The following is a 95,195-nucleotide window of genomic DNA, read 5'->3' as shown; positions in this document are numbered from 1 at the left end:
ATGAAAAAGGTGTACGGCAGCGCGTCGGAGGCTCTTGACGGGCTTTTGTCGGACGGGATGCTCATCGCGGCGGGGGGCTTTGGTCTTTGCGGCATTCCTGAGCTTCTGATCGACGCCATTGTCGAAAGCGGCGTCAAGGACCTGACCGTCGCCTCGAACAACGCGGGCGTCGATGACTTCGGGCTCGGCAAGCTGCTGGCCACCCGCCAGATCAAGAAGATGATGTCGTCCTATGTCGGCGAGAACGCGGAATTCATGCGCCAGTACCTGTCGGGCGAGCTGGAGCTAGAATTCAATCCGCAGGGCACGCTCGCCGAACGCATGCGCGCGGGCGGCTGCGGCATCCCGGGCTTCTACACCAAGACCGGCGTCGGCACGATGATCGCCGAGGGCAAAGAAGTGAAGCAGTTCGACGGCGAGGATTTCATCCTCGAGCGCGGCATCTTCGCGGACCTGAGCATCGTGAAGGCGTGGAAGGCAGACGACACCGGCAACCTCGTCTTCCGCAAGACCGCGCGCAACTTCAACCCGCCCGCCGCGATGTGCGGCAAGGTCTGCGTTGCCGAGGTCGAGGAAATCGTGCCGCGCGGCGCGCTCGACCCCGACGCCATCCACCTGCCCGGCATCTACGTGCACCGGATCGTGCAGGGCGACCACGAGAAACGGATCGAACAGCGCACGACGCGCAAGCGGGAGGAAGCCTGATGCCCTGGGACCGCAACCAGATGGCCGCGCGCGCGGCACAGGAACTCGAAGACGGCTGGTACGTGAACCTCGGGATCGGCATTCCGACGCTGGTGGCCAATTACGTCGGCGACAAGGACATCACACTGCAATCCGAGAACGGGATGCTCGGCATGGGGCCCTTCCCCTACGAGGGCGAGGAAGACCCCGACCTGATCAACGCGGGCAAGCAGACGATCACCGAGTTGAACCGCACGTCGTATTTCGACAGCGCGACCAGCTTCGGGATGATCCGGGGCGGCAAGATCGCGGCGGCGATCCTGGGCGCGATGGAAGTGGCCGAGAACGGCGATCTGGCGAACTGGATGATCCCCGGCAAGCTGGTGAAGGGCATGGGCGGCGCGATGGATCTCGTGGCCGGGGTCGGCCGGGTCATCGTGGTGATGGACCACCAGAACAAGGCGGGCGAGAGCAAGGTGCTGAAGGCCTGCACGCTGCCGCTGACCGGCACCGGCGTGGTGGACCGGATCATCACCAATCTCGGGGTGCTCGACGTGGTCGAGGGCGGGCTGAAGATCGTCGAGACCGCCGACGGCGTCACCGAAGACGACATCCGCGCCGCAACCGAGGCGACAATCGTGTGAGGAACTTGGGGCCACTGAACGGCCCCGCCTTGCTCGAAGAGCATTTCGTGCAGCGGATCATGCGGCCTCAGCCATCGGCTGCACCTGATCGAGATACTGGTATCGGCCTCAACCGACCGGATACATCCGATCGATTCCAACAGGCGCTCGGTGTTGAACCGGTCGACCCAGAGCATGGCTACGATCCCAGTTCGCACGCCACTCCGGCGTAGCTTGAGCGCTCCGTACGTGTTCATATGGCGAGCCTATCGCAATGACTGCTTGGATTACATGCAGGGGCACAAGACCTGATTTCCCGAGATCGAGAGTTGACACCATATACTGCGATTTGCCATAAATTACTTTAATGTCAGATGCTTAGAAAAGAATCATACCACCCCAGCCATGCTTCCCAGATCAGAGAAAAAAGCCCGAGAAAATTGGGTCGACCGCTCCCGGTCGCAAAACGCTGTGTCACACTCCGCGGAGCCGGAGCGGCGCTGTCGCATCACTGTCAAATTCGGCGTTTAGCGGTTCACAATCCGGTTAGCCCCGTGACACCGCCGGGCCGCTTGTATAGGCCGGACTGGCAGGATAGACGCCTGCCTTCAATTTGGCGCTGCAGCGAACGGACACGGGAATTTGGCCAGTTCAATCTACGGAATCGATGCCTGGGGACACGGGCTTGTCAGCGTCCTGCCTGACGGAAAAATCGCGCTGAACGATCCGCTGGCGCCCGGCAGCCCGCCGGTGGCGCTTCCGGATATCGTGCGTGACCTGCAGGAACGCGGCATCCGCACGCCGATCCAGCTGCGCGTTCAGTCATTTCTCGACTACGGGGTGCAGCGGCTATGCGCAGCCTTCCGCCAGACCATCAGCCAAGTCGGCTATCGTGGGGCCTATCGCGGGGTTTTCCCGATCAAGGTCAACCAGCAATCCGAGGTGGTGCGCCGTATCGTCGAGACCGGCAAGTCGCACGGATTCGGGCTGGAGGCGGGCAGCAAGCCCGAACTGATCGTTGCACTGGCGCAGGACCTGTCTCAGGATAGCCTGATCATATGCAATGGCGTGAAGGACGACGAATTTATCCGCCTTGCGATCCTGTCGCGGAAGCTGGGCTTCAACACGGTCATAGTTCTGGAAAGCCTGAAGGAATTCGAGATCGTGCGCCGCGTTTCGGACGAGATCGGCGTGAAGCCGATGCTTGGCGTGCGCGTGAAGCTGACCCAGACCGTCACCGGCAAGTGGGAGGCGTCCTCCGGCGACCGGTCCAGCTTCGGGCTGGGCACCTACGAAGTGGTGCAACTGATCGACCGGCTGACCGAGACAGGATTCCTCGATTGCCTCGTGCTGCAGCACAACCATCTTGGCAGCCAGGTGCCGAACGTGATCGACGTGCGGCGCACGGTCACCGAAGCGTGCCGTTTCTTCGTGGAACTGCGCAAGATGGGCGTGCCGCTGTCCTATCTCGATCTCGGGGGCGGGCTGGGGATCGACTACACCGGTGAGAACCGGTCGACGGACAATTCCGTGAACTACTCGGTCGAGGAATACTGCACCGCCATCGTGGAAACCGTGGGCTACGCGATGGATGAGGTCGGCGAGCCGCACCCGACCATCGTGACGGAAAGCGGACGCTTCGTGGTGGCGCTGTCGTCCATGCTGATCTTCGACGTGCTCGACGCGACGCTTTATGACGTGCCGGACAAGCCGAAAGGGCAGGAGGGCGACCATCATTACCTTGCCGACCTGATGGCGGTGGAGGACTATCTGGAGCCTCGCCGTGTGCAGGAGTGCTTCAACGACGCCGTGTACTACCGCGACGAGATCCGCGCGCTGTTCCGGCGCGGCGTGATCGAGCTGCGCGAGATGGGCCGGGCGGAGCGAGTGTTCCTCTACACGCTGGCGCGGATCGCGCAGGTCAACCGCGAAAGCCGATCGGGCGGGGATCTGGATGCGCAGCTTGAATCCTACGTCGACTATTATCACTGCAACTTTTCACTGTTCCAGTCGCTGCCGGATGTCTGGGCGATCGACCAGATCCACCCGGTGATCCCGCTGCAACGCCATAACGAAACGCCGACGCGGCGCGCGATCCTGACCGACATCACCTGCGACAGCGACGGCAAGATCAACCATTTCGTTCTGGCTGACGGTCTGCACAAGGCGCTGCCGGTGCACGACCTGCGCGAGAACGAGGACTACCTGATCGGCGTGTTCTTCGTAGGCGCCTATCAGGAGACGCTGGGTGATCTGCACAACCTGTTCGGCGATGCGAACGTTGTCACAATCGCGCTCGACGGCGAAGGCGGCTTCAGCGTGGAACACGAGACCGAGGGCGACAGCATCGCCGAGGTGCTGTCCTATGTCGAATATGACCCGCAGGATTGCCTTGCCGCGTTCCGAAAGCGGGTGGACAACGCCGTCGCGCGCCGCGATCTGAGCGCAGACGAACGGCGGGTGCTGATCTCTGCCTACAAGGACAGCCTTGCGGGCTATACCTATTTCGAATGACCCCCTCAGCGACACGGGAGACTGACATGGCAGGGAATGTTCTGGTGGTGGGCGCGGGCGGCGTCAGTTCGGTCGCCGTCCACAAGATGGCGATGAACCCGGAGATCTTCGGGACGATCACGCTGGCCAGCCGCACGAAGTCGAAATGCGACGATATCGCGGCGAGCGTCAAGCAGCGCACCGGGGTGGAGGTCGCGACACGTGGACTTGACGCGATGGACGTGGCGGCGACCGTGGCGCTTATCCGCGAGACGGGCGCCGAACTGGTGGTGAACCTCGCGCTGCCCTACCAGGACCTGAAGCTGATGGATGCCTGCCTCGAGGCAGGGGTGCACTATCTTGACACGGCCAACTACGAGCCCGAGGACGAGGCGAAGTTCGAGTATCATTGGCAATGGGCGTACCAGGACCGCTTCAAGGCGGCGGGGCTGACCGCGATCCTGGGGTCCGGGTTCGACCCGGGTGTGACCAGTGTCTTCGCGACCTGGCTGCGCAAGCACAAGTTGGAAGGTATCCGGCGGCTCGATGTGCTGGATTGCAACGGCGGCGACAACGGCAAGCCCTTCGCCACCAACTTCAACCCGGAGATCAACATCCGCGAAGTGACCGCGGATGCCAAGCACTGGGAGAACGGCGACTGGGTGGTGACCCCGGCAATGAGCCACAAGGTCAGCTTCGATTTCCCCGGCGTGGGGCCCAAGAATATGTACCTCATGTATCACGAGGAACTGGAAAGCCTTAGCACCCATTTCCCCGAGATCGAGCGCGCCCGGTTCTGGATGACTTTCGGGGATGCCTACATAAACCACGTCACAGTGTTGCAGAATGTCGGTATGACCTCGATCACGCCAGTGGTGCATGATGGCGTGGAGATCATTCCGCTGCAATTCCTCAAGACTGTTCTGCCCGATCCGGGCGATCTTGGTGCGCTGACCAAGGGCAAGACCTGCATTGGCGATATCGCGACCGGCCCCGCGAAGGACGGCAGCGGCGAGAAGACCTACTACATCTACAACATCTGCGATCACGAGGCATGCTATGCCGAGGTCGGCAGCCAGGCGGTGGCCTACACCACCGGAGTGCCGGCGATGATCGGTGCGGCGATGCTGCTGGGCGGGCATTGGTCCGCGCCGGGCGTGTGGAACATGGAGCAGCTCGATCCCGACCCGTTCATGGATATGCTGAACACGCAGGGCCTGCCTTGGGAAGTTCACGAGCTTGATGCGCCGGTATCGTTCTGAGCGGGCCGGGCGCGCCGGGGCATCGAGCCCCGCCGCGCCCGGTCGCGGCCTTCGGCGCTCCGGCCCGGTGGTGGGGACAGCATGACGGACCCGATCGATATTGCCGCTGACAGCCGTGCGCGGTTCGCCCGTTTCGACCTGTCGCGCGTCCCATCCCCCTGTTTCGTGGTGGACGCGGCGCAGATCGATCGCAATTGCGCGATCCTCGCCGATGTGGCGGCGCGGTCGGGGGCGCATGTGTTCCTTGCTCTCAAGGCGTTTTCCATGCCCACGCTCGCGCCTGTAGTGATGGCGCATCTTTCGGGCACAGCGGCGTCGGGCATTCACGAGGCGCGGCTGGGCCGCGAGAGGTTCGGCGGCCATGTCGCCACCTTCAACGCAGGGTTCAAGGCGGACGAGTTGGACGAGGTGCTGCGCCTGTCCGACCACGTTATCTTGAACTCCGTCAGCCAGCTTGCCCGGTTTCGCCATATGGTCGATGGGGCGCGGGCGTCCGGCACGCAGGTCGAGATCGGGCTTCGGATCAATCCGGAGCATTCCGAGGGGTGGAACGAGAAATATGACCCCGCCGCGCCCTGTTCGCGTCTCGGTGCGCCGGTTTCGCATGTCTGCCCGCAGGACATCGCGGGCATCGACGGGCTGCACATGCACACCTTGTGCGAGCAGGGCTTCGAGCCTCTGAAACGCACCTGGGAGGCCGTCGAACCCGTGATCGGTCCATGGCTGCACGGCCTACGCTGGCTGAACCTTGGCGGCGGGCACCACATCACGCGCGGCGACTACGACCGCGACGGGCTGGTGGCGCTGATCCGGCAGATCCGCACGACTTACGGGGTCGAGGTGTATCTTGAACCGGGGGAGGCGGTAGCGCTACAGGCCGGTATCCTTGTTGGCGAGGTGCTGGACATTGCCGAGAACGGGATGCCGCTGGCGATCAGCGACATCAGTGCGACCTGCCACATGCCCGACGTGATCGAGGCGCCCTACCGTCCCGATCTTCTGGGTGAGTTGCCGGAGGGCGAAGGCCCGGAGATCCGCATCGGGGGGCCGTCCTGCCTTGCCGGCGACGTGATCGGCGATTTCCGTCCGGCGGGCGGCTGGGCGGTCGGCGACCGCTTTGCCTTCCTCGATCAGGCGCACTATTCGATGGTCAAGACCAACACGTTCAACGGTGTTCCGCTGCCCGCGATCGCCGTCTGGGACAGCCGCACCGACGATCTGCGGATCGTGCGCCAGTTCGGCTATGACGATTTCCTGAACCGGCTTTAGAGGCGCCCATGATCCCTTTCCTCGATGGCGAGTTGAGCACGGCCGAGGCCGACCCGGCGCAGGCCAGGTTCCGCGTGATCCCGGTGCCGCTGGAGCGTACGGTCAGTTACGGCGCGGGAACGGGGCGCGGTCCCGCAGCGCTGCTGGCGGCCAGCGTCGAACTGGAGCGGCTATGGCGCGGCACAGAACCCTGTGCGCAGGGCATCGTGACCGAAGCGGCTTTGGAGTGCGACGGTCCGCTGTCCGGCGTTATGGAGCGGATAGCGGCGCGCACCGGTGCTGCGGTTGCGGCCGGGCGCATCCCCGTCGTGCTGGGAGGCGAGCATTCGCTGAGCTATGGCGCTGTGCGCGGCGTGGTGGCTGGGCTGGGGCGCCCGGTCGGAATCGTGCAGATCGACGCGCATGCCGACCTGCGCCGGGCCTACCAGAACGAACGGCATTCCCATGCCTCGGTGATGCAGCTTCTGGCCGAGGAGGAGGGGCTGCCCATCGCGCAGTTCGGAGTTCGTGCGCTGTGCATGCAGGAGGCGGAACTGCGCCGCTCGCTGTCGGTGTTCCATGTCGATGCCGAGGAACTGGCCACTCGCGGCCTGCATGCTGTCGATCTGCCCTCCGACTTTCCCGAGGACGTCTATGTCAGCTTCGATGTTGACGGGCTGGACCCGTCGGTGATGCCCGCGACCGGCACGCCGGTGCCCGGCGGTCTGGGCTTCTGGCAGGCGATCCACCTTGTCGAGCACGCCCTTGAGGGGCGCCGTATGGTCGGTTGCGACGTGGTGGAACTGGCCCCTCACGACGGCGACGCAGTGTCGGATTTCACCGCCGCGCAGGTCACCTATGCGCTGATGGCGCTGGCCGGTCCGCGCCCGGCGGCCTAGTCCAGTGCGACGGCATCGGCGAAAGCGGCATCCATCATTGCCTGCGTACCGCGCGAGAATTCGAGCGGGCAGGGATAGGCCGCCCCGGTCAACGCGGAGCGATTGAAGGCCGCGACCTGCAGATCGTACTGCCGTGCCCCGTTGAATCGCGCGACGCTGTCGGGCTGACCAGCACGGCGCAGGATAACCGCCGCATCGCCGAACACCGGGCCGTTGAAAGGCGCCGTAAGTTGGACCGACCCGGCATCGCCGTGGAACGTCATGGTCTGGTAGGGGTTGAGCCGAGTTGACACGCAGGCCGAGTAGGTAAAGCCGGGGAACCTTGCGGAGATGTCGGTGAAAACGTCGAATCCGCTTTCCCAGCGGATGCGGGCCGACACCTGCTGTGGCTCGCACCCCGCGACGAAGCGCGTCGATCCTATCACGTAGACACCGATGTCGCGCATCGCGCCGCCGCCCAGATCGGCCTGGTTGCGGATGTTTCCCGGCTCGTCCGCGTTGTTGAAGCAGAACATCCCCTCCACATGGCGCAACTGCCCAATCTGGCCGGAGAACACCAGATCGCGGGTATGCTGCCACTGGGGATGGAACACGATCATGTAGGCTTCGGCGGCCAGCTTGCCCGCGGCGTCCCGCGCAGCGATCAGGCTGTCGATCTCGTCGGCCTTCATGGCGACGGGCTTTTCGGTCAGAACGTGCTTACCTGCCTGCAGGGCCTTTAGCGTCCAGTCCACGTGCATCGAGTTCGGAAGCGGGATATAGACCGCGTCGATTGCGGGATCGTTCAGCAACGCGTCATAATCTGAGTGCACCGCCAGGTCTGGCGCGATGGCGCGGAACGGGTCCGCCTTGCCAGGATCACGGGTGGCAAGCGCCGCAAGGCTGCCACCTTCGGCCGCATGCAGGGCTGGACCCATGTGCTGCGCGGCGAATTTCGCCGCGCCCAGAATGCCCCACCGGATATGCGCCATGTGATCCCCCGTCTCCGCGCCTGGTTGCGCCAACACTAGTGCGCGGGCGGGCGGTTGCACAAGAGCGGCCGGGCGGTCAGTCCACTGCGACAAGGCCCTTTTCGGCGGCCAGTTCACGCATGCGCTTCTGCAGTTTCTCGAAGGCGCGCACCTCGATCTGGCGAATGCGTTCGCGGCTGACATCGTACTGGCTGGACAGGTCTTCCAGCGTGACAGCCTGATCCTGAAGCCGACGCTGGACAAGGATGTCCTTTTCGCGATCGTTCAGCACGCTCATCGCTTCGGCCAGCAGTTCGCGGCGCACGGTCAATTCGTCCGCCTCGGCATAGCTGGTCGCCTGATCGGCATCCTCGTCCTCAAGCCAGTCCTGCCACTGCGCCGATCCATCATCGTCCGATCCGATCGTCGCATTGAGCGACGCATCTCCGCCGGACAAGCGCCGGTTCATGGAGATCACTTCTTCCTCGGTCACGTTCAGGTCATGCGCGATCTGCTTCACGTTCTCGGGACGCAAGTCGCCATCCTCCAGCGCACCGATGCGCGACTTTGCCTTACGCAGGTTGAAGAACAGTTTCTTTTGCGCGCTGGTGGTACCCAGTTTCACGAGGCTCCAGGATCGCAGGATGTATTCCTGAATCGAAGCCCGGATCCACCACATCGCGTAGGTGGCCAGTCGAAAGCCTTTTTCCGGGTCAAACCGCTTGACGGCCTGCATCAGCCCGACATTCGCCTCCGATATTACCTCGGCCTGTGGCAGCCCGTAGCCGCGATAGCCCATCGCGATCTTCGCGGCGAGGCGCAAGTGCGAAGTCACCATCTTGTGTGCGGCCTCGGTATCCTGATCCTCGACCCACCGTTTGGCGAGCATGTATTCCTCTTCCGGCTCCAGCATCGGGAATTTGCGAATTTCCTGCAGGTAGCGGTTCAGGCCCTGTTCCGGCGACGGGGCGGGAAGATTTCCATATGTTGCGGCCACGGTCGGTTCCCTCTGTCGGCGCGTTCTCGGACGCGATGTTCATTCGTTTCACATTAATTGGCCACTGTGGTCACCGGCTTCAAGTCCCCAACGTCTTCGGGGTCGCACAGGCCCTGTGCACAAGCCCGAAGGCCCCGTGCGCCGGGCGCTTACCCTGACAGCGCGCCAATCATTTGAGACATATCATCCGGCATGGGGGCGGCGAATTCCAACCACGACTGCGTGACCGGATGCGTGAACCCCAGCGTGGCGGCGTGCAGGGCCTGACGGGGAAAGGCGGCGGCTGCCGCCGCGGCCGCGGGGGGCACGGCGCGGGCGGGCAGACGTCGGCGGGCGCCATAGGTCTGGTCGCCCAGCAGAGGATGGCCCAGATGCGCCATGTGCACGCGGATCTGGTGGGTGCGCCCGGTTTCCAGCCAGCAGTCCAGCAGCGCTACGGCCGCCGGGTTGCCATAGGCGTCCAGCACGCGGGCCCGGGTCACGGCATGGCGGCCGCCCGTGGGCAGGACAGCCTGGCGCTGCCGGTCATGGCGGTGGCGGCCGATCTGGGTACGCACGCACAAGACGCCGCCTGCTTCGAAGGATACGCCATCGATCCCGACGAGCCGGGGCGCGGCGGCATCCGGCACGCCGTGCACCAGCGCGCGGTAGTGACGAGCGACGCTGTGCGCGGCGAATTGCGCGGCAAGTCCGTGATGCGCGCCGTCGGTCTTGGCGACGACCAGAAGGCCGGAGGTGTCCTTGTCGATCCGGTGCACGATGCCCGGTCGGCGTTCGCCACCGATGCCCGAAAGCGTTTCGCCGCAATGGGCCATCAGCGCGTTGACGAGCGTGCCGTCGGGGCTACCGGGTGCCGGGTGTACGACCATTCCCGCGGCTTTGTTCACGACGACCAGAGCGTCGTCCTCGTAGACGATGTCGAGCGGGATCGCCTCGGCCCGCAGATCGGTGTCCTGCGCGTCGGTGACGCTCAGCGTGATCTCGTCGCCCGGACGCAGCCGCGACTTGGCGTGCAGGACCTCGTCGCCGCGTCGCACCGCGCCTTCGTCCAGAAGGCGGGCAAGGCGGGTGCGGCTGAGCGCGGCCTCCGGTGGTACGTCGCGGGCCAGTGCCTTGTCGATGCGCGCTGGCGGATCGGCTGCAATGGTGACAGGCACGGTGCGCGCAGCAGCCGTGCCGGAGCGGTCACCAGGCGCGTCGCCGGGGTTCGGGCTGGTGCCTGGGCGTTTGTCGGGGCCTCTATCGGGGTCATTGTCTGGGGCGGGCACGGGGGCGCGGGCTCCGGTCACGGGAAACAGCGCATCGCTTAGCGCGGCGCGGCGGCACTGTCACCCCTACACCGTCTGGCCTTCACAGCTGAACGCGGCTATCAGCGCGCAGCGAGGAGGCCCGCCATGACCGACGACACCCAGACCGATCTTCCCGAACCGCGCAACCTGCGCAAGCTGCGGGTGCTGGTGACGGTACTGATGTGGGTAATGATCGTCGGTATGGTCAGCGTCGTTGGGCTCCTGGCGCTGCGCCTGTCGCAGACGCCGCAACAGGCGGCACCGGTCCTGCCTGCACTGCCCGACCGCATCGCGCTGCCACCGGGAACCGAGCCGCTGGCCGTGACCGCCGGACCGGGCTGGTACGCGGTCGTCACGGTGCAGGGAAGTATCCTCGTTTTCGATGCAGTCAGCGGTGCGCTGGTTCAGGACATCGCGGTCGACCTACCCGGCGGTTGACCGAGCCCCGCCCCACGCCGCAACGACGGAGCGGGGCAGGCGCCTGCGGTCAGTGCCCGCCCGACAGAACGAGGCTGCGCACCGGCAGAAGCAGCGTCTGTGCACGCAGGATGATGGCGTGGACCAGCCCCACAGTATCCACTCCGTGCATCCCCAGCTTCGTCCAGAACCCGAGTGACGGGTCCTGCAGCCGGTCGTGGAAACTGGTGTAGGCATTGGCCACGCAGGCGCTGCCGGGCGGAATGTCGTCGGCTTGCCCGGAATAGAGCGGTTCCATCCGGACGGTCAGCGTGCCCGGCGCGGCGGTGCGCGATTGCAGATCCACGAGTTGGTCTGTCGGGCGGAACTGTCCGGCGGCGATAACCGGCTGGACGGCGGTGATCACCATCGGCACCACCGTGAACGGTTGCGAGGCGCAGGAGATTTCGGCCAGCATTCCGGGCTTGACGATCTGACCGGCAAGCTGCCCGAACCCGGCGACGAAATGGCCTTCTTCGAACTCGGTCGGCACGAGGATACCGGCAGGCCGCAGCACCGAGCTCACGTAGTCGCCGACCTGCAGCTGAAACTGTTCCACCGTGCCGTCCACGCCTGCCGTAACGATGGTCTTGTCCAGTTCGGCCTGCGCCTGCGCCAGCGCGGCCTCGGCGGTGGCGCGCTGCGCCGGGAACAGCACGTCGATCTGCGTCTGAAGCGCCTGCACATTGGCGAAAGCCGCATCCACCGCGCCCTGGCGGGCATTGACCGTGTTCTGCAGGCGGTCGATCTCTCGGCCCGAGACGATATCGGCGTTGCGTGCTTGCAGGTTGAGCTGGCGGGCCAACTCGTCCTGCGCCTGTTCCAGTGTCCCTACTGCCTGGTCCGCGCTGCCATTCGCGGCCACCAACTGGTCGCGTGCCACCGCAAGGGCGGCGTCAATCTCGGTGATGCGCCTGCGGGCCGCCTCCACCGCCGTGCGTTGTGTCGAATCCTCTACCCGGAACAGCGGCTCGCCAGCCGATACTCGCTGCAAGGAGCGGACATAGACCTCGTCCACGCGGCCGGGGATCTGAGGCAGGATCGTCACCGTTCGGAAGAAGGACGACACGTTGGTCGTGGACGGATGGAAGTAGAACACCACGGTGACCAGAAGTACCGTCAGCATCAGACAGCCGGTCAGGCCCCAGCGCAGTTCGTACCAGACCGAGAACAGGGTGATCTCGCGGCCCACGCGCTTGCCCTGGCCGAAACGGCGATAAAGAAAGTCGGGCAGGATCGTGAAGAACGAGCAGAACATGAGTTCAAGCATGGTCTTTTGCCTCCGCCGCGGCGCGCTTTTCGGCATCCGCCAGGACTTCGGCTTCGCGGCCGGTCGCCTTTTCCAGCGAACGGGCGATGCTGTTCAGCGGGGACATGAAATCGGGAATTTCGACCACGGCGATGACCAGCGCAAGCAGCCAGAAAAGGTTGTTGTGCGTGAACAGCGCCAGCAGGGCGAGGATGCCGATCAGCTGGAACTGCGTGGAATTGCGTTTGTGCGCCATGCGTTCGGGCAGGGCGTGCAGCGTCAGGTAAAGCACGCCGATCAGCAGAACGATCACAACGAGGAAGATCGCGACATTGACCATCATCGTGTCGGTCTGCCCCGGCGCTGTGATGAAACCGGGCAGGTGGTCGGGGGCCATCGGGTGGATACCGTGCGCCGTGCTGTCCATATGGCCATGTCCTTTGCTGTGAGGGCGAGCCTGAAATCGCGCCGCCTGCGGGGCGCGCCGCGTTACTGTTAGCGCAGACCGATGGTCAGGACGATGCCCTTTTCGACGCATCGGACACTGCGCCGAGCGCGCGCCAGCCGATGTCGCGCCGGTAATGCCCGCCGGGCCAAACCACCGCCTCGGCCAGCGCGTAAGCGCGCGTGCGCGCCTCGGCCAGAGTGGCGCCGCGCGCGGTCGCGTTCAGCACCCGCCCGCCCTGCGCGGTGACACGCCCGTCCACGGTCTTGGTGCCCGCGTGGAACATCATGTGAAAACTGTCCTCGGGCAGGGCGTCGAGCCCGCCGATCGGATCGCCCTTGCCGTAAGCGCCCGGATAGCCGCGCGCGGCCAGGACCACGGTCATCGCGTGATCGTCGGCCCAGTCCACCCGTGCCTCGGCAAGCCGCCCTTCGGCGGCGGCGTGGATCAGATCGAAAGCCTGCGCGCCGAGCCGCAGCATCAGCGCCTGGCATTCGGGGTCGCCGAAGCGGGCGTTGTACTCGACCAGGCGCGCGGTGCCGTCCTCGATCATCAGCCCGGCATAGAGCACCCCCTGGTAGGGCGTCCCACGGCGGAGCATTTCGGCCAGGGTCGGGCGGATGATCCGTTCCATCACCTGGGCCTGCAGCGCGTCGGTCAGGATCGGCGCGGGCGAATAGGCCCCCATCCCGCCGGTGTTGGGGCCGGTATCGGCTTCGCCGATGCGCTTGTGGTCCTGCGCAGTGCCGATGGGCAGCGCGACCTCGCCGTCGCAGAGCACGAAGAAGCTGGCTTCCTCCCCGGTCATGAATTCCTCGATCACGACCTCGGCGCCGGCGCCGCCGAAGGCTCCGCCGAACATGTCGGCGACGGCGGTATCGGCCTCGGCTCGGGTCATCGCCACGACTACGCCCTTGCCTGCGGCCAAACCGTCGGCCTTGATGACGGTCGGCGCGCCGGTGCGGTCGAGATGGGCCCGCGCCGCGGCGGCGTCCGTGACGCGCACCCATCCCGCGGTCGGCACCTTTGCCGCGTCGCATACCTGCTTGGTGAATGTCTTGGAGGCTTCCAGTTGCGCGGCAGCGGCAGACGGTCCGAAGCACAGCACGCCAGCGGCGCGCAACTCGTCCGCCACACCGGCCACCAGGGGCGCCTCGGGGCCGACGATCACAAGGTCGATCGCGTTGTCCACGGCGAACTGCGCCAAAACCGCGCCATCCTCGATCGGCAGATCGGCGCATTCGGCGATGGCCGCGATGCCCGCATTGCCCGGCGCAACGATCAGCCGGTCGCATTTCGGGTTCTGCATCGTCGCCCATGCCAAAGCGTGTTCGCGCCCGCCGCCACCGAGGATCAGGATGTTCATGTAGGGTCCGTCCGTTCTTGCCTGATCCGCGTCGTAAGCAAGCCGCCCGGGTCTGGCAAGCCTCGCGGCGCGGGGCACTTTCCCTCGCCGCTGGCCTGCGCTAGCGTCCGGGGCTGAAACGCTGCGGGGGCATCATGGATCTGCTTGACGACGGGGACGATCAGCGCACTGGCGACAACGCACCGGAATTCACCGTGTCCGAACTTTCCGGCGCCGTGAAGCGCACGATCGAGGGCGGGTTTTCGCGCATACGGGTGCGCGGCGAGCTTGGGCGCGTGTCGCGGCCGCGCTCCGGGCACGTGTATCTCGATCTGAAGGACGACCGGTCGGTGCTGTCCGGGGTGATCTGGAAGGGGCAGGCGGCACGGTTGGCGACGCAGCCCGAGGAAGGCCTTGAAGTGGTCGCCACCGGACGGCTGACCACCTTCCCGGGGCAGTCCAAATACCAGATCGTGATCGACAGCCTTGCGCCCGCCGGTGTCGGCGCGCTGATGGCGATGCTTGAGAAGCGCAAGAAGGCTCTGGAGGCGGAAGGTCTGTTCGCATCGGAGCGCAAGCGCCCGCTGCCCTATCTGCCCGAGGTGATCGGGGTCGTGACATCGCCCTCGGGCGCGGTGATCCGGGATATCCTGCACCGGTTGCGCGAACGCTTCCCGCGCAGGGTGCTGATCTGGCCGGTGGCGGTTCAGGGCGAACGCTGCGCACCCGAGGTCGCGCGTGCCATTGCGGGGTTCAACGCGCTGTCGCCGGGCGGAGCGCTCCCGCGGCCGGACCTGCTGATCGTGGCGCGCGGCGGCGGGTCGATCGAGGACCTGTGGGGCTTCAACGACGAGGCGGTGGCGCGCGCCGCAGCCGCGTCCGACATCCCGCTGATCTCGGCGGTGGGCCATGAAACCGATACCACGCTGATCGATTTCGTGTCGGACCGGCGCGCGCCCACGCCGACCGCGGCGGCGGAACTCGCAGTGCCGGTGCGCGCCGACCTGCTGGCAAGCCTCGGGGCGTCGGGTGCGCGGCTGACGGGCGCTCAGGCGCGCGGGTTGGGGCAGCGCGGCCAGCGCCTGCGCGACCTTGCGCGCGCCCTGCCGCGGCCCGAGGAACTGACCCGCCCGGCGGCGCAGCGGCTGGACTTCTGGGGCGACCGGCTGCCGCGTGCGCTGCGCAGCCGGATCGACGGGGCGCGTCTGCGGCTGGGCACCGCGTCGGCCACTCTGCGCCCGGCGACGCTGGCCGCCCGACTACGCTGGGACCGGCAGCGGCTGGACCGCAGCGGCGGTGCGCTGGATGCCGCACTTTCCAAGGGAGTGGACCGGCACCGCCTCCGGCTTGCCGGACTGGCCGGCCGTCTCACGCTGCGCCCGGCGCGCCAGACGCTGGCCCGCGCGCCCCGCGATCTGGGCAAGCTTGCCGCGCGGCTGGCGTCGGCACAGCGCGGCGGGCTGGCGCAGCGCCGCGATGCACTGGCGGCGGCGGACCGGCTACTGTCCTCGCTCAGCTATCATGGCACACTGGCGCGCGGATTCGCGGTCGTGCGCGCTGACGGCGGCGTGGTCACCAGCGCGGCCGAAGCGCAGGGCCACAGCGTGTTGGAACTGGAATTCCACGACGGCCGGGTGACGCGCGGCTGCGCCCGCGAGGGCGATCCCGGCGGCGGTCCGGCTGCGGCGGCCGATCCCGGACCGCCACGCCGGAAGTCCGCCGCCCGGCGCGCGCCGCAACAAAAGACCCTGTTCGACGACTGAGTCTACGCGGTCAGACCCCTATCCGTGGGCCAAGGCACTGCATCGGCGCGTCGCTCTCGCGGATCACGTAGAGAGGCGGCGCGCCGGTCTGTTCGACGGTGTTCGCGCTAAGCTGCCCGCCCTGCAAGTAGAAGTGCCAGCACTGCGGCTCTGGGCGGCCTTCGTAGGCGAAGCAGATAGCGCCGTCCTGCGGATACCAGACGCCTTCGACGCAGTCGCCGTCGAGGAAGGACCACCGCACACGGCGTCCTTCGCTGTATTCCTCCATGCCATAGGGCCCGGCGGCGGTGCCGAAGATCAGCGTCCGCCCGGTGACAAAGGCGGCGAATTCGTCGGCCCCGATCGGCGTTTGGCCCGCTGCGGCGCCCATCGCGCCGCACAGCGTAAGGCCCGCAAGTGCACTGTGCCAGTTCATGCCGCGACGACCTCGCGGCCGCCCACCCAGACAGATCGAACGGCCCGATCATCGCCCATCATGATGGTGGGGAAGACCGCTTCCCAGATATCTTCTGCCCGCGCGCTCCGCTGCGCGATGGCGGCGGTGGAGCCAAGGTCCAGCACCACGATGTCGGCCTCGGAACCCGGCGCGAGCGTGCCGATTCGGTCGTCCATGCGCAGCGCGCGGGCCGATCCTTCGGTCGCAAGCCACATCAATTGCGCCGGATGCAGCGGCGTGCCACGCAACTGGCCCAGTTCATAGGCGGCCGCCATCGTCCGCAGCATTCCGAAATTCGACCCCCCGCCGGTATCCGTCGCAAGGCCCACGCGCTGGCCCGCGCGGCACAGTTCGTCCAGCGCCATGATCCCCGACCCGATGAAGCTGTTCGAGGTCGGGCAATGCACGAGGCTCGCGCCGACCTCGCGCAGACGGTCGCGTTCGCGGCCTGTCAGATGGATCGCGTGCCCGTAGAGCGCGCCAGGCCCCAGAAGCCCGTGCGCCTCGTAGGTGTCGAGGTAATCGCGCGCTTCGGGAAACAGATCGGCCACCCAGGCGACCTCGTCTGTCTGTTCCGACAGGTGAGTCTGCATCAGGCAGTCGGGGTGTTCGCCCCAAAGCGCGCCCATCGCGGCCAGCTGTTCCGGTGTGGAGGTCGGCGAGAAGCGCGGCGTGATCGCATAGCTTGCCCGCCCGCGCCCGTGCCAGGCCGCAAGCAGCGCCTTGCTGTCGTCATAGGCCGATCGCGGCGTGTCGCGCAGGTCTTGGGGTGCATTGCGATCCATGCAGGTCTTGCCGCCCACAACGCGCATCCCGCGCTCCTCGGCGGCGGTGAAGAAGGCGTCCACGCTTTGCGGGTGGATGGTGCAGAAACTGCACACGCTGGTTGTGCCGTGGGCCAGGACCGTATCGAGGTAAAGCGCGGCGATCCGCGACGCGTGCTCCGGATCGCCGAAGCGCATTTCCTCGGGAAAGGTGTAGGTGTTCAACCAGTCGATCAGCCGCTTGCCCCAACTGGCGATGATGCCTGTCTGGGGGTAGTGGACATGTGCATCGACGAAGCCCGGCAGGATGAGCGCATCGCCGTAGTCGTGCCGTGCGGTCTGCGGATGGGCGGCGATCAGCGCTTCGGCATCGCCAGCGCCGAGGATCGTGCCGCCGCGCAGCGCCACGGCGCCGCGCCGGTCGTAGGTTACGGCGGCCAGCGGGCCGTCCGGGCCGAACGGATCGCCGGTGAATTGCAGAATCTGTCCGAGCAACAGCTTGGTTTCCGTCATCGTTCCCGTTATCCCGCAGTCAGACCTTGCCCCCCGGCAATGTGGCTCAGCCGCACGTCCGGCCCAAGCGGAAAGCGCCCTGCGCCGCCGCTTTCGCGCCGGTCCGTGCCGTTTCGGCCCTGTTTCCGGGCGCGATGCCCGCCTAGAGTTCCCATGCGCCGACAGGAGGTTCGATGCTCGACGAAGCCGCAGAAGACACGGACATGACCGACACGCATCTCGACCCGCGCCGAGTGGGGAGGATCCTTGCCGCGGTCGAGACTGGCGATGCCGGACGGCTTGAGGAATTCCTGGACGGTCTGCACCCGGCGGACATCGCCGATCTTCTGGAACAGATAGACGAATCGGAGCGCGAGGCATTTTTGCGCCTGTGGGCCGGCGACTCGGTGGGCGAGGTCCTTTCGGAACTCGACGAAGGACTGCGCGAGGACGTCATCAGCCTGCTCGATCCGGAGCGGCTTCAGGCGGCGGTGCGCGATCTCGACACCGACGACGTGGTCGACCTGGTGGAGGATCTGGAAGACGTCCAGAAGGAAGCGATCCTCGACGCGCTCGAGGATGTGGACAGGTACGCCGTCGAGCAGGCGCTTGGGTATCCCGAGGACACGGCCGGACGGCTGATGCAGCGCGACGTCGTGACCGCGCCCGAGGACTGGACCGTGGGACAGATGATCGACTTCCTGCGCGACAACGAGGATCTGCCGGACCAGTTCTACCACGTGACGCTGGTCGACCCACGCATGGTGCCGCTTGGTAACGTCACGCTGGGCCGGATGCTGAGCGCGCGGCGGTCGGTCATGTTGCGCGATCTTACCGAAGAGACGTTCATCCCGATCCATGCCACCGAAAGCGGCGAGAACGTGGCCTATGCGTTCAACCAGTACCACCTGATCTCGACCCCGGTGGTCGACGATGGCGGTCGGCTGGTTGGCGTGATCACCATTGACGACGCGATGATCGTGCTGAGCGACGAGCACGAAGAGGACATCCTGCGCCTTGCCGGCGTGGGCGATGCCAGCATGTCGGACAACGTGATGGAAACCGTGCGCGTGCGCCTGCCGTGGCTTGCGGTGAACCTTGGCACCGCGATCCTGGCGTCGGTCGTGATCTCGCAGTTCGAGAACGTGCTGGCCAGCGTCGTGGCGCTTGCGGTGCTGATGCCTATCGTTGCCTCGATGGGCGGCAACGCGGGCACGCAGGCGCTGACCGTGGCTGTGCGGGCGCTGGCGACACGCGATCTGACCGGGTCGAACATGCTGCGCGTCGTGCGACGCGAGGCGCTGGTTGGGCTGGTCAACGGCGTCGCCTTCGCCGTCGTGATGGGAGTGATCGGCTGGGCCTGGTTCGGGTCGGCAGTGATCGGTGCGGTGCTCGGGGCGGCGATGATCATCAACCTGCTGGTCGCGGGGCTGTCGGGCATCCTGATCCCGGTGGTGTTGGAACGGCTGAAGCTGGACCCGGCGCTGGCTTCGGGGACATTCGTGACGACGGTAACGGACGTGGTGGGCTTCTTTGCCTTCCTCGGCCTCGCAACGCAGGTCCTGCTGTGACCGGTGCGGGGAGCGACGATGCTGCGGCGCGCAAGGCGCAGGCGCGCAAGGCGGCTTTTGCGCGGCGCAAGGGCGCGCAGGCAACCGTGGACCCGCGTCCCGCGCAGGCGGCACTTTCCGCGCTGCTGGACGGGCATCCAGACGCGACGGTGGCGGGATACATGGCGATCCGGTCGGAGATCGACCCGCTGCCGGTGATGGCGCGGCACGCGCGCGTCGGTCCGGTCTGCGTGCCGGTCATCGACGGGCCGGGTCTGCCCTTGCGCTTTCGGCAATGGACCCCCGAGGCCGAGATGATCGACGGCCCGTTCGGGGCGCGCGTGCCGCGCGACGGGCCCGACCTCGTGCCCGGGATCCTCATCGTGCCGCTTGTTGCGTTCGACGCGGCGGGCTTCCGCCTGGGCTATGGCGGCGGGTTCTACGACAGGACGCTGGAAAGGCTGCGTGCCGCGGGCCCGGTACTGGCGGTGGGCTACGCCTTCGCCGCGCAGCGGGTGGAGGCCCTGCCGCGCGACGCCACCGATCAGCCGCTCGATGCCGTGGTGACCGAAACCGGGCTGCACCGCTTTGCGCAAGGGCGCGCCGTTGGCTCGGGCCGGGCATGAAAACCCTTGCCGCGCCCTGCATGTCCGCCTAGTCCCTGTGGCATGAAGATACTGTTTCTGGGCGACGTGATGGGCCGGTCCGGCCGGGCTGCGCTGGCCGACCATCTCAAACCGCTGCGCGACAGGCTGCGCGCCGACTTCGTCATCGTCAACGGCGAGAACGCAACTTCGGGCGCCGGGCTGTCCCCCGAGCACGCCAAGGTGATCCTGGAGGCGGGGGCGGATTGCATCACGCTGGGCGATCATGCCTTCGACCAGCGGGACATGCTGAGCTTCATCGAACGCGAACCGCGCGTGCTGCGCCCGCTTAACTTCGCCAAAGGCGCGCCGGGCGTCGGCCACAGGCTCTTTTCCCTGCCGGACGGGCGCAAGGTGCTGGTCACGCAGGTGTTGGGGCAGGTTTTCATGAAGCGCCCGTTCGACGATCCGTTCTCGCACATGGACCGGGTTCTGCGCACTCATCCCCTTGGCGGGCTGGCGCAGGCCGTGGTCGTCGACATACATGCCGAAGCGACGTCCGAGAAGATGGCGATGGGCCATTTCTGTGACGGGCGCGCGTCCTTGGTCGTAGGCACGCATACCCATGTGCCCACAGGCGATGCGCAGTTGCTGGACGGGGGCACGGCCTACCTGACCGATGCGGGCATGTGCGGCGACTACAATTCGGTCATCGGCATGGACCGCGCCGAACCTCTGCGGCGCTTCGTGACCGGCATGGGCAAGGGCCGCTTCCAGCCCGCGACTGGAGCGGCGACCCTGTCGGGCGTGCTGGTGGAGACCTCGGACAGGGACGGCAAGGCACAATCCGTCAGCATGATCCGTGAGGGTGGCCGCCTGCAGGGCAGCGGACCTTGACAGATGCTGCGCGGCATCGCCTGTTGAGCGAGTAAGCTGGCGTGGGTGCCGGGTGCAGTGCGGGATGATGCATGACGCAGCTTGATCTGGCAGGAGTGACCGGCCTTGCGCAGGCCGATGCCATCGTCGCACTGGTGATCGTGATCCTGATGTTCGCGGGTTTCCTGCGCGAGATGTTCCCAGCCGAAGTGGTCGCGCTTGGCGGTGTGGCAGCGATGCTCATCCTTGGCATCCTCCCCTACCAGGCCGGGCTGGACGTGCTGTCGAACCCGGCGCCTTGGACCATCGCCGCAATGTTCGTTGTGATGGGTGCGCTGGTGCGCACCGGTGCGCTGGACTGGTTCATCAGCCGCACGGAGGCGCTGGCCACGCGCGAACCGCGGAAGGCGGTCGCCGTGCTGATCGGTTTCGTCGTGATCGCGTCGGCCTTCGTTTCGAACACTCCGGTCGTGGTGGTGATGATTCCGGTGTTCACCCAGATCGCCAAGACACTTGGCAAATCGCCATCCAAGCTGCTTATCCCGCTGTCCTACGCCGCGATCATGGGCGGCACGCTGACGCTGATCGGCACCTCCACAAACCTGTTGGTGGACGGGGTTGCGCGCGAGAACGGGCTGCGTGCCTTTTCGATCTTCGAAGTGACGCCGCTTGGGATCGCGGTCGTGTGCTGGGGGATGCTTTACCTGCTGCTGGTCGCGCCCCGTCTGCTGCCTGAGCGCGACAGCATGGCCAGCCTGATGTCTGGCCGCAAGGGCATGAAGTTCTTTACCGAGGTCGCGGTGCCTGAGGACAGCGTTCTGATCGGCCAGCAGGTCACCGAGGTCGAGATCTTCAAGCGCGAAGGGGTGCGGCTGATCGATGTGTTGCGGGGAGACCTGTCGCTGCGGCGGGACATGGGCGTCGTGACGCTTGAACCCGGCGACCGCGTGGTTCTTCGCACCCAGATGACCGAGGTGCTGGGGCTTCAGAAAAGCCGCGACGTGCGCATGGTGGATAAACTGTCGTCTGTTGAGACGACTACGGTCGAGGTGCTGATCACGCCCGGTTGCCGGATGATCGGCAGGTCGCTCGGATCTATGCGCCTGCGACGGCGCTATGGCGTGTATCCGATCGCGGCGCACAGGTCGAACCAGAACATCGGCCGCAAGATGGACGACATCGTCGTGCGCGTCGGCGATACGCTGCTGCTGGAGGGGGCACCGGCCGACATCCGGCGCCTTGCCGCCGATATGGATCTCGTGGACGTGGCCACGCCCTCGCAGCGGGCCTACCGGCGCGATCAGGCGCCGATCGCCATCGGTGCTCTGGCCGGCGTGGTGGTTCTGGCGGGGCTTGGCGTGGCGCCGATCCTGATGCTGGCGGTGGTGGCGGTGGCAACGGTCCTGATGACCCGCTGCATCGATGCGGAAGAAGCGTTCTCGTTCATCGACGGACGACTGCTGGCGCTGATTTTCGGGATGCTGGCCATCGGTGCGGGGCTGGGCGCATCGGGCGCGGTGGAACTTCTGGTCGGCGCTGTTGCGCCTGCGCTGGAAACGCTGCCGCCGTTCCTGCTGATCTGGTCGGTGTATCTTATGACCTCGGTCCTGACCGAGATGGTGTCGAACAACGCGGTGGCCGTTGTTGTCACGCCGATTGCCATCGGGCTTGCCACTGCGCTGGGGTTTGATCCTCGCCCGCTGGTTATCGCCGTTATGATCGCGGCATCGGCAAGTTTCGCCACGCCCATCGGCTATCAGACGAACATGATGGTTTACGGCCCCGGTGGCTATCGCTTCAGCGACTACCTGAAGGTGGGTATCCCTCTGAACCTGAGCACTGGCTTGCTGGTTTCCCTGTTGATCCCGGTGATCTGGCCTCTCTGAGGACCATCACGCCAAACGCCCGACCTGACGCGATCTCTGGCGTGCGGATGTCATGCCTGCTGCCAATGATTGGCGCCGTGATCCGATCCGTCCGAAGCACGTCGAGAGATGGCCGGGGGGGCGGTGATGGCTGGGCGTGTCGGACGCAGCGCAGCGCGCCGCGCTTTCGCGGCGAGGCGGCCGTTGACCCGGGGGTGGGTATAGACGAGGTGCCAAAGAACGGGCCTGCAGACCTGGCTTGCAAAAGCCAAAAGCGGGGAGGGTGGTCCTGCGCGGCGCCTGTCCAAGGGCTGTGCGGCAAGTTTACCCTCCTGCAAAAAGCACCTCGCAACAAAAAAAGGCGGCCGAAGCCGCCTTTTTCGTTACTATCAGGAAAAGTTCAAGCCTTGCGGCGAACCAGACCGAGAAGTGCGATACCACCCGCGAGCAGCGGAAGTGCTGCCGGCAGCGGGATCGGCGGCGGATCGGTCGTGAAGAAGCTTGCTGCGATACCGACAGTGCCCGATGCGGAAGGAGCAACCGATTCCCAGAAAATCGTGAAGCTATCACCAGCCAACAGAGAAAAGCCGGGGAGAATTCCGGTTGCCGAAGCAGTGTCCGGATTCGGAACGATGCTGCTGAACGGTGTCGCTGGCGTTGCGGTAAAGCCAAACCGAACCTGCGCCAGATCAGCACCAGTGTTCGTTCCGACGCCTGCAAGCGCAATTGTGCTTACAACCAAGTCGTTCAGCGCGGTAAACGTGAACGTGTTGGTCCCGAGCGGGTCAAGCGTTTCCGTGGCAATCACAAAATCGCCAGAGGAAATATCTGTTGAGATCGGCGTGGCCGGAGCCGTCGTGATCGTACCGCCCGCGTTGAAGACGACTACTGCCGCCGATGCCGATGTTCCCACGGCCAAGGTTGCAGCAAGAAACGCTGCCTTTAAAATCTTATTCATACCGGTGCTACCCTTTGTTAACTCCTCCGAAGGTTATCGGCCAACTGGTCCAATGGGTCAAGTGTTCTGTTCTTTGGCAGCGCTTAGCAGACTTTCGTATATCTGGCTTTGTTTTTCACGCGTTACCCTAAAGTTGCGAAGTTTTTGTTAACGTTTACAGGGTCTAAGATGTGGAGGCCGTGACGATAGGGAAGTTTCGGCGTGCTTTGGCGGGGCCGCCTTGCCTTATATCCGTCCATTTTTTTTGCGCCTTTGCGCAGACTGTCGCGGCGGGTGCGCGGCGGGTGCGCGGCGGGTTCCCGCAAGGGTTGCGCGATGTGATTGCACGATTCGTACAGGAACGGGCCGGTGTTCCCCACGGCGTGCGCGGCGCTTGCAGCCCGGCGCAGCGCTGACTATGAGAGGCAAAACGACCTTGAAAAGAAGGACAGCAACGCATGGCTGGTCACTCCAAATGGGCAAACATCCAGCACCGCAAGGGCCGACAGGATGCCGCCCGGTCCAAGCTGTTTTCCAAGCTCTCGAAGGAAATCACCGTCGCCGCCAAGATGGGCGACCCCGATCCCGACAAGAACCCGCGGCTGCGTCTTGCCGTGAAGGAAGCCAAGTCGAACTCGGTGCCGAAGGACGTGATCGACCGGGCCATCAAGAAGGCGACCGGCGGCGATGCCGAAGCCTATGACGAGATCCGCTATGAAGGGTATGGGCCCGGCGGCGTGGCTGTGATGGTCGAGGCCATGACCGACAATCGCAACCGGACCGCAAGCAACGTCCGGTCGACCTTCACAAAGAACGGCGGCAACCTTGGCGAGACGGGATCGGTGGCGTTCATGTTCGATCGAAAGGGCGAGATCGTGTATCCTGCCGATGTCGCGGACCCAGATGCTGTGATGGAAGCAGCGATCGAAGCGGGCGCCGAGGATGTGGAAAGCACCGACGAGGGCCATGTCATTTATACCGCCGACACCGATCTGAACGACGTGTCCACCGCGCTCGAGGCGCTGCTCGGCGAAAGCGAAAGCACGAAACTGATCTGGAAACCGCAGACCACGACAGACCTCGACCTCGAAACGGCCCAGAAACTGTTCAAGCTCATCGATGCGCTTGAAGATGACGACGATGTGCAGAACGTCACCGCCAACTTCGAAGTCAGCGATGAGGTGATGGCGGCCCTGTGAACCTTGGCTGAGGCGCCGCGCCCGTCCTCCGAAGCGGCCCGGACAGCGACCGGGCAGCCGCTCGTCGGGCTGGGCTGGATGGTGCTGACGGGGCTTTGCTTCGTCGGGGTGCAGGCCACGGTGAAGGCGCTTGGCGATGCCGTCCCCGCTCCAGAGGCGGCTTTCCTGCGTTACGCGCTCGGGCTGGTCTTCGTGCTGCCGATGCTGCGCGGGTTGCGTGCGGCTCGTCTTACCTCGCGCGACTGGACGCTGTTCGGCATGCGCGGTGTGGTGCACGGGATCGGCGTCATTTTCTGGTTCTACGCGATGACACGCATCCCGATCGCCGAGGTGACGGCGATCAACTATCTCGCGCCGGTGGTTGTGACGCTGGGCGCGGTGCTTTTTCTGGGCGAAAGGATGGCCGCGCGCCGCATCGGCGCGGTGATCGTCGCATTGGTCGGCGCACTGGTGATCCTGCGGCCCGGGCTTCGCACGCTGGACCCAGGACATCTCGCGATGCTGGTCACGGCAGGCAGTTTCGGCGCCTCCTATCTGCTGGCGAAGTCGCTGTCCGGCCGTTTTCCGGCCGACGTGGTGGTCGCCCTTCTCTCGCTGATCGTGCCGGTGGTGCTGCTTCCGGTTGCGGTTGCGCAGTGGGTAACGCCGGGACCGGCGGCCCTGGCCGGGCTGCTACTGGTTGCGGCCTTCGCTACCGCCGGCCACTACACCATGACGCTGGCGTTCCGCGCCGCGCCTGTGTCGGTCACGCAGCCGGCTGTCTTTCTTCAACTGGTCTGGTCCGTGCTGGTCGGGTTTCTGGTCTTCGGCGAACCGGTCGATCCGTTCGTGGTGCTGGGCGGTGCCATCGTCGTGGCCGCGGTCAGTTTCATCGCGCTGCGCGAGCAGCAATTGAAACGTCGCGCGCTGACGCCGAATCCGCTGCAGACGAAAAGCTGACCGCGGCGGGTACGGTTTGATCCGGGTCAATGTGGCGGCGCGGGCAGGGGGTTAGCCTTCCGGGGACAAGCAACAGGAGAGTGACATGTCCCACGTCCCGCACGAACTTGCCGATGAATTCCCGCATGCCGGCCCCGCGCTGCACGAGTTGCGCCAGACCAACACCCACGCCGCGCGCCTGATGGACGAGTATCACGAGATCAACCGCACGCTGCACCGCGTCGAAACCAACGTGGAGCCGATGTGCGATGTGGAGGCGCTGCGCCTGCGCAAGATGCGCATGACCCTGAAGGACGAGATCGCCCGTCTGCTGCGCGACCACGCGCCCGCATGATGGCGCTGTCCGTGACCGCTCAGCGGTCCACTTCGTAGGGCAGCACGCCGCGGCGGTTGGCGTCGATGGTCAGCCGCCGTTCCAGCGGCGGCACAGACCGCTGGTGGCAGTCGGGCCGTTCGCAGATCCGGCAGGAAATGCCGATAGGTTCGAACGCTCGGGCATTGCCGAGGTCCATGTCGTCGGCATAGACCAGCGCGCCCGCGTGGCGCACCTCGCAACCCAGCCCGATCGCATATCGGCGCACGGGCGCGTGGAAGCTGCCGCCTGGCTTCGAGACGTCCCTGGCTAGGCAGAGGTAACGCACCCCGTCGGGGGTTTCAGCCAGCTGGCGCAGGAAACGGCCCGGCGTCTCGAACGCGCGGTGCACGTTCCACAACGGGCAGGCGCCGCCATAGCGCGCGAATTGCAGCGGGGTGGAGGAGTGGCGCTTGGTGATCGTGCCGGCCTGGTCCACCCGCACAAAGAAGAACGGCACCCCCTTCGCACCCGACCGCTGAAGGGTCGACAGCCGGTGCGCCACCTGCTCGATGCTGGCGCCGAACTGGTCGCCCATCTGTTCGAGGTCGTGCCGCGTGTCCTGAGCGGCGGCGAGAAACCGCGCGTAGGGCAGAAGCGCGGCCCCTGCGAAATAGTTCGCCATGCCGATCCGCGCGATGTCGCGGGCCTGCGCGGTCTGAAAGCGGGCAAGGTCCAGCGTGGCGTCGATCAGGTCTGCATGGCACAGCAGCGCGACCTGGTGGAGCAACTGGAAGGTCAGCGTCGCGGGGGCCGCACGGTCCGACAGCGTGAGGATGCGCGAGGCGGTGTCGTAGTGGCGCAGGCCTGCTCCGTCCGCAAATCGCAGCGACACGCCGATCCTGTCCAGCGCGTCGGTCGCGCGGCGGCGCAGGTCCCCATCCCCGGTTCCGGCGGTTGCGAAGCGTTCCGCAGCCCTGTCCACCGCGTCAATGTAGTTGTTGCAGTAGTGGAAGAAGTCCCGCACTTCTTCCCATGGTGACGGCAGCCCGGGTCCGCCGCCGCCGCGCCCCAACGCTTCGTCCAGCGATGCGAGCCGTTCATGCGCCTGCCGGTAGGCGCGGTGCAACTCCAGCATCGCATGCGCCAGCGCAGGGGCGTTCGACGCGGCAAGGCGCAGGTCGGCCATAGGCGGCGGATTGTCCCCGAACAGCGGATCGGCCAGCGCCTCGCGCATGTCGGACACAAGACGTTCCGTGTCGCCGGTGGACAGTTCGGTCACATCAAAGCCGAATTCCTGCGCCAGCGCCAGCACGACCCCGGCCGAAACCGGCCGGTTGTTGTTTTCCATCTGGTTGAGGTATGGCAGTGAAACCCCTAATTTCGCGGCAAAATCCTTTTGTGACAGTTCCAGCCGCCGTCGGATTTCGCGCAGCTTTGCCCCGGCATAGAGTTTCTGCTTTGCCATTCTCGCTCCCTCGTTCCGCGACCCTAGGCCTGCGCCGTGGGCGGCGGCAAGGGGCGTGTCATTCGGGCCGCGACAGCCCCAGTTGCCGCTCGCGCCACAATACGACGCAAATCGCGCCGATCGCCGCGGTCGAGGTCAGGAACATCATCCAGATCAGCGGATACGCCCCGGCGCCGGGCACCAGAAGCGCTGCCGCCAATGCCGACAAGGCCGCGCCGCCGCCGATCATCATGGCGCCGCCAAGGCCCGAGGCGGTGCCCGCCAGTCGCGGACGCACCGAGAGCATCCCCGCCGTCGCGTTGGGCAGCACCAGCCCGTTGCCAAGGCCAACGAACACCATGAAGCCGAAGAACACGTAGACCGTCTCGAACCCCGAATAGAACAGCAAAAGGGCGGCCAAAAGCCCGCCACTGGACAGCACGGTGCCGGTGACGATCATCGCGTTGATCCCGTAGCGGACCGAGAACATGCCCGATATCGCGTTGCCCGCCATGTAGCCGACAGCGGGCGCCCCGAAAAACAGTCCCAGCATGGCCGGTGACAGCCCGAATACCTCGGAGCCGACATAGGGCGCCCCGCCGAGATAGGCGAAGAACGCGCCCGACGCGAAGGTCGCCGCAAGGTTGTAGCCCCAGAAGCGCGGAGAGGTCAGCAGTTCCGGCGCCTCGCGCATCTGTTCGCGCAGGGTCTGGTCGGGCTTGCCGGCGGTCTCGCCGAGGTCGGCCCAGACCAGCCATGTGACCGCCATGCCGAGCACGATCAACAGCACGAAATTTGACCGCCAGCCGAACGCCTCGTCCATTAACCCGCCGATCACAGGCGAAACCATTGGAACCAGCGCCATGCCCATCGTGACGTATCCGATCATCGACGCGGCCTGATCCTGTGGGACCATGTCGCGCACGATCGCGCGGCTCAGCACCATTCCGGCGACCACGGCGGCCTGGCCCATGCGGAGCAGCAGGAACACCTCGACCGTCGGCGCGAAGAGGATGCCGACGGTGAACAGGACGAAAAGTGCAAAGGCCCCCAGCAGCACGGGGCGCCGCCCCAACCGGTCAGACAGCGGCCCGATGAAGATCTGCAGAACGGCATTGACGGCCAGATAGAGCGTGACGGACAGTTGCAGTACGCGGTAATCGGCGTCGAAATGCGTCGCCATGCTGGGCAGCGACGGCAGAAAGATATTCATGGCCGCCGCCGATAGACCGGCAAGCAGGACCAGTGTGACAATGTGCGGCGGGGTGGTCCGGTCAAGAAACCTGACGAGGGGGGCATGTGGCATGGCCAAAGCGTTAGGCGCGTCGCCGGGTTTTGTCCATGCACACAAGCTGTGCGGGCGGGTGAGCGCTGGATTTCGCAAATATTCAATTTGCGAACAGTTGGGGCAAATAGATTTGCAAATATTCCGAAAATTCCTTTTGCGCTGCGGTGCGGCTCGTTAATGTCCCGGCAAAACAAGGGAATCCGGCCAATGAAAGATATCCTCAGCGAATTGGAAAACCGTCGTGACGACGCCCGCCTCGGCGGGGGGGAGAAGCGGATCGCGGCGCAGCATTCGAAAGGCAAGCTGACTGCCCGCGAGCGGATCGACCTGCTGCTCGATGACGGTTCGTTCGAGGAGTTCGACATGTTCGTGGCGCATCGCTGCACCGATTTCGGGATGGAGCAGCAGCGCCCATACGGTGACGGAGTGGTGACCGGCTGGGGCACGATCAATGGGCGGCAGGTCTATGTGTTCAGCCAGGACTTCACCGTTCTGGGTGGTTCGGTGTCGGAAACCCACGCCAAGAAGATCTGCAAGATCATGGATATGGCGATCCAGAACGGCGCGCCGGTGATCGGGCTGAACGACAGTGGCGGCGCCCGTATCCAGGAGGGTGTGGACAGCCTTGCCGCCTATGGCGAGGTATTCCAGCGCAACATCATGGCGTCGGGCGTGATCCCGCAGATCAGCGTCATCATGGGGCCGTGCGCCGGCGGCGCGGTCTACAGCCCCGCGATGACCGACTTCATCTTCATGGTGCGCGACAGTTCCTACATGTTCGTGACCGGCCCCGACGTGGTCAAGACCGTCACCAACGAAGTCGTCACCGCCGAGGAACTGGGCGGGGCTAGCACGCATACGCGCAAGTCCTCCGTCGCCGACGGAGCGTTCGAGAACGATGTCGAAACCCTGACCGAAGTGCGGCGGCTGGTGGACTTCCTGCCGCTCAATAACACCTCCAAGCCGCCGGTGCGTCCGTTCTTCGACAGCCCGGACCGTGTGGAACACAGCCTGGACACGCTGATCCCGGACAATCCCAATACGCCCTACGACATGAAGGAGCTGATCCTGAAGCTCGCTGACGAGGGCGATTTCTACGAGATCCAGCAGGATTTCGCCAAGAACATCATTACCGGCTTCATCAGGATCGAAGGGCGCACCGTGGGCGTAGTGGCCAACCAGCCGATGGTGCTGGCCGGGTGCGTGGACATCGACAGCTCGCGCAAGGCGGCACGGTTCGTGCGCTTCTGCGACTGCTTCGAGATCCCGATCCTGACACTGGTGGACGTGCCGGGCTTTCTGCCGGGGACCGGACAGGAATACGGTGGCGTCATCAAGCACGGCGCGAAGCTTCTGTTCGCCTATGGCGAGGCTACAGTGCCAAAAGTCACGGTGATTACCCGCAAAGCCTATGGCGGGGCCTATGACGTGATGTCGTCCAAGCATCTTCGGGGGGATTTCAACTATGCGTGGCCCACGGCCGAGATTGCGGTGATGGGCGCCAAGGGCGCGACAGAAATCCTCTATCGGTCAGAACTGGGCGATGCCGCGAAAATCGAAGCACGCACCAAGGATTATGAGGAACGTTTCGCCAATCCGTTCGTCGCGGCCGAACGCGGATTCATCGACGAGGTGATCATGCCCCAGTCCACGCGCAAGCGGGTGGCACGCGCCTTCGCCAGCCTGCGCAACAAGTCGCTCAAGAACCCGTGGAAAAAGCACGACAACATCCCGCTGTGACTCCGAAAACCCAGTTCTCCCGTCCGCGGAACGTGTATGGCGGAGGTGCGGGGCATGACGTTTTGCCCGCACCTCCTTGTCCAAGCCCCTGAGGTCCCATGCCGAAATTCCACACAGTCCTCCAGGCCCCGACACCGGTCGGCCCGTTCTGCCACGCAACCGAAGCGCAGGGCTGGGTCATGCTGACGGGGCAGATGCCCACGCTGCCCGGCGCGCCGGACGCTGACCTGCCCAAAGGCGTGGAGGCGCAGGCGGAACGCGTGTTCGAAAATCTGAAGCTGGTTCTGGACGGGATCGGCCTAACGCTGTCGGACGTCGTGCAATGCCGCTGCTACCTGACCGAGTTCAAGCGCGACTTCGATGCTTTCAACGAGGTCTACAAACGGTATTTCCCCGACGGCGCGCGCCCGGCCCGGACCACGATCGGCGTGACCGCGCTGGCTGTCGACGCGCTGGTCGAGGTGGACATGCTGGCGGTGCGCCCGTGACCCGCGATGCATGGCATGTCACCGATTGTGGCGATGCGCTTACGGTGTCGCGCCGTGTGCCGCCGCGGTTCGACCTGTGCGCCGAAACCCGGCTGCCACAGCTTCGCCGTCGTGCGCTGGCTCACGAGGTGCGCAAGGACATGTGGCGCACGCTGCGGAGCCTGCGTGGTTTCGCCCCCGTGGTCGAAGTCACTAAGGTTGAAGGCGGGCTGCGCCTGCGCGCGGGTGGGGCAGTGGCCGGGCCGGTATCGCAGAACGCTCACGACCGGCTGTCGGCGCTGCTAAGCTGCCCCGATCGTCGTGCCCGCTGGATCCGCCACGCGAGGCTGCATTCATGCTGAAGCATCGCGGCTTTCCGGGCCGACTGCCTGGTACAGACTTCCAGTTCACTATCCGCCGCGACAACAAATCGGGCGCGACGCCGCTGGTCCGGCGCGAACGGCACGCCGACCGTAAGCCGGCCGACCGCCGTGCGGACGAGGGGTTCATGGCCGCGCTGTGGCTCTATTTCGGGGCGGACCCGTTCGAGCGTGGCAATCTCGATGCCGGACGGCTCAGCTGGCTTTTCGGGCGCGAAGTGCTGCCGGCGGAAGATCCGTTTGACCCTGCCAGCTACGACGCGCTGCTGCGGATCGACGAGGAGCAGGCCCGGCGCAGCTTTCCCGCCGCCTTCGACAGCCCTGACTGGGAGCGGCGCTGATGTTTCGCTGCCCACGCACCTCCGTCAGGGAATCGCTTTTACAACTTACGGGTTTATGCTCAATAAATGGGCATTTTAGGTCGCGCAGGACGGGAGTTCGGCGCGATTTTGAGCGGATTCCCGCGCATTTTGACAGCACATTAGACACGGGGATTGCCGAAAGTCGGCTTTCCTTCACTTGTAACCGCGTGGGGCCGGATGCATCTTTTGCCCGGTCGGTAACGAGTGATCGAGTCCCTTGTGCCCCGAACGTTGCCCGTCGCGTCCGATCCGTCGGTGCGCGCATCGGCATAGGAAGGTCTGTCGGACCAGCCCCTGCATTCCCAGTCTTCATACCCGGCCCATGCGACGCGCAATGGCGCGCCGTGCGTCGGGCCCGCCTTGCAGATCGTATCGTCGCAGATGCCGGCGTTGGGCGCTTCGCCCACCACCAGCCGCGCCAAGACCAGGAAAGGGACAGGCCGTGTTCAAGAAGATTCTGATTGCCAACCGGGGCGAGATCGCCTGCCGCGTCATCAAGACTGCGCGCAGGATGGGGATCAAGACGGTGGCGATCTATTCCGATGCGGACCGCAAGGCGCTGCATGTTCAGATGGCCGACGAAGCTGTGCATATTGGCCCGGCACCGGCCAACCAGTCCTATATCGTGATCGAAAAGGTGATGGCGGCGATCCGTGAAACCGGCGCCGAAGCGGTCCATCCCGGATATGGTTTCCTTTCCGAAAACAGCAAGTTCGCCGAAGCTCTTGAGGCTGCGGGCGTTGCGTTCATAGGCCCGCCCGTGAAGGCGATCGAGGCGATGGGCGACAAGATCACCTCCAAGAAACTGGCCAAGGAGGCGGGCGTGAGCACCGTCCCCGGTTATATGGGGCTGATCGCCGATGCTGACGAGGCGGTCAAGATTTCGGGCGAGATCGGCTACCCGGTGATGATCAAGGCCAGCGCCGGTGGCGGCGGCAAGGGGATGCGGATCGCGTGGAAGGAAGACGAGGTCCGCGACGGCTTCGAATCCTCCAAGAACGAGGCTGCGAACAGCTTCGGCGACGACCGTATCTTCATCGAGAAATTCGTCACTCAGCCCCGCCATATCGAGATCCAGGTCCTTGCCGACAGCCACGGCAACACGATCTATCTGGGCGAACGGGAATGTTCGATCCAGCGACGCAACCAGAAGGTGATCGAAGAAGCCCCGTCGCCGTTCCTCGATCCCGAGACGCGCAAGGCGATGGGGGAGCAGGCCTGCGCTCTGGCCGCCGCCGTGGGCTATACCAGCGCGGGCACGGTCGAATTCATCGTCGATGGCGAGAGGAACTTCTATTTCCTCGAGATGAACACCCGGCTGCAGGTGGAACATCCTGTGACCGAACTGATCACCGGCGTCGATCTGGTGGAGCAGATGATCCGCGTCGCCTACGGCGAGAAGCTGGCTCTTACGCAAGACGATATCAAGCTGAACGGTTGGGCGATGGAAAGCCGTCTTTATGCCGAAGACCCCTATCGCAACTTCCTGCCGTCGATTGGGCGGCTGACCCGCTACCGCCCGCCGGCCGAAGGCGCGACGGACACGGCCGCGGTGCGCAATGATACCGGCGTTTACGAGGGCGGCGAGATCAGCATGTATTACGACCCGATGATCGCCAAGCTCTGCACATGGGCGCCGACCCGCGCCGATGCGATCGAGGAGATGCGGGTCGCGCTCGACAGTTTCGAGGTGGAGGGGATAGGCCACAACCTGCCGTTCCTTTCGGCGGTCTACGATCACCCCAAGTTCATCTCGGGCGAGATGACCACCGCCTTCATCGCCGAGGAATATCCCGACGGGTTCGACGGGGTCACGCTGCCAGAGGCGGAACTGCGCCGCGTCGCGGCGGCTGCAGCCGCGATGTACCGCGTGGCCGAGATCCGGCGCACGCGCGTGTCTGGCCGGATGGACAACCACGAACGCAAGGTCGGCGACGACTGGGTCGTCTCAGCGCAGGGGCAGGCGTTTCCCGTCACGCTCAGTGCGGACAAGGCGGGCACGACCGTCGGTTTCGAAGGCGGCGGCGCGATGCGCGTGGCGTCGGACTGGACGCCGGGAGACAGCCTTGCGCGGATCGACATCGATGGCGTGCCGCTCGTGCTGAAGGTCGACAAGATCCCGGGCGGCTTCAGGCTGCGCACGCGCGGGGCGGAACTGAAGGTCCATGTACGCACGCCGCGCGCCGCGGAACTGGCTGCGCTGATGCCCGAGAAGCTGCCGCCGGACACGTCCAAGCTGCTGCTTTGCCCGATGCCAGGCCTGATCGTGAAGGTCAGCGTGGTGCCGGGTGACGAGGTTCAGGAAGGGCAGGCTCTGTGCACCGTCGAGGCGATGAAGATGGAAAACATCCTGCGCGCCGAACGCAAGGGCAAAGTTGCGAAGGTCAATGCGGGGCCGGGTGACAGCCTTGCGGTGGACGACGTCATCATGGAGTTCGAATAGTCCGATGGTGCGCGGGGCGACCCCTCACGCGCCGTGCGGCGCGGGGCTGGCGCCGGGTCAGCCGGATCCGGCACGGTTCGCGTCGCGGATCTCCTGTTGGCGCAGGGGCATCTTGTCGATTGCATGGGTCAACTCGCGCACGTCCCAAGGTTCCGGCTTTCGCAACTCGATCTGTCCATCCTTGCCGACCAGCACCAAGCTGAATCCGCGCGGCCGCAACTGGCGCCGGATCTCCGACGGGTTGGCCGGGTCCGTATCGGCGATCACGACGACGTCGCGTTCCAGCAGCGCCTCGGGCCGCTGTTGCAGCAGGTTGATCTGTTCGATGAAGCGGGGGTCGTTCGGGCTGTCCGCGAACACGATCACCGGCCGCGCGATCCACTTGAACGGATCAAGACTGTCCGCCTCGGTCAGCAGCGGTGGTGTGGCTTGCGGCGCGCTGTCGGTCTGTTGCGCGGTGACCGCGCCGGGCAAGGCCGCCAGAAAGGCCCCAAGGGCAAGTTTGGCAAAGAAATTCATCGGGTCTCCTCTTGGGAACCATATAGGGGGCGGAGCGCCCTGGGGACAGGGCAGGATCGCGGATTCCGCCCTGTTCCGGCAGTTTGGCGCAGCCGCGCCCATCACGAAAGGCTGAGCGCATGAGCGACAAGATCGACACCTGGAAAGAGATCGCCAAGGCCGAGATGAAGGGCCGCGATCCCGACACGCTGGAGTGGGAGACGTTGGAAGGCATCCGCGTCAAGCCGCTTTACACCGAGGCGGATGTCGCGGATCTGCCGCATCTTGGCACCATACCGGGAGAGGCGCCCTTCACGCGCGGCGTGAAGGCGACGATGTATGCCGGCCGTCCCTGGACGATCCGGCAGTATGCCGGCTTCTCGACGGCCGAGGAAAGCAACGCCTTCTATCGCAAGGCACTTGCGGCGGGGCAGCAGGGCGTGTCGGTCGCGTTCGATCTGGCCACCCATCGCGGCTATGACAGTGATCATCCGCGTGTCGTGGGTGATGTGGGCAAGGCCGGCGTTGCCATCGACAGCGTCGAGGACATGAAGATCCTGTTCGACGGGATCCCGCTCGATCAGGTTAGCGTGTCGATGACGATGAACGGGGCGGTGATACCGATCCTCGCGAATTTCATCGTCACGGGCGAGGAGCAAGGACACGACCGCAAGGTTCTGTCCGGGACCATTCAGAACGACATCCTGAAGGAGTTCATGGTCCGAAATACCTATATCTATCCGCCCGAACCGTCGATGCGGATCATCGCGGACATCATCGAATTCACATCCGCCGAGATGCCGCGCTTCAACTCCATCTCGATCTCCGGCTACCACATGCAGGAAGCGGGCGCGAACCTAGTGCAGGAGCTTGCCTTCACGCTGGCTGACGGGCGCGAATACGTTCGCACCGCTATCGCGGCGGGGATGGACGTGGACAAGTTCGCCGGGCGGTTGTCGTTCTTCTTCGCCATCGGCATGAATTTCTTCATGGAAGCGGCCAAGCTGCGCGCGGCGCGGATGCTCTGGCACCGGATCATGCAGGAATTCGAGCCGAAGAACCCCAAGTCGATGATGCTGCGCACCCATTGCCAGACCAGCGGCGTGAGCCTTGCCGAACAGGACCCCTACAACAACGTCGTGCGCACGGCCTATGAAGCGATGTCCGCAGTGCTGGGTGGCACGCAGAGCTTGCACACAAATGCGCTGGACGAGGCGATCGCGCTGCCGACGGAATTCGCGGCGCGCATCGCACGCAACACGCAGTTGATCCTGCAGGAGGAAACCGGGGTCACCAACGTGGTCGATCCCCTGGCCGGGTCCTATTACGTCGAGGCGCTGACCAACGAACTTGCGGAAAAGGCCTGGGCCCTGATCGAGGAGGTCGAGGAAATGGGCGGCATGACCAAGGCCGTGGCCAGCGGTATGCCCAAGTTGCGGATCGAGGAAACGGCGGCGCGCCGCCAGGCTCAGATCGACCGTGGCATCGAGGTCATCGTCGGGGTCAACAAGTACCGCAAGGACAAGGAAGACCCGATCGACATCCTGGATATCGACAACGAAAAGGTGCGCGAAAGCCAGGTCGCGCGGCTGGCGAAGATCCGGGCAAGCCGTGACCAGGCCGCCTGCGACGCGGCGCTGGCCGAACTGGAACGGAGGGCCACCGAGGGGGGCAATCTTCTGGACGCAGCGGTGGATGCAGCGCGCGCCCGGGCGAGCGTAGGGGAAATCAGCATGGCGATGGAAAAGGTGTTCGGCCGCCACCGGGCCGAGGTCAAGACGCTGGCCGGGGTGTACGGTGCGGCCTACGAGGGCGATGATGGCTTCGCCGCGATCCAGAAGGACATCGAAGCCTTCGCCGACGAAGAAGGTCGCCGTCCGCGAATGCTTGTGGTCAAGATGGGCCAGGACGGGCACGACCGCGGCGCCAAGGTCATCGCGACGGCCTTCGCCGATATCGGTTTCGACGTGGATGTGGGGCCGCTGTTCCAGACACCGGCCGAGGCGGCGCAGGACGCCATCGACAACGACGTGCACGTGATCGGCATTTCGAGCCAGGCCGCGGGGCATAAGACACTGGCCCCGCAACTGATCGAGGAGTTGAAGGCGCAGGGCGCGGGCGACATCCTCGTGATCTGCGGCGGGGTGATCCCGCAACAGGACTATGACTTCCTGCGCAAGGCCGGGGTCAAGGCGATCTTCGGGCCGGGAACCAACATCCCCGACGCCGCGAAGGACATCCTTGATCTCATCCGCGCCGCGCGCAGCCCGAAGGCGGCCGAGTAGGCCCCCGGGACAGGACGGCCCGGGCGGTTGAGGGGCCGCCCGTGGCCGGGCCCGGGCACGTCTGCCGTTGAGGGGCGGCAGGCGCGTCCGGGCCGTCAACCCGCTGCCGCCGTGATGCGCGCGAAGGGCAGCGTGCCCTGTGCGGCATCGCGGCAGGGGGTGCTTTTGGCGCTGTCGCCCGTCGGCCCGGATTGATACGCTGCGCGCATGTCGATCTGGTCCCGCATCTCCGACGCGCTGGCGGCCCTGCGCGACGGGCAGCCGCTGTCCGCCGTTTTCGACCGGTTGCGCACGCCGCCGGAACGGTCGGTCGCCTTCACAATCGCGATCATCGCGCTGGGGGCCAAGATGGCCAAGGCGGACGGGCAAGTCACCCGGTCCGAGGTCGCGGCCTTTCGCGACGTGTTCCACATTCCCCCCGGCGAAGAGGACAACGCCGCCCGCGTGTTCAACCTCGCGCGGCAGGACGTGGCGGGCTTCGATGCCTATGCGCGACGCATCGCGGGGATGTTCGGGACCGGCCATCCGGCGCTGTGTGATCTGTTGGAGGGGCTTTTCCACATCGCGCTCGCCGATGGCGACTACCACGAGGACGAGGACGCCTTCTTGCGCGCCGTCGCCGGGATTTTCGGCATGGATGAGGCGCGATTCCGCCGCCTGCGCGCCCGCTTCGTGGAGGACGCCGAGAAAGACCCCTTCGCTGTGCTGGGCGTTTCGCCCGACGCGCCGCAGGCCGAGGTGCGGGCGGCCTGGCGTGCGCAGGTGCGTGACTGCCATCCCGACCGGCTGGCGGCCCGCGGCGTGCCGCAGGAGGCGGTCAAGCTGGCCGAACAGCGGCTGGTGGCGATCAACCGCGCTTGGGAAGACGTGCAGGCGCTGCGCGCGTCCTGAAGGTCATCGGCTGTGCCCGCAAGTGCCGTGCAAATGGCCGGGCGGCGCCCGGTCAGTCCACCTGCGCGCGCCGCAGCGCGACGACCTCGGTTTCGGCGCCAAGCGCCTTGGCCAGCGCGGCGAACCGCGACTGCGCGACCTCACCATAAAGCGCCATGGCTTGCGGACCGATGGACAGCACCAGCCGCTTTTTGTTCGGGTGCCAGCGCAACGTGCCCATGTGATCGGCCTTCTGCGCGGTGAACATCGCCCCGAAGCGCATTGCGCGACCGAGGATCTCGGCCTGTTTCACGTCCTCCGGATCGATCATCTCGACCAGTTCGTCGAACCGGCCCCGGCTGCGGCTGTTTTTGTACCGGTGCATCAGCGATAGCCCGAGGAAGATTCGTTCCACGTGGCTCAAACCGCCGAAATTGGCGCGCGTTGCGTAATCGAAGCAAACGTCGCCGCGATAGTCGGGATGGCTGCGCCAGCTGACGTCATGCAGCAGGCAGGCGGCACGGATCAGGCGCAGGCGGGCATCGTTCGTTCGGCTATAGATCGGTCTGATGAAGCGATACAGTACCTTGCCGAACCCCGGAACGCGCGAATCCTTGCTCTCGGCAAAGCGACACGCCTCTATCAGCGGGTCTCGGTCGCGCAGCATCTGCGGCATCTGTTCATACAGCAGCCCTTCGCGGAGACCGTAGCTGGAGATGAATATCTCGCGCGGCTTGAGCACGCGCAGCACCCCGGTCAGCACCTCGGCGGCATAGGGCACAAGCGCCAGTCGCGATCCGGACACGCCGCTCGTGGATTTGAGCGTCACCGGGTCGGTGTCGGCGATCCATTTCAGCGTGGTGCGCAGGTCGGTGGGCCGCATCTGGTATTCGTGCAGCACCTTGAGCGGGTAGTTGCGCCGCGCCATGTCGATCTTGGCGATCGCCCGCCACGAGCCGCCCACGAGAAACAGCCGGTCCGGCGTCTCGCCCATCCGTTCGCGCAGTTGCGCCAGTTCCGCGTCGATATGCGCGCGCATCCCCTTGCGCCCTCCCGGCACGTCGCGCAGTTTCAACGGCCCAAGCGCCGATGTCTCGCGCCGCCCGACCGTGCCTTCGGACAGTACCGCCAGTTCCATGGACGACCCGCCGATGTCGCAGACCAGTCCGTCGGCACGCGGCCAGCCCAGCAGAACGCCCTGCGCGGACAGTCGTGCCTCTTCCGGCCCGTCGATGACGTACAGTGTCAGGCCGGTCTCGCGCGTGACTTCGTCCTGAAAATCCTGCCCGTCCTCGGCCTCGCGCACCGCCGCTGTCGCCACCGCGCTGAGCGGGGCCAGCCCCAGCCCGTCCGCCAGCGTCTGGAACCGGCGGATCGCGTCCAGTGCGCGGACCTTGCCTTCCGGGTTCAGCCGTCCGGTATCAGACATTCCATCGCCAAGGCCGCACATCACCTTTTCATTGTAGAAATACGCGGGACTGCGCGCTGCGCCGTCGAAGATCACCAGCCGGACGGAGTTTGACCCCACGTCCACGACGCCCACGCGCGACAGGCGCCGCACGGCGGGATCGTCGAACAGGGGGCGGCCGAACGGGCCCCACTCCTCTTGTCTTGCGTCCGCAGCGATGTTCATGACTCCTCCGCGTGCTGATCCGACACTGACCCGCACTTGCCTTTTGCGTCAACCGTCACCGCACATCGCGATGCCGTGCAAGCCGCGGAACGTCATCGGCGCCGGCCGATCCGCGTCCCGACAGCGACGGGTTCTGCATGAAGAAATGGTGACAGTTGAAACCGCCCGCGGCGGCTTCGCTGTCGCGGTGAAACTGCCCGTCAGGCTGCAAGACCCAGCTTTGCGCCTCGTCATAAAGGTTCGCGGCCATGATCTGCCCTACGATCTGTTCCTTCACGGTGCCGTTGTGGCATTCAACAAGCGTCTCGACGCGGCGGTTGAGGTTGCGGCCCATCCAGTCCGCGGAAGAGATGAACACCCGCGCTTCTGACGACGGCAGTCCGTGTCCGTTGCCGAAACAGATGATCCGCGAATGTTCCAAAAACCGTCCGACGATGGATTTCACCCGGATGTTCTCGCTCAGGCCCTGAATGCCGGGCCGCAGCCCGCAGATGCCGCGGATCACGCACATGATCTGCACGCCCGCGCCGCTGGCGGCATAGAGCGCGTCAATCACCTCGGGTTCGATCAGCGCGTTCATCTTGATCCAGACCTGCGCCGGGCGCCCGGCGCGGGCATGGTCCGCCTCGGCCTCCAGCATGGCGATGATGTCGGCCTTCATGTCCCGCGGGCTGATCGACAGGTTTTCCAGTTCTTGGGGCGGGGCGTAGCCGGACAGGTAGTTGAACACCTTGGTCGCGTCGCGCCCCAGCGCCTCGTCGCAGGTGAAATAGCTCAGGTCGGTATAGACCCGCGCGGTGATCGGGTGGTAGTTGCCGGTGCCGTAGTGGGAATAGGTCACCAGCCTGTCGCCTTCGCGGCGCACCACGCTGCTGATCTTCGCGTGCGTCTTGTAGTTGACGAAGCCGTAGACCACATGCGCGCCGGACCGTTCCAGCGTGCGCGACTGGCGGATGTTCGCCGCCTCGTCGAAGCGTGCCTTCAGTTCCACCAATGCGGTGACGGATTTGCCATCCTCGGCCGCCTCGCACAGCGCGGCCACGATGGGGCTGTCATGGGACGTACGATAGAGCGTCTGCTTGATCGCCAGCACGTTGGGGTCGCGCGCGGCCTGCTGCAGGAACCGGACCACCATGTCGAACGTCTCGTAGGGGTGGTGCAGCAGCATGTCCTTCTGCGCGATGGCCCGGAACATGTCGCCGTCATGGTCCTGCACCCGTTCTGGCACGCGGGGTGTATAGGACGGCCACAGTAGGTCGGGCCGTTGGTCCAGCACCAGCTCTTTCAGGTCGACGATCCCGATCATGCCGCGGATTTCGATGATTTCGTCCTCGCTGACGCGCAATTCCCGGCTTATCACCGCGCGCAGGTCGTCGGGCGCGCCGCCCGAGATCTTCAGGCGCACGACCTCGCCCCGGCGGCGGCGCTTCAACGCGGTCTCGAACTCGCGCACGAGATCCTCGGCTTCTTCCTCGACCTCGAGATCGCTGTCGCGCAGCACCCGGAACTGGCAATCCCCGGTCAGCTTGTAGCCCGGAAACAGACTGCCGAGATGCAGCAGAAGCAGGTCCTCCAGCAGGAGGAACCGGTGCTCGCCCGACTTGGAGGGCAGCCGCACGAAGCGGTTGATCTGCTGTGGGATAGGCAGCAGTGCGCGCAATTCCTTGCCGTCGGAGCGCCGTTCCAGTTTCAGTGCCTGCACCAGCCCGGTGTTGGGGATAAAGGGGAACGGATGCGCCGGGTCGATCGCCAGGGGCGACAGCACCGGGAAAACCTGCGTCAGGAACACCTGTTCGAGATAGGTCCGGTCCGATCGTGTCAGGCGGTTGCGCCCGACGATGTGGATGCCCGCGCTTTCCAACTCGCGCCTCAGCGTGGCGAAGGCCCGCTGCTGTGCCTGCATCAGCGCCCGTGCATCGGTGTCGATCAGCACGAGCTGCTGGGCCGGTGTCAAACCGTCCGCCGCAGGGGTCGCGTTCCCCTCGCGGGCCAGTTCGCGCAGGCCTGCAACGCGGACGGTGTAGAATTCGTCAAGGTTGTTTGCTGAAATCGATACGAAGCGCAGCCGTTCCAGCAGCGGCACCGCGGGGTTCTCAGCCTCTTCCAGCACGCGCCAGTTGAACGCCAGCCAGGACAGTTCGCGGTTGAAGAACCGGTCCGGGCTGCCAGGTTCCGCGCCTTCGATCACGACGGGGTCGGGCCGCGGCGCGGACAGGAAATTTGCGCTGCTGGACGAAGCAGGCAAAGCGTCGAAATCGGTGAGGGTAAGCGGGATCAGGGGCATGGCCGTTATCGGGTTTGCATCTGCGCCAGCACTTCGGCGGCCAGCGCGCGCGAGACCCGCTTCTGACGGCTGACGGCGGCGTGGTCAAGCGCTGCGATGACCCGGTGCGCGCTGCTCAGTGACCTGTCCATCCGCGCGAGGAGAAAATCCAGCGTGGCGGTATCCAGCGCAAGCTGCCGTTCGTCCCCCAGTTTCACGAGCGTCATGTAGAGAAGGGTGTCGTCCGGGCGGTCCAGACGCGTCACCGCGCAGGCCAGAAGGCGGCTGTTGAGGTCGGGCAGGGCGATGCCCCAAGTGCCGGGCGTGTCGCGGGCAGTCATCAGCACCGGCGCGCGTTGCGCCGCCGCGCGGTTCAGCAGGTGAAACAGCGCCTCCTCGCGGGCCGCGTTTCCGGCCGCTGCATCGGCATCGTCCACTGCATAGGCGCGGGCGGGTTCCGGCAGCGCCAGCGTGTGTCCGGACAGGTGAGCGGCACCGGCGTCGGCGGCCCAGATTGCGGCAAGATGGGTGCGCCCGGACCCGCCGGGACCGGCAAGGATCATTCGCAGGTCGGGCCACTCCTGCCAGCCGTCCACCGCCTCGAGCGCGGCAGCGTTGGCCTGGCTCGGCATGAAATCCTCGCGGCCAAGGCGCGGGCCGGTGTCGAGGTCGAGCACGAGTTGCCGTGCCCCCATCATGTTTCAGGCGCGTCGCGCTGATCGTGCGCCGCCTTGGCCGCGCTGTCAGGCGCCGCGGCCCCGTCCCCCTGAAGGGCGGCGTCGCGTTCCAGCGCCTTGAGCCCGAGATAGAGCCGCCCGGTACGATACTCGGCCACGAAGAAGCGCACGATTACGCCGATCATCGCCGATACCGGCACCGCGACCAGCATGCCTACGAACCCGAACAGCGCACCGAAGATCGACAGCGCCAACAGAAGCCAGACCGGATGCAGGCCGACGGAACCGCCCACCAGCTTCGGGGTCAGGATGTTGCCTTCGACCAGTTGGCCGAACATGAATATCCCCGCGATCAGCGCGATCATCAGCGGGTCGTTCCAGAACTGGAACACCGCCAGACCGATCGCAAGCGCACCCCCGACCAATGCGCCGACATAAGGGATGAACGAGATCAGGCCCGCGACCGCTCCCACGACCAAACCGAAATTCAGCCCCGCCAGCATAAGCGCGACCGAATAGAACGTGCCCTGGATCAGGCAGACCATGCCCTGGCCGCGGATGAACGAGGCCAGCGTGCGGTCGATTTCCGACGCGAGCCGCCGTACCACCGGCGCATGGTCCAGCGGCACCAATTCGTCCACGCTGGCGACCATGCGGTCCCAGTCGATCAGCATGTAGAACGACACCACCGGCACGATGAAGATCAGCACGACGATGTTGACGATACTCATGGCCGAGGTCAGAACGCCGTTCAGCAGCGCCACGCCCCGTTCGCGGATCGTGTCGCCAAGGCCGGGGATCGTCTCGCTCAGCGTGGCACTGTGTTCCATCGCTCGGGGGAAGCGCGCCTCGAAGAAGGCCAGCAGGTTACGGGCCAGCTCCGGCGCGGTTTCGGCCAGGTCGATGGCCTGGCGGATCAGTGTCGGCACCACCAGCAGCAGCGCCAGCAGCGCGACGAACAGGATCAACACGGTAATCACCACCGTCGCCATGACCCGCGACAGACCCAGCCGTTCCAGACGGTCCGCCAGCGGATCGAGCAGGTAGGCGATGGCCCCGCCAAGGATGAAGGGCAGCAGCACGTTGCCCAGCAGCCACAGCACCACAAGCAGCAGCGCCGCCGCGATCCCCCAGTATTTCACCTGTTGCTGTGCCGGAAGTGCCATGATGCCCCTGTGCTTGCTGCTGGCTCCGTTCTGGCCGATGCGCGCCGCCCGCGCAAGCGCCGACGGCCCCCGCCGGGCCCGCCGCGCCTTGTGCGGCGCACCCATTTGTCCTAGTGGCAGGCGCACGCATCAACGCTTAAAAGGGGTCCCCATGCGCCTGTCCCGATATTTCCTGCCCGTGCTGAAGGAAACGCCGTCCGAGGCACAGATCGTGAGCCATCGGCTCATGCTGCGCGCAGGCATGATCAAGCAGGCCAGCGCCGGGATCTATTCGTGGCTGCCGCTGGGGTTCAAGGTGCTGCGGCGTATCGAGCAGATCGTGCACGAGGAACAGGCCCGCGCCGGGCATGTCGCGATGCTGATGCCGACCTTGCAATCTGCCGACCTATGGCGCGAGAGCGGCCGCTACGATGCATTCGGCGCCGAGATGCTGCGCATTACCGACCGGCACGGGCGCGACATGCTGTATGGCCCGACCAACGAGGAACTGATCACCGACATCTTCCGGGCGCATGTGGGCAGCTACAAGGATCTGCCGCTCACGCTGTATCATGTGCAATGGAAATTCCGGGACGAGGTGCGCCCCCGTTTCGGCGTGATGCGCGGGCGCGAGTTCCTGATGAAGGACGGCTACAATTTCGACCTGACGATGGAAGACGCGCTGCACGCCTACAACCGCCATCTGGTCAGCTATCTTCGGACCTATGAGCGCATGGGCCTTCAGGCGATCCCGATGCGTGCCGACAGCGGGGCGATGGGCGGCGACAACACCCATGAGTTCCTTGTGCTGGCCGAAACCGGCGAGTCCGAGGTGTTCTATGACAGCGAGATCACGGACCTGAAATTCGGCGACCGGGACATCGACTATGACAGCGTGGAGCAGTGCCAGGCCGTGCTGAGTGAATTCACCTCGCGCTACGCCCGCACCGACGAAACGCATGACGAGGCCGAGTTCGCCAAGGTTCCCGAAGCGCGCCGCCGCACCGCGCGCGGGATCGAGGTGGGGCAGATCTTCTATTTCGGCACCAAGTATTCCGAAGCGATGGGCGCCACCGTGGTGAACGAGAAGCAGGAGCAGGTGCCGGTGCACATGGGCAGCCACGGGATAGGCGTCAGCCGTCTTGTCGGCGCCATCATCGAGGCGAGCCATGACGAAAAGGGCATCATCTGGCCCGAGGGGGTCACGCCGTTCCATTGTGGCATCGTGAACCTCAAGCAAGGCGACGCCGAAGCCGACGCGGCCTGCGAGCAGCTTTACGCGGCGCTGACCGCGCGCGGGCTGGAGCCGCTTTATGACGACCGCAACGAACGGGCAGGCGGCAAGTTCGCCACAATGGACCTGATCGGCCTGCCTTGGCGGATCACCGTCGGCCCGCGCGGGCTGAAGAACGGGGTGGTGGAACTGACAGGTCGCCGGAGCGGCGAGAGCATCGAGATGACGCCGGAAGCCGCCGTTTCGCGCATCGCGGAGATCTATGCGAACATCTGAGTCAGGATTTCAGGAATAGTGAACAGCAAACTTCTGGGCCATCGTTCTGCAAGCCGCGGTAGGCCGATGGGACCGACAGCATGGCCGGACCGGACACGCTCTTCAAGGACACTTCAGGCGATCGGGCCGAGCTGCGTGTGTTGTACGACATGCAGCGACAAGGGTTCGAGACGATCCTTCTGCTGCGCAACAGTTCCGGAAACGGCATCGATCTCGTCGGCCTGCGGCTTCTGACCGGGCCGAAGGTGCTGCGCTTCATCGAGGTCAAGTACAACACGGCGCGCGAAAGCGCGCAGCAGAAGCAGGGCGGAAACTCCTTCGTACGTGATCGGCTGCAAGTGGCTGTAAGCGCAACGATGTTGTCCAACTACAGCGGTGACAAGGACCACAGCTATGCGCTCTATCCGCCGACCGGGGGCGGCCGTGACTGGAAGATCGAGAAGATAACCCTGGGCGAAGGAGCGGAACTGTTGCTCCCCTATTTTGAACTGGGCGGCGAACATTTGACCCAGACGGAAATAGATCGACTTCTCGAAGAGCTTGAGAAAGATCCGAACTATGCGCCGCCGCCATTGAAACGGCCGACCGACTTCGTCGTCGAGTTCCATCTGGTCCGTGTGACGGGCAAGGGAGAGATCAACTCGAAGTCGTGGACGTTGAAGCCGCCGAGATAGGCCATTTTCGGGCCGCAGCACTCCGAGCCGCCCCCGGAGCGGCAACTCCGCACCACACATTGACGCCGTCGCCGTCGCGCGACAGAAGGGGGCACCGATAAGGAGCCTGCCCGTGCCGTCGCCCCGCCCGTTCGCCGCCCATGAATGGCTGATCGCCTGGCGCTACCTGCGTGCCACCCGGGCCGAAGGCGGCGTCAGCGCCATGACATGGATCTCGCTCATCGGCATCGCGCTGGCGGTGTTCGCATTGATCGCCACGCTGGCCGTGCGGTCGGGCTTCCGGACGGAATTCGTGGACACGATCCTCGGGGCAAATGCCCATGTGACCTATTACAGCTTCACGCGGCTGGACGAGGCGGGCAACAGCACCAACACCATCGCCGACTACACCGCCCGTGCCGACGCACTGCGCGCCGTACCGGGTGTGACCCATGTCGCCCCTGTGGTGCGCGGGCAGGTGCTGGCGGGTTTCGGTGGGCGGAATGCCGGAGTCATGGTCGTCGGCATGGCTGCGGCGGACGTGGCCGCGCTGCCGCGCATCGTGGACCCGGAGACCGGCATCGGTGATTTCGCCCGCTACGGTGACGGCATCGCCGTAGGCGCGGGCATCGCGCGCCAGTTGGGCCTTGCGGTCGGTGACAGCCTGCGTCTGGTTTCGCCCGATGGGGCACGCACGCCCTTCGGCACCTCGCCCCGCGTCGGGGTGTACGAGGTCGCCTATATCTTTTCGGCCGGGCGCTATGACATCGACGCGACCCGCATCTACATGCCCTTCACCGAGGCGCAGGCCTATTTCAACCGCGACGGCGTCGCCGACGAGATCGAACTGCTTCTGGACGACCCCGAGGCGCTGGAGCGAGTGATGCCGCGCCTGTGGCAGGCAGCCGGTCCCGGCGGCGCGTTCCAGACCTGGCAGGACCGGTCCGGCGCTTTCCTGCGCGCGCTTGAAGTCGAGGACAACGTTATGTTCGTGATCCTGTCCGTGCTCGTACTGATCGCCACCATGAACATCGTGTCCGGCCTTATCATGCTGGTGAAGAACAAGCAGGCCGATATCGGCATTCTGCGCACCATCGGACTGAGCGAGGGATCGGTGATGCGCGTGTTCTTCATCTGCGGCACTTCGGTCGGCGTTATCGGTACCGCGGCGGGTGTGGTGCTGGGCTGCCTTTTCGCGCTGAATATCGACGCGATCTTCGCGCTGGTGAACGGCGTGTCGGGCGGCGGGGTCTGGGATCCGGTCATTCGCGGCATCTATTACCTCCCGGCCGAATTGCGCGCGGGAGACGTTCTGACAGCGGTGGCGCTGTCTCTTGCGCTGTCCTGCGTGGTGACGATCTTTCCGGCGCGGCGGGCGGCGCGGCTCAACCCGGTGGAGGCGCTGCGCGATGCCTGAGGCCGTGCTGAGCCTTGAAGGCGTGGTGCGCCGCTACAATCCCGGCACGCCGGGCGAGGTCGCGGTGCTGCGTAGCGCGGATCTCTCGCTTGCGCCGGGCGCGCTGGTGGCGCTTGTGGCGCCATCGGGTGCGGGCAAGTCCACGCTGCTCCACATCGCGGGCTTGCTGGACCGGCCCGACGCGGGCACGGTGCGAATTGCCGGGCAGGACATGGCGGGGCGGGCTGAGGCTGCGCGTACGGCGGTGCGGCGCGACACGGTCGGTTTCGTCTATCAGTTTCATCACCTTCTTCCCGAGTTCAGCGCGCTGGAAAACGTGGTGCTGCCGCAACTGGCCGCTGGCCAGCCGATGGCCGCGGCGCGGCTGCGCGCGGGTGAACTTCTGGACCGGGTCGGCCTGTCGGCCCGTGCCGGGCACCGCCCTGCCACGCTGTCGGGCGGCGAGCAGCAGCGCGTCGCCTTCTGCCGCGCGCTCGCGAACGGGCCGCGCCTGCTGCTGGCGGATGAACCGACAGGCAATCTCGATCCGGCGACGGCGGAACAGGTGTTCTCCGTCATGGTCGCGCTCGCGCGCGAGACTGGCCTTGCGGCGCTTGTGGCGACGCACAATCCCGACCTTGCCGCGCGGATGGATCGCCAGTTGCGGCTACAGGACGGGCGGCTGGTTCCGGCCTGATCGCGTCACGCGCTGCGGCCTGCCGTCTCGGCGATTGTGCGGCGCGCCCCGCGTGTTAAGCTGTGCTGGAGGCACAGCAACGACCGGCCGGAAAACAGGCCGCACACGGGCAGGAGGTCGCCATGGGCGCAGCAGGAATTCGGGCAATCGCCGGCGGGGCGAGTCTGGCCATCGTATTGGGGGTGGCGGCGTGCCAGGCGCCTGTCACCGGCCCGCAGGTCGCGCGGCAGGACTTTGCGGACCATTGCGCGGCCTGCCACGGCGCGGATGCGCGCGGCAACGGACCGGCTGCGCAGGGGTTGGCGGTGCAGCCGCCGGATCTGACGACTCTGTCGGCGCGCAACGGTGGTAGCTTCCCGCTGGTGGAGGTCATGAGTCAGATCGACGGCTACAGCCGCGGCGGAACCATGCCGGAATTCGGCGCCTACCTTCTGGAAGATCGACAGGTGCTGGTGGAAACCGCGCCGGGGGTGCAGACGCCTGCCCCCGAACGACTGGTGCTGATGGCGCGCTACCTGCAAAGCTTGCAGCGCTAGGGCGCGAAGTGGACGGCGCGCGGGGCCGCTACGGGTGCGTCGGCCACGTCGCGCACAGGCATTTGTCCTGATATTTCAAGGATCAGCTTGCGCTTGACGGCGTCGGCGAAACTGTCGCGGCTGTCGGCGGTGACCACGAACGCACCAACCCCGCCGATGATCCGGTCGCGGTACTGCGCTTCGAGATCGCCGTAGCCCGCCTGGCCCGAGCGGCAGTCGCGACACAGGATGGGCAGGCCGTTGATCGTGATCCCGGCACCGACCACGGCGTCGCGGGCGGTCGAAACGGGGGCGCCGCCATAGCTGTTGGCGCTGTCGCCGGAGAAGTCGATAACCTTGCGCCAGCCATCCAAAGCATTGTTTTCGATCAGGGATTTTCCGAACAGAAGGGCGTCGCCGATGGCATTGCGGCCGAACGCGGCGCGGCCCGCCGAGGTCAGTTCGGCGGCGAAGGCGGCGGCGCTGTCAGGGCCGTCGATCACGCGCCACGGCACCACGACTGCCTGGTTCGCGGCCCATTCCACATAAGTGACCGCGATCGACCCGTATGCGGTTTGCATAATCGTTTCAAGCACTTCGGGGTCGGTGATCGCCTCGGCATAGCCGCTGCGCTGGAACGCGATCTCGCCCGCGTCGATGGAGCCGGAGGCATCGGCCAGAAGCACCAGTTCGAGGTCGGTATCCTGCGCCGCCACAGGTCCGGCCGAGGCCAGTGCCAATGCCAAAGGCAGCGCAAACCGCCATAGGATTCGCGTATGAATCGCATATGAGTCCCATATGACCCGAGCCGCCGGTTCCTGCGTGCGGGCAGCCGCTTTCGGTGCCGCTCTCACTGGATCGCCGCCCGTGCCACCGCGTCGAATTTCGCGTCAAGCTCGGCCGCCGCGGCGGCAAGGTCCGGCCCGGCTTCGTCGAGGTATGGGGCAAACACTTGGCTGGGCGTCTTGTAGGACAGCGTCGCGCTGCCGTCGGGATCTTCGGTGACATACATCCGCACCGGTGCCTCGATCATCGCGGCGGTGGACAGGCCAAGGACACGCACCGCGTAATCGTTGTTGAACAGGCCGATCACTCGGTTGCCGGGGATGTCGATGCCGCGAGATGCGGCCATGCCAGTCGGCCCGGCCTCGGTCACGACGCCAAGCTGCTGCGTGGCGGCCTCGGTCTTCACGGCGGCGACAAGCGTGTCGAAATCGAGTGCGCTGTCATGCACTGCCCAGCCGTCGCGCGGTGCCGGAGCCGGGTAGGCGTCCTGAGCGGCGGGAAGGGCCGGAAGCACGGGCAGGGCGAGCGCAACGAGCGCGGCGAGAAGGACAGGGCGCATGGGCATCTCCGCTTGGTCTGGTCCGGAGCTGGTCCGGATCTGGCGCCACCAGCCTAGACCGGATGCCCGGTCACGCCGCGTCACGGCTTTGTGAGCCAACGACGCCCTGAAGGTCGGGTGGTCCGGACCGTGCGTCGGGTTGGCGCGTGTCTATGCTGGCCGCGATTCAATCCACGGTGGAGAAAAGCCCATGTCGGCATATGAGATGGCCAAGGCGGCCTATGCCCACGCGAAATACACGCTGGTCATCGGGGCCAACAATCAGGCGGACAACATGAAGAAGACCGGCGGCTGGGCCGGGGTCGCGGTGGACCGTTCGCGCCATACAGGACACCGCTGGGTCAAGCATCCCGGCGGGTGGCAGCAGGACGGTGTGCGCTGGGTGAAGAAGCCGGGCGTGTGGAAGCTGGAATACCCGGACGGGATGAAGGAGCGACCGACCGGGGCGACGACCCCTCACGAATTTTATCTGGAACTGGCAGAACGGGCGCGCGTCTGTCGTGCGGGCAATTGCGGCGAAAACGCGGCGGTCGTTTATGGCTATCTGCACGAGCATGCGCAGGGCAAGGGATACGGGTCCGTGCATTACGTGAGCTGCCGCCCGCCGCATGACCACGCGTTCGTGCTGTTCGGCAATGGCTGGGACGGCGGGTCCATCGTGATCGATCCCTGGTGGGGCGTGATGTGCACGGGCGACGACATCAAGCACAGGACCGGGCGCTGCTTCTTCGCCGAGGACAACGATGCGCTCGAGATGCAGGACTACGTGGCGCAGCACGGGGTGACCATCGAGTCCAGTTTCGCCACCTGAGCGGCGCGATGATGAACCGCCGCGCGCCGCGTGCTAGTCTGAGCCTGCAAGGCGGAACGGAGGGAAAGACAATGACGGGACCGATGAGAGTCGCGCCTGCCGCGCTGGCGCTGGCGGCGTGCGGCATGGCGGCAGGGCTGGCGGGTGCGCAGGCGCCAGATCCGCAGAGCGGGCAGGCGCTGTTCGTGACCCATTGCGCGCAGTGCCACGGGGCCGATGCGCGTGGCACCGGCCCGATGGCCGAGATCATCGCCATCGACACGCCGGACCTGACCGGGCTGTCGGCGCGCAATGGCGGGGCGTTTCCGCTGGAGGCTGTGGCGCGGCAGATCGACGGGCGCGCGCCCCTGCTGGCGCATGGTGGCGATATGCCGGTGTTCGGCCCGTTCCTCGATAGCGACGGGCGCGCGGTGTTCGAGTTGCCCAGCGGTCAGCCGATGATGACAAGCGTGCCGGTGGCCGACCTTCTGGTATTTCTACAATCGGTTCAGGCGCCCTGAACGGGCGAGGCGTGGCCCGGGCGATAAGGCGGGAACAGGGCAGTCAGATTTGAGCGATCACTCAAGGGTGATTTGAGTGATCGCTCAAAATAAGCAATTGGGTGCGGACAACCTTTGACCCCGCCCCGAAAGGACCGTGCCATGAAGCATTTCCCCAAGCTTGACGCAGATACCGCCCCCGCGGAGTCGCAGCCGTTGATCGCGGCCTCGCAGAAGGCGTTCGGCCGTCTGCCCGGACTGCACGCCGTGATGTCCGCCTCGCCTGCGCTGCTGGAAGGATATCAGGTGCTGCATCGCCTGTTCGCCGAAAGCACCGCCTTCGACGCCGAGGAAAAGACCGTCGTCTGGCAGACGATCAACGTGGAGCACGCCTGCCACTACTGCGTGCCCGCCCATACCGGCATTGCGAAGATGATGAAGGTGGACGACGCCATCACCGACGCGCTGCGCGACGAGACCCCGCTGCCGACCGAAAAGCTGGAGGTGCTGCGCAGCTTCACCCTGGCCATGCTGCGCGGACGTGGCCATGTCAGCGAGGCCGAGATGCAGGCCTTCTTCGACGCGGGCTATTCCGACAGGCACGTTCTTGAGGTGATCCTGGGGCTGTCGCAGAAGGTGATGAGCAACTACACCAACCACGTGGCGGACACGCCGGTGGACGCGCCGATGCAGAAATTCGCCTGGACCCCGGTTTCCGGGCGCTGAACGTGGCGGCGGCCCGCCCGGCGTTGCCGCCGGGCCGCTTTTGCCGGGACTGCGCCGTGCGGGCCGCCTAGTCTGGAGAAAGCATGACCCGATCCGACGATCCTTCCCGTGCCCCCGATGTCCCGGCAGGCCGCGGCGGCGTGCCGTCGCGTGGCGGTGCGCGGCGCCGCGCGAAACCTTATGACCGCGACACCGCGCTGGACGCGGCGCTGACGCTGTTCTGGGAAAAGGGCTATCACGCCACGTCCCTCAGGGACCTCGAGGCCGCCCTGCAGATGAAGCCCGGCAGCATCTATGCCGCGTTCACCAGCAAGGAGGCGCTGTATCTTGCGACGCTGGACCGGTATTTCGACCGTGGCCGCGCCGCTTTGCGCGCCCGGATCGCGGATGCGCCGACACCGCTGGCCGGGCTGGCCGCCTATCTGCGCGGCTTCGCGGACAGCGCCGGAGAGGGCGAGGGCTGCCGCGCCTGCATGCTGGTCAAGACCCTGATCGACGTGACACCCGACACACCGGCGATCGCCGCGCGGGCGCGGGCATGTCTTGATGCGATGCAGGCCGAGTTCGCGGCGGCCTTCGCGCGGGCGCGCGACGCCGGAGAGATCCCGCCCGGCGCCGATGTGGCGCGGCTGGCGCGCCGCTATCAGGCCGATCTGACCGCCCTGCGGATCGAGGCGCACCGCCGGACCGCCCCCGCCGCGTTGCGCGCGCTGGCCGAGGACATGGCGGCGGACATGGAGCGTGCGGGGCGCGGCCAGGGGTAGGGTCGCGGTTCCGTTGCGGCAACGCGGCCCGATGTACGATTTGTCCCGGTCGGTCACGCTCTTGTTACATTCATGCGGTTTGCAGCGCCCAAGCGCGGCAGGTGCCCGCGCCGATGCACGCAACGGAGGACCGTCCCTTGAAACTGCAACTCAAGATTTCCGCGATCGCGCTGTGCGCCGCCACAGCCGCGCATGCGCAGGATCTGCCGCAGGCCGGCAGCCCGTGGTTCGCCGCGGGGCAGGAGGCCATCCAGGCCCTGATCGACCGCCAGGACAACACCAACCGCGCCAAGAACGTGATCCTTCTGGTATCGGACGGCAACGGCGTAGGTACCAACTATGCCGTGCGCATGTTCGCGGGCCAGCAGGAAGGGAAGCTGGGCGAAGAGCACGTTATGCCCTACGAGACGCCGGACTTCCACTCGGCGCTGGTCAAGACCTACAACATCAACGCGCAGACGCCCGACTCGGCCCCGACCGCGGGCGCGATGAACACCGGCGTGAAGCAGCGGTTCAACCTGATCAACCTGGGCGGCGACGCGATCCATGACGATTGCTCCACCGTGGCGGGCAACGAGCTGACAACTTTCGCCGAGATCGTCACCGGCATGGAAAAGTCGGTCGGCGTGATCTCGACCGCGCGGATCACCCACGCGACACCGGCCGGCGTCTATGCCAAGACCGCCAACCGCAACTGGGAAGACGCGGTTCCCGATGACTGCACTGCGCAGAAGGACATCGCGGCCCAGCTGGTCGACCAGATGCAGGCCGGTGTCATCGATTTGGCGATGGGCGGCGGACGCCGTCACTTCGTGCCGCAGGGCGTGCAGACCGACGAGGGCGGCAACGGCCGCCGCGCTGACGGCACCAACCTGATCGAGATGGCGCAGGGCCTTGGCGCGCAATACGCTTGGAATACCGCGACCTTCGGCGAGCTGGCGCTGGACGGCGAAACCCCGGTTCTCGGCCTGTTCAACGACAGCCACATGGAATACGAAGCTGACCGTGCCGAGGATGACGAGCCGTCGCTGGCCGACATGACCCGCGCCGCGATCGAGTACCTGAGCCAGAACGAGAACGGCTACTACCTCGAGATCGAGGCGGGCCGGGTCGATCACGCCAACCATGCGGGCAATGCCGCACGGGTGATGCGCGACGGCGTCGCCTTCGCCGAAGCGGTGGCCATGGCCGACGAGCTGACCGACGACGCGGACACGCTGATCATCGTCACCGCCGACCACGAGCACGCCATCGCGTTCAACGGCTATTGCGGCCGCGGCACGCCGATCCTGGGTCTTTGCTACGACATCGCACAGATCGGCGACAAGCACAGCGACGAGTTGGTGCTGGCCGATGACGGCAAGCCCTACACCGTGATCGGTTACCTGAACGGCACCGGCTCGGTACTGGTGGAGCAGGAAGACGGCACCTATTCGGGCGCGCGCCCGGATGTGACGCAGGACGATGCCACCGATCTCGACTACGTGCAGCAGGCGCTGATCCCCAAGTCGTCGGAAACCCATTCGGGCGAAGACGTGGCCGTTTACGCAAAGGGCCCCTGGGCGCACCTGTTCGACGGCACGATCGAGCAGAACGTGATCTTCCACGTCATGCATCACGCCGTGAACGCCGAGTGACCGCCTTTTGAGCCAACGGGGCCCGGTACGCCTGGGCCCCGCACCCGCGCGTGCCGACCCACGCGCGTCGGCCCGCATGCCGGGCTGCGCAGCGCGAAGGCCCGCGATCCCGTGCCGCACAGGCCGACCCGCACGCGACATGCGATGCTGGCCATGCGATGCAGACACCGAAGACACGCGAAAGGTTCGCCCATGCTGACCCGCCGTTCCGCCCTGCTTGGCGCGCTGGCCGCGCCCACGATCCTGACCGCCGCCGAACAGCCGATCAAGCTGCGCGAGCTTTACCAGCGCAAGGGGCGCGGCATGTCCGAGTTCGCCGAGGCGAATGTCGGCCGCCGGATCGAGGTCGAGGGGTTCATGGCCCCGCCGTTGAAGGCCGAAAGCCGCTTCTTCGTGCTTACCAAGATGCCGATGGCTGTCTGCCCCTTCTGCGAAACCGCCGCCGAATGGCCCGACGATATCCTTGCCGTCTATACCAAGCGGGTGGTGGACGTGATCCCGTTCAACGTGAAGATCGTCACCTCGGGTGTGCTGGAACTGGGCGAGTACCGCGATCCGGACACCGGCTTCGTCAGCCTCGTCAGGCTGACCGAGGCGCGATATGGCTGACACCGAAGGCTGCGCTGACCGGGAAGCGGGGCCGTCCGGGGGGCTGGCGCTGCGGGTGTCCGGGTTGACCGTGCGCAGCCCGCGCGGCCGGGTGCTGCTGTCGCTGCCGTCGCTGGAACTGCCGGGCGGCACGCTGCTGGGCGTGCGCGGGCCGTCCGGTGCGGGCAAGTCCACGCTGCTGCACGCGCTGGCCGGGCTTTCGGCGGTGGCGGAGGGCACGGTGCGCTGGGGCGACACCGACCTGAGCCGTCTTGACGCCGAGGGCCGCGCGCGGTTCCGCGCCGACCAGATCGGCATGATCTTCCAGGATTTCCTGCTGTTCGACGAGTTGAGCGCGCAGGACAATGCCGCGCTGCCCGCGCTGTTCCGCCCGCGCGCGGAAAGGGCAGGGCTACGCGCGCGCGCAGCCGCGCGGCTGGTCGGCCTCGGGCTTTCTGACACCGCGCGCAGCGTCGCGAGCTATTCGGGCGGGGAAAGGCAGCGCGTCGCCATCGCCCGGGCGCTGGCTGCCGGTGCGCCTGTGCTGCTGGCCGACGAGCCGACCGCCAGCCTCGATCGGGCTGCCGCCGATCGGCTGATCGCCGACCTGACCGGCATGGCGCGCGCGGCGGGCACCACCCTGGTCGCCGTCAGCCATGACGAGCGGCTGATCGCGCGCATGGACCGGGTGCTGACCCTGGCCGATGGCGCGCCCGTCACAGGGGCGCAGGCCGCATGATCGCGCTGTGGGACAGCCTGCCGGTGCTGGCACAGGACATCGCGGTGACGTTGGCGCTGCTGCTGCCGGGTGTGCTGCTGGGCGCGGGCGTGCTGCGCGGCTTCGCACCGTGGCCACTGGTGCGGGCGATCCTGTGGCGGTTTCGCGGTCCGTCGGTGCTTTTCGTGCTCCTGATCGCGCTGTCGGTGGGCATGGGCATCGGGCTTCTTGCGCAGGAACGGGGCCTGCGGCAGGGCACGGCGCAGGCGGCCGACAAGTTCGACCTGATCGTCGCCGCGCCGGGCAGCGAGTTGACCGCGATGTTCGCCGCCGTGTTCCTGCAGCCCAGTGACATGGGGCTGCTGTCGGGCGACACCTATTCCGCGATCGCGGCGCATCCGTCGGTCACGCTGGCCGCGCCGCTGGCGTTCGGTGACAGTTTCGGCGCCGCGTCCATCGTCGGCACGACGGCCGATTTCGTCCGCCACCTGTCGGACGAACGGATCGAGGGGCGGCTGTGGCGCACGGCCGAGGAGGCCGTTGTCGGCGCGTTGGTGCCGCTGGAGATCGGAGGACGCTTCGCACCGTCACACGGCACCGGCGATGCCGCCGAGCCGGACGGACATGATGGGCACGAGAGCGCCGTGGTCGGGCGGATGGCGCCGACCGGCACGCCTTGGGATCGCGCCATCCTTGTGCCCGTGGAGGCCGTCTGGGAGGTGCACGGTCTGGCGAACGGGCACGCGCCGGAGCGGGCCGGGCAGATCGGCCCACCGTTCGACGCGGCGTATTTTCCCGGCACCCCGGCGGTCGTGCTGCGCGCGGCATCGCTGGGCGCGAGCTATGGCCTGCGGTCGGAGTTCACCCGCGATGGCGAGACGATGGCGTTTTTCCCGGGCTCGGTGCTTGCGGGGCTTTACCGGGTCATGGGCGACGTGCGGCAGGCGATGTCGCTGATGGCGCTGGTCACGCAGGGGCTGGTGGCGGCCAGCGTGCTGTTGGGGCTGTTCATCCTGTCGCGGCTGTTCCGGCGGCAGATCGCGCTGCTGCGGGCGCTGGGCGCGCCGCGCCGCTTCGTGTTCGCGGTGATCTGGTCGTTCAGCGCTGTGCTGCTGCTGGCGGGGGCGGCGGGAGGGCTGCTGACCGGGCTGGGCGCGGCGCAGCTTCTGTCGGCGGCGGTGACATCGCGGACAGGTGTCGCGGTGGCGGCGGGGTTGGGCTGGACCGAGATCCAGTTCATTGCCGCTTTCGTGTCCGCCGGGCTGGCGCTGTCGCTGCTGCCGGCCGCGCTGGTGCTGCGGCAGCCGGTCATCGAGGGGTTGCGCGCCTGAGGCGGCGGACGTGCGGCCGGGCTTGGAGCCGGGAGGCGGAATTTCCGCGCCGCGCGGGTGCAAAACCCGCTTGCAGGCGCGGGGAAGGGACGCTAGGAACCGCCGCACGGGTGATTAGCTCAGTGGTAGAGCGCTTCGTTCACATCGAAGATGTCAGGAGTTCGAATCTCTTATCACCCACCATTCTTCCTTTTCGATCGTTGCGAGCGCTGATCTTTATGGGGGCCGGCAACCGTGCTTTCGCTGTCCTGTCTGACGCGCATGAGGGCGGAGTGTGGCGGCAATGCGGCTTGCAAAGTACGACGCTGTGACAACGCTCTTGCGATGCGGCGCGGCTTTGGCTAGACCCCCGCACGCGGGTGATTAGCTCAGTTGGTAGAGCGCTTCGTTTACACCGAAGATGTCGGGAGTTCGAGTCTCTCATCACCCACCATTTACCGTCTTGCCGGATCCGCTTTGAGCGCAAAGCGCCATTGCGCCGGTCTTTGCGAAGTTTTCGGTCCGCCCGTGCCAAGATCGCTTGACGCGCCGCCGGGGGCTGAATATGACGCCTGCACGTCGTTCATTCGGCACGCAGCGGGCGGTTGTAGCTCAGTTGGTTAGAGTACCGGCCTGTCACGCCGGGGGTCGCGGGTTCGAGCCCCGTCAACCGCGCCACCGCTGCCAGAAACCCTTCCATTTCAGTTGAAAACACCGCGTTCCCATGCCGTTGCGGCATTGTGTTCATGCGGTCCGGGCACTGCGGCGGGCGGCAAGAAAATCGCGCGCCTCGTGCGAAAGGCGCTTGACGCTCCCGGCGCGGCAAACTATCCCGCCCGAACGCAAGGCGCTGCGCGGTTGTAGCTCAGTTGGTTAGAGTACCGGCCTGTCACGCCGGGGGTCGCGGGTTCGAGCCCCGTCAACCGCGCCACTTGCGCCCGAAAGACCCGGCCCCGTCAGGAGCCGGGTCTTTTCGTGTGCGGCGGTCAGGACGGGTTCAGCGCGGCTAGGATGCGCGCCCAGCTGCGCATGCCCTTGTGGAAGCTTTCAACGTCGTACTTCTCGTTCGGGGAATGCAGCGCGTCGTCGTCCTTGGCGAAGCCGATCAGCATCGAATCCATGTCGAGGATCGACTTGAAGTAACCCGCCACCGGGATCGACCCGCCCGAGCCGACGAAGGCCGCCTCGGCCGGCCATTCGTCGCTGAGCGCGCCGCGGGCCCGTTCGAAGGCGGGATGGTCCGTCGCCATCTGGCTGGCAGGAGAGGCGCCGTGGTCGTGAAACTCGGCGGTGCAGTCGGCCGGCAGGTTGCCCCTGACGTAGGCGCGGAACGCGTCGCGGATCGCCAGCGGGTCCTGTTGCCCGACCAGACGGAAGCTGACCTTGGCGTGGGCCTGCGCGGGCAGCACGGTCTTGAACCCCGCCCCGGTATAGCCCGACCACATGCCGTTGATCTCGCAGGTTGGCTGCGACCAGATCATCTCCAGCGGGGTCTTGCCGTGCTCGCCCGCTGGCACGGACAGGCCGACTTCGTGCAGGAAGGCGGTCGCGTCGAAGTTCAGCCCGTCCCACTGCGCGCGCAGATCGTCCGGCAGCGGCGGCACGCCATCGTAGAAGCACGGCAGCGTCACGCGCCCGGTATCGTCGTGCAGCCCGGCCAGCAGCCGCGCCAGCACCCGCGCGGGGTTCATGGCGATGCCGCCGAACATGCCCGAATGAAGGTCCTTGTCGGGGCCGTGGATGGTAACCTGTTCGCCCACCAAACCGCGCAACTGGGTCACGATGCCCGGCACCCTGTCAGCGAATAGCCCGGTGTCGCAGATCAGCGCGATGTCGGCCTTCAGTGTCTCGGTGTTGTCCTTCAGAAACGGCACGAGCGAGGGGGAGCCGCTTTCCTCTTCGCCTTCGAGGAAGATCGTGATGCGGCCGGGCAGGGAGCCGTTCACGGCGGTCCAGGCGCGGCACGCCTCTATGAAGGTCATCAGCTGGCCCTTGTCGTCGGACGCGCCGCGCGCGCGGATCACCCGGCCCTTGGGCGTGTCCTCCAGCGCTGGTTCGAACGGCGGGCGGTTCCACAGCTCCAGCGGGTCCACCGGCTGCACGTCGTAGTGGCCGTAGAACAGCACATGAGGGCCGTCGCCGCTGCCGCCATGGGCCACGACCATCGGGTGACCGGGCGTCGGGCAGGCCCGCGCCTCGAAACCGAGCGCAGCGAGATCGGCCACCAGCCAGTCGGCCGCGCGCGCGCAGTCGTCGGCATGGGCGGGATCGGTGGAAATGGACGGGATCGCGAGAAGATCGCAGAGGCGGCCAAGCGCCGCATCAAGATCGTCGTCGATAGCCGAAAGAACTCTGGCAAGGGTCATGTGCACTCCTAGTATCACACGAAGCACCGTATCCATGCCGCGGGCAGGGCGAAAGCCCCGTGGCGGCCGGACGCGGCGGCATGGAAGGCGGCTCTTGCGGCAAGCGGCATTTTGTAGCCGTTCGTCGATATTGCGCAGGGGAAGTATTCTGTGTCACGCATGCGAGACGTTTTTTTGGACGCGCCCGAAGAGGACGACCGTGCCGCCGACGCGACCGGCACCGCAGGAGGACTGACCTTGGACTACGATGCCCAGCTCGACGCAGCGATCGGCCGCCTTCACGATGAAGGCCGCTATCGCACTTTCATCGACATCGAGCGGCGCAACGGCCAGTTCCCCCATGCCAACTGGACCCGTCCGGACGGCGCGGAGCAGCCGATCACGGTATGGTGCGGCAACGACTATCTGGGGATGGGGCAGCACCCGGTCGTGCTGTCCGCGATGCACGAGGCGCTGGACGCCACCGGCGCGGGGTCGGGGGGCACGCGCAACATTTCCGGCACGACGGTGTATCACCGGCGGCTTGAGGCAGAACTGGCCGACCTTCACGGCAAGGAAGACGCGCTTGTCTTCACCTCGGCCTACATCGCCAATGATGCGACGCTGAGCACTCTGCCGCGGCTGTTTCCCGGCCTGATCATCATCTCGGACGAGTTGAACCATGCCTCGATGATCGAGGGGATCAAGCACGGGCGCTGCGAGAAGCATATCTTCCGTCACAATGACGTGGCCCACCTGCGCGAGATCCTCGAAGGGCTCGACCCGGCGGCGCCGAAGCTGGTCGCCTTTGAATCGGTCTATTCGATGGACGGCGACTTCGGCCCCATCGAACAGATCTGCGATCTTGCCGAGAAATTCGGCGCGCTGACTTATATCGACGAGGTGCACGCGGTCGGGCTGTACGGCCAGCGCGGCGGCGGCGTGAGCGAACGCGACGGGCTGGCACATAGGATCGACATCATCAACGGCACGCTGGGCAAGGCCTATGGCGTGATGGGCGGCTACATCGCCGCGTCCGAGCGCATGGTTGACGCGATCCGCTCCTACGCGCCGGGCTTCATCTTCACGACCTCCATACCGCCCGCGATCGCGGCGGGTGCGGCGGCATCGATCCGCCATCTGAAGGGCGACGACGCGCTGCGCCGGCGCCACCAGGAACAGGCCCGCGTGCTGAAGCTACGGCTGAAGGGGATCGGCCTGCCGTTGATCGACCACGGAAGCCATATCGTGCCTGTGCCGGTGGGCGACCCTGTGAAGTGCAAGATGATTTCGGACCGGCTGCTGCGCGACAACGGCATCTATGTCCAGCCGATCAACTTTCCCACCGTGCCGCGCGGTACCGAACGGCTTCGCTTCACCCCGTCGCCGGTGCACACGCCGCAGGACATGGACCGGCTGGTCAAGGCGCTGGACGCGTTGTGGTCGCAATGCGCGCTTGCCAGACAAAGCCTGTCGGCCTGATCCCTCTGTTGCCCGGAAGCTAACCTTGCGCCGCGCGGCGGGTTGCCTGAACTCGCGTTATGCGATAGCGCGCTCGCAAGGCAGGTGCGCCATTTCCGTTGCTGTGCTAGTATGGCATTAAGCAAACCGTGCTGCACGAATCGCGCGGATGCAGGGGCATAGGGCAGTAGACATGGGACATGTCGCATGAACGGGCACTCCGAGGGGCCCACGCAATCGCGTGACACCAGGATCAAGAGCTTCGACGATTACGAGTTGACGCTGGGTGATCTCATGCGCGGCGAGCGTGCGACCAAGGGCAAGTCCCTTCTTGACGTTCAGCGCGACATCAAGATCAAGGCCGAATATCTTGCCGGGATCGAAGATGCGGACCTGTCCGTGTTCGAAACGCCCGGCTTCATCCCCGGCTATGTACGGTCTTATGCGCGCTATCTCGGGATGAACCCGGACTGGGTGTACCAGCGGTTCTGCGCGCAAAGCGGCTTTTCCCATGTCGGCGGGCTGGAGGCGCAGGTCTATACCCGCAAGCCCGGTGCCGGGCGCGCGACCCGTGCGGCGGGACCGCGCAAGTCCGACCCGAGCGCGGCGATGCTGGCGCGCAGCCCGATCAGTACAGCGCCGACTCAGGGGCCGTTCCATCAGTTGCAGGCCGGCGCGATCGGGTCGGTTCTGGTGTTGGCGGGGCTGGCAGGCGTGCTGGGCTATGGCGGCTGGTCGGTGATCCAGGAGATCCAGCGCGTCACGCTGGCACCTGTGGAAACACCGCTCAGTGGGGCCGCCCCCGAGACCGAGGTGTTCGACACAGCCGGGCTTGGCATCGACAACACCGCGCCGACACCCGCAGCGATGGAACGGCTGTATCGCCCGCAGGCGCTGGACACGCCCGTGCTGGTGCCGCGCGACGGGCCCATCGCCACGCTCGACCCGGCCGGGCAGGGGGTCTATGCCGCCGCCGCCCTGCCGCCCGACCCCGAGCTTGCCCCGCCGCCGGTGCGCGCGGAACCCGAGGCACCTGCGGCGCCCGAAGTGCAGGTGGTACAGGCACCCCCGCCCGAAGTGGTGCTGTTCGCCCGCCGTCCGGCCTGGGTGCGGGTGCGCGCCGCCGACGGCACCGTCCTGCTGGAGAAGATCCTTGAGGAGGGCGAGCGGTTCGTGCTGCCCGACAGCGAAGTTGCGCCGACGCTGCGCGCGGGCAATTCGGGATCGGTCTATTTCGCCGTCAATGGCGAGACCTACGGCCCGGCAGGCCCCGGCACGTCGGTCGCCAAGAACGTCGAATTGTCGGCCGAAGCGCTTTCGCAGGCCTATGTCATCGCGGACCTCGAGGCCGATCCGGAACTTGCGCGCATGGCGGAACTGGTGATCGCGCCGGACAATCCGCTGGAACAGCCCGCGCAAGACGAATAGACGCGCCATCGCCGCGCGATCGTGTCCGCCCGCCCGTTGCGATGGGGGCCGGGCGCGCCTATTGTCTGGGCAAACGCAGTCAATCGGGGACAGTCCCATGTCGCACAATCCCATCCGCCCGTGGCGCAACATCGACCGCCGCAAGTCGCGGCAGATCATGGTCGGGTCGGTGCCGGTCGGCGGCGATGCGCCGATCAGCGTGCAGACGATGACCAATACCGACAGCTCCGATGTCGCGGCGACCGTGGCACAGATCCAGGCCTGCGCCGAAGCGGGCGCCGACATCGTTCGCGTGTCGACGCCTGACGAGGCGGCCACGCGCGCGCTGCGCGATATCGTGCGGGAAAGCCCGGTGCCGATCGTGGCGGACATCCATTTCCACTATCGCCGCGCGATCGAGGCGGCCGAGGCGGGCGCCGCCTGCCTGCGCATCAACCCCGGAAATATCGGCGACGAGAAGCGCGTGCGCGAGGTGATCGCGGCGGCCCGCGATCACGGCTGTTCGATCCGCATCGGGGTCAACGCCGGATCTCTGGAGCGCGACCTGCTGGAAAAATACGGCGAGCCCTGCCCGGAGGCGATGGTAGAGTCGGGGCTCGACCATATTCGCATCCTGCAGGACAACGACTTCCACGAGTTCAAGATCAGCGTGAAGGCGTCAGACGTGTTCCTGGCCGCCGCTGCCTACCAGAGCCTTGCCGAAGCGACCGATGCGCCGATCCATCTTGGCATCACCGAGGCGGGCGGTCTCATGTCCGGCACAATCAAGTCGGCCATCGGGCTGGGCAACCTTCTGTGGATGGGCATCGGCGACACGATCCGCGTTTCGCTGTCCGCCGACCCGGTGGAAGAGGTGAAGGTCGGTTACGAGATCCTCAAGTCGCTGGGCTTGCGCCATCGCGGCGTGAACATCATCTCGTGCCCGTCCTGCGCACGGCAGGGTTTCGACGTGATCAAGACGGTCGAGGCGCTGGAAAAGCGTCTGGAGCACATCAAGACGCCCATGAGCCTCAGCATCATCGGCTGCGTCGTGAACGGGCCGGGCGAGGCGCTGATGACCGATGTGGGCTTTACCGGCGGCGGCGCCGGGTCCGGCATGGTCTATCTTGCAGGCAAGCAGAGCCACAAACTGAGCAACGACCAGATGATCGACCACATCGTCGAGCAGGTTGAGAAGAAAGCCGCCGAGATCGACGCAGCGGCAGCGGCGCCGGAAGCGGCGGAGTAACCGCCCGCGCCCCGGCTGGGCAGAAAAGCCCTTTCGTTTCGGCTTGCAAGGTACGACGTTCGATTGGAAATCGCGCTATCCTCGTGAACGTGCGTGTTGACTTGATGGACATCGCAACAGTTGCCGTGATCGGTGTCGATCTTTGCGCGTCTAGAGAACTCAGACGCCTTGTGTGCAGAGGGTATGTTGGTGTGGCTATCCGCCCTCATAGGGACGAAGCGGGTCGTGATCGGCGCACTTGGCGGCGAACTTCTCAACCATGGCAGGTGAACACGAACCGGATCTTCCAGGAATATTTTGGGTGCGACGTCTTCGTGGACAACAGGCGGTACAAATGGACGCTTCTTGACGCGTATTCCGTCTTGGTGTCGGCCGGGTCGATGGGTCGATGGGTCGATGGGTCGATGGGTCGATGGGTCGATGGGTCGATGGGTCGATGGGTCGATGGGTCGATGGGTCGATGGGTCGATGGGTATATTAAAGCCCGGTTGGGCTACATTTGCGAGATGGCGGATCGTGCGCAGCTTCGTGGCCATGTTTCGGATTTCACAGCTTTTTTTATCCGCAGCCGCATTCGCAGGGTGCTTTGGGCCAACCTGACCGGTGTCGGACCGGTGTAAGATCAAACACCGATCCTCAAGATCGACTATGTCTTGGCTACCCAAAAAAGTATCAAAGCCGAGCCACACGATTGATCACGCACATCGGTCAGCTTGCCCGCTTTGTCAGCGGGTTGATACCGGGCTCGTCGAAAGCGCGGCCAAACGCATATTGGACTGAGCCCACGATGGGGCGCCGCGCGGGCCAGGGCAGCCGTTGCCTCCACCCCGCGCGCGCCGGACCTAGTCGTCGGCGCGGACTTGCGCGACGAGCTCCTGCATACGGGCCAGCGGAACGTAGCCGCGCAGCATCTCGTCCTCGAGGATGAAGCTGGGCGTGCCGTTGATGTCCAGCTTGCGCGCGAGGTCGTGGTTGGCGCGGATTTCCTCGGTCACAAGGGGGGCCTCCATGCCTGCAAGGATCGCGTCGCCGTCGAGGTCGAGATCGTCGGCGAGCTTCGAAAGGCTGGCGGTCGTCACCGACGCGCGCTGCGTGATGAGCGCGTCATGAACGGCCTTGTAGGCATCGTCTCCCGCGATCAGCCGTGCCGAGATGGCGAAGCGTGAGGCGAGCAGGGATTCCTCGCCCAGGATCGGGAACTCCTTGACTACTAGGCGAATGTTGCCGTCGGTTTCCAGAAGTTGCTCGACCTCGGGAAAGGCGCGGCGGCAATAGCCGCAGCGGTAGTCCATGAACTCCACCAGCGTGATGTCTCCGTCCGGGTTGCCGCCGACCCAGGATCGCCCATCGCGGAAGATCTCGTCGCCGAGGCTGCTGACGAGGTCGGCATCGGCCGTGGCCTGCGCTTCGGCCTCGCGGGCTTCCAGCACGCCGATCGCTTCCATCAGCACTTCCGGGTTGTCCAGCAGGTAGGAGCGGATCTCCGAGCGGAAGGCGCTGCGTTCGGCATCGCTCATGGCGTCGATGTCGAAGGCCTGCGAAGGGGCGGCCAAGGCGGCCAGCGCAAGCGAGGCGGCGGCGAGGGTACGTGTCGGGGTCATGGTGTCATCTCCGTTTGGTCATGTCTGCGGCGCGGATCAGGTCCTGGGCGCGGGACCATGCGGGAGAGCCGACGGGCAACGTGCCCGCCGCCCGCGCCGCCAGAACCCCGGCATCCTCGAGCTTGCCCTGCAGGGCATAGCGTTCCGCCGTCGCCAGCGAGGCGAGCCCGTTCTCGCCCGCCTTGGCGTGGGCGATCGACAGGTCGCGCAGCATGTTCCCGTCATAGGGATCGCGCGCGCGGGCGGCGGACAGCACGTCCAGCGCGCGGGCGTCGTCCTGCGCGGTGCCGCGCGCCAGCAGCGCCCGGCCATAACCCGCCTGGATCAGCGCCTCGCGCGGGTCCAGCTCGGCAGCGCGGGCATAGGCGTCGATGGCGCGGTCCACGTTGCCCCATTCCAGTTCCATCCAGCCCAGCAGCTCGTGCAGGTACGCGTCTTCCGGGTGGCGCTCGAGCAGGGTGGCCAGTTCGGCGCGCGCGGCGGGCAGGTCGGACGACTTGTGATGCGCCATCGCCCGCGCGACCACGGCGGCGTCGGACGTATCCGTGCGACCATAGCGCTGCATCGTGTAGGCGGGGGTGCGCAGGTAGGACGACAGCTTGGCCTTCAGGCGGTCGAACCAGTAGATTTCGTCGGCGCGGTCCCGGTCGGGCGGGGTCAGTTGCGCGGCCGTCAGATCCACCGAGCGCAGGCGTTCGCGGCTCAGCGGGTGGGACTGGGCATACGGGTCGCGGCGGCCCGGCGTGAGCGTTTCCTGTCCTGCGAAATTCTGCAGCACGCCGCGCAGTGCGAACGGGTCCACCCCGGCGATGGCGAGATACCGCATTCCGGACTTGTCTGCGGCGGCCTCTTCTTCGCGGGTGTGGCTCAGGAAGTTTCGCATCGCCGAGGATTGCGTGCCAAGCGCGATGCCCACTCCGGCCCCGGGATTGCCCGAGGCAGCACCGGCCGCGACACCGGCCGCGAGCCCGACGAGTGCGGCGTTGCGGGCGTATTGCGCGTTCAGCCCGCGCCGGGCGAAATGCCCGTTGGCGATATGCGCGGCTTCGTGGGCGATGACGGCCTGAAGTTCGGCCGCGTTCTCCAGCCGCATGATCAGCCCGGCAGTGACGAAGATCGTCCGGCTGTCCACCACGAATGCATTCATCTGCGTGTCGTTCACCACCAGCACGCGGGTCCGGTTGGCGGGCAGGCCGGCCGCTGTCAGGATCGGGCGGGCCAGCCGGTCCAGCCCGTGCTCGATCCCGGCATCGCGCAGAAGGCCCTGCGCCGTCGCGGCGACCGCCGACAGCGCCACGCACCCGGCGGCCAGAAGGGCGGCCCGGGCAATGCGGGCGGTGCGAAGGAGGGCTGTGGCTGGCATTGACCTCGGCTGCGCGGGATGCGAACGGACTGAACAACGTGTCGGAGATATGCATGAAAACATCAAGGCGCAGCGCCGTCGATCCCTTTATCGTGATGGACGTGGCCCAAGCCGCTGCGCGCGCCGAGGCGGCGGGCCGCCAGATCGTGCACATGGAAATCGGCCAGCCCGGCACCCCAGCGCCGGACACCGCGCACGCGGCGCTGGCGGCGGCGCTGCCGACCCGGTCGCTGGGGTATACCGTGGCGCTGGGACTGCCCGAGCTGCGGGCCGGGATCGCGCGGCTTTACGACGACTGGTACGGCGTCGATCTGGACCCGGAGCGCGTGATCGTGACCGCCGGATCGTCAGGTGCGTTCCTTCTGGCCTTCACCGCGTTGTTCGACACTGGCGCGCGCGTCGGCGTGTCAGAGCCCGGCTATCCGTCGTATCGGCAGATCCTCAAGGCGCTCGACCTCTTGCCGGTGGGGGTGCCGACCCATGCCGAGGCAGGCCACAGGATGGCTCCGGGCGATCTGCCAGCGGGACTGGACGGGCTGATCTTCGCTTCGCCCGCCAATCCGACCGGCACGATCCTGGACCGTGCCGGGCTGTCGGCGCTGATCGACGCCTGCGATGCGCAAGGCACCGCCTTCATCTCGGACGAGATCTATCACGGGCTGCATTTCGAGGGCCGCGCGACCAGTGCGCTGGAACTGACCGACGAGGTCTACGTGATCAACTCGTTCTCCAAGTATTTCTGCATGACGGGCTGGCGGATCGGCTGGATGGTCGTGCCGCAGGATCACGTGCGCAGTGTCGAACGGCTGGCACAGAACATGTTCATCTGTGCCCCGCATGCCGCGCAGGTCGCGGCGCTTGGCGCTTTGCAGGGGCGCGCGCAAGCCGAAGGGTATCGCGCCGCCTATGCCGAGAATCGCCGCCTGCTGCTGGACGGGCTGCCGCGCGCCGGCTTTACCCGCCTCGCGCCGCCGGATGGTGCCTTCTACATCTATGCCGACGTGGCGCATCTGACTGACGACAGCCGCGCGCTGGCTGCCGAGATCCTCGATGGCGCCGGGGTCGCGGTCACGCCGGGGCTGGATTTCGACCCGGTGCGCGGGCACCGCACACTGCGCTTTTCCTATGCCGCCAGCACCGCCGACATCCGCGAGGGGCTGACCCGGATTGCCGCGTTCATGGCCGCGCGCGCGGCAGGCTGACCCCCGCCTGCGCCACCACGTCACGCAAGTTGTGATTTTGACCCGCGCGCCCGGGCGCGGTATATGCACCCAATCCCTTCGGAAAGGCAGACCTTGGTTCGTTTCATTCTCGGCATCTTCGGGGCCATCTTCAGCTTCGTCACCATCGGCGCGGTGCTTGCCGCGCTGATCGTTGGCGGTGTGTTCTGGATGTATGGTCGCGACCTGCCCAACCATGAACAGCTTGCGCAATACGCGCCGCCCACGATCAGTCGCGTCTACTCAGGCGAGGGGCGCCTGATCGACGAATTCGCCCGCGAGCGGCGCCTGTTCGCCCCGGCGTCCGAGATCCCGGACCTCGTGAAGCAGGCCTTCATTTCGGCCGAAGACAAGAATTTCTATTCGCACAAGGGGTTCGATCCGGTCGGCATCGCGTCAGCGGCGCTGGACATGGCGCGGGGGGGCAACCTGCGTGGCGCGTCGACGATCACGCAGCAGGTCATGAAGAACTTCCTTCTGTCCTCGGACAGGTCGGCCGAACGCAAGATCAAGGAGCTGATCCTCGCCACCCGGCTGGAGCAGACGCTGAACAAGGACCAGATCCTGGAGCTGTACCTGAACGAGATCTATCTCGGGCAGAATAGCTACGGCGTGGCCGCAGCGGCACAGACCTATTTCAACAAGACGCTTTCGGAGCTGACCGTGGAAGAGGCGGCCTACCTTGCCGCGCTGCCGAAAGCGCCGTCCACCTACCATCCGGTGCGCGAACGGGAGCGCGCCACGGAGCGGCGGGACTTCGTTCTGCGCGAGATGAACGAAAACGGTTTTCTTGACGATGCCGCCTATCGCGTGGCGCTGGCCACGCCGCTGCGCACAGTGCAGTCGGGAGATTACGAAAGCTTCCGCGCCGCGCTGCCGCCGCGCGGCTATTTCACCGACGAGATCCGCCGCCAGCTGAGCCGGGATTTCGGCGAAGCGGAATTCTTCACCGGGGGCCTGTCGATCCGCTCCACGCTGGATCCCGACCTTCAGGATCGGGCAGCAACCGCGCTGCGCGGCGGGCTGGAACGCTATGACCGCCAGCGCGGGCTATGGCGCGGCACCGGCAAGTTCGTGCCCGCCGAGATGCTGGGCGACGAGGCTGCGTGGCGCGCCGCTCTGGACGAGGCCGATCTGCCGCGCGACGTGGACGGCTGGCACCTTGCGGTGGTGCTTGACATGACTGACACTGCGGCGCGCGTCGGGATCGAGGACCAGCCAGTCGCTGACACTGACGTGATCCCGCTGGACGAGATGACCTGGGCCGCCCGCCGCGGCGAGCGGCGCCCGCGCGTGCCGGATGACCTGCTGCGGCTGGGAGAACTGGTCTATGTCAAGGCTCAGACCGCCGAGGACGGCACGCTGGCGCATTACTCGTTGCACCAGATCCCGGAAGTGCAGGGCGCTTTCGTGGCGATGGATGTGAACACGGGGCGCGTGATCGCCATGCAGGGTGGTTTTTCGTATCAGGATTCGGTTTTTAACCGCGCCACGCAGGCCACGCGCCAGCCCGGATCGTCGTTCAAGCCGTTCGTCTACGCGACCGCGCTCGACAACGGCTACACGCCCGCGACGATCGTGATCGACGCGCCGATCGAGGTTAACATCGGCGGCGAGATCTGGCGCCCCAAGAACTATTCCAACAAGTTCTATGGCCCCACGCCGCTGCGCACCGGGATCGAACGGTCGCGCAACCTGATGACGATCCGGCTCGCGCAGGCCGTGGGCATGGAAAAGGTCGCCAAGTATGCCGAGGATTTCGGGGTCTATGACGACATGCCCGCCTTCCTCGCCAATTCGCTGGGCAGCCAGGAGACGACGCTGTACCGGATGGTGGCAGCCTATGCGATGTTCGCCAATGGCGGTGAGCGCGTGGAACCGACGCTGGTGGATCGCATCCAGGACCGCTGGGGGCGGACGATCTACCGTCACGATGCGCGCCGCTGCGTGGATTGCGACAGCCTGCTGGTGCCAGCCAGCCTTGCTCCGCGCATCGAGGACGACCGCGAACAGGTGATCGACCCGATAACTGCCTACCAGATCACGTCGATGATGCAGGGCGTGGTGGAACGCGGCACCGCGGCACGCACCGTGAACCTGCCGGTGCCGACCGCGGGCAAGACCGGCACCACCAACGACGAGAAGGACGTCTGGTTCGTCGGCTTCACATCGAACATCGTGGCGGGTTGCTATATCGGGCATGACCAGCCGCGGTCGCTGGGGCGCGGTGCCTCGGGGGGCGGGATGTGCGGCCCGGTCTTCAACGAATTCATGGAACACGCGGTGGCCAGCTATGGCGGCGGGCCGTTCGATGTTCCCCCCGGCGGTCATTTCATCAAGATCGACCGCGTGACTGGCGCGCGGCTTCCGAACGGGGCCAGCGGAGCGAATGTGGTGGCGGAATACTTCCGTGACGGCATCGACCCGGCATTCGGCGTGGCGGCCATCGATGGCGGCTTCGCGATGGGAGGCAACCTGCCGCTGTTCTCGCGCTCCGAGGCGCTGGAGGAGGGCCGCGAGGTCACCACCTCCACAGGCGAGGTGCGCCGCATCGCGCCAAAGGCGGGCTTCGGAACGATCAGTTCGGGTGGGCTGTACTAGCCCGCCATGCTGCCCCCCTGCGTCTTGCCTGTTCCCGTGGCGCTGCTATAACGGCCTATCGTGGCCGGGCAGGCCTGTCTAAAGCTGTGAAAAGGTGACCCATGCGCGCTGAAATCCAGAACACGGTGGCCGAGGTCGAGAAATCGCTCAAGCTTCTGGCGCAGCGGATGGATCTCGAGACTGCGCCGCACCGGCTTGAAGAATTCAATGCGATGACCGAGGATCCGGCACTCTGGAATGATCCGGAGCGTGCGCAGAAGCTGATGCGCGACCGCCAGATGCTGGTGGACAAGCTGGAGACCTATGAAACGCTCAAGCAGGATCTGGCCGACAATATCGAACTGATCGAGATGGGAGAGGCCGAGGATGACGCCGAGGTCGTGGCCGATGCCGAGGCGACGATCAAGGCGCTGAAGGAAAAGGCCGCCCAGAAGGAACTTGAGGCGCTGCTGGACGGCGAGGCGGACGGCAACGACACTTTCCTGGAAATCAATGCGGGCGCGGGCGGCACCGAAAGCTGTGACTGGGCGGCGATGCTGGCCCGGATGTATGTGCGTTGGGCCGAAAAGCACGGCTACAGTGTTGAGTTGCAATCCGAAAGCGCGGGCGAGGAGGCGGGAATCAAGTCCGCCGCCTACAAGATCAGCGGGCCGAACGCCTATGGCTGGCTGAAGTCCGAAAGCGGCGTGCACCGGCTGGTGCGGATTTCGCCCTATGACAGCGCGGCGCGGCGGCATACCTCGTTCAGTTCGGTCTGGGTCTACCCGGTGGTGGATGACAACATCGAGATCGAGGTGAACCCGTCAGATATACGGCTGGACACCTACCGCTCTTCGGGCGCGGGCGGTCAGCACGTCAACACCACGGATTCGGCCGTGCGGATCACGCACCTGCCGACCGGGATCGTGGTGACGAGTTCGGAGAAATCCCAGCACCAGAACCGCGATATCGCCATGAAGGCATTGAAATCCCGTCTTTATCAGATGGAACTGGACCGCCGGAACGCTGCTATCAACGAAGCGCATGACGCCAAGGGCGACGCGGGGTGGGGCAACCAGATCCGGTCCTATGTGCTGCAGCCTTACCAGATGGTGAAGGACCTGCGCACCAGCGTGGAGACGTCGGACACTCAGGGCGTGCTGGATGGCGATCTCGACAAGTTCATGGCGGCTACTCTGGCGCTTAACGTATCGGGCAAGTCGCGCGCCGAGGCACAGGCCGACGGCTGAGCCTTCCGCATGGATGCGGTTCTCTATCTCGTCCTGATCGCGGCGCCGCTGGTGATCGGCGCGTTTGTCGCGGTTTCACTGGTACGCGGCCTGTGGCGGCTGGCGCGTCGGCGCGCGGCTGCTGGGGCGCGAAAGCGCCGCTAGATCCGGCCGCGCGCGATCCTTAATTGCCGGTTGTTCGGGCTGCGCGTTACATTCCTTCGCAGGGGCGGCGATGGCATTTGACATGACGTCGGCCGCGCGGCACCCTTCCGTACGGACGCCGAAACGCCCATTCGAACAGGAGGAATTCGAGACATGGCCAGCGACCAGACCCCCGATTTTTCCACGACCGATCTGCCGGCATCGCCGACCCCTGTGCTCAAGCCGGTGACAACCGAGACGATAAAGACCGCGCTTCACAAGGGAGTGGAGGATTTCCGCAAGGCGCCGCTGTTCGGGCTGTTCTTCGGCGGTGTGTATTTCGTCGGTGGCCTCGTGTTGTGGTTGATCGCGCAGCGCGTGGACAACGCGGGCCTTCTGGTGCCGCTCGCGTTCATCTTCCCGCTGATCGGCCCGTTCGCGGCGATCGGCCTGTACGAGGTCAGCCGCCGGCAGGAAGCCGGAGAGTCCCTGGACTGGGGTGCGGTTCTGGGCGCGATGTCGCGTCAGAAGGGCGGACAATTGCCGTTCATGGGCGTTGTGATGCTGTTCATGGCGCTCGTCTGGATCGTGATCTCGCGGGTGACCTTCGCGATCTTCCTCGGCAATTCTGCCAGCATGACCAACATCTTCTCGTCCATGGACGTGCTGTGGACCCCCGAAGGCATACTGATGCTGGTGGTCAATGCCGCAGTTGGGTTTTCGGTCGCTCTGATGATCTTCTCGGTCACCGTCATCGCCATGCCCATGCTTCTCGATCGCGAGATGGATTTCGTCACCGCCATGATCACCAGCGTGCAGGTCGTTCTCGACAATCTTGAACCGATGCTGCTCTGGGCCGCGATCGTCGTCGGCTTGCTGATTGTCGGAATGCTGCCGATGTTCCTGGGTTTGTTCATCGTGCTGCCGGTGCTCGGCCATAGCACGTGGCATCTTTATCGCGCCGCGGTGGAACCGGCATGACAGGCCCCCTCACACACACAGTCCCCGGAGCGCGGGCATGAGCGACAGCAGCCCGGCCGGCGGCGGCGCAGGCGCGCCCGAGGACCTGTCCTTCGGCGTGCCCGATTTCCGTGCCGTGACGGGCCAGATGATCCGCGGGGCGCTGGCACGCGGCTGGCAGGACTTCCGTTCAAGTTGGCAGTATGGGCTGTTTTTCGGCGGGTTCTACACGCTGTGCGGGCTCGCACTGTGGCAACTGACCGTGATCACGGGACAGACTTACTGGATCATGTTGGCGGCCTTCGGGTTTCCGCTGATCGGGCCGTTCGCTGCGGTTGGCCTTTACGAGATCAGCCGACTGCTGGAACGCGGAGAGCCGCTGAGCTGGGGCCGTGTTCTGACCGGCGTGTGGCGCGAGAAGGACCGCCAGATCCCGTCGCTGTCGGCGATCATCATCGTGCTGTTCATCTTCTGGGTGTTCATCGGGCACGTGATTTTCGCGCTGTTCATGGGGCTGAGTGTGATGACCAATGTATCATCCTCATTCGAGGTGTTCCTGACGCCGAACGGGCTGATGATGATCGCGGCCGAACTGCTGATCGGCGGGCTTGTGGCCCTGCTGCTCTATTCCATCACGGTGATCGCCATGCCGATGCTGGTCGACCGCGAGGTCGATTTCGTGACCGCAATGATCACGAGTGTCGGGATTGTGACTCGGAACGCGGCTCCGATGCTTGGCTGGGCGGTTTGCATCGTGCTGGCGCTGGCGGTCGGGATGTTTCCCTATTTCTTCGGGCTGGTCGTGGTGCTGCCAGTTCTTGGCCACGCCACCTGGCATCTGTACCGCGCCGCCGTCGTTTGACGTGGCCTCCGGACTTGAAGGTGCCCGCGCGGGCAGAACAAAAAAGGCAGGCACGCTGTGGGGCGGCCTGCCTTGTTCTTTCGGACGGGGCTTTGGCCCCAGAGCTTACTGAGCTGCGGTGTCGTCCGACCGGGGGGCGGGGATCGCCTTCTGCGCGCCGCCGGATTTCAGCGGGTCTTCCTGCCGCTGCACCGAACCTTCGAAATGCGCACCGCTCTCGATCGCGATGGTCTTGTGGATGATGTCGCCTTCGACCTTCGCGGTGGAGGTCAGACGTACCTTGAGCCCGCGAACGCGCCCGATCACATGGCCGTTCACCACAACATCGTCGGCCACGATCTCGCCGCGGACAGTCGCGCTTTCGCCGACGGTCAGCAGATGGGCATGCACGTCGCCTTCGATCGTGCCTTCGATCTGAACGTCGCCCGAGGTGCGGATATTGCCGGTAATTGTCAGGTCGTTGGACAGGACCGAGGCCGGCGGTTTGGCCTTGGGGGCGGATTGGGTCGGCATCGCGGGCTGCGTCGGGGCCGAGGACCGGGTTTCGGACACGGGTTTGTCGGCGTCAGCGGGCTTGTGCTCGGGGGGCCGGTTCTTAGAAAACATCTGCAGCAGCCTTGATATAGGTCATCGGATTCACGGGATCGCCGTTCACGCGCACTTCATAATGCAGGTGCGTGCCGGTGGAACGACCGGAATTTCCCATACCACCGATCATATCCCCGCGCGAGACCCTTTGGCCGACCTGCACGTTGATTTTCGACAGATGCGCGAACCGTGTCTCGATACCGAACTCGTGCTGGATCTTCACCAGACGGCCATAACCCGACTGCCACCCGGCATGGGTGACCACGCCATCGGCGCTGGCATAGATCGGCGTACCATAAGCGCCGGCCCAGTCCATGCCCGCATGAAGGCGCGATCCGCCCCTTATCGGGTCGCGGCGATACCCGAAGCCGGACGTGCGCCGCACGGAGGCGTGCACGGGCTGCGCGAAAGGCACCTTGTCGGCCGCGATCCGGTAGAGGTTCAGCATGTCCATCTGTTCGATGATGGCATTGGCGCGCAGGCTTTCCGGGTCGGCGGGTGTGCCCTTGGTGGACATGGCGATCGGTGTCAACGGCCCGCCCATGCCGGAATACTGGCGTCGCATCTGGTTCAGGATGGATTCCGGTGGCAGGCCTACGTCGCGGAACATTTTGCCAAGCGGTTCCATCGCGAGCACGACGGCCTCTTCAAGCTGGGCGAAGATGCGTTCGTTCGACTCGCGCTTTAGGTCCAGTTCATGCTCAAGCGCCGCCAGGCGGTCCAGCGCCGAGGTCGCGTCGGTGACCGCGCTGGCCTTGTCCTGTGCGGTATCGTTCAGCGCACGGGCCAGGAAATCTACGGTGCGCTCTGCCTCGGCGCTGCGCCGTTCCAGCGCGGCGACATCGGCGGTGCCGTCATCCTGCGCCAGCGCGGCCAGCCGTTCCTGCGCGCTGTCGCGTTCGGCCATCGCGGTGTGCAGGATGCGTTGCAGCGCGGCGCGGCCTTGTTCCAGTTCGGTGATCTGGAGCTCTGCCTCCAGAAGACGGGCCTGGTAGCCGGCCAGTTCGTTCAGCGCCGCGTCATAGCCCTTCTGCGCTTCCAGCGCGGCCAGCCTGTGGGCGTCGCGGTCCGCCGCCAGCACCTGCACACGCTGCTCGTAGACCAGTTTTTCGTTCAGCGCGGCATCGCGGGCGCCGCCGCCCTGCACCAGTTCGATCACCAGGAACGAGGTTGCCGTGACCGACCAAGCCACCAGCGCCAGCGCGCCTGCGCCGGCCAGCAGGTGCTGGCGCGGGCCGATGCGGAAGAAGCGCGTGCCCTCGTCCGATTTCACAAAGATCCGCTTTTCGGGAAATAACCGCTCCAGAAGCCGGGGCCGGGCAACCGGTGCCGGGGCTAGGTCGGGCGCCGTTCCGTCCTCTGTCACGCTCTCGGCGTCGTCCACCCACACCGGCGCGGCGTCGGCGAAGCCGGTGGTCCCATCCTCGGCGTAGGAGCCGTAGTCGCCTTGGGGCAAGGCGCCGGGGTCGATCGGGTCGGGTTGTGTCAGAAACCCGTGTTCCGGATACGACGCCTGATCCATGGTGCCTTGCGCCGCTGTGTCCCACTGCGCCGTGTCCGCCGATTGCGACCACGGCTCCTGATCTGCCTGCATCATGACGCCTGCATCGGACCGGGGACCGTCCGTCCACTCCGACGGCCATGTCCCCTGTGCATCGTTTTGCCCCGTCACGTGATCCCTCTTTGCCTGGCACATGCGCGTTAACCACGCCTTTTTGCTTCTGCCAGCGGCGTAGCGCGGCAGGTTCGACAATGCAACAAAAGGCATCAGGGGTGCGGGAAACCTGCCTTGACGGGGCCGGAAACCGGCAGGTTTCCGCCGACGCGAGCCGCGAATGCGCCGCGCAGCGGCGCGGCGGGCTGCGGGGCGGACAGGCGTGGTCAGTCGGCGATCGCGAGCGGCCAGTAGAAATCCGGTGGCAGCCCAGCCTCTGCGCGCTTCTCGTCGTTGAAGGGCGGCTTCAGCGGGCCGTGGAAATACCGCTGCACGAGGTCGTGGAACACGTCCTTCGGGTCGAGGTCGTGCCGCCCGCACAAGAAGTGGAACCACTTGGATCCGTAGGCGACATGGGCGACCTCCTCGGTATAGATCACCTCAAGTGCAGCGACCGCGCGGCCATCGTCGGCCTTGCGGAACACTTCGATCATGCCCGGCGTCACGTCGAGCCCGCGTGCCTCCAGAACCATCGGCACCACCGCCAGCCGTCCCATCAGGTCGCCCGCGGTGTCCTCGGCGGCACGCCACATCCCGGCATGGGCGGGCAGCGCGCCATAGTGGCTGCCCATGGCTTCAAGACAGTCGCACATCAGATTGAAATGTTTCGATTCCTCGTCCGCAGCCTTGACCCAGTCCGCGGCAAAGCCCGGCGGCATCGGCGTGGCGGCGAACCTGGCGATGATGTCCCAATGCAAATCCACCGCATTCAGTTCGATATGCGCGATGGCGTGCAGCAGCGCGATCCGCCCGTTGGGCGTGCCGGGTCTGCGCCGGGGCACGTCACGCGGGCTCAGCAGTTCGGGCCGCGTCGGCCGGGCCGGGCGCGGCGGAGGTGCGGTATCGCCCATCGGCATCGGTCGGCCCGCCGCTTGCGCGTCACGGAACGCCTGCGCCGCGGCACGGGACAAAGCCGTCTTGGCGCGCCCGTCCGCCGTCTGCAGCACCGCCACCGCGCAGCCGGTCAGCGTGGCGGGCAGTGCGGCGACCTGCGCCGGGACCTCCCGGGTCACAGAGCCCGAGCCGCGTCCAGCACCGCCTCGGCATGACCGGGCACCTTCACCTTGCGCCAGACCTTGCGCACGGCGCCGTCCCCATCGATCAGGAAGGTGGACCGTTCGATCCCCATGTAGGTCTTCCCGTACATCGCCTTCTCGGCCCAGACGCCGTAGCGTTCGCATACGTCGCTGTGCTCGTCCGACAGCAGGCCGACGCCAAGGTCATGCTTGGCGCGGAACTTGCCGTGCTTGGCGACGCTGTCCTTCGAGATGCCGAACACCACCGCGCCTGCCTCCGCGAAGGCATCGGCCAACCCGGTGAAGGCCACCGCCTCCTTGGTGCAGCCGCTGGTGTCGTCGCGGGGGTAGAAATAAAGCACCACGATCCGGCCCCTCAGACCGGACAGTGTCACTTCGTCGCCGCCATCCTGCGGCAGGGTGAAATCGGGAGCGGGGGCGCCTTCGTCGAGCATTCTTGGCCTCTGTGACTGGATATCGCGGGTGCAAGCCGCGGGAATACGCCCGCAACGTTCTAGCACGGGCGCGGGAAAGTCCAGCGGGGTCAGAGCGTTCGGACTTGGTGCGAACCGCGCGCTGGCCTAGGCTGGGGCCATGAGGTTTCTGCGATCCTGCCTGTGGTGCACCGCGGCTTTGCTGCGCTGGACGCTGCGCCTGGCCGCCGTGCTGGGGATCGCCGCGCTGGCTGTGTTGTGGGCGGTTCGCCACGCGCCGGTCGCGGTGCCGCCCAAGCTGGTGGACCGGCTGTCGGTGCGGGTAAACCAGGATCTTGCGGCGATCGGCGTGTCCGCGCGGCTGGGCCGGGTGGAGATCGACCTGCGCGAGAACCTGTCCCCTGCGGTAGTGCTCGACGATCTGGCGCTGTTCGACCGGGCCGGCGATCTTGTGGTGGCGCTGGACCGGGTGGAGGCTGTGTTCAGCCGGGACGACGCGTTGCTGGCGCGCCCTGTGCCCAAAGCGGTCACGGCGCGCGGGGTGCAGGTCGCGCTGAGCCGCGATGCCGAGGGCCGTCTCACGCTGCAACTGGGCGACGCGACGCTGCTGCGTGGCGCGTCCAGCCCCGCCGAAGCGCTGGAGCGTCTGCGCGCGCGCCTTGCGGAACCGCGTCTTGCCGGGCTGCGGGCGATCGGGCTCGATCGCGTCGGGATCACGCTGAACGATGCCCGCGACGGGCGGCGCATCACCAGTCGTGACGGCGCGCTGCGGATCACGCGGGACGATGCCGGGAGGCTGGCGCTGGATGCCGATCTCGGCGTGTTCGACGATGGCGGCGGGGGATCGGATGCGGGCCGGGTGCAGGTCCATGTGATCAGCCCCGGCGGCGGCGCGCAAAGCGATCTGCGGCTCACGGTACGCGGGCTGGAACCCGCACGGCTGCGCGGTCTTGCCGGGCCCGGGCCGCTGGACGATCTGCTCACGCGGTTGCGCGCGCCGGTTTCTCTGGACCTCGTAGGGGCGATCGGCGCGGATGGCACACCGCGCCCGCTGGCCGGTCACCTGAATGTCGGCGCAGGGGCGATCGTGCTGCCGGGCGCCGCCGCCGATGTCGCGCTGGACGGGCTGAGCGCAGATCTGCACCTGTCCGCCGACCGGTCGCATCTCGCCGTCGCGGACCTGTCGCTCCGCAGCAGCCTCGTGTCGGGGGCGGGGCGGATCGACCTGCGTCGCGGGTCGGGGGACGGGTTGACCGCGCAACTGGCTCTGTCGGGGGTGCGCGCCTCGATTCCGCGCCGCGACCGGGGCGCCGGAGACGGGTCACCGGGCGCGGTCGCCGGAACTGGCGCGCTGCGCCCGGTTGCGGCGCGGCTGGCGCGTGCAGCGCCCGCGACGGGTGGTGGCGCGCGCGCGCCGCTCTTGCTGGGTGCGGACCGGCTCTGGGCCGACCTGCGCATCGATCGCAACAGCGGCGCGCTTGGCATTGGCGCGCTCACGCTGGAACGGGAAGGCGTCCGCGCCGTGGGGCGGGGCGTTCTCGACCGAGGCGGCACGGGCGGGGCGCCGCGCCTCGCGCTTGACCTGCATGCGTCGGATCCGGGACGGGCGGGGCTGTTCGCGCTCTGGCCTGTCGGGATCGCGCCGCGCACGCGCGTTTGGCTGGACAGTCGGCTCGGCCCGGCCGAGGTGACGGATCTGCGGCTCGCGCTGCGGCAGGATTTCGGCACAGTCGACGCGCCGGATCTTGCGCTGGATTTCGACTTTGCGGGAGCCGAGATCGCGGTCTCGGACGGGCTGCCCCCGCTGCGCGAGGCACGCGGGCACGGCGCGCTGGCGGGCGGGGCGTTCGGCTTGCGGCTGGTATCGGGCCTGCTGCCGGTGCCGGATGGCGGGGCCGTGACGCTGGAAGGGGCGACCGCCCATATCGGGCGGCTTGGCCGCGACCTCGCGCCGTTGCGGATCACACTGGGCGCGGCGGCGGCGCTGCCGGATGCGCTGCGGCTGCTGCGCCAGCCGCTGTTCCAGCCGCGGGCGGAGGGCGCCTCGGCGGCGGCGCCTCGTCCCGGCGGCGGAGATCCCGGTCTGCCCGATCAGGCAGGCGTCGGCGCGGTCGACGCTGCGACGCAACCAGGCGCAGCGCCCGACGGCGGTGTGCTCATGGCGCCCGGCGCGCTGTCGGGGCGGGTGCGGGTCGATCTCGCGCTCGATCTGGCGCTTGGTCCGAAGGCGACGCGCCCGCCGCCCGACTTCAGCCTCGATGGCGAGATCCTTGAGGCGCGCAGCGATACCTTGCTGCCCGGACGGAGCCTGAGCGCGGAGCGGTTGCACATCGCGGCGAACCCGGCGCGGGTGACGATCCGTGGGGCGGCGCAGCTGGACTCGGTTCCGTTAGACCTGCTGTACGAACGCGGTCTGGGGCTGCCACGGCGGCTTGTGCAGCCGGTGTCTGGCCGTCCTTCACCCCGGCCGCTTCCCCCCGCGCCGCCCGGCCGCGGCAGGCTGTCGGCGGTCCTGCCACTTACAGCCGCAGCACTGAGCGCGCTTGGCGTGTCGCTGCCGCCCGGCACGCTGCGCGGGCAGGGCAGCGCGCAGGTCAGCGTGGACCTTTCCGCCGATGGCCCGGCCGAGATGCTGCTGCGCGCCGACCTGACGGGGCTAGGGATCAGCGTTCCGGCTCTCGGCATTCGCAAGCCGCCCGGCGCGGCAGGGTCCGCCAATCTGGCGGGCCGGATCGGCGGCGGCGCAGTGCTTGACCGGATCGCACTGCGCCTGCCGGGGGCGCGGCTGGACGCCTCGGCGCGGATGCCGGGCGGCGGTGCGCCGGGCACCCTTGTGCTGGACCGGGTGGTTCTGGGCCGTTGGCTGGATGCGCGCGGGCGCTATGTGCCGGGCGGGCGGCTGGCGCTGACCGGCGGCACGCTCGACCTGCGCCATCTGCCGCCAAGGCCGGACGGCGCGGGCGACCCAGCAGGACCGGGCATAGATGTCACGCTGGACCGGGTCCGGCTGGCGGAAGGTCTGGATCTGACCGGACTGCGCGGCGCGCTGTCGCCCCGCCTGCACGGCTCGCTGACCGGCACTGTCAACGGTATCGCACCTGTGCGGCTGCGCCTCGCGCATGGCGCGCCGCAGGACGGCACAGATGGCGGCACGGGGCAGCAGACCGGGCTTGCGCTGCACCTGACGGGCGAAGACGCGGGCGCGGTGCTGCGCGCAGCCAACCTCGTTCCGTTCCTGCACGGCGGCGCGCTGGACCTTAGGCTGGTGCCGCGCGGCGTGCCGGGCAGCTACCGCGGCCAGCTGCGCATCATCGACACCGCGATCCGCGACGGCCCGGCGGGCGCGTCCTTCCTGTCGGCGATCAGCGTGGTGGGCGCGGCGGAACAGGCGGCCGGGAACGGCATCGGCTTTTCGGACATTCGCGCCGATTTCATGCTGTCGCGCGACCGCATCGACCTCATGGCCGCCAGCGCGACCGGCCCGTCCATCGGAATGTCGCTTGATGGCACTGTGAATCTTGCCACGCGGGTGCTGGACCTTCAGGGGGTCGTCTCGCCGATCTATTTCCTGAACCGGGTCGGCAGCTTCATGACTCGCCGTGGCGAAGGCCTGATCGGGCTGCACTACACCGTCACCGGCCCGATGTCGGCACCCCGGCTTGCAGCCAATCCGCTGTCGGTGCTAACGCCGGGGTTCCTGCGAGAGGTGTTCCGCGGCCAGAACGGGCAGGGCGGCGCATCCGGTGCAGGTGGCACATCAGAGGGAAGCCCCGGCCAGTGAAGCTTGACGATTTCGATTTCGACCTGCCCGAAGACCTGATCGCCACACGCCCGGTGCGCCCGCGCAGCGCGGCACGGCTGCTGGTGGCGGACCCGGCGCGGATCACCGACGCGCATGTCGGCGATCTGCCGTCCTTCCTGCGTCCCGGTGACCGGCTTGTGCTGAACGACACGCGGGTGCTGCCGGTCCGGCTGACCGGCACCCGCACGCGCGCGACCGACAGCGGCACCGGTGCGGCGCGGATCGAGGTCACACTTCTGGAGCCGCAGGCCGACGGGGCTTGGACCGCACTGGTCAAGCCACTGCGCAAGCTGGCGGATGGCGAGGTCATCGTGTTCACGGACCGGCTGGCAGCCACCATGCTGGGGCGCACCGGCGAGGGCACCGCCCGGCTGGGGCTGAGCCTCAAGGGCGATGCGCTGGAGGCGGAGCTGGCGCAGGCGGGTGCGATGCCGCTGCCGCCCTACATCGCCGCGCGTCGGCCCGCCGACGCCCGTGACCTCGAAGACTACCAGACGGTGTTCGCCCGCCGCAGCGGCGCCGTTGCCGCGCCCACCGCCTCGTTGCATTTCGACGCCGATCTGCTGGCGCGCATCGCGGCGGCGGGTGTGGATTTCACCCATGTGACGCTGCATGTCGGGGCCGGGACCTTCCTGCCGGTGAAGGTGGACGATCCCGCACAGCACAAGATGCACGCCGAGTGGGGCGAGGTGACACCGGACGCCGCGGCCGAGATCGCGGCGACGCGGGAAGCGGGCGGGCGCATCATCCCGGTCGGCACCACCGCGCTGCGCCTGCTGGAAACCGCGGCGCAGGGCACCGGCGAAGTCGTGCCGATGGCGGAACCCACCGACATCTTCATATATCCCGGTTTCCGGTTCCGGGTGACGGACGGGCTCATGACCAATTTCCACCTGCCAAAATCCACGCTGATGATGCTGGTGTCGGCGTTTATGGGGACGGACCGGATGCGCGCCGTCTATGCCCACGCCATCGCGCAGCGCTACCGGTTCTTCAGTTACGGCGACGCCTCGCTCCTGCTGCCGACCAAACGCGCCTGAACCGGCGCTCCGGGCACTGCGCTTTTCCGGACACGCCACGCGCATGAGGTGTTTTCACCGGGTGCGGCCCGCGTTACGGACGCGGTAACGGCGACTCTGTCCGGAAAAGGCGCACCCGATGCTAGAAACCCTGTCACGCTCCTGGGCCTTGTTGCTGGGCGTCATGCTGCTGATGGTCGGGAACGGCATTCAGGGCACGCTGCTGGGCATCCGCGGCACGATCGAGAACTTTTCCACCTTCGAGATGTCCCTCGTCATGTCGGCCTACTTTCTCGGTTTTCTCGGCGGCTCGCATTTCGCGCCGAAGTTGATCAAGCGGGTCGGGCATGTGCGGGTCTTCGCCGCTCTCGGCTCGTTCATCTCGGCCATCCTGATCCTGTTTCCCGCGATGACGGAGCCGTGGGTTTGGATCGCGCTGCGCGTGTTGATGGGCTTTTGCTTCTCGGGTGTCTACGTGACCGCAGAAAGCTGGCTCAACAACGCAGCCAGCAACGAGAACCGGGGCAAGGCGCTGTCGCTCTACATGGTGGTGCAGATGGTCGGGATCGTCTCGGCGCAGGGCCTGCTCAGCCTAGGCGATCCGTCAGGCTTCATTCTGTTCATCGTGCCTTCGGTGCTGGTTTCCGTGGCCTTCGCGCCGATCCTTCTGTCGGTCACGCCGACGCCGGCCTACGAAACCGCCAAGCCCATGAGCGCGCTGGAGCTGTTCCGCCGTGCGCCGCTGAGCTGCGTGAGCAGTTTCCTGCTGGGCGGGGTCTATTCGGCGCTGTTCGGCATGGCCTCGGTGTTCGGCGGCCAGGCGGGGCTGAGCGTGGGCGAGATTTCGTCCTTCGTGGCGGCGATTTATGTCGGCGGGTTGATCATGCAGTTTCCCATCGGCTTTCTGTCGGACCGGATGGACCGCCGCCGTCTTATCCTGATCGTGGTCGCGCTTGGCGTCGTGGGCGGCGCGCTTGGCATGGTGGGCGGCGGATTTCCGCTGCTGCTTGCCTCCGCCTTCCTGATAGGAGGCACTGCCAATCCGCTGTATGGTCTGAGCATCGCCTACGCCAACGACTACCTCGACACCGACGACATGGCGGCGGCTTCGGGGCGGCTGATCTTCCTGAACGGCGTCGGCGCGATAGGCGGCCCTCTGCTGACCGGCTGGCTGATGGCCGTCTTCGGCCCGCGCGGATTCTTCGTGTTTCTTGTGGCGATCATGGTCGTGCTGTTGGTCTACGGCATCTACCGGTCGTTCCGCAGGCCCGCGCCGTCCGTTGCGGACACCGGCAGCTTCGCGCCGATCACGCTGGCCGCGACCTCGGTCGCGGTCAATGCCGCGGCTGATATCGGCGGCAACGACAGCTCCGAGCAGGAAGAAGCCGAAGGAGACGAGGAGATGGAGGAATTCCCGCCCTCCCAGCGTCACGGCGCAGCCTGACCTTGCGGGATCAAGACGAATTTGTAACAGTCGGTCACATCAAAGGCGATGGAAACAGCCATGGGACATATGACCCACACCTCCGAACGGGCAAACGGGACGGCCCCAAACGAAGTCCTGTCCTTCTGGATCGACGAGACCGGCCCGTCCGGCTGGTACGCCACCGATGACGCGCTGGACGAAGACATCCGCGCGCGTTTTGCCCGGCTCTGGGACGACACGCGCCATGACGGGCACACCGGATGGGTGCCGTCACCGCAGAACGCGCTTGCGGCGGTGATCCTGTTCGACCAGTTCCCGCGCAACATGTTCCGCGGCGACGGGCGCGCCTATTCCACCGACCGGATCGCCCGGGCCAAGGCCAAGCATGCGGTAGACATGGATTGGGACCTGCGGATCGAAGGCCCGGTCCGGCAGTTCTTCTATCTGCCGCTGATGCATTCGGAATGTCTTGTGGATCAGGAGCGTTGCGTGCGGTTGTTCAAGGAACGCATGCCCGAAGCAGATGACAACCTTGTGCACGCCAAGGCGCACCGCGAGGTGATCCGCCGGTTCGGGCGGTTCCCGCATCGCAATGCCGATCTGGCCCGCCCCTCGACGGCTGCGGAACGTGCCTTCCTTGACGATGGCGGGTACGCGGCGGTCGTGAACGGCATTCGGGCGGCCTGACCTTCGCGCCGTCGGATGTGATCCGGCGGCGTATGCCTTGCCGCCCGGCATCAGGCCTGTGACCCTGCGAGGCAGACTGCCGACGCGCGAAGAGGGCTGGGCGGTTCACATTCCATTGCTTTGACGCTACTGCGCTCCGGTGGCCGCGCGATCTCCGCAAGGGGCTCGCCGGTGGAGAGGGTGAACGGCACGGGAGAGGGCCGGAGTGTACCGACTGAACCGCGAAGGCGCGCAGGACCACTGGGAAGTGGAGGCGCTGTACGATCTGTGCTTCGCGCCGGGCCGCGAGGCGCTGTCGTCGTATCGGTTGCGCGATGGCGTCCCGCCGGTGGCAGACCTGTCGCTGGTGGCGCGCGACCCGGACGGCATCCTTGCCGGAGCGATCCGGTTCTGGCCTGTGGAGGTGGGCGGTGCGCCCGCCCTGCTGTTGGGGCCGGTGGCCGTACACCCGACCCGGCAGGGCGAGGGGCTTGGCGCATTGTTGATCCGTGAAAGCCTTGATCGCGCTGCCGCCCTCGGTTGGGCGCGCGTCATGCTGGTTGGCGATGCGCCCTATTACGGGCGCATGGGATTCACGCGTCTGGACGGTGTCGAAATGCCCCCGCCCACGAACCCGGACCGCGTTCTGGGGGCTGCATTGCGGGAAGGGGCTTGGACCGGCGTTTCCGGGCGCGTCATCCGCTTTGCGGCGGACGACGCGCAGAGTTGATGAATATCAACCGTGCCGCGATTTGCGACGACCGATCGTGAAGCCGCCCGCTATCACGCTTCCGAGAAGCAAGGCGCTGCCGGGCAGGGGAATGACGGTGGAACCTCCAGCCGCCGAAAAGGCGATCTCGCCCAGCGAGCATTCGTTGGTGCTGTTGGGACCAGGTTGAGGGCATCCGGAAAAATCCATGCGGAAATACTGCATGCTGGTTGCCGCGAAGCCGAAGACCTCGGCCGGATAGTCCGAACCCCTTGGCGGATTTGCCGGGTTGATCGTGCCCAGGCTGCTGAAGGCCTGTCCATCTACGGAGGACGACAGGGCTGCGGTCGTGAACCCGCTCGATTCCTCGACCCAAAGCGCGATGCGGTCGATGGTCAGCACCGACCCAAGATCGAAGGTCAGGGTCGGTGTCAGGTTCCCGAAATCCGAGAACCACTCGTTGTTCTGCGCCAACAGTGAATGCGTCGGATTGGACCCGATATAAGTATCGAAATCCGTCACGCCGCTGATATAGGTCGCGCTCAAACCAGACTGGTCGATGGTGGCGCTGGCAGGAACGTTATTTCGTTCCGACGATGCGACGACGCCGACTGCACTCACGATGGTCCCGGCCTGCGCCATGACCGGCAGAAACAGGCAAAGCGCAGCCTGTGCGATTATTCGTTTCATTGTTAACTCCCTTGCTCAAGTATCCCGAGCCTAGAGAAAAGTTAACGTAGGGTCAAACTCTGAGTGGCCGGGGCGCAGCGACCTTATTCTGCCGCCTTGCCCACCGTGAAGTGGCCCAGCCAGTCCTGCCAAGCCGCCTTGGCACGGTCCGTGTAGGCCTTGTAGCGCGCGGGCCGGTTGCGCCGCCCCCCCTTCAGGTCGACCGGGGGAAACAGCCCGAAATTCACGTTCATCGGCTGGAAGGTCTTGGCTTCTGCCCCGCCTGTGATGTGGGTCACCAGCGCGCCCGTTGCGGTCTCGGGCGGCGGAGCGCTGACAGGACGGCCCAGAATTTCGGACGCGGCAAGACGGCCGGCCAGCAGTCCCATCGCCGCGCTTTCCACGTAGCCTTCCACACCGGTGATCTGCCCGGCGAAGCGGACATGCGGGCGCGACCTCAGCCGCATTTCGCCGTCCAGCAAGGTGGGCGAGTTGAGGAACGTGTTGCGGTGGATGCCTCCCAGCCGGGCGAAGCGCGCGTTTTCCAGCCCCGGGATCATCCGCAGCACCTCGGTCTGGGCGCCGTATTTCATCTTCGTCTGGAAACCCACAATGTTATAGAGCGTGCCGAGCGCGTTGTCGCGGCGCAGCTGCACGATTGCATGGGCCTTCACGTCCGGCTGGTGCGGGTTGGTTAGCCCTACAGGCTTCATCGGCCCGTGGCGCAGGGTCTCGCGGCCGCGTTCGGCCATCACTTCGATCGGCAGGCAGCCGTCGAAATACCCGGCTGTCTCGCCCGGCTTGAACTCGGCCTTGTGGGCAGCCAACAGCGCATCGATGAACGCCTCGTATGTGTCGCGGTCCATCGGACAGTTCAGGTAGGCGGTGCGCTGTTCTTCCGTCTCGCCCTTGTCGTAGCGCGACTGGAACCAAGCCTTCGACAGGTCCACGCTGTCGAAATGCACGATCGGCGCGATGGCGTCGAAGAACGCCAGTGCCTCGCGTCCGGTTTCGGCAGCGATGGCATCGGCCAGCGCGCCCGAGGTCAGCGGCCCGGTCGCGATGATCCAGTGCCCGCTGTCGGGCAGTTCGGCGATCTCGCCCGGCTCGACCCTTACCAGCGGGTGGGCGCGCAGCCGCGCCGTAACGGTTTCGGCGAATGGGTCGCGGTCCACCGCCAGTGCGCCGCCCGCGGGCAGGGCGTGCTGGTCGGCGGTCTGCATGATCAGCCCGTTCGCCGCGCGCATTTCCCAGTGCAGCAGCCCGACCGCGTTCTGTTCGTCGTCATCGCTGCGGAACGAGTTGGAGCAGACCATTTCGGCAAGGCTGCCGGTCCGGTGCGCGAATGTGCCGACGGCGGGGCGCATTTCGTGGATGACCACGGGTACACCCATGTTTGCGGCCTGCCACGCTGCTTCCGCTCCGGCCATGCCGCCGCCGATGATGTGAAGTGTCTGTGTCATGGGTCCGAACCTAGGTCTGCCGCCGCATCTTGGGAAGGCGCATCTGCCAGCGGATGGCGGGTCAGCACAAGCTCCTTCAGGCGGGTTTCCACGACATGTGTGTAGATTTCCGTGGTGGACAGGTCGGCATGGCCCAGCAGCAGCTGGATCGCGCGCAAGTCCGCGCCGTGTTCAAGCATGTGGGTAGCGAAAGCATGGCGCAGGGTGTGCGGCGTGACGCGGGCCGGGTCGATCCCGGCTTCGCTGGCCACCGCCTTTACCGTTAGGAAAAACGACTGGCGCGTGACATGGCCGGCCTGCGCACGGCTTGGAAACAGGAAGGCCGAAGGCCGCGCGCCGCGCGCCACCAGCGCCGCGTCCGCCGCATCGCGATGTACCAGCCAGGCATCGAGCGCGGCCTGTGCCGGGCGCGACAGCGGCACCAGCCGTTCCTTGCGGCCCTTGCCGCGCACCAACAGCACCTGCGGCTGTCCTCGTGCGGCGGCGACCGGCAGCGTGACCAGTTCGCTCACCCGCAGGCCGGTCGCATAGAGGATTTCGATCATCGCCGCTGTGCGTGCGCGGTCCGCAGCCGTCCGGCCGTGGGCCGGGGCACGCTCCAGCATCGCGGTAACCTCGGCCTCGGTCAGGGTGCCGGGCAGGGTGCGGGTTCGGCCCGGCCCGCGGATGCGCAGCGCCGGGTTGTCGCCGCGCAGCCCTTCTTCGAAGGCGAAGCGATAGAGTTGCCGGATGGAGGCGAGCCGCCGCGCCCGCGTGGCGCGGGCCAGACCCTGCGCGTCGCAATGGGCAAGGTAGGCTTCGATCATGGCGCGCGAAGCGGTCTCGAACCCGTCGCCGCGCGCGGTCAGCCAGTCATGGAAGTCCTTCAGGTCGCGCCCGTAGGCGAGCTGCGTGTTCCGGGCCGCGTCAAGCTCCGCCGCCTGCGCTTCGAGAAAGCGCGCGATCCACGTGCGGCTCATGACCGGGGGTCCAGCAGCAGGATCTCGACCGCGGCCTGCCGCGCCAGATCGTCAAGGCCAGCAAGGCGCATCAGCGCGATGGCGTCTCCCGCATCAACCGGGTCGGTCAGCGCGCCGTCGGCAAGCGTGGCAAGCGCGCGCAGCAGCGCCTCGCCCCATTGCCCGCGTGCGACCAGCGGCGCGTAGCGGTCCGGTACCGTGTCCTGCCGTAGCCCGGCGTGCAACGCGGAGGCCAGTGCATCGGGCGCGGCGGCGGCGGGTGGTGTGCCGGCGGCAAGCGCGGTTGCGAAGGCCAGCCGTCCGGTCAACGCGGTCGCTGGCAGGCGGGTCGGCGCACCTGCGATCAGCGCCAGCGCGTGGGCCGCCTGCGCGCTTTGCGGCGGCAGATCGAGCCGCGACAGGCGCGGGCCGAACATCTCGGCCAGTACGGCCTCCAGCCCGGCGGCGCGCATCGCGTCCGCGGCGGCGGGCAGGCGGGCGGCCACTGTATCGGGCTGGCCCGCGGTAATCGCGATGTCCAGTGCCTGGATCGCGGCCACCCGGTCCCAAACCCCACCCGATGCGGCTGGCTGGCGTGCGGTGTAGATCCCGAGCAGCCGGTTCACCGACAGCGCGCCGGATTTCGCCAGACGCTCGGCCGCTTCGATCTGCGATTTCCAGCCGATGATATGGCGCAGGTCGGTCTGGGCAAAGGCCAGCGGCAGATGCGATGTCGGCACCGGTTCCCCGACCGCCTCAAGCAGGCGGAAATCAAGCGGAGTCAGCGGGTCGGGCGGCGGCGGCATCGGCTCGCCCTCGAAGATCTCGGGGTCGAGGAAGCGGGCGAGCCGGTCGCGCATCTCGGGCGAGACGCGCCCCAGCGCGGTGGCCGTCTCCAGGGTCAGGGCGGCGGTGTGCCAGCGCCCCCCGCGCGCGAGGCAAAACACGCGCGTTTCGTAGTTCGGCGACAGTTCGGGCTTGGCCGCCAGCGTGGCGCAGGCGCGGTCCTCGGTGCCGGACAGCAGCAGGATGTCGAACCATCGCCGGAACAGGTCGGGGGTATCGGGACCAGCCCGTTCCAGCAGCGCCTGCGCGGGTTCCAGCGCGCCCCGGATCAGCAGCGCGTCGATCCGTGCGAGCAGCAGCGCATCGCGTGCCCCGCGCGGCGGCGCGGCTTCCAGCAGCACCAGCCGGGACACCGCTTCGCGCAGGGCGGGCTGGTCGTGGATCGGCATCTCGCGCAGCAGGCGTGCCAGCTTGTCCGGATCGGTGCCCTGCCAAAGGTCTTCCGGCAGTCCAGCGCGGCGGGCGGACATCAGCCCGGTGGCGGCCCGGTCTGGCGCGCCAAGCTGTGTCACGGTGATGTCGCCCGACGGGGCGGGCAGCGGGCGCGCGCCGTCAGGTGGCTGGCCGGTGCCGGGAACCGCGCCCGGGCCCGGGTTCGGGTCTGGCGGGCGCGCGGCGGCACGCGGCGCCGGTTCCGGCCGGTCCAGAGTTTCGGACAGCCACGGGATCGCCGAAAGCGGTGCGTCGGCACGGCCCTGGGCGGCCACGGCGCCAGGGGCCAGCATCAGGCCGACCAGTGCGCAGGCCGCCAACCCCGCGCTACGACCCATTCAGATCGACCGGAATGCGAACTTCGGTCTGCTGCGGCGTCAGGTCGCCGAGATAGGCGAAGCCCACCAGTCCGGCCCCCGCGACGATCAGCAGGAACACAACCAGTTTCAACATGCGCACGGTGTCTTGCCTCTCTGTCTCTTGCTCGATGGCCATTTTGACCCTGCACCAGATATTGTATATGGGAACGCGCAGGAATTCACGTCATAGAGACAGAATAATTTTGGAACCGGGGAGCGGGCAAGCGGTGCCGCAGCGACTACACAAGACCGTCGTTCTGGTGGGAATGATGGGAGCGGGCAAGACCGCGGTCGGCACGGCGCTGGCCCGCAGGTTGGGCGTGCCCTTTGTCGATCAGGACGACGAGATCCAGAGGGCCGCGAACCGCACGATCGCCGAGATTTTCCGAGAGAACGGCGAGGCGTTCTTCCGCGAAAAGGAAACCAAGGTGCTGGAGAGGCTTCTGGCGGGTCCGCCCTGCGTGCTGTCCACCGGCGGCGGTGCATTCCTGGCTGAACGAAACCGCGACCTGATCGCGGCGCGGGGGGTCGCGATCTGGTTGCGGGCGGAGTTGAATTTGCTGTGGGCGCGGGTACGCTACCGCAGCACGCGTCCGCTTCTGCAGACCGAGAACCCGTTCGAGACGCTCAAGGGCCTTTACGAGGCGCGCACGCCGATCTATGCGCTTGCGCCGATCCACGTGCAGGCCTTTTCCAATTACAGTGTCGAGGATACGGCGCAGGCGGTCGTCGACACGCTGGCCCGCCATCCCGACATCCTGACCGAGGATACGGAGACGCGGCACCATGCCCAACATTGAAACCGTTCATGTCCCGCTGGGGGCGCGCGCCTACGACGTGCGCATCGGCGACGGGCTGATCGCCGCCGCCGGGACCGAGATCGCGCCGCTGCTCAGGCGCCCGCGGGTCGCCGTGGTCAGCGACGACACGGTGGCGGAGCTGCATCTCGATGCCCTGCGCGAGGGGCTGGCTGCAGCCGGCATCGAGATGACGGCGCTGCGCCTGCCGCCGGGCGAGGGCACGAAGGGCTGGCCGCAGTTCACCCGCACTGTGGAATGGCTTCTGGAACAGAAGATCGAACGGCGCGATGTGGTCGTGGCTTTCGGCGGTGGCGTGATCGGTGATCTTGTCGGCTTCGCCGCGGCGGTGCTGCGCCGGGGCGTGCGGTTCGTGCAGATCCCGACAAGCCTTCTCGCGCAGGTGGACAGTTCGGTCGGGGGCAAGACCGGGATCAACGCGCCGCAGGGCAAGAACCTGATCGGTGCGTTCCACCAGCCCAGTCTCGTGCTGGCCGATATCGGCGTTCTGGACACTCTGGCGCCGCGCGATCTGCTGGCCGGCTATGGCGAGGTGGTGAAATACGGCCTCCTCGGCGATGCGGAGTTTTTCGGCTGGCTGGAAGGGCACGGGCCCGCGCTTGCGGCCGGCGACAACGCCGCGCGCCTGGCGGCAGTCAAACGGTCCGTACAGATGAAGGCGGACATTGTTGTGCGGGACGAAACCGAGCAGGGCGACCGCGCGCTGCTGAACCTCGGTCACACGTTCTGCCATGCGCTGGAGGCTGCGACCGGCTATTCCGACAGGCTGCTGCATGGCGAGGGGGTGGCGATCGGATGCGCACTGGCGTTCGATCTGTCGGCGCGGATGGGGCTGTGCCCGCAGGAAGACCCATCGCGCGTGTCCGCGCATCTGGCGGCGATGGGAATGCGCCGCGGGCTGGCGGACATTCCCGGCGATCTGCCGGGCAGCGACGCGCTGATCGGGTTGATGGCGCAGGACAAGAAGGTCGTCGATGGCCGTCTGCGGTTCGTTCTGGCGCGTGGCATCGGCGCGGCCTTCGTCAGCGACGACGTGCCCGCCGACCTGTTGCGCGCGGTGCTTGACGAGGCTCTGGAGCAGCGGATCGCCGCGCCCGCCTGACCGTAAACCCCGGCCGCCATGTCAGGTATCGGCAAGCCAGCGCGCCTCGTTCGCCTCGATCGCGGCGATGCGCCGATCGGTCTTCGGATGGCTCAGGAACCACGCCGGCATCCCGCCTGCGCCGCCCTTCGTCAACGCGTCCAGCTTGCGGAACAGGCTTTTCTGAGGGGCCGCGCCAATGCCGGCCTTGATCAGCAGGGCGGTGGCATAGGCGTCCGCCTCGAATTCGTCATCTCGGGACATGCGCGCGGCCAGCAGGCTGGCAAGCCCGTTGGCGATCCAGACCCCGACGCCGGGCAGGAAGCGCGACAGGAATACCGCCAGCGCCGTGCGCAGCGCGTTCTGGCCGGAAAAGTCGATCAACCTCTTGCGGGCGTGGCCAAGCGCGACATGGCCCAGTTCGTGCGCGATGACGCTGGCCATCTCGGGGGCGGACACGTCGCCCGCGCGATAGCGGTTGTAGAAGCCGCGGGTGATGAAGATACGCCCGTCCGGCGCGGCGAGCCCGTTGACCGGGTCGATCTCGTAGAGCCGGACCTTGATCCGGGGCAGGTCCAGAGCGCGGGCGAGCTTGTCGATCTCGCGCATCAGCCCGGGGTCAACAAGATCGGTGGACTTTGCGTCCAGCTCGCGCTTGGTGCGGAAGGCGGACACGCCATACATCGCCAGCGCGTACAGCAGGGCAAGAAGGATCGGGGTGATCTTGAGCATGACATGGATATGGCCCCGCCCCCGTTGGGGGGCAAGGCCGGTTCGTCTTTGGATTATTACAGTTTTTCAGTCTGCGCCTTTGACGTTGAGTTTTGCGTCTGGGTTTGGGTGGATTGTTTTTTGTATTGTCCAGGCGGCTGCGATGGTTGCGAGGCCTATGATGTCCGTGACGAGGCCGCCTTCGATCATGGTGAGTGCGGCGAGCAGGAGGCCTGCGCGGATGAACCACGCTGTGCGTCCGCCCATGAACCACCCCTGCACGCCGGCCGACAGCAGGAACACGCCGACGGTTGCCGTGGCGCCTGCGCGGATCACCTCGAACCAGGTTCCCTCCATCAGCAGCGCGCCGTTGTAGAAGAACATGAAGGGCACGATGAAGGCGGCGATGCCGATCTTGAACGAGGCGACGGAGGTTTCCATCGGGTTGGCGCCGGAGATGCCGGCCGCGGCGTAGCTTGCGAGCGCGACGGGCGGCGTGATGGCGGAGAGCACGGCGAAGTAGAACACGAAGAAATGCGCGGTCAGCTGCGGGATGCCAAGCTCCACGAGGCCGGGCGCGACCACGGAGGCGGCGACGGCGTAGGCGGCGGTGGTGGGCATGCCCATGCCGAGCAGGATGGAGATGCACATGGCGAAGAACAGCGCCAGGAACTGACTGACGCCCGCGAGGCCGAGCAGCAGGTTGGAGAAGCGCGCGCCGACGCCGGTCAGGCTGATGACGCCGACGATGATGCCCGCGCAGGCGCACACGGCGATGATCTGGATCGACATGACGCCCGCGATCTCGAACGCCTTGAGGGTGGAGCGCGGCCCCATCCGGTAGGGGGTGAGCCAAGAGACGACGGCGGCCGAGAGCGTGGCGTATGTGCCCGCGCGGATGACGGAGTATCCCATGAACAGCGCGGCGATCAGGATGAGGATGGGCAGGAACAGGAAGACCCGGCGCATCATGGTGGAGAGTTTCGGGATCTCGTCGGCGTTCATGCCGCGCATGCCGAGCTTGGCGGCCTCGAAGTCGACCATGAAGAAGACCGACACGAAGTAGAGCACGGCGGGGATGATGGCGGCGATGGCGATCTCGGTATAGGGGATGCCGGTGATCTCGGCCATGATGAAGGCGCCCGCGCCCATGATCGGGGGCATGATCTGCCCGCCGGTCGAGGCGGCGGCCTCGACGGCGCCCGCGGTCTTCTTGTGGTATCCGACCTTCTTCATGAGCGGGATGGTGAGCGAGCCGGTGGCGACGACGTTGCCCGCGGAGGTGCCGTTGATCATGCCCATCAGGCCGGAGGCGAAGATGGCGACCTTGGCGGGTCCGCCGCGGGTGCGGCCTGCGGCGGCGAAGGCGAAGTTGACGAAGTAGTCGCCGACCTTGCTGGCCTGCAGGAAGGCGGCGAAGATGATGAACAGGATGATGTAGGTCGAGGACACGGCGGTTGTCGGCCCGAGGATGCCGGCATCGGTGTAGACCTGGCTGAAGAAGCGCTGCCAGCTGATCGCGGGGGAGTTCAGGAAGCCCGGCAGGTACTGGCCCGCGAACACGTAGGCCAGGAACACGCCCGCGATGATGACGAGCGCGAGGCCCGCGACGCGGCGTGTCAGTTCCATGATCAGCGCGGTGCCCGCGACGGCGGCGATGGAGATGCCGATCGGCGCGAAGGGGGTGCCGGTGGAGTTGCGCATCAGCGTGCCGTAGATGGTGATCAGGTAGGCGGCGACGGCGACGGCGCAGATGCCGAGCACGATGTCGGGCGCGGCGAGGCGCGCGCGCGGGGCGCTGTGGGCCCAGGACAGGCCGATGGCCCCTGCGGTGGCGAGCAGCAGCGGCACGCCGAAGAGCCATGTCTCGCGGAACTTGATGGTGGCGTCCATGCCGTTCCACATGGCGCCGCCTTCGATCAGCAGGGCGAACCAGATCGCCGTGCCGAGCGCGAGCAGCGCCGGGACGGCGAGCGCGATGGCGGCGGTGTGCAGCGCGGGCCGGGCCGGTGTGCCGGGCGCGTCCGCGTCGCCGGGGAAGTCGGCGGCGGCGTACATCAGGAAGCCCAGCACCAGCGCGCCGGCGACATGGACGATGCGGAAGTTCCAGGTTTCCATCGGGAATTGCGGCAGGAAGGGCAGCTCGATCCCGGTCAGGGCCGAGATCGACAGCCCGTTCAGCGCGGCCATGTGGAACATCGCGTAGAGCGTGGCGAGGGCGGCCATGGCCCAGAAGGTCGATCCCTCGAAGATGCGGCGGTTGGCCTCGACGGCTTCGTCGTCGACGCCGTCGGCGATCATGTGCTCGTCGGTCTGCGCGGCGGCGTCGCCGCGGCCGCTATCGGCGGGGGCGCGGCAGGGCCGGGTGCGGGCTCCGGGGGAAAACGGGTCGTGACGGGCGGGGGGGTGCATCGGCGGTGGTCCTCCGGTGGGGTCCGGGTCCGCGCGGGCCGGACGGGCCGGGCGCATGGCGGGTTCGGGCGGAAATGGGGGAAGTGACGGGGTGAAGGCGGGTTGGCGTGGCGGGGAGGGCCGGGCCGGTGTGCCGGTCTGGCCGGGGGCGGGTCGGCCCCCATGCGTCCGCCGCGGCCTGCCCCCCTGTCTTCGCGGGGGGCTGCGCGGGTCTGTGCCGGGGCCATCGATGGCCGATCGGGGCCCGGTTGGCGCCCGGTCGGGCAGGGGGCGCCGCGATCCTGTTCGCGCCCCGTGCGAGAGGTCCGTCCTAAGAAGACCGTGCAGGGAGCCCGTGCGGAGCCGGTGCGGGATCCCGTCCGGGGCCGGGCCCGCCCCGCAAGCGCCCGGCACGGGGCCGGACGCGCGGGGCGGGGGCTGGCTTACTGGCCGTAGATCATGTCGGCCGGGATATCGGCCCCCGCGTTCTCGGCGAACCATTCGGCGGCGCCGGGATGCCAGGGCATGACCTTGTTCTTGTCCCAGTTCGAGGGCACGGTGGACCGCGCGGCGCGGTGGATGCCCACCATCCGCTCGTTGTCCGACATCACCACGTCCACGACCGCCTTCACGAAGCTGGCGGGCAGGTCGCAGTTGGCGATGGCGAAGTTCCACATCGACACCGACCGCGCCGGCGCCTCGAGCGTGGTGTAGGTGTTCGCCGCGATCTCGAACTCGGACACCGGGAAGGCCTCCATGATCGTGGCCTGCTCGGCCTCGGTGAACTCGATGATATTCACGTCGGTCTGCACTTCAAGCTGGCTGACGGCCGGCACGGGCACGCCCGCGGCGAAGGCGATCACGTCCAGCAGACCGTCCTGCAACTGGCCGCCAAGGTCCGACCAGCCGCCGTTGCGCCGCTCGAAATTGACGCCCAGCGTTTCCATCATGCGCGGGAAATACGTGTCCGAGGTCGACCCCGCGGGCCCGAAGCCGATCCGCGCGCCGTCCGGGATCTCGGAGATCGAGGTGATCCCGCTGCTCGACAGCGCGGTCACGCTGAACGGGGTCTGGTACATCGGGAACATCGCGCAGGCCTTGTCCATCGCCAGGCCCGGCGCGATCGGGTTGGTGCCCGCGAGGCTCTCGGCGGCCGGGCCCATCGTGGTCATCCCGAAGGCCGCGTCGCCGGTGTGCACCAGCGCCATGTTCTGCATCGGGCCGCCCGTCACCTCGCCGCCGCCCGAAAGGCCAAGCTCGTCCGCGACAAGGTTCGCCCAGCCCGAGCCATAGGCGAAATACGTCCCGCCCTGCGACGCCGTGCCAACCGTGAACGACGCAGGCCAACCAGACCGATCCTCCTGAGCACCGCAAACACCAGCAGCAAGCGCCGCTATACCAAATGTCA

The 95,195-nt window shown here is 66.5% G+C and carries 84 protein-coding genes and 4 tRNA genes; 55 read left to right on the top strand and 33 right to left on the bottom strand.

The features are described 5' to 3' along the window. The 6 genes from DKT77_RS05280 to speB all read left to right on the top strand — a co-directional run. Positions 1-705, top strand: a 705-nt coding sequence (locus DKT77_RS05280; protein WP_109810527.1) for a CoA transferase subunit A, incomplete at its 5' end; no start/stop codon positions are given. Continuing rightward, positions 705-1,328, top strand: coding sequence for a CoA transferase subunit B (locus DKT77_RS05275; protein ID WP_109810526.1), 624 nt, complete (start codon positions 705-707; stop codon positions 1,326-1,328). The genes DKT77_RS05280 and DKT77_RS05275, both read left to right, overlap by 1 nt. Before the next feature lie 621 nt (positions 1,329-1,949). After that, positions 1,950-3,821, top strand: coding sequence for a biosynthetic arginine decarboxylase (gene speA / locus DKT77_RS05270; protein WP_109810675.1), 1,872 nt, complete (start codon positions 1,950-1,952; stop codon positions 3,819-3,821). 26 nt (positions 3,822-3,847) lie between these two features. Continuing rightward, positions 3,848-5,062: a saccharopine dehydrogenase family protein gene (locus DKT77_RS05265; protein WP_109810674.1), complete on the top strand. Its 1,215-nt coding sequence runs from the start codon at positions 3,848-3,850 to the stop codon at positions 5,060-5,062. Between the two features lie 81 nt (positions 5,063-5,143). Next, complete coding sequence (locus DKT77_RS05260) at positions 5,144-6,331, top strand: carboxynorspermidine decarboxylase (protein ID WP_109810673.1); 1,188 nt, start codon at positions 5,144-5,146, stop codon at positions 6,329-6,331. Between the two features lie 8 nt (positions 6,332-6,339). Beyond that, on the top strand, positions 6,340-7,209 hold the full coding sequence (gene speB / locus DKT77_RS05255; protein WP_109810672.1) for an agmatinase: 870 nt from the start codon (positions 6,340-6,342) through the stop codon (positions 7,207-7,209). Here speB and DKT77_RS05250 read toward each other — a convergent pair. The 3 genes from DKT77_RS05250 to DKT77_RS05240 all read right to left on the bottom strand — a co-directional run bounded on the left by DKT77_RS05250 (position 7,206) and on the right by DKT77_RS05240 (position 10,313). Beyond that, positions 7,206-8,180 (bottom strand): Gfo/Idh/MocA family protein, encoded by a 975-nt coding sequence (locus DKT77_RS05250; RefSeq protein ID WP_109810671.1) that lies wholly within the window; start codon positions 8,178-8,180, stop codon positions 7,206-7,208. The genes speB and DKT77_RS05250 overlap by 4 nt on opposite strands. Before the next feature lie 76 nt (positions 8,181-8,256). Continuing rightward, positions 8,257-9,156 carry an RNA polymerase sigma factor RpoH gene (gene rpoH / locus DKT77_RS05245; RefSeq protein ID WP_109810670.1) on the bottom strand — a complete coding sequence of 300 codons (900 nt, stop codon included), beginning with the start codon at positions 9,154-9,156 and terminating at the stop codon, positions 8,257-8,259. Positions 9,157-9,305: 149 nt separating this feature from the next. Next, on the bottom strand, positions 9,306-10,313 hold the full coding sequence (locus DKT77_RS05240; protein ID WP_109810686.1) for an RluA family pseudouridine synthase: 1,008 nt from the start codon (positions 10,311-10,313) through the stop codon (positions 9,306-9,308). Positions 10,314-10,550: 237 nt separating this feature from the next. On the opposite strand from DKT77_RS05240, the gene DKT77_RS05235 reads away from it, so the two are divergent. Beyond that, entirely contained in the window at positions 10,551-10,883 is a 333-nt protein-coding gene (locus DKT77_RS05235) for a DUF6476 family protein (protein ID WP_109810669.1), read from the top strand. Between the two features lie 49 nt (positions 10,884-10,932). Here the strand turns inward: DKT77_RS05235 and DKT77_RS05230 are convergent, their stop codons facing one another. The 3 genes from DKT77_RS05230 to purD form a co-directional block, all read right to left on the bottom strand. Continuing rightward, positions 10,933-12,171 (bottom strand): HlyD family secretion protein, encoded by a 1,239-nt coding sequence (locus tag DKT77_RS05230; protein WP_109810668.1) that lies wholly within the window; start codon positions 12,169-12,171, stop codon positions 10,933-10,935. Further along, positions 12,164-12,577, bottom strand: a complete 414-nt coding sequence (locus DKT77_RS05225; protein ID WP_109810667.1) for a hypothetical protein — start codon at positions 12,575-12,577, stop codon at positions 12,164-12,166. The genes DKT77_RS05230 and DKT77_RS05225 overlap by 8 nt, the downstream gene beginning before the upstream one ends. Positions 12,578-12,662: 85 nt before the next feature. Continuing rightward, positions 12,663-13,961: a phosphoribosylamine--glycine ligase gene (gene purD, locus DKT77_RS05220; protein WP_109810666.1), complete on the bottom strand. Its 1,299-nt coding sequence runs from the start codon at positions 13,959-13,961 to the stop codon at positions 12,663-12,665. Positions 13,962-14,095: 134 nt separating this feature from the next. Here purD and xseA point away from each other — a divergent pair, with 134 nt between their 5' ends. Beyond that, positions 14,096-15,703: an exodeoxyribonuclease VII large subunit gene (gene xseA / locus DKT77_RS05215; RefSeq protein ID WP_109810665.1), complete on the top strand. Its 1,608-nt coding sequence runs from the start codon at positions 14,096-14,098 to the stop codon at positions 15,701-15,703. A gap of 10 nt (positions 15,704-15,713) precedes the next feature. On the opposite strand, the gene DKT77_RS05210 is transcribed toward xseA, so the two are convergent. Continuing rightward, positions 15,714-16,118: a hypothetical protein gene (locus DKT77_RS05210; protein ID WP_238547700.1), complete on the bottom strand. Its 405-nt coding sequence runs from the start codon at positions 16,116-16,118 to the stop codon at positions 15,714-15,716. Beyond that, positions 16,115-17,416, bottom strand: a complete 1,302-nt coding sequence (guaD, locus tag DKT77_RS05205; RefSeq protein ID WP_109810664.1) for a guanine deaminase — start codon at positions 17,414-17,416, stop codon at positions 16,115-16,117. Before guaD ends, DKT77_RS05210 begins: the two co-directional genes overlap by 4 nt. Positions 17,417-17,589: 173 nt before the next feature. On the opposite strand from guaD, the gene mgtE reads away from it, so the two are divergent. From mgtE to DKT77_RS05185, 4 genes are all read left to right on the top strand, one after another. After that, complete coding sequence (gene mgtE, locus DKT77_RS05200) at positions 17,590-18,966, top strand: magnesium transporter (RefSeq protein WP_109810663.1); 1,377 nt, start codon at positions 17,590-17,592, stop codon at positions 18,964-18,966. Continuing rightward, complete coding sequence (locus tag DKT77_RS05195; RefSeq protein WP_109810662.1) at positions 18,963-19,571, top strand: 5-formyltetrahydrofolate cyclo-ligase; 609 nt, start codon at positions 18,963-18,965, stop codon at positions 19,569-19,571. Before mgtE ends, DKT77_RS05195 begins: the two co-directional genes overlap by 4 nt. A 42-nt stretch (positions 19,572-19,613) precedes the next feature. Further along, complete coding sequence (locus DKT77_RS05190; protein ID WP_109810661.1) at positions 19,614-20,426, top strand: TIGR00282 family metallophosphoesterase; 813 nt, start codon at positions 19,614-19,616, stop codon at positions 20,424-20,426. Between the two features lie 71 nt (positions 20,427-20,497). Beyond that, a complete protein-coding gene (locus DKT77_RS05185; protein ID WP_109810660.1) occupies positions 20,498-22,291 on the top strand; it encodes an SLC13 family permease in 1,794 nt (597 codons plus the stop codon). 379 nt (positions 22,292-22,670) lie between these two features. Here DKT77_RS05185 and DKT77_RS05180 read toward each other — a convergent pair whose 3' ends face one another. Then, positions 22,671-23,228 (bottom strand): hypothetical protein, encoded by a 558-nt coding sequence (locus DKT77_RS05180; RefSeq protein ID WP_109810659.1) that lies wholly within the window; start codon positions 23,226-23,228, stop codon positions 22,671-22,673. Positions 23,229-23,665: 437 nt separating this feature from the next. Between DKT77_RS05180 and DKT77_RS05175 the strand changes: the two genes are divergently transcribed. The 3 genes from DKT77_RS05175 (at position 23,666) to DKT77_RS05165 (ending at position 25,679) form a co-directional block, all read left to right on the top strand. Next, positions 23,666-24,406 carry a YebC/PmpR family DNA-binding transcriptional regulator gene (locus DKT77_RS05175; protein WP_109810658.1) on the top strand — a complete coding sequence of 247 codons (741 nt, stop codon included), beginning with the start codon at positions 23,666-23,668 and terminating at the stop codon, positions 24,404-24,406. A 3-nt stretch (positions 24,407-24,409) separates the two neighbouring features. Next, on the top strand, positions 24,410-25,345 hold the full coding sequence (locus DKT77_RS05170) for a DMT family transporter (protein ID WP_274520048.1): 936 nt from the start codon (positions 24,410-24,412) through the stop codon (positions 25,343-25,345). Positions 25,346-25,430: 85 nt separating this feature from the next. Continuing rightward, positions 25,431-25,679, top strand: coding sequence for an HP1242/YdcH family protein (locus DKT77_RS05165; RefSeq protein ID WP_109810656.1), 249 nt, complete (start codon positions 25,431-25,433; stop codon positions 25,677-25,679). A gap of 19 nt (positions 25,680-25,698) precedes the next feature. Here DKT77_RS05165 and DKT77_RS05160 read toward each other — a convergent pair whose 3' ends face one another. Together DKT77_RS05160 and DKT77_RS05155 are read right to left on the bottom strand one after the other, a co-directional pair. Further along, positions 25,699-27,105, bottom strand: coding sequence for a helix-turn-helix domain-containing protein (locus tag DKT77_RS05160; RefSeq protein ID WP_109810655.1), 1,407 nt, complete (start codon positions 27,103-27,105; stop codon positions 25,699-25,701). 58 nt (positions 27,106-27,163) lie between these two features. Then, on the bottom strand, positions 27,164-28,390 hold the full coding sequence (locus DKT77_RS05155; RefSeq protein WP_109810654.1) for a multidrug effflux MFS transporter: 1,227 nt from the start codon (positions 28,388-28,390) through the stop codon (positions 27,164-27,166). 189 nt (positions 28,391-28,579) lie between these two features. On the opposite strand from DKT77_RS05155, the gene DKT77_RS05150 reads away from it, so the two are divergent. The 5 genes from DKT77_RS05150 (at position 28,580) to DKT77_RS05130 (ending at position 33,764) form a co-directional block, all read left to right on the top strand. Continuing rightward, a complete protein-coding gene (locus DKT77_RS05150) occupies positions 28,580-30,112 on the top strand; it encodes an acyl-CoA carboxylase subunit beta (RefSeq protein ID WP_109810653.1) in 1,533 nt (510 codons plus the stop codon). A gap of 98 nt (positions 30,113-30,210) precedes the next feature. Beyond that, positions 30,211-30,600, top strand: coding sequence for a RidA family protein (locus tag DKT77_RS05145; RefSeq protein ID WP_109810652.1), 390 nt, complete (start codon positions 30,211-30,213; stop codon positions 30,598-30,600). Next, positions 30,597-30,941, top strand: coding sequence for a hypothetical protein (locus DKT77_RS05140; protein WP_109810651.1), 345 nt, complete (start codon positions 30,597-30,599; stop codon positions 30,939-30,941). The genes DKT77_RS05145 and DKT77_RS05140 overlap by 4 nt, the downstream gene beginning before the upstream one ends. Further along, complete coding sequence (locus DKT77_RS05135) at positions 30,935-31,300, top strand: hypothetical protein (RefSeq protein WP_109810650.1); 366 nt, start codon at positions 30,935-30,937, stop codon at positions 31,298-31,300. Before DKT77_RS05140 ends, DKT77_RS05135 begins: the two co-directional genes overlap by 7 nt. A gap of 463 nt (positions 31,301-31,763) precedes the next feature. Next, positions 31,764-33,764, top strand: coding sequence for an acetyl-CoA carboxylase biotin carboxylase subunit (locus DKT77_RS05130; RefSeq protein WP_109810649.1), 2,001 nt, complete (start codon positions 31,764-31,766; stop codon positions 33,762-33,764). A 57-nt stretch (positions 33,765-33,821) separates the two neighbouring features. Here DKT77_RS05130 and DKT77_RS05125 read toward each other — a convergent pair whose 3' ends face one another. Next, positions 33,822-34,283, bottom strand: coding sequence for a DUF4174 domain-containing protein (locus tag DKT77_RS05125; protein ID WP_109810648.1), 462 nt, complete (start codon positions 34,281-34,283; stop codon positions 33,822-33,824). Between the two features lie 119 nt (positions 34,284-34,402). Between DKT77_RS05125 and scpA the strand changes: the two genes are divergently transcribed. Further along, positions 34,403-36,547 carry a methylmalonyl-CoA mutase gene (gene scpA / locus DKT77_RS05120; protein ID WP_109810647.1) on the top strand — a complete coding sequence of 715 codons (2,145 nt, stop codon included), beginning with the start codon at positions 34,403-34,405 and terminating at the stop codon, positions 36,545-36,547. A gap of 207 nt (positions 36,548-36,754) precedes the next feature. After that, on the top strand, positions 36,755-37,438 hold the full coding sequence (locus DKT77_RS05115) for a TerB family tellurite resistance protein (protein WP_109810646.1): 684 nt from the start codon (positions 36,755-36,757) through the stop codon (positions 37,436-37,438). A gap of 52 nt (positions 37,439-37,490) precedes the next feature. Here the strand turns inward: DKT77_RS05115 and DKT77_RS05110 are convergent, their stop codons facing one another. From DKT77_RS05110 to DKT77_RS05095, 4 genes are read right to left on the bottom strand one after another with little or no spacing between them, the layout of a single operon-like run. Next, the gene (locus DKT77_RS05110) at positions 37,491-39,050 is read right to left on the bottom strand and encodes a Ppx/GppA family phosphatase (RefSeq protein WP_109810645.1); all 1,560 of its coding nucleotides are present in this window, start codon (positions 39,048-39,050) and stop codon (positions 37,491-37,493) included. A 55-nt stretch (positions 39,051-39,105) separates the two neighbouring features. Further along, positions 39,106-41,334, bottom strand: a complete 2,229-nt coding sequence (locus DKT77_RS05105; RefSeq protein ID WP_109810644.1) for an RNA degradosome polyphosphate kinase — start codon at positions 41,332-41,334, stop codon at positions 39,106-39,108. Positions 41,335-41,339: 5 nt separating this feature from the next. After that, a complete protein-coding gene (locus DKT77_RS05100; RefSeq protein WP_238547699.1) occupies positions 41,340-42,011 on the bottom strand; it encodes an HdaA/DnaA family protein in 672 nt (223 codons plus the stop codon). Next, positions 42,008-43,156: an AI-2E family transporter gene (locus DKT77_RS05095; RefSeq protein ID WP_109810684.1), complete on the bottom strand. Its 1,149-nt coding sequence runs from the start codon at positions 43,154-43,156 to the stop codon at positions 42,008-42,010. The genes DKT77_RS05100 and DKT77_RS05095 overlap by 4 nt, the downstream gene beginning before the upstream one ends. A 151-nt stretch (positions 43,157-43,307) precedes the next feature. On the opposite strand from DKT77_RS05095, the gene proS reads away from it, so the two are divergent. From proS to DKT77_RS05070, 5 genes are all read left to right on the top strand, one after another. Further along, on the top strand, positions 43,308-44,645 hold the full coding sequence (gene proS, locus DKT77_RS05090; protein ID WP_109810642.1) for a proline--tRNA ligase: 1,338 nt from the start codon (positions 43,308-43,310) through the stop codon (positions 44,643-44,645). Between the two features lie 80 nt (positions 44,646-44,725). After that, the gene (locus DKT77_RS05085) at positions 44,726-45,319 is read left to right on the top strand and encodes a hypothetical protein (RefSeq protein ID WP_109810641.1); all 594 of its coding nucleotides are present in this window, start codon (positions 44,726-44,728) and stop codon (positions 45,317-45,319) included. A 112-nt stretch (positions 45,320-45,431) separates the two neighbouring features. Further along, on the top strand, positions 45,432-46,715 hold the full coding sequence (locus DKT77_RS05080; protein ID WP_238547698.1) for an ABC transporter permease: 1,284 nt from the start codon (positions 45,432-45,434) through the stop codon (positions 46,713-46,715). Next, complete coding sequence (locus DKT77_RS05075; RefSeq protein WP_109810640.1) at positions 46,708-47,391, top strand: ABC transporter ATP-binding protein; 684 nt, start codon at positions 46,708-46,710, stop codon at positions 47,389-47,391. The genes DKT77_RS05080 and DKT77_RS05075 overlap by 8 nt, the downstream gene beginning before the upstream one ends. 122 nt (positions 47,392-47,513) lie before the next feature. After that, on the top strand, positions 47,514-47,927 hold the full coding sequence (locus DKT77_RS05070; protein WP_109810639.1) for a c-type cytochrome: 414 nt from the start codon (positions 47,514-47,516) through the stop codon (positions 47,925-47,927). Here DKT77_RS05070 and DKT77_RS05065 read toward each other — a convergent pair. Both DKT77_RS05065 and DKT77_RS05060 read right to left on the bottom strand, forming a co-directional pair. Next, positions 47,924-48,652 carry a DUF1194 domain-containing protein gene (locus tag DKT77_RS05065; protein ID WP_238547697.1) on the bottom strand — a complete coding sequence of 243 codons (729 nt, stop codon included), beginning with the start codon at positions 48,650-48,652 and terminating at the stop codon, positions 47,924-47,926. The genes DKT77_RS05070 and DKT77_RS05065 overlap by 4 nt on opposite strands. Before the next feature lie 104 nt (positions 48,653-48,756). Next, entirely contained in the window at positions 48,757-49,251 is a 495-nt protein-coding gene (locus DKT77_RS05060; RefSeq protein WP_420798293.1) for a DUF302 domain-containing protein, read from the bottom strand. A gap of 190 nt (positions 49,252-49,441) precedes the next feature. On the opposite strand from DKT77_RS05060, the gene DKT77_RS05055 reads away from it, so the two are divergent. The 12 genes from DKT77_RS05055 (at position 49,442) to DKT77_RS05000 (ending at position 57,215) form a co-directional block, all read left to right on the top strand. Beyond that, entirely contained in the window at positions 49,442-50,062 is a 621-nt protein-coding gene (locus DKT77_RS05055) for a hypothetical protein (protein ID WP_109810637.1), read from the top strand. 83 nt (positions 50,063-50,145) lie between these two features. Beyond that, positions 50,146-50,562, top strand: coding sequence for a c-type cytochrome (locus DKT77_RS05050; protein ID WP_109810681.1), 417 nt, complete (start codon positions 50,146-50,148; stop codon positions 50,560-50,562). Positions 50,563-50,703: 141 nt separating this feature from the next. Then, a complete protein-coding gene (locus DKT77_RS05045) occupies positions 50,704-51,267 on the top strand; it encodes a carboxymuconolactone decarboxylase family protein (RefSeq protein ID WP_109810636.1) in 564 nt (187 codons plus the stop codon). Positions 51,268-51,350: 83 nt separating this feature from the next. After that, positions 51,351-52,031, top strand: a complete 681-nt coding sequence (locus tag DKT77_RS05040) for a TetR/AcrR family transcriptional regulator (RefSeq protein ID WP_109810635.1) — start codon at positions 51,351-51,353, stop codon at positions 52,029-52,031. A 137-nt stretch (positions 52,032-52,168) separates the two neighbouring features. Beyond that, complete coding sequence (locus tag DKT77_RS05035) at positions 52,169-53,668, top strand: alkaline phosphatase (protein ID WP_109810634.1); 1,500 nt, start codon at positions 52,169-52,171, stop codon at positions 53,666-53,668. Positions 53,669-53,860: 192 nt separating this feature from the next. Next, complete coding sequence (locus DKT77_RS05030) at positions 53,861-54,277, top strand: hypothetical protein (RefSeq protein ID WP_109810633.1); 417 nt, start codon at positions 53,861-53,863, stop codon at positions 54,275-54,277. Further along, positions 54,270-54,995, top strand: coding sequence for an ABC transporter ATP-binding protein (locus DKT77_RS05025; protein ID WP_109810632.1), 726 nt, complete (start codon positions 54,270-54,272; stop codon positions 54,993-54,995). Before DKT77_RS05030 ends, DKT77_RS05025 begins: the two co-directional genes overlap by 8 nt. After that, the gene (locus tag DKT77_RS05020) at positions 54,992-56,305 is read left to right on the top strand and encodes an FtsX-like permease family protein (RefSeq protein WP_109810631.1); all 1,314 of its coding nucleotides are present in this window, start codon (positions 54,992-54,994) and stop codon (positions 56,303-56,305) included. Before DKT77_RS05025 ends, DKT77_RS05020 begins: the two co-directional genes overlap by 4 nt. A gap of 108 nt (positions 56,306-56,413) precedes the next feature. Continuing rightward, positions 56,414-56,488 (top strand) — tRNA-Val (locus tag DKT77_RS05015). A 174-nt stretch (positions 56,489-56,662) separates the two neighbouring features. Then, a tRNA-Val gene (locus DKT77_RS05010) sits at positions 56,663-56,738 on the top strand. Positions 56,739-56,885: 147 nt separating this feature from the next. Next, a tRNA-Asp gene (locus DKT77_RS05005) sits at positions 56,886-56,962 on the top strand. A 176-nt stretch (positions 56,963-57,138) separates the two neighbouring features. Further along, positions 57,139-57,215 (top strand) — tRNA-Asp (locus DKT77_RS05000). Between the two features lie 55 nt (positions 57,216-57,270). On the opposite strand, the gene DKT77_RS04995 is transcribed toward DKT77_RS05000, so the two are convergent. After that, a complete protein-coding gene (locus DKT77_RS04995) occupies positions 57,271-58,650 on the bottom strand; it encodes a M20/M25/M40 family metallo-hydrolase (RefSeq protein WP_109810630.1) in 1,380 nt (459 codons plus the stop codon). 237 nt (positions 58,651-58,887) lie between these two features. On the opposite strand from DKT77_RS04995, the gene hemA reads away from it, so the two are divergent. From hemA to ispG, 3 genes are all read left to right on the top strand, one after another. Further along, on the top strand, positions 58,888-60,111 hold the full coding sequence (gene hemA / locus DKT77_RS04990) for a 5-aminolevulinate synthase (RefSeq protein WP_109810680.1): 1,224 nt from the start codon (positions 58,888-58,890) through the stop codon (positions 60,109-60,111). Positions 60,112-60,297: 186 nt separating this feature from the next. Continuing rightward, complete coding sequence (locus DKT77_RS04985; protein WP_109810629.1) at positions 60,298-61,518, top strand: helix-turn-helix domain-containing protein; 1,221 nt, start codon at positions 60,298-60,300, stop codon at positions 61,516-61,518. A 97-nt stretch (positions 61,519-61,615) separates the two neighbouring features. Continuing rightward, positions 61,616-62,746 carry a flavodoxin-dependent (E)-4-hydroxy-3-methylbut-2-enyl-diphosphate synthase gene (ispG, locus tag DKT77_RS04980; protein ID WP_109810628.1) on the top strand — a complete coding sequence of 377 codons (1,131 nt, stop codon included), beginning with the start codon at positions 61,616-61,618 and terminating at the stop codon, positions 62,744-62,746. Positions 62,747-63,588: 842 nt separating this feature from the next. On the opposite strand, the gene DKT77_RS04970 is transcribed toward ispG, so the two are convergent. Next, positions 63,589-64,347 (bottom strand): DsbA family protein, encoded by a 759-nt coding sequence (locus DKT77_RS04970; protein WP_109810626.1) that lies wholly within the window; start codon positions 64,345-64,347, stop codon positions 63,589-63,591. Positions 64,348-64,351: 4 nt separating this feature from the next. Further along, positions 64,352-65,710 (bottom strand): M48 family metalloprotease, encoded by a 1,359-nt coding sequence (locus DKT77_RS04965; RefSeq protein WP_109810625.1) that lies wholly within the window; start codon positions 65,708-65,710, stop codon positions 64,352-64,354. 53 nt (positions 65,711-65,763) lie between these two features. Here DKT77_RS04965 and DKT77_RS04960 point away from each other — a divergent pair, with 53 nt between their 5' ends. The 6 genes from DKT77_RS04960 (at position 65,764) to DKT77_RS04940 (ending at position 72,705) form a co-directional block, all read left to right on the top strand. Further along, positions 65,764-66,912, top strand: a complete 1,149-nt coding sequence (locus DKT77_RS04960) for a pyridoxal phosphate-dependent aminotransferase (protein WP_109810679.1) — start codon at positions 65,764-65,766, stop codon at positions 66,910-66,912. 93 nt (positions 66,913-67,005) lie between these two features. Beyond that, positions 67,006-69,531, top strand: coding sequence for a penicillin-binding protein 1A (locus tag DKT77_RS04955; protein ID WP_109810624.1), 2,526 nt, complete (start codon positions 67,006-67,008; stop codon positions 69,529-69,531). Positions 69,532-69,632: 101 nt separating this feature from the next. Continuing rightward, the gene (gene prfB, locus DKT77_RS04950; protein WP_109810623.1) at positions 69,633-70,760 is read left to right on the top strand and encodes a peptide chain release factor 2; all 1,128 of its coding nucleotides are present in this window, start codon (positions 69,633-69,635) and stop codon (positions 70,758-70,760) included. A gap of 9 nt (positions 70,761-70,769) precedes the next feature. Then, on the top strand, positions 70,770-70,904 hold the full coding sequence (locus tag DKT77_RS21320; protein WP_274520046.1) for a hypothetical protein: 135 nt from the start codon (positions 70,770-70,772) through the stop codon (positions 70,902-70,904). Positions 70,905-71,057: 153 nt separating this feature from the next. Beyond that, complete coding sequence (locus DKT77_RS04945) at positions 71,058-71,864, top strand: DUF2189 domain-containing protein (protein ID WP_109810622.1); 807 nt, start codon at positions 71,058-71,060, stop codon at positions 71,862-71,864. A gap of 37 nt (positions 71,865-71,901) precedes the next feature. Then, positions 71,902-72,705 carry a DUF2189 domain-containing protein gene (locus DKT77_RS04940; RefSeq protein ID WP_109810621.1) on the top strand — a complete coding sequence of 268 codons (804 nt, stop codon included), beginning with the start codon at positions 71,902-71,904 and terminating at the stop codon, positions 72,703-72,705. 105 nt (positions 72,706-72,810) lie between these two features. Here the strand turns inward: DKT77_RS04940 and DKT77_RS04935 are convergent, their stop codons facing one another. From DKT77_RS04935 to bcp, 4 genes are all read right to left on the bottom strand, one after another. Further along, positions 72,811-73,311 carry a bactofilin family protein gene (locus DKT77_RS04935; RefSeq protein WP_109810620.1) on the bottom strand — a complete coding sequence of 167 codons (501 nt, stop codon included), beginning with the start codon at positions 73,309-73,311 and terminating at the stop codon, positions 72,811-72,813. Continuing rightward, the gene (locus DKT77_RS04930) at positions 73,301-74,890 is read right to left on the bottom strand and encodes a DUF5930 domain-containing protein (protein WP_238547696.1); all 1,590 of its coding nucleotides are present in this window, start codon (positions 74,888-74,890) and stop codon (positions 73,301-73,303) included. Before DKT77_RS04930 ends, DKT77_RS04935 begins: the two co-directional genes overlap by 11 nt. A gap of 284 nt (positions 74,891-75,174) precedes the next feature. Beyond that, entirely contained in the window at positions 75,175-76,020 is an 846-nt protein-coding gene (locus DKT77_RS04925; RefSeq protein WP_420798292.1) for a ferritin-like domain-containing protein, read from the bottom strand. Next, positions 76,017-76,478, bottom strand: a complete 462-nt coding sequence (gene bcp, locus DKT77_RS04920) for a thioredoxin-dependent thiol peroxidase (protein ID WP_109810619.1) — start codon at positions 76,476-76,478, stop codon at positions 76,017-76,019. Before bcp ends, DKT77_RS04925 begins: the two co-directional genes overlap by 4 nt. A 139-nt stretch (positions 76,479-76,617) precedes the next feature. Between bcp and DKT77_RS04915 the strand changes: the two genes are divergently transcribed. The 5 genes from DKT77_RS04915 (at position 76,618) to DKT77_RS04895 (ending at position 84,100) form a co-directional block, all read left to right on the top strand. Beyond that, positions 76,618-80,238, top strand: a complete 3,621-nt coding sequence (locus DKT77_RS04915) for an AsmA-like C-terminal region-containing protein (RefSeq protein ID WP_109810618.1) — start codon at positions 76,618-76,620, stop codon at positions 80,236-80,238. Further along, positions 80,235-81,299, top strand: coding sequence for a tRNA preQ1(34) S-adenosylmethionine ribosyltransferase-isomerase QueA (queA, locus tag DKT77_RS04910; RefSeq protein WP_109810617.1), 1,065 nt, complete (start codon positions 80,235-80,237; stop codon positions 81,297-81,299). Before DKT77_RS04915 ends, queA begins: the two co-directional genes overlap by 4 nt. 118 nt (positions 81,300-81,417) lie before the next feature. Then, positions 81,418-82,722 (top strand): MFS transporter, encoded by a 1,305-nt coding sequence (locus tag DKT77_RS04905; protein ID WP_109810616.1) that lies wholly within the window; start codon positions 81,418-81,420, stop codon positions 82,720-82,722. 60 nt (positions 82,723-82,782) lie between these two features. Then, a complete protein-coding gene (locus DKT77_RS04900; RefSeq protein WP_238547695.1) occupies positions 82,783-83,391 on the top strand; it encodes a DUF924 family protein in 609 nt (202 codons plus the stop codon). Between the two features lie 205 nt (positions 83,392-83,596). Then, positions 83,597-84,100 carry a GNAT family N-acetyltransferase gene (locus DKT77_RS04895; protein ID WP_109810615.1) on the top strand — a complete coding sequence of 168 codons (504 nt, stop codon included), beginning with the start codon at positions 83,597-83,599 and terminating at the stop codon, positions 84,098-84,100. Positions 84,101-84,106: 6 nt separating this feature from the next. Here the strand turns inward: DKT77_RS04895 and DKT77_RS04890 are convergent, their stop codons facing one another. From DKT77_RS04890 to DKT77_RS21315, 5 genes are all read right to left on the bottom strand, one after another. Further along, entirely contained in the window at positions 84,107-84,769 is a 663-nt protein-coding gene (locus DKT77_RS04890; protein WP_109810614.1) for a coagulation factor 5/8 type domain-containing protein, read from the bottom strand. Between the two features lie 83 nt (positions 84,770-84,852). Further along, positions 84,853-86,211 carry a methylenetetrahydrofolate--tRNA-(uracil(54)-C(5))-methyltransferase (FADH(2)-oxidizing) TrmFO gene (trmFO, locus tag DKT77_RS04885; RefSeq protein WP_109810613.1) on the bottom strand — a complete coding sequence of 453 codons (1,359 nt, stop codon included), beginning with the start codon at positions 86,209-86,211 and terminating at the stop codon, positions 84,853-84,855. Beyond that, positions 86,208-87,170 (bottom strand): tyrosine recombinase, encoded by a 963-nt coding sequence (locus DKT77_RS04880; RefSeq protein WP_109810612.1) that lies wholly within the window; start codon positions 87,168-87,170, stop codon positions 86,208-86,210. The genes trmFO and DKT77_RS04880 overlap by 4 nt, the downstream gene beginning before the upstream one ends. Then, positions 87,167-88,765: a hypothetical protein gene (locus DKT77_RS04875; protein WP_146204959.1), complete on the bottom strand. Its 1,599-nt coding sequence runs from the start codon at positions 88,763-88,765 to the stop codon at positions 87,167-87,169. Before DKT77_RS04875 ends, DKT77_RS04880 begins: the two co-directional genes overlap by 4 nt. Next, the gene (locus DKT77_RS21315) at positions 88,755-88,880 is read right to left on the bottom strand and encodes a hypothetical protein (protein WP_274520045.1); all 126 of its coding nucleotides are present in this window, start codon (positions 88,878-88,880) and stop codon (positions 88,755-88,757) included. Before DKT77_RS21315 ends, DKT77_RS04875 begins: the two co-directional genes overlap by 11 nt. A gap of 133 nt (positions 88,881-89,013) precedes the next feature. On the opposite strand from DKT77_RS21315, the gene DKT77_RS04870 reads away from it, so the two are divergent. Both DKT77_RS04870 and aroB read left to right on the top strand, forming a co-directional pair. Continuing rightward, positions 89,014-89,586 carry a shikimate kinase gene (locus DKT77_RS04870; protein WP_238547694.1) on the top strand — a complete coding sequence of 191 codons (573 nt, stop codon included), beginning with the start codon at positions 89,014-89,016 and terminating at the stop codon, positions 89,584-89,586. Beyond that, positions 89,573-90,706 (top strand): 3-dehydroquinate synthase, encoded by a 1,134-nt coding sequence (gene aroB / locus DKT77_RS04865; RefSeq protein WP_109810609.1) that lies wholly within the window; start codon positions 89,573-89,575, stop codon positions 90,704-90,706. Before DKT77_RS04870 ends, aroB begins: the two co-directional genes overlap by 14 nt. Before the next feature lie 21 nt (positions 90,707-90,727). On the opposite strand, the gene DKT77_RS04860 is transcribed toward aroB, so the two are convergent. The 3 genes from DKT77_RS04860 to DKT77_RS04850 form a co-directional block, all read right to left on the bottom strand. Then, positions 90,728-91,417 carry a M48 family metallopeptidase gene (locus DKT77_RS04860; RefSeq protein WP_109810608.1) on the bottom strand — a complete coding sequence of 230 codons (690 nt, stop codon included), beginning with the start codon at positions 91,415-91,417 and terminating at the stop codon, positions 90,728-90,730. Positions 91,418-91,483: 66 nt separating this feature from the next. Then, on the bottom strand, positions 91,484-93,697 hold the full coding sequence (locus DKT77_RS04855) for a TRAP transporter permease (RefSeq protein WP_238547642.1): 2,214 nt from the start codon (positions 93,695-93,697) through the stop codon (positions 91,484-91,486). A 533-nt stretch (positions 93,698-94,230) separates the two neighbouring features. Then, entirely contained in the window at positions 94,231-95,184 is a 954-nt protein-coding gene (locus tag DKT77_RS04850; RefSeq protein ID WP_109810210.1) for a TAXI family TRAP transporter solute-binding subunit, read from the bottom strand. Positions 95,185-95,195: the final 11 nt, after the last annotated feature.

The organism is Meridianimarinicoccus roseus (assembly GCF_003172915.1).
Classification (GTDB): domain Bacteria; phylum Pseudomonadota; class Alphaproteobacteria; order Rhodobacterales; family Rhodobacteraceae; genus Meridianimarinicoccus; species Meridianimarinicoccus roseus.
This window is presented reverse-complemented; position numbering and strand designations above follow the sequence as displayed.

What these genes read in the sequence shown, in the direction of transcription:
- DKT77_RS05050 (WP_109810681.1), top strand. Translation starts at nt 50,146, where the DNA reads ATGAGAGTCGCGCCTGCCGCGCTGGCGCTGGCGGCGTGCGGCATGGCG.
- DKT77_RS05110 (WP_109810645.1), bottom strand. Translation starts at nt 39,050, where the DNA reads ATGAACATCGCTGCGGACGCAAGACAAGAGGAGTGGGGCCCGTTCGGC.
- DKT77_RS05175 (WP_109810658.1), top strand. Translation starts at nt 23,666, where the DNA reads ATGGCTGGTCACTCCAAATGGGCAAACATCCAGCACCGCAAGGGCCGA.
- DKT77_RS05190 (WP_109810661.1), top strand. Translation starts at nt 19,614, where the DNA reads ATGAAGATACTGTTTCTGGGCGACGTGATGGGCCGGTCCGGCCGGGCT.
- DKT77_RS05265 (WP_109810674.1), top strand. Translation starts at nt 3,848, where the DNA reads ATGGCAGGGAATGTTCTGGTGGTGGGCGCGGGCGGCGTCAGTTCGGTC.
- DKT77_RS05115 (WP_109810646.1), top strand. Translation starts at nt 36,755, where the DNA reads ATGTCGATCTGGTCCCGCATCTCCGACGCGCTGGCGGCCCTGCGCGAC.
- speB (WP_109810672.1), top strand. Translation starts at nt 6,340, where the DNA reads ATGATCCCTTTCCTCGATGGCGAGTTGAGCACGGCCGAGGCCGACCCG.
- DKT77_RS05075 (WP_109810640.1), top strand. Translation starts at nt 46,708, where the DNA reads ATGCCTGAGGCCGTGCTGAGCCTTGAAGGCGTGGTGCGCCGCTACAAT.
- bcp (WP_109810619.1), bottom strand. Translation starts at nt 76,478, where the DNA reads ATGCTCGACGAAGGCGCCCCCGCTCCCGATTTCACCCTGCCGCAGGAT.
- xseA (WP_109810665.1), top strand. Translation starts at nt 14,096, where the DNA reads ATGGATCTGCTTGACGACGGGGACGATCAGCGCACTGGCGACAACGCA.
- DKT77_RS05070 (WP_109810639.1), top strand. Translation starts at nt 47,514, where the DNA reads ATGGGCGCAGCAGGAATTCGGGCAATCGCCGGCGGGGCGAGTCTGGCC.
- prfB (WP_109810623.1), top strand. Translation starts at nt 69,633, where the DNA reads ATGCGCGCTGAAATCCAGAACACGGTGGCCGAGGTCGAGAAATCGCTC.
- DKT77_RS05095 (WP_109810684.1), bottom strand. Translation starts at nt 43,156, where the DNA reads ATGGCACTTCCGGCACAGCAACAGGTGAAATACTGGGGGATCGCGGCG.
- DKT77_RS05030 (WP_109810633.1), top strand. Translation starts at nt 53,861, where the DNA reads ATGCTGACCCGCCGTTCCGCCCTGCTTGGCGCGCTGGCCGCGCCCACG.
- trmFO (WP_109810613.1), bottom strand. Translation starts at nt 86,211, where the DNA reads ATGACACAGACACTTCACATCATCGGCGGCGGCATGGCCGGAGCGGAA.
- DKT77_RS04940 (WP_109810621.1), top strand. Translation starts at nt 71,902, where the DNA reads ATGAGCGACAGCAGCCCGGCCGGCGGCGGCGCAGGCGCGCCCGAGGAC.
- DKT77_RS05250 (WP_109810671.1), bottom strand. Translation starts at nt 8,180, where the DNA reads ATGGCGCATATCCGGTGGGGCATTCTGGGCGCGGCGAAATTCGCCGCG.
- DKT77_RS05145 (WP_109810652.1), top strand. Translation starts at nt 30,211, where the DNA reads ATGCCGAAATTCCACACAGTCCTCCAGGCCCCGACACCGGTCGGCCCG.
- DKT77_RS04890 (WP_109810614.1), bottom strand. Translation starts at nt 84,769, where the DNA reads ATGAAACGAATAATCGCACAGGCTGCGCTTTGCCTGTTTCTGCCGGTC.
- DKT77_RS04995 (WP_109810630.1), bottom strand. Translation starts at nt 58,650, where the DNA reads ATGACCCTTGCCAGAGTTCTTTCGGCTATCGACGACGATCTTGATGCG.
- DKT77_RS05135 (WP_109810650.1), top strand. Translation starts at nt 30,935, where the DNA reads ATGCTGAAGCATCGCGGCTTTCCGGGCCGACTGCCTGGTACAGACTTC.
- DKT77_RS21320 (WP_274520046.1), top strand. Translation starts at nt 70,770, where the DNA reads ATGGATGCGGTTCTCTATCTCGTCCTGATCGCGGCGCCGCTGGTGATC.
- DKT77_RS05165 (WP_109810656.1), top strand. Translation starts at nt 25,431, where the DNA reads ATGTCCCACGTCCCGCACGAACTTGCCGATGAATTCCCGCATGCCGGC.
- purD (WP_109810666.1), bottom strand. Translation starts at nt 13,961, where the DNA reads ATGAACATCCTGATCCTCGGTGGCGGCGGGCGCGAACACGCTTTGGCA.
- DKT77_RS05230 (WP_109810668.1), bottom strand. Translation starts at nt 12,171, where the DNA reads ATGCTTGAACTCATGTTCTGCTCGTTCTTCACGATCCTGCCCGACTTT.
- DKT77_RS05020 (WP_109810631.1), top strand. Translation starts at nt 54,992, where the DNA reads ATGATCGCGCTGTGGGACAGCCTGCCGGTGCTGGCACAGGACATCGCG.
- DKT77_RS04855 (WP_238547642.1), bottom strand. Translation starts at nt 93,697, where the DNA reads ATGATCGCCGACGGCGTCGACGACGAAGCCGTCGAGGCCAACCGCCGC.
- DKT77_RS04860 (WP_109810608.1), bottom strand. Translation starts at nt 91,417, where the DNA reads ATGCTCAAGATCACCCCGATCCTTCTTGCCCTGCTGTACGCGCTGGCG.
- DKT77_RS04915 (WP_109810618.1), top strand. Translation starts at nt 76,618, where the DNA reads ATGAGGTTTCTGCGATCCTGCCTGTGGTGCACCGCGGCTTTGCTGCGC.
- DKT77_RS04960 (WP_109810679.1), top strand. Translation starts at nt 65,764, where the DNA reads ATGAAAACATCAAGGCGCAGCGCCGTCGATCCCTTTATCGTGATGGAC.
- DKT77_RS05235 (WP_109810669.1), top strand. Translation starts at nt 10,551, where the DNA reads ATGACCGACGACACCCAGACCGATCTTCCCGAACCGCGCAACCTGCGC.
- DKT77_RS04905 (WP_109810616.1), top strand. Translation starts at nt 81,418, where the DNA reads ATGCTAGAAACCCTGTCACGCTCCTGGGCCTTGTTGCTGGGCGTCATG.
- DKT77_RS05180 (WP_109810659.1), bottom strand. Translation starts at nt 23,228, where the DNA reads ATGAATAAGATTTTAAAGGCAGCGTTTCTTGCTGCAACCTTGGCCGTG.
- DKT77_RS04935 (WP_109810620.1), bottom strand. Translation starts at nt 73,311, where the DNA reads ATGTTTTCTAAGAACCGGCCCCCCGAGCACAAGCCCGCTGACGCCGAC.
- ispG (WP_109810628.1), top strand. Translation starts at nt 61,616, where the DNA reads ATGTCGCACAATCCCATCCGCCCGTGGCGCAACATCGACCGCCGCAAG.
- DKT77_RS05275 (WP_109810526.1), top strand. Translation starts at nt 705, where the DNA reads ATGCCCTGGGACCGCAACCAGATGGCCGCGCGCGCGGCACAGGAACTC.
- DKT77_RS04900 (WP_238547695.1), top strand. Translation starts at nt 82,783, where the DNA reads ATGGGACATATGACCCACACCTCCGAACGGGCAAACGGGACGGCCCCA.
- DKT77_RS05125 (WP_109810648.1), bottom strand. Translation starts at nt 34,283, where the DNA reads ATGAATTTCTTTGCCAAACTTGCCCTTGGGGCCTTTCTGGCGGCCTTG.
- aroB (WP_109810609.1), top strand. Translation starts at nt 89,573, where the DNA reads ATGCCCAACATTGAAACCGTTCATGTCCCGCTGGGGGCGCGCGCCTAC.
- DKT77_RS05045 (WP_109810636.1), top strand. Translation starts at nt 50,704, where the DNA reads ATGAAGCATTTCCCCAAGCTTGACGCAGATACCGCCCCCGCGGAGTCG.
- DKT77_RS04970 (WP_109810626.1), bottom strand. Translation starts at nt 64,347, where the DNA reads ATGACCCCGACACGTACCCTCGCCGCCGCCTCGCTTGCGCTGGCCGCC.
- DKT77_RS05055 (WP_109810637.1), top strand. Translation starts at nt 49,442, where the DNA reads ATGTCGGCATATGAGATGGCCAAGGCGGCCTATGCCCACGCGAAATAC.
- DKT77_RS05150 (WP_109810653.1), top strand. Translation starts at nt 28,580, where the DNA reads ATGAAAGATATCCTCAGCGAATTGGAAAACCGTCGTGACGACGCCCGC.
- DKT77_RS04965 (WP_109810625.1), bottom strand. Translation starts at nt 65,710, where the DNA reads ATGCCAGCCACAGCCCTCCTTCGCACCGCCCGCATTGCCCGGGCCGCC.
- DKT77_RS05040 (WP_109810635.1), top strand. Translation starts at nt 51,351, where the DNA reads ATGACCCGATCCGACGATCCTTCCCGTGCCCCCGATGTCCCGGCAGGC.
- DKT77_RS05225 (WP_109810667.1), bottom strand. Translation starts at nt 12,577, where the DNA reads ATGGACAGCACGGCGCACGGTATCCACCCGATGGCCCCCGACCACCTG.
- DKT77_RS05210 (WP_238547700.1), bottom strand. Translation starts at nt 16,118, where the DNA reads ATGAACTGGCACAGTGCACTTGCGGGCCTTACGCTGTGCGGCGCGATG.
- DKT77_RS05260 (WP_109810673.1), top strand. Translation starts at nt 5,144, where the DNA reads ATGACGGACCCGATCGATATTGCCGCTGACAGCCGTGCGCGGTTCGCC.
- DKT77_RS05160 (WP_109810655.1), bottom strand. Translation starts at nt 27,105, where the DNA reads ATGGCAAAGCAGAAACTCTATGCCGGGGCAAAGCTGCGCGAAATCCGA.
- DKT77_RS04880 (WP_109810612.1), bottom strand. Translation starts at nt 87,170, where the DNA reads ATGAGCCGCACGTGGATCGCGCGCTTTCTCGAAGCGCAGGCGGCGGAG.
- scpA (WP_109810647.1), top strand. Translation starts at nt 34,403, where the DNA reads ATGAGCGACAAGATCGACACCTGGAAAGAGATCGCCAAGGCCGAGATG.
- DKT77_RS04875 (WP_146204959.1), bottom strand. Translation starts at nt 88,765, where the DNA reads ATGGGTCGTAGCGCGGGGTTGGCGGCCTGCGCACTGGTCGGCCTGATG.
- DKT77_RS04985 (WP_109810629.1), top strand. Translation starts at nt 60,298, where the DNA reads ATGAACGGGCACTCCGAGGGGCCCACGCAATCGCGTGACACCAGGATC.
- guaD (WP_109810664.1), bottom strand. Translation starts at nt 17,416, where the DNA reads ATGACGGAAACCAAGCTGTTGCTCGGACAGATTCTGCAATTCACCGGC.
- DKT77_RS05105 (WP_109810644.1), bottom strand. Translation starts at nt 41,334, where the DNA reads ATGCCCCTGATCCCGCTTACCCTCACCGATTTCGACGCTTTGCCTGCT.
- DKT77_RS05025 (WP_109810632.1), top strand. Translation starts at nt 54,270, where the DNA reads ATGGCTGACACCGAAGGCTGCGCTGACCGGGAAGCGGGGCCGTCCGGG.
- mgtE (WP_109810663.1), top strand. Translation starts at nt 17,590, where the DNA reads ATGCTCGACGAAGCCGCAGAAGACACGGACATGACCGACACGCATCTC.
- DKT77_RS04930 (WP_238547696.1), bottom strand. Translation starts at nt 74,890, where the DNA reads ATGATGCAGGCAGATCAGGAGCCGTGGTCGCAATCGGCGGACACGGCG.
- DKT77_RS05185 (WP_109810660.1), top strand. Translation starts at nt 20,498, where the DNA reads ATGACGCAGCTTGATCTGGCAGGAGTGACCGGCCTTGCGCAGGCCGAT.
- DKT77_RS05100 (WP_238547699.1), bottom strand. Translation starts at nt 42,011, where the DNA reads ATGATGGGGGCACGGCAACTCGTGCTCGACCTCGACACCGGCCCGCGC.
- DKT77_RS04945 (WP_109810622.1), top strand. Translation starts at nt 71,058, where the DNA reads ATGGCCAGCGACCAGACCCCCGATTTTTCCACGACCGATCTGCCGGCA.
- DKT77_RS05155 (WP_109810654.1), bottom strand. Translation starts at nt 28,390, where the DNA reads ATGCCACATGCCCCCCTCGTCAGGTTTCTTGACCGGACCACCCCGCCG.
- DKT77_RS05085 (WP_109810641.1), top strand. Translation starts at nt 44,726, where the DNA reads ATGGCCGGACCGGACACGCTCTTCAAGGACACTTCAGGCGATCGGGCC.
- proS (WP_109810642.1), top strand. Translation starts at nt 43,308, where the DNA reads ATGCGCCTGTCCCGATATTTCCTGCCCGTGCTGAAGGAAACGCCGTCC.
- DKT77_RS21315 (WP_274520045.1), bottom strand. Translation starts at nt 88,880, where the DNA reads ATGTTGAAACTGGTTGTGTTCCTGCTGATCGTCGCGGGGGCCGGACTG.
- DKT77_RS05060 (WP_420798293.1), bottom strand. Translation starts at nt 49,251, where the DNA reads ATGCGCCCTGTCCTTCTCGCCGCGCTCGTTGCGCTCGCCCTGCCCGTG.